We start from the raw sequence: 112,119 nt of genomic DNA, 5'->3' as shown, positions 1-112,119 counted from the left end.
GTGCAGATAGAACCACCGGATAGAAGCGAATTCGACATTAGACGCCAGGGAGACGTCATGGTCGAGTTCTTCGGAGACGTCTGCTTTATTTTCAGCAACGATCTTGTTTGGGAAGTCTTGTCGACCCCTTCGGCGATCGCTGATTCGATGATTTCGACGCTCGGTACTCCAGAGCTGCTTCTTGCATTCTGCCACTATGACTCTGGCGGTAGTCACGGCTACGCCTTCTTCGAGCATGGGGTGCGGACACGCACGCGGCTTCAGACAACCGACGTTCCTGGCCTGCCACCGATCATCGAGAGTGGGCAGCCTAAAGACTTCGAACTCAGGTGGCTTACCGCACCTTCGTATTTTGAGGAAGATGATTGCCCACGTGAAGAATGGCAAAAGATCTTCGTCCAGAACGAGGGCAAACTTCACATTGCTGAGTGGAATCTCACTCAGCGCATGCTCTACGAGGCGTTGATCTCGAGTTTCGGTATTTGCCCGTGGGAGACCGATGTTCGACCGGTGACCTTCTTTTTCAGGCTTCGGACTACATGAATCCGGACGCTTTCCATTAGCATTTTTGCCGCGTATCGAGAGACCGTTATCGGCGAATCGGAAAGTCTGTGGCGGGTTGCATGCAGCGGCTCGATATCTTGTGCAGCGTTCCTTAGCGAAGTGCAGCCGCTACCGCCTCGTCAATCTGCAGCGCAAAGCGCGCGTCGACATCCGGCACCGTGTAGCCAAGTGTCAGTTCCAGATGCGCGTCGCCTAGCACCAACTGAACGAATGTCGCTGAGCGCAATGCAGCAGTCGATTCGTCAAATCGCTTCCGCAGAATGGTTGCGGCGAAGGCACGCACAACCTTTGCGCCATTTTCGTAGAACACCTGGCCGAGTTCCGGGAAACGCGCGGCCTCGGCAACGATGGCCCGGTACAGCCCCAGACTATCCGGCGTAATCAGGCTCCGTGCCAGCACCCATCCCAACTCGCGCAACTCGACTTCGGGTGCGCCGCCGGATTGCTCGCTCAGAGCGCCGGCGAGCAGCGCGCCCACCTGGGTGCACATCGTATTCACCACACCAACGAAGAGCGCCTCCTTCGACTTGAAGTGGCGGTAGACCGTCTGCTTGCCGACGCCGGCGGCCGCGGCGACATCGTCCATCGTTGCAAAACCGAAACCTTCGCGTAAGAAAACGGTTTTGGCGCCGTCGAGAATTGCAGACCGCTTGCGGCATTGCAGCGGGCTCAGGCCAGAGAGAGAAAAAGTGTCCATACGAGATAAATAACAGATCATCGACCGGTTGACAAGACTGGGTAGTCTCGTTTAGATTTGCATAAACGAGACCGATGAGTCTCGTTTGTTTGACCATTCAACGTCGCAGCCAATTATTGGAGAACGCTTTGAAACTGTTCATTACAGGTGGTACTGGCTTCATCGGGCAAGCGGTCGCGCGCAAGGCAATCAGCTTGGGCCATCAGGTGACGGCGCTGGTGCGCGGGGACAGTTCGGCGGCCGCCGGCGCGCTGGCACGTCTCGGTGTGACGCTGCATTCAGGCGACCTGCGCGAGCCACAGTCTTTCGCTGCGACAGCCGGTGCCGCTGATGGCGTGGTGCACGCCGCGTCGACCAACGATGCTTCCGCCGCTGCTGCCGATGAGGCCGCGGCTGTAGCGATGCTTGCGCATTTGCGTCCCGGCGCGGCGTTTGTCTATACGTCGGGCACCTGGGTCTACGGCAATGCGAAAGGGGAGCCTGTGACCGAAGCATCGGCGCTGAATCCGACTCCACTCATCGCCTGGCGGCCCGCAGTGGAGCAGCAGGTGCTGACGCTTGCAGCAAGCCGCGCGATTGCCGCAGTGATCCTCAGGCCGGCGATGGTGCACGGCTACGGCGGCGGCGTGTTCGGCATGCTTGCCGGCATGGCCCGTCAGACCGGCAGCGTGAGGATCGTCGGCGATGGCCGCAACCACTGGCCTGCCGTTCACGTCGATGATCTCGCCACGGCCTACCTAAGTGCGATGGAACGGGCGGCAAGCGGAGACGATCGCGTCGCGGGACAGATCTTCAACGTGGTCACGGAAGACGCCGTTGCGGTTGCCGACATGGGTGAAGCGATTCGGGCCTCGGTCGGCGCCGATCGCGTCGAACTCTGGCCGCTCGACGATGCGCGCAAATCGTTTGGACCGTTCGCTGACGCACTGGCGCTCGACCAGGCGGTAAGCGGTCAGCATGCCCGGCAAGTTCTCGCGTGGAAACCCCATGGCCCTGGCCTGATTGCGGACCTCTCCGTATCAAAGCACTTTCAGCAAACCAGCGGAGCATGACCATGGCGTGGAATGGTGCATCTTTCGAATCGATTCTCGCGATGCTCGTAGCGGTTCTGTTCGCGGTTGCGGGGGGGGGCAACCTCGCAGGACTCGGCGCGGTGAAGCGCGACTTCGCGCGCTGGGGTTATCCGGTATGGTTTCATTTGTTCTGTGGCGCCCTTGAGTTGTTGTCCGCGGTACTTCTTTTTGGACAACAAACCAGAGTCCTGGGCCTGATGCTGGCCGGTGCGATCCTGGTCGCCGTGCTCTTCACGCTGGTGCGAAACCGGGAGTCGTTCCGGCATCTCGCGCCTGCGTTGGTCTTCTCGGCTCTCGTTGTGGCCACGGTAGCGCTCCGCGGTTGAGGTTTGCTCGAGGAGAACACTCACGAGTGCCTAATCACCCGGCCCGGGGCGCCGAAACCGCGAGCGGGGAATTTCGGCGATCGCCGCGATCTCGATCAGCAGCTCAGGCCGATATAGACGTTGGATTTGAACGGTCGTCGTGACAGGATATGGCGCGGCAAAAAATTCCTGGCGGATGTCGCCGGTGGTCATGAAGGCTTCAATGTCCGTTGCATAGTGGACCAGCGAAATTACATCCGCCATCTGTCCACCCATCGATGCCAGGACGCTGCGAATATTCTCCAGAACCTGCCGCACCTGTGCGCGGATATCCCCGAGTCCGATGACTTGCCCGTGGCGATCGAGCGACACCTGCCCCTTGAGATGGACGATACGGCCATCGCCTTGAATAGCCGCCATGGAGAAGGCGCCGAACGGCGCCCAAACTTCCGTTGGATTGACTGCATCTACCATTGCCAGACTCCTGCGTTGGGGGTGCCGCCGAGCATCATACCTAGCAAACGATGATGGCATCGAATGGCCGTTATCGGCGCGGCCAAGCTTACTCTCGGGGGCAATCTGAGCCGTTCGGGCCGCCGGATTCGATTGAGTCACCCCTCGTTCAACGGCCGCGTCCCCCAAAACAACACCGCCTCGATGGCGAAAAAAGCAACGAGCGGAACAATCGCCCCCACCGTCCCCGCGATCTCATGCCCAAACCGGCTCGTCACATAGAGCAGCACGATCATACTGATCGCCATGCCCGGCGCCCCGAGCCCGCGCAGCGCTGCGCTGCGGTGATAGCCGAGCCAGAACGCGCCCCGCGCGACGATCCAGATCACGGTGGTCGCTACGACCGCACGCATGGATGAGCCGTCGGGGGAGTAGGCGGCCAGCCCGAATAGCGCCGCCGCAAACACGATGATCTGCTCCACCGTGTTCTGAAGGTATCGTTGATTGACGCGCAATCTGTGCGTCTCGAAGCCCGCCAGCGGATCGAACGCGGGTGAGGTCAATCGTTCATGTGCCACGGCTTCGACGCCCGTCACGAGGCAGAACAGCACCGCGGCGCAGCAGCATTTCAGCGTCAGCAGCATCCGCGCGCCGAGGGTGTCCATGCCCGGCAGGGGCGACATATAAAGATCGACGCCGAGCCAGAGCCCCGAGGCAAGCAACGAGGCGACCGCGATGCCGGCAATGCCGACAGCGCGCTGCCGGCGAAAGTCGGACGCGTGATGAGCCGGGGCAGTCATGGTTTTCTCCTCCAAGCGTTTCGTGCTGCGGCATCGGCCGCGGCTTGCGCGTTCACCTCGTGCGACCTGATGGATTGCGTCGCCTGGGCACAGTGCATTCTACGGGCTCGTCGCCGCCACAACCCTGGCTCGCTGTAAGATCTTTCGATACTTGTGGCCCGAGGGCCAGCTCGTCGGCCACCGCTATCCGCCGCATGCGCGCGACACGCATTGCCTGGCCGGGACGGCATGACCACAACCCGAGGAAAATAAAGAATGCCGAACGACGATCGCACCAGGACAATTTACGGCAGAACGCCGGAATCAGCGGCCATGTTGGCAAACATCAAACGGGCGATGGCGATCACCGCCAGGCTTAACCGCTTGACGTTCAACGACGCGGACGAAATTCGGACCTTGTTCAGCGAACTTATCGGACAAAAAGTAGACGAGAGCTTTTTGCTGATCCCGCCGTTTTACACTGCCGGTGGGGACGAAATACGCATCGGGCGTAATGTATTCATCAATCAGAACTGCACGTTCTATGACCTTGGCGGCCTCGACATCGCCGACGATGTGATGATCGGGCCGAACGTGAGCATCATCACGGCGGGTCATCCCCTTGAACCCTCGCAGCGACGCGCCGTCACAATCGGAAAACCCATTGTGATCGAGAAGGGCGTGTGGATCGCGGCCGGCGCGACCATCATTGGTGGCGTAACGGTAGGGGAGAATTCGGTCGTCGCGGCAGGGGCGGTCGTTACCAAAGACGTTCCCGCGAATACGCTTGTCGGAGGAAATCCGGCGAGGGTCATTCGTTCGATTGCTGAGTGAGGGAACGTTCGCAAGACAGCTTGTGTGGATTCGTCACCTGGGAGGAACGACATAATCCAGACCGTTCCCCCATGCAGGCGTTGCGCGCACTCAGCCGTCCGTCGATCTGGTAACACCTTCCCACGCGTCAAATTCCGCACTGAGTGACGAGAGTTTTTCCCGTAGCAAACCGAGTGCATCGCTTCCTAGTAGAAGATGCGATGGCGGCTCGTCGCTTTCGATCACGGACAACATGGCACGTGCCGCTTTCACAGGATCGCCGAGTTGCCTGCCGCTCTTCTCTTCCCGTCCTTTTCTGATCGGGTCGAACAGCGAATCGTAGTCGGGAATCGAGCGCGGCGTTCGAACCATCGAACGACCGGCCCACTCAGTGCGAAAAGACCCTGGCGCCACTGCGGTCACGTGGATGCCGAGCGGCTTGACTTCTTTACTAAGGACCTCTGAGATTCCCTCCAGCGCGAATTTACTGCCGCAGTAATAGGCGATTCCCGGCATGGTGATAAAGCCGCCCATCGACGTGATGTTGAGAATATGTCCGCGTCGGCGCTCGCGCATATACGGCAAGACGCTCTTCATAACGGCAACGGCACCGAACACGTTCACGTCGAATTGCCGACGCATTTCGGCAAGCGGCGACTCTTCCATGACGCCCTCGTGACCGTAACCGGCGTTGTTCACCAGTACGTCCAATGGCCCCACGTTGGCCTCGATTTCGTTGACGACATCGTCGATTGAATCGAAGTCGGTTACGTCAAGTACTCGACCGAAAGCGCGTGCGGAGTTGAGCGATTCAAAGCTCTGTTTTGCCTGCTCGCTTCGTACCGTGCCGACGACCCGATACCCTGCGCTTAGCGCTTCTTCGGCCAATGCGCGTCCGAAGCCGCTACTGACGCCCGTGATGAGCATGGTTCTGGTTGATGACATTGCAAAGACTCCGAGGTTGGTTTCGAGAGTTGCATGTTATTCTGAGTGAATCCAGGGAATCAGACCGGATTCTCCATTTTTATTGCCTATTTCTATGAACAAAACGGCTCGCAACGAGAGCATTGACCAACCTGTTTCCTCGGAAGGCACACGTGAACGGCGCCGGATGGTGGCCCTGCTGACTGCGCTAGCTCCGCAGGAAGGCTACAACCTGACCGCGTTGCGCGACGTGCGTGTCCTGCGCTCGGACCGTGCGTTGTCTCGCACGCCGGTGCTATACGATCCCGGCATCGTGATCGTCTGCCAGGGTAGAAAGCGGGGATTTTTGGGTGACAGGGTCTATGTGTATGACGAGCAGCACTATCTCGCTGTTGCCGTGCCGGTCCCGTTCACAATGGAGACTGACGCGACGCCTGAGTGTCCGCTACTGGCGCTGTACCTGCATCTGGACTTTCAGTTGGCGGCCGAGCTCATGATCCAGATAGATCATCATGGCTTGCCATCGGCTGAAGACGCGCCGGAGACCATGATGTCGAGTCCCATGGATGCGGCGATGCGAGCGTCTGTACTGCGCTTTCTGGAGGCAATGAACCAGCCGCTTGAAGCGGCTGTCCTTGGTCCAGGATTAGTACGTGAGTTGTATTTCCGCGTTCTCACCGGCGGGCAAGGCAAAGCAATGCGTGCGGCGTTGGCGATGCAGGGGCAATTCGGCAAGATTGGGAAAGCGCTGGAGCGTATTCATGCGAGCTATGCAGAGCCGCTCGATCTTCGCAGCTTGGCAAATCAGGCCGGAATGAGCGTTCCTACGTTCCACAGCCACTTCAAGGCCATTACGAGTACGTCGCCGATGCAGTACGTGAAATCCACCCGATTGCATCAGGCTCGCCTGCTAATGGTGCGCCAAAGCATGACCGCAGAGGCGGCATGTCATGCTGTCGGCTATGCCAGCGCCTCTCAATTCAATCGGGAATTCAAGCGGCTCTTTGGTCGAACACCTGCTGCTGAGACGAAACGCCTTCGCGAAAGCTTCGCGCTGCCACCAGCCTTTCCGGGGTCAAAGTTCGTCTCGTCGCATTGATACGATTTTCAGTGGCGACTTCGTTTTGCCTGCTTGCCAGAGCGGACCTCGAACCTCTAGGCGAGCAACTGCAAAGCATCCGCGAGCGAGAGCACGGTGGTGCGCGAATCGAACGCGGTGGAGAACAGATGTTCATGCACCACCTGATCCGGGTCGTAGCAGCAGTCCTTGACTGTGTACAGGCGGAAGTCCGCGTCGCTCGCATACGCGACCGACGACAGCACGACGCCGGTCGATGCAATGCCGACCATAATCAGCGAATCGACACCTTGTGCGGAAAGGCGTACCTGCAGATCGGTGCCGAAGAACACGCTGGCGCGATGTGCGATGACGACCGGTTCGCTGGCCTGCTGGCCTAATTCCGGCGAGGTCCGGTCGTCGACAAAGAGGCCGAGTTGCTTGATGCCCTGCCCATTCTTGTTCAATGGGCTGACTTCCGGATAGCCCGGGCTGAAACGGAGATTGGCGAAATAGACGCTGACGCCTTTGGCGCGTGCCGCGTCGCATAGCTTGCGCGTATTGGCGAGCAAAGTCGGTGCAACGGATGGAAAGAGTCCGAGAATGTCGGTCTGATAATGCATGACGATAAGCGCGGTTTGTGCCGGCACGATTGTCGGAATCATGACTGACGTCCTCCAATAGTCGCAGGCAACGCTATTGCATCCATTTACGCTTCTCCTTTACTTCGATGCGTGGTTCATACTCGCAACCAGGTAACCTCGAACGTAGCGAAGCATCCATTGTCGACACGACGTTTCGCTGCCGTCGAAATAATACTGCATGTCGTCACGTCGATTAGCTATTCAGATGAAGTTACGCGGCCGCGGTGTGAATCACGCAGACTCATAGACCGACGATCTCTTGCCGATACTTTGCGCAGACGTCACGCACCGCTTCCGGCGCATGCGGTACAGGTAGCGCCGCCATGGCACGGAAGAATGCGTCGTGACGTGCCGGGGCGGAAACCAGCAGCAACCGTGCAGGGCGCTCCATTCCATTGACGAAACCATGGATGTCTCCGCGTGCCACCTTGACGCTGTTTCCTGCCTCTAACCGCCGGGTTGTCTCATTCAACGTGAAATCCAGCGCCCCTTCAATCAAAGTGAATAGCTTGTCTTCGTCGAGAGATTTGTGGAGCGGCGCGCCACCGTTTTGCCCGACGCTCATATCCATAATCGTGAAGGGACTCGCCTCTGCGCCGCTAATCAACTGGACAGTCATATTGGCGAAGCTGACGGTTTCCGCAGGCTGGCAAAATTCAGATTGCATGGTCGATAAGGTTCCTGGTGAAGTCAGTCCGTGAGTGGACTCAGATGTCGCTATCCTCGCCGAATGCAGACAGCCCGAAAAGACCACTAAAATTGGCAGGATCTGTCAATGGAATGGACAATGGACCTCAACAGTTGCCTGACTTTCGTCACCGTCCTGGAGTGCGGCTCGTTTTCCGCCGCCGCACACAAACTGCAAATTCCTCGTTCGACTGTCAGCGCGCGAGTTGCAAGCCTCGAGACCCGGTTGGGAACACGCCTTCTGCGCCGCACGACTCGCCAGATTGCCCCGACAGAGGATGGCAGAAGCTATTTCGAACAGGTCGCGCCGGCTATTCGCGCGCTTAGAGAGGCCAACGAAAGGGCGATGTATTCCGGAACCGCGCTGACCGGGTCGATTCGTATCAGCGTGCCGCTCGATTTCCCGTTTACCGTTTTGAGTAAAGCGATTGCGTCCTTCAGAGCATCCCACCCCGCGGTGCGGTTCGACGTTATTGTCGACGACAGGGTGAATGATTTCGTCGCCGACAACGTCGACATGGCTATTCGAGGCTGACATCCTGGCAGTGACGATTTTGTAGCGAAGCGTATTGCCAGTTTTCGATTTGGGGTGTTTGCGAGCCCTGACTATGTACAGCGGTGTGAGGGGACTCCCCACGCTGAATCACGACTCGATTCGCGTCTGGTATTCGAGCAGTGGTCCAACGCGGGCCATCTGGTGCGTTCGGCGTCGTCGTTACTTCCGGCAGAGGATCGCGCCGTCGCCACTAACTGCTTCGCGCTGCTCAAACAACTGGCAATTGACGGTGTCGGTACCGCCATTCTGCCCGCGCACCTGTGCGAGGTAGAGGTACGCGAGAGGCAGCTTGTCGAGCTGGACTCGAATCAGTCCTCCTCGCCGGAGATTGGATTGTTTATCGTGTATCCGTCGAGGAAAGACATCAATGCCAAAGTCAGGGCGTTTTCAGAACATCTTGTCGGTGTGCTCGAAACGGGTTGATAACTCGCCTCTTCACCGAAACTTGATGCATGTTAGTCCGGTTTGGCGAGGCCTCACTGCAGTCACTTTCACGGGCTTGAGCGGATGACCTTCGCTATCCAGTTCGAATACGCCAACGGCGCATTGCCGCTCGGGCGCACGCGCGAGCGATGCGAGGAACGAGGTGCTCGGATCGGGCGGCTTGGCTCCCTCCGTGGCGACGAGCAGATAGTGCGTGTCTTTTTGCGGTGTAAAAATTGCCGGCATCATGCAGACGTTCTCCTCGTAGGAGATCACGAGCGGACTGTCTGGCACGACCTTCACCGGCATGGCGCCCGGCCGTCCGTCGACATATGTTTTGCCCGTGTAGCAGCCCTTTTCGTTCAATGTCAGGAGATAGACTCTTGCGCCCTGGATCTGCAGTTCCGCGGCAGGCTCCGAGTCTTTTGGAAACGGATACGGATGGCCAACGGTGGTACAGCCCGCGAGAAACGCGAATGTGCAGGCGATTGTTATTTTGGACTTCATGATGTTTCTTTTAGGTGGAAGTGTTTAGGGCATCACCGTAGATCGACGTAGGGGAAAACTGCAGATAAGTCTGCACATGCCGTCTTGGCGTGTAATCAACTATTTGCTTGACGATGTATCTTCACCAGTCACATCATTCACGATTAGCGTTATCTTCTGCTGACCAATTGCGCCGTACTGTTGCTGCAATTGAAGCAGCGCCATGCATTCCTCCTCAGACTGCGGTTTCATTGCCTGGATCTTTGAAGCCGTTTGCGCGAGTTGGTCGTCCTGCGCCTTGATCTCCGGCGAGGCGCGATGTTGCATCACCTCCTTCAGCGCTTCGTCAAAACTAATGCCGTCCTTCTTTTGCAAGAATTTCACGGCAACGCCGAGCAGGGCACTATTGTTTTTGTTCATCTCGCTAAGTGCGATGCGACCATTCTTGTACGCCTGCGAGTCGGAACAGTTGTAGGCAAAACATGGTGCAGAAATCACCGCCAGCATGACGAAGAGGAAATTCTTGATATTCACGATAAACGCTCCGGTTTTCGCTCAGTGATATTCACTGAAGACATTTCGTCAGAGAGACAGCGAGCCCCTCTTACGCCTGTTGCACGTGTGGCGCAAGAGGACAAGTGTCGGATGAGACTTCCGAGGATTCTTATCGCCGCTGACGTCATTCGAAGCTGAAGCGGAGATCCTTGACGATCTGTTCCTTCCCCCACTTGAAGGAACAAACACGAGCTACCTCGATGCCGACCGTTTTCGACCCCGTGGTCTGCTTCTCACTGACAGGCAGGCACCCTCCCTGAATGGTCACAGTGGGTGTGCCCTGGTACGACAGGGGGAACTCGATGGCCGCGTTTTCAGGAATCGTATGGGTGAGCGAGACGTTTTCGATGTAGTCGTCCGGCACGGAGAGAATCACGGCGTTGTCGACCGATAGCGTGTAGTAGTCGTGCTGGAACGGCACCTCAGTGATACAAATCTTTGACGTGTGTTGCCCGATTGTTTGGGTCTGGCATTTGGGGGCTGCGGCAAATGCTGGAACAGCGACGAGCAGGCATGAGAGGGCGAAGAGTTTTTTCATGTAGGTTTTGTGTTCAGGAGAATGGTGATGATGTCGCCATTCAGCAGATCAAGCGCTGGCGTTTCGCGTCTTTGAAGTAGCTCACTTTCCGTTGGATACCCGGTGATCATGTCCGTTTTTCGACAACCGAAAACCGACCACGGCTCCCGGGAAAGCGGTGATCGTGTTGGTTGAGTCTTGAGCGCCGATAACGTCAGCTCTCACGTTTATGTCGGCGCCGGGGATTGGATCTTTAGTAATTTTTGGCAATCTTTCTTTGAAGAACAACAATGGTCTGATTTGTTTACGCAAAACTGCAGTGATTCAATGGAATAGAGGTGCCCACGGCAAAGCGAGCGAGTCTGAGCCGGGAGCGGAAGGTGTCGCGCATTGCTACTAGCCACGGCGCTGCCGTGCGAACTCACGAACCAGCGCAAGCTTGAGATGTTGCACGGGACCGGCGATAGGCGAGCATCAACAGGAAGCTGATCAAAAAGCTGAAGCCGCCAACAAGAAGCAACCCGATTTCGCCAAGCGTTGGGAGCAGGTTAGTCAGGAAGCCTGTAACGACCCATGCGACTGCCATCACCGATCCGGCAACACCGAGCGCCCATCCCTGACGCGCTTCGCTCACCGCATCGGAAAATGCGGTGTACATCGTCGTGTAAGCAACCATGTCGAAGCAGCCGACCAGCATCGCGAGTCCCCACAACGCAATTTCGTGTGGAAAGAGCGCCGAGAGTATCTGACATACCCCGGCAACCAGTAACCCGGTCTTCGCGATGTCCACCACACTCCAGATCCGGAGCATGAGCCGTACCACGAACAGCAAGCCAAAGACGAAGCAGATACCGATCAACCCGCTAAATAACCCGAGTTGCGAGCTCGTGTAATGGAATCGGGTTTGTAGCAGGAGCATGATCGTCTGCAGATAAAGCCCGTAGCCAACCTGCATCAGAAAGAAGACTACCGACAGGAACGCGATCTCCTTGTGCCTCGCGGCCTGATAGATGATGCGCAGCGGCAGCATAAGGTCGACGCGGGAATTTCCCGACGCCGGAATGGTGTCCCGGTAGGAGCGCGCAGTCCAGATTGCACAGATGGCCGATAGGCCGCCCACGAGCAGAAACGGCGTGCCGTAGTTGAAGACTGGCGCAATGGTCCGGTCCGACGTTACGCCGCCGATTACCGGACCGACAATCACGCCGGCGCTGAACGCAAGTGACATGATGCTCATGTTGTAAGCCTTGTTCTCGGGCGTACTCATGTCCGTAATTGCGGCCTGTGCGATGCCCTGGCAGCCGGCCGTGAGCCCACTCAAGCCGCGCCCGATTAACAACAGCCACACGCTAGGCCAAAGCGCACCGAATGCCATCAAGAAGTAGCTTACTGACAGGCCTGAAGCGCACAAAAGCAGAATCTTCCGGCGACCGTAACCATCCGAAAGCTCTCCCATCAAGGATGAACCAAAGAACATGCAGAACGGATAGATCCCGTAGCCAAGTCCGAGGTAGAAGGTGCGCAGTTGAGTGCCGGTGTCGGCGGCCAGAATCCCGGCTTGAGGATCGTTGAATATCGCTGACATCATGGGATAGACCAGGCCGAATCCCATTGCGTCGATAGCGATGGCGAGCAGGCAGGGACCGAGAAGTTTGAGGTTGAGTTTGGACATTGGCGCTCTGTGGGCGAAGACACGGTGGTCGTCACAGTAGCGTCATGCATTGGCGTCGCGGTAGGCCGCCTGCGCCGATAACAGCTATTGGCGAAACTGATACGATACGGCGCATGGATCTCCTGGCGGCGATGCGAATCTATGTGCGAGTGGTTGAGCGCGGCAACATGTCGAGGGCCGCGCGCGACCTCGGAATAGGCCAACCTGCGGTCAGCGAGCGCATTGAGCGGCTTGAACAACACCTCGGGGTAAAACTGCTTCGCCGTAGTACGCGGGCTGTATCGTGCACGGACGAGGGCAATCTCTTCTATGAGCGCAGCAAGCAGGTAATCGACGCCGCGGATGATGCTTGCGCTGTGGTCTCGCAAGACGATCGCACCTTGCGAGGTTTGTTGCGTATTGCCGCGCCGCAGGGCCTCGGCGAAATCGTTCTGCCGCGTATCTTGTTGCGTATACGCGAGCAGCATCCACAGATCAGCATCGATCTGATATTGAACGACCATATCGTCGACCCCGTTACCGAAGGCGTCGATATCTCGTTGCGGCTGGGGCACCTGAGTGCAGGCAACTTTATCGCCCGGCCGCTGGGTCATGTTCGGCGTGTGCTGGTTGCCGCACCGGGCTATCTGGAACGGTACGGATCGCCGGATCACCCGAGCGATCTGATCGCGCATCCATTTATTCGCGTGATGGGCCTGTTCGGCGACGGCATGCTAAGACTGGTTGATGAACACCAGTCGCCGATTTCGGCCCCAGTCATGGCAGCAATCAGCATGAGCCATTGGCGACCGGTCTACGAGATGCTCGTCGCGGGCGCGGGCATTGGCGTGCTCCAGGAACCCGTCTGCGCGGAGGCCATGGAAAGCGGCCGTCTGATCCGGCTGCTGCCTGAGTACACGGTACCGGGTTTCGATCTGCATGCGCTGTTTGCCCGCCCTGTTCCGTCGAAGACGCGCGCGATCATGACAATACTGGAAAGGGAGTTGCCCGCCGCACTCGGTAAGGTCGGCCTCAACGGTACATCGCCGGATCAGTAGCCGAGCGTCAGGATCGGCGATCGTGTCGAGGATGGTTTATCGATCGCCGTCCGGGAGCGATCTTTGGGCGCCATCAGCCATCAGCCATCAGCCGTCATTCGCCGTATATCATCAAGGTTTCGTACGAACCTCAACATGCAGGAGAGCACCTTGCAGGAAAGTCGTCTTTGCCTATATGCCGATGCCCAGTTTGCAAGCCCCTACGCCATGTCGGTTTTCGTTGCGCTTACCGAAAAGCGATTGCCGTTTGATCTGTCGACTGTAGATCTAGGCAGCGACGCCAATCACGAAGCGGGTTATGCAGCCAAATCGTTGACGCAGCGCGTTCCCACGCTGGTGCATGGGGACTTCACCTTGTCGGAATCGTCGGCAATAACCGAGTATCTCGACGATGCATTTCCGGAAACATCCGTCTACCCACGCGATAAATTTCTTCGAGCGAGGGCGCGCCAGGTGCAAGCGTGGCTTCGCAGCGATCTGATGTCCATCCGGCAGGAGCGTTCGACTGAGGTGGTGTTCTATGGGGCGCAAGGAGCAGCGCTTACGCCGGCAGCCGAGGCGGCGGTACAGAAGTTGATTTACGTGGCTGAGGCGTTGCTCCCTGGCGATGCGGAAAATCTGTTCGGAACGTGGAGCATTGCCGATACGGATCTGACGTTAATGCTCAATCGCCTCATCCTGAACGGCGATCCGCTACCGACAAGGTTGATCGACTACGCCACGCGCCAGTGGGAACGGCCGTCCGTGCAGCAATGGGTTAAGTTGAATCGTCCCCCACTGTGAACGGTCGAAGCCGTAAAGAGGGCGAAAGACGAGGAAACCAAGCTCGATTTTTGCGAGCAGCCAATACAAGCTGAACGGCTGACTAGTACATTGCTGACAATCCGCCTCGCACACTGGAAACGACGTGTATGAGTATTCTCGCGACTATTGCAATGGCTGCAGCCATCCAATCTGGAATCCCGCCTCAGATAGTGCGGGCGGACATTGACGCGCCGGGTCCTTCAGGGCCATTGCGAGGCACGCTGTTGTCGCCTGCCGCGCATGACGTCCCGGTGGTGCTGATCGTACCTGGTTCAGGCCCGACCGACCGTGACGGCAATGGCCCAAACGGTCTTCGGGCATCGACTTACCGGTTGATTGCCGAGGGGCTGCTAAGTCATGGTATCGCTTCGGTTCGAATTGATAAACGGGGCATGTTCGGCAGTGCGTCCGCGATACCCGATGCAGATGACGTCACGCTCGACGACTACGCGAGCGACGTGCACTCGTGGGTGACGGCCATCAGACGGCGGACGGGTGTTTCCTGCATATGGGTATTGGGGCACAGCGAGGGAGGATTGGTATCGCTGGTTGCCGCGCAGCATGCGGCGGACATTTGCGGTCTGATCCTGGTATCTACGCCGGGACGTCCAATCGGGCAGGTACTGAGGGAGCAATTGCGATCGAACCTCGCAAACAGCGCTCTGCTTACCAACGCCATGTCCGTGCTCGACGACCTTGAAACGGGGCAGACGGTAGACGCGGCAAAGATCGATCCCGCTCTGCTGCCATTGTTCCGGCCGCAAGTGCAGCGCTTTCTCATGAGCGAGTTGACCGTTACCCCGACGACTCTTCTGGCAGGCTACAAAAAACCAGTACTCATCGTGCAGGGATTGCGGGATCTGCAGGTCACCCAGCAGGATGCGCAATTGCTGAAGCATGCAAATCCGCAAGCGGAACTTATGCTCATCGCCAATGCCAATCACGTCCTCAAAGCGGTACGAACTACGGACCGGGCAGAGAATCTGGCCACCTACTCGAACTCGGATCTCCCGCTGGCGGATCACGTCGTCGAAACGATTTCAACGTTCGTGAAGAATCCGGTGGCGGCCCACCGTTAGTCTTTTCAGATCGAATGGTTCGCCGATGTATGCCTGCTCGTGGCAAGCGAGCAAACATCGGCAACGAAGAGCACCGGTGTTCGTTGCCGGCTCCTTTTAGACCGCCGTCCCAGCGGCCCCGCGCAATTCGGCCACGCGTGCGGAAAGCAGATTAGCGGCGTGCTCGATCGACGAGCGGATCTTGCCTTGCTCCTCCCGATCCACGGCAAGTTGCGACTCCGCCTGTGCGAGCAACGCTTTCATGTCACCGGCCGAAGGCCCCCCACCATTCCTTCGTGCAACGGCGGCGCGCGGGTCGAGTGCCTCCGTGATTTCCTGTTTCGACAACGACAGCTGCCGCCCGGTCGTCTCCTCGGCGGCGCGCGAAACGAGCTCCGGTGGAATGTCGGCGACGCCCAGTCCCGCGTCGATTGCCAATCTGACGATACGTCCCGTAATGCGGTGAGCCTCCTTGAACGGAAGACCTTTATGCTGCACGAGGTAGTCAGCGAGATCGGTTGCCGTCGAGAAATTCGCGCCGGCGAGGTCGAGCATTCTCTCCGGTTTCGGCGTCGCTCGGTTGATAACCTGGTCCACCACGGGAATGGTTTGGACGAGCTCGTCAACGGCTGGCCACAGCCAGTGCAGACTGTCGGCGTTCGAATCCAGTACGTGCGAGTAAGGTGCGGCGCGAAATGAAGCAAAACCCGTCACCAGCGCGCCGAGAAGATGCGACTGACGTCCCTTCAGAAACTCCAGAACCGCCTGATTCTTCTTTTGCGGCATGATGCTGGACGTAATCGCCAGGGAGTCGGGCAACTCGAGTGTCGAAAATTCAAACGTCGACATCAGATAGAAATCCTGAGCAAGACGTCCAAAGGTCGTCGCGACAAACAACGCGGTACTCAGCAACTCAAGAAGCGGGTCTTTGCTCGCGACTGCATCCAGCGCGTGCGCGACAGGCGCGGCAAACCCGAGCAGTGCGGAGACAGATTGACGATCGATGGGAAAGGTCGTGCCGGCCATTGCGCCCGCACCAAGGGGGCACTCGTTGATGCGCCGAAATGCGCCCGTTAATCGATCGAAGTCGCGCTTCAGGCTCCTCTCCACAGCTGAAAGATAGAAGCCGTAGGTGATCGGTTGCGCGTGCTGGAGGTGGGTATAGCCGGGCATCACACAGTCCGCGTATCGCGAGGCCTGGTTGATGAGCGACTGTCTCAACGTCAGCGTCCCTCCGAGGAGCGACAGCGCAAGCTGGCGTCCTCTCATTCGGTCTAGCGTCGACTGCAGATCGTTCCGGCTGCGGGCCGTGTGCAGGCGTCCCCCAATATCCTGGCCGAGGCGCGCGATGACTTCTGCTTCGTAGTTGAAATAGACGTCTTCCAGCGATCCATCCAGCTTGAATGCGGCGGGTCCGGCGACGGCGAGATCATCGACAACGGCCAGCAATTGCGACGCGGTTTCAGGCGTCAGCAGGCCGGTGTCATGAAGCATCACCACGTGTGCCTCGTTGATCTGCGTGAGCAAGGGCAGTGACGGACCGAAGGCCTGCTCGATCCAGGGGAGAAAAATAGCCGCTTGTGCTTCGCTGGACAGCGCTTCGTGTAACAGGCCACTGACTTTCGATTCCATAAGAACTCCATCAAGAGATCGAACCGGTGGGCGCCGCAGGTCGGCAACCACACTCCAACGTCACACCGGTGCCGCTAGTCGTATAAGTGGATCAATGCTCGCATCGTCATGCGTTACGGTAACGCAGGATGTTGCACATGTCGCGGTGCGCAGGTAGCGCCCGGCTACTATCCCGAGGCTTGCAACTGCCCACGTAGTATACGCAAGGCAGCTTTTCGGTTTCTGCATCTGTTGTCCGGCTCACGATGTCTTCTTCCCTTGAAGAACCTCCGAATCAAGCCGCCGATGCGCTGCGTCTCGTCCCGAGTATTTGATGTTCGAATAGTGTGCCCCTTCCCATCGATCGGCTTCCTTGAGGCACGTTCCACCTGGGTCAGGGAAGGGGCGGCTACTCAATGCGTAACGACTCGCGTCGGACTGGCGAAGTATTTGATCAGCTTGGCCGCCAGCCATCCGTGGTCGTCGGTATTGCTGAAGTTCTTGATCACGTTGGTCGTATTGCCACCGCCCCACAAGATCGCAAACACATTGTTGCTCGCGGCCAGCGCCAGCTTTCCGTTATCGGCGCTCCAGTTATAGTTGGCCGGCTTGTTGTTGTACTCGAGCAGATACTGTTGATAAGTCGAATTCGCCGTCAGACAGTTATAAGCAGTCGCTCCGCACGAGACAGCGTAATTCCCCACCGACGTATTCGTGTTCGAGCTGCTCGCAGGCCCTTTGATGATGTTGCCGAGGTTGGCCGTGAGATTGTTGTCACCGAAGAAGTACACCGGTGCCGTACTGAAGACGTACGAACCCGCCGTGCCCTGGAATAGCTCCGGATTCGTCTCGGCCGTGTTCGGAATATGCGAGCCTGGAATCTGCCACAGCATGATCGGAATGTTGCCGTTCGCTTGACTGAGCTGCCCCACGGCGCTCAGGTAGTTGTCCCACGAGCGAGCGTTGTAGAGCGTCGCGGCACCGGGCGCCGCGCTGTCGTCCATTTCATAGCGGTCGAACAGGAAGAAGTCGGGGCCGACCGCATTCGACATGCTGATCGCTGCGGGCGCGTTGCTGTTCAGCCAGGTCGATACGGGCGTCGAATAGGCCGACGCGATCTGCGCGCCGGTCAGATTCTGATGCAGCCAGAAGCCCGACCCGACGGCCCACATGTTGTCCTGCCAGCCGAACGTCACGGTTCCCTTCGGCGCGAGCGTACGGATCAGCCAGTTGTTGGCTTGCACCCAGCCCGCGAATCCTGCGGGGAAGGTTGGTGTGGGATACGCGTTCGTGTTGTACACCGGATTGTTCACACAGGCATTGAACCAGCTGCCGACCTGACTATAGGTGCTAGCCGACGTCGAGTTGTTGACGCTGGAATTCCAGAATGGATCGTTCGCGCCGTCGAAGCTCCACTCGGGGTAGCCGTCCGCCAGCATGCCCTGCAGGATTTGCACGGGCGTACCGGTATAGGTCTTGCCGAGATAGGACGCCGAGCCGAGACCGTTCGGGTTGGATGTGTTCGTGTAGCTCCGGCTCGTCGTCATCAGGCACATCGCCTGCGCGATTGCCTTGTTGACTGCGCCCGCGGGCAACGCCGAATTCGCGATGCCGACGTAGCCGTTCTGCTGCATGGCGCCCAGCAAATCGGGGTTCATCAGAAGCGAGCCGTAGTAGTTGAGCCCTTGATATGTCACCGGTGAACTGTGCAGCATGATCGCGTCCGCGGCGAGACTGGCGAAATGGCGTCCCATCAGATAGGTGGCCGCCGGGTTGGACGAACTCTGGCCCGCTGTGCCGTTGGTGAAATCGTCGAAATTGGCGCCGCCGCTCATCTGCGCGGTGTATTCGACGATGGCCACGCGGGTCGGATGCTGGTTGATCGGCGCGAGCGCGTTGAAGTCATTGGTCATCCGGTAGGCGTTGGTGGGCGGATCGATCACGCCCGGGTCGCCGTTGCCGTTCACGCCCGCGTACTTGAAGACGACGTCGACGGGCTTGCCGCCGAAGTCGTCGTTGCCACCGGTCGAGCTGGCCGTTGGCGGCGTGATGTTCGGACCACCGATTGCGCCCATCGCAACGTAGGACGGCCAGCCCGGTACCGATCCGCCTGTCCAGCTTCCCGGGGTGGGCGTAGGTGTGGGTGTCGGAGTAGGTGTTGGCGTCGGCGTGGGTGTGGGTGTTGGTGTTGGTGTTGGAGTAGGTGTTGGTGTTGGTGTTGGTGTTGGAGTAGGTGTCGGAGTTGGAGTGGACCCCGCACAGCTACCGATTGCCGTCCACGGCTGACCGCTTCCGGAACCACCGTTATAGGAAGCCGGATTTTGGCCCTGGGTCCACCAGTTCGCCTTGTATTCGATGCCGTTGTAAGTCACGACATTGCCCGCGGTATAGGCCGCGCTGGCGTTCCAGGTGGCAGGGCAACTGCCGGAGGACCCAGTCGATGCGGGCGGCGGCGACATAGTGGACGTGCCGCCTCCGGTCGAATTCGCATTGACCTGCGTCCACAGACTTGTCACGGTTGGATTCCAGCCGGAGCTCGAATAATCCGTCTGATTCACGACTGCCTGATAGTTCTTGCCGTTATAGGTGACGATTGTGCCGCTGGCGTAGTAAGTGTCGGGTGCCCATGCAGGATAGGCGTTAGCATTTCTGTACGACGCGCCGATCAACAGTAGAACGGACGCAGCAAGCAAGGTCGGCTTCAGGATCACAACCATCTTTCTCTTTTTCATGTGCATTCCTTTTGAGCGTTATTTGTTTGAGTCAATGGAGAGTCAACGCGGTGACGCTCCTGCATCACGTAAAGCTGATGCAGGGAGCGTCTGGTTACCTACAAACGAAAAAGCGCGACGGCAATGGGCGCCGATCGCGCTGTGGGCACTACGGTTGTGCCGCCGGGGAGATGGCGGGATGACGGATTCGATGGCGTAAGACAGCACCCGGCATATGCCGATCAGATGCAATCAGTCTGCGATCGTGTTGAACAGGAATGCGTAGTGAATCACGCAAGCCGTAGTGCGGCAATCGCGAACCGGGAGGATGTGGATTTGCGACATGCGGTTGTCGCGAAGAGCTGACGGAAGAGCGGTGCTGACCCGCTTGCAGTGCGGCTTCGCACATCGGGGTAAGCGTGGCAGTCGCGAGAAAATTGATGAGGCCGCGTTCGACGACACCGACGAAGCGCGATATTGCCAGACGCAGCCAGACGAATCTTGCCATCGCAGAACCCTATTCACAAATGCGCTATACATAGCACTCCATATGGAGCACGTAGCGGATGGGAGAATGGGTTTCGAGGCAGCGCTTCGGTTATCCCAGCGGGCTAAAAGTTAGCAAAGCGCGGATAGAAGAACAAGAGAGAGCAAATTGAAAATGTGTAACTGATTGTCACTGTGCGAGCGTTCGGCGTTGCTCAATTCAACAACGTTGCCAATTGGAATCGCCAAAGCAGTTGCGCGCCTGACCCGGCGCGCATTGATAAGTATTAGCGCCCTTAGCCGAAGTACCTTCTGCTAAGGGCTCTTGCCAGGCGGCCAGGCGGCAATCCCTGAGTCTTGGATTCAGACTCAGACCTGGCCGATACCGCCATCGGCCATCAGATCCGCTCCCGCCACGTAGGAACTCTGTGCGGACGCCAGGAAAAGCGCCGCGTTGGCAATCTCCTCGGCCCGTGCGAGTCGCCCGATCGGGATCATGCTCTGGTACATGTTCACCAGATCCTCGCGTGTCGCCGACTGCGCGTCGAGAATCGGGGTGTCGGTTGCACCCGGGCTGAGCATGTTGACGCGAATGCCGCGATCCTTGAATTCCGCAGTCCAGGTGCGGGTGTAGGAGCGCAACGCCGCCTTGGTCGCCGCATAAGCGGTGTGGCCAGGAATGCCCATGAGGTGCATGGCCGACGAGACCAGAATGATCGATCCGCTGCCTGTCATCATCGGCAGCAGCTTTTGCACCAGGAAGACCGGACCGCGGGCCATGAGGTTGAACGCCTTGTCGAAATGCTCGGGCGTGATGGTGTCGATCGAAGCCTGCTCCGTAAAGCCCGCGTTCGACACGATGATATCGACGACACCCTTTTCTTCTCGTACGGCCGCGACGACACGGTCGAGGTCGTCGAGGTTCGCGGCGTCAGCCTGAATCGCGGTGACGTTACGTCCGAGCAGTCTGGCGGCTTCGTCGAGCTGAGCTTGCCGGCGGCCGAAGATAAAGACGTGAGCACCTTCGGCGACAAAGCGTTGGGCAATCGCCAAACCGATACCGCTCGTTGCGCCGCTAATAACGGCAGTCTTGCCTGCGAGAGTGGACATGGAAACCTTCCGTCTGTTCGTGAATGACAGAAAGATGGTAATTGTCATCGCAGACAAAGATAATCCGCGGATTTCTCATAAGATCTATTCTCTAAGGGAATTGGTCAAACGAGGGGAGCGCAATGGATCGGTTTCACGAACTGAACGCCTTCATCGCCGTCGTTGAAGCGGGCGGTTTTTCCGCCGCGGCGCGTAGAACCGGCGAGTCACAGTCCGTTATCAGCAAGGCTGTCGGCGCGCTGGAGAAACGCCTCGGCGTGATGCTGTTCAACCGAAGCACACGCAGCGTGACCCTGACGGACCAGGGGCAGAGATACTACGATCGGACCAGACCGCTTGTGGACGAGATGGATGAAGCCGACAGCGAGCTGACGAGCAGCACGCTTAACGCCTCGGGTCTGATCCGGATTGCAGTTGCGTCCACTTTCGGGCGCCTGCACGTTCTTCCACTCATACCCGAGTTGTTGTCACTCTATCCCGGTCTTCAGGTCGATCTTGTCCTTTCGGATGTCGTGCGAGATATGGTAGAAGACCGGATCGATCTGGCGATCCGGGTGGGTCCTGTCGATTATCCTGATGCGGTTGTCAGGCGCGTGGCGAGTACCCCGCTCGTATGTGTCGGATCCCGTCGCTACTTCGAACAATACGGAATACCAAAGACTCCTGACGAGCTCGTAAATCACAATTGCCTGTTGTACGGCGGCCTGACAGAGTCGGCGAATTGGCCGTTCGTTGGGCCGGAAGGTCGATTCAGCGTATCCGTTCGCGGAAATCTTTCGTCCAACAGTGTCGAGACGATCCGGGCCGGCGTTCTGGCCGGTGTCGGAATTGGTCTGTTCGCCAAGGTTTCTCTTGCCGACGAACTGCGGCATCCGGACGTGATCACGATTCTCGACGAATTTATAAGCGACGTCAGAGACGTCAGCCTCATCTGGCCAAAACGTCGCTTTGTACCGGCACGTGTGCGTCGTGCCACTGATTTTTTTGCCGCAACTCTCCCGCTGCGTGTTTAAGCAAGCGGAATCAATCAACGCGCCGAGCAACATCGCCTGCCCGGTGCAGTCAACCATAACGGAGAATTCAGATGAAGTTCGATTGGCATTCCGGACCTATAACGCGGGCCACGCTGGTCGACAAGACCTACAGAAATACCCAGAATGTGCGTCGTTTCCTGATTCTTGAGTGTGGGGCCGAATTCAGATTCGACCGGGATTTCATGACTTGGATTCGAAACGGAACGCCCAAGACCATGGGCGACGTTGCTGATGAATGGCTCCGCCGCCGCTGAACATGACGAGTTCCAATGCCGGTGGCCGGTTTGTGCAGAAAGACGGCGCGCCTTATCCCAGGTAACTATCCGATGTGCGATCCACGGCGGCGAGACGCGCTCCGTCGAAAGGCATCGCATCATCTTCCACCCCCGCTTCACGCAAAAAATGCGTGATGGTCTCTTCGATCACCGACCTGGCGAGCCCCTGCACGATGAATACGAGCCGTGTCGTGTGATCGTCGTCAGGCCACGCTTCAAGCCGCAACGGTTCATGCAGCAACTGCTGCACGCCATGGAACACAACAGGCCGTGTTTCGCCGATGAAATTGCCGATTCCCTTGACCCGAAGAATACGTTCACCGTGATAGCCGAGCAGGACGGTCAGCGCGGTTTCGAACGCCTGCATCGGCAATGCCTGCGAATAAGTCAGGCAGAAACTGTCGATGTCCGGATGGGCCACGCGTGACGCCGTAGCGCCACGCATCAGCGACTTGCGCGGCGCAGGCTCGGCGCGCAACCAGGGGCGCAAGGCGCGTGGCGTCAGGATGTCGAGCAGTTGTTGCGCATCAACTTCGCCGTTGCGCACGGGAATGAGTGGCGCACCTGGATTCAGCGCCTCAAGTGCCGCCGCGAGCTCGGCAAGCGCGGCCGCGTCGACCAGTTCTGCTTTGGTCAGCAACAGCCGGTCCGCAACCGCCGCCTGCTGACGCGATTCCTCATGCCGGGCAAGTTGCGCGGCACCGTGTTTCGCATCCACGGTTGTCACGATACCGTCGAGTTGCAAGCGGCCTTCAAGCGCCGGGTCACCCAGCAGCAGCGAAATCACGGGGCCGGGTCGGGCAAGCCCCGTGGTCTCGATCAGAATCCGCTCGAAGGCGGGGATCTCGCCACGCTCGCGGCGTCCCAGCAGATCGGCCACGGTCGCGGCCAGTTCGTCACGCACGCCGCAACATAGGCAGCCGTTTTCCAGCAGCGCGATAGTCTCGTCGCGCGAGGTGCTGACGAACAGATGATCGAGACCGATCGCGCCCAGTTCGTTGATCACCACGGCACAACGGCCCAGCGCCGGTTGTGGCAACAGACGATTGAGCAAGGTGGTCTTGCCCGAGCCGAGAAAGCCGGTCAGCAACGTCAGGGGAATCGCAGCGGATTGCATGGTGGCCTTGTCCGACACTCAGATAACCTGCAAGTCTTTTCCGACGATGATCTGCCCGTCGAAATGCTTGCGCGCATCCGCGGCCCACATCTCGTCGGTGATCGCGGGGTCGCCGCCCGGCACGAAATGGCTCAGCACCAGCGTCTTGACGCCCGCCGCCGCGGCGATTCTGCCGACCTGTTCCGTGGAGGTGTGACTCTTCATCAGGTGGTCGAGCAGCGTCGGCGCGTTGTCGACGGTCTTCATCAGCTTTTCGAGCGCGGGCAGGTACATCACTTCATGCACGAGCACATCGGCGCCTTTCGCGAACTCGGCGAGCGCCGGATAGTAGGTCGTGTCGCCGGAAAAGACCACGGTGCGGTCGCGTGTCTCGAAGCGGTAAGCGAATGCCGGCTTGATCGTGTAGTGATCGACCAGGGTCGAGGTGACGCGTACGCGGTCGTCTTCCATCACGAGGCGCGGGCCGTCGAATTCATGGATGTTGATGAGCGGCCGGAACGGCGGGCGGCCTTCTTCGCGCATTCGCACGTCGAGGTCGATCGCGTTCATGTCGACAAAGTCGTCGATCATCTTTGTCATGCGCGGCGGCCCGTACAGATTGACGGGCGTGCGCAGGCCGGTGGCCCAGGCGAGGAACACGAGGTTGCCGAGGTCGGCGTTGTGATCCGAATGATGGTGCGTCAGGAAGATGTCACGGATGCCCGGCAGCTTGATGCCGGCCTTGGTCAACTGCAGCGCGACGCCGTTGCCGCAATCGACCACGTACGGCTGACCGTCGACCACCAGCACGTTTGCCGGCGCCGCGCGCAGGTCGGACGGCGTCGGGCCTCCCTTGGTGCCGAGCAGGATCAGCTGCGTGCCCTTTGCCGAATGACCCGCTGCGGGCGCCGTGCTTGCGGCGTTGGCCGGTGACTGCGCCTGGGCGTCCTGCATCCACGGCAGCGCCGCGGTGGTGCCTGCTGTAACGGCGATACGCATGAAATCACGACGGGAGCGGCCGAACGGCTGATCATTCATGGGGCTGTGTCTCCTGAGATTGTTGATGGGGTGTGCCCGATTCTAGCGCCGGGATTGCGTTTGAAGATAGCTACCCAGAAAGTCGACGAATGTCCTGAGCTTCACCGAGAGCTGGTTCCGCTCCAGATAGATCGCGTGGATATCGGCGTCCGGCAGCGCCCAATCGTCCAGCAAGGACACGAGTTCTCCGCGCGCGAGATATCCATCGATCTCCCACTGGGAGCGCACGACAATGCCGCGCCCTTCAAGTGCCCAGTGAAGCACCGTGCCACCGTCATTGCTCGATAACGAGCCGTCGACCTTGACCGTTTCCGCACGCTTGCCGCGCGAGAAGTGCCATGTGCCGTACGCCGAGTCGTTCTCGCGCAGCACGATGCACGCATGACGAGTCAGATCGTGCGGCACGGATGGCTTGCCATGCCGCGCGAGATAAGCCGGCGAAGCGCACACGATGCGCCGGTTCTTCAGCAGCAAACGCGCATTGATGCGCGCGTCGGGCACCTCGCCGAAGCGGATGCCGACATCGAAGCCTTCTTCCTGCAGGCTCATTGGCCGGTCGGTCAAATGCAGCTGGATTTTCATCGCGGGAAAGCGCGCGACGAAATCCGATACCGCCGGGGCAATGCGCGCCCGCCCAAACCCGAACGACGCATTCACGCGCAGCAGGCCAGTCGGTTCGGCCCGGCTGCGCGTCACGAGTTGTTCCAGTTCCGACAGTTCGTCGAGGATGCGCGAGCCGTTCGAGAGGTAGAGCTCGCCCTCCGGCGTGAGGGAGAGACGCCGCGTCGTGCGGTTCATCAGCCGCACGCCGAGACGCCGCTCCAGTTGCGCGAGCCGCTTGCTGACGGCGGGCGGCGTGACACCGAGCTCGCGCGCCGCGGCGGCAAGATTGCGATGCCGCGCCACTAGCGTGAACAGGTTCAGGTCTGAGAAGCCGTCCATTACGTCACTCCTTCACGTCGCTTAATTCATTCCTAAAAGTTACGACCGGATTGCTTTTGAGGAAACCCAATCGATTAAGTCATCAATTAGACTTCAAGCAACGTCGGGAGGCAACTATGTTTGAAGGTTTCACGAATGCGTCGGCACACGTCGACGGCGTCAGGATTCACGCGGTGAAGGGCGGGAGCGGCCCCGCGCTTTTGCTGTTGCACGGCCATCCGCAAACGCACGCGATCTGGCACAAGGTCGCGCCCGCACTGGCCGAACACTTCACCGTGATTGCCGCCGATCTGCGCGGCTACGGCGACAGCAGCAAGCCGCAGGGCGCCGCCGACCATTCCAGCTACTCGAAGCGCCGCATGGCGCTCGACCAGGTCGAACTCATGCGCAGCCTTGGCTTCGCATCGTTCGCGGTGATCGGCCACGACCGGGGCGGGCGCGTCGCCGCACGCTTGGCGCTCGATCACCCGGACGTCGTGACGCGCCTCGTTACGCTCGACGTCGCGCCGACCCTCGCGATGTATGAGAAAACCTCGTTCCAATTTGCACGCGCCTACTGGCACTGGTTCATGCTGATACGACCCGCGCCGTTCCCGGAAACGCTGATCCGCGCGGATCCGGACCTGTACCTCAAGCAGACGATGGGCGCGCGCAGCGCAGGTCTTGCGCCGTTCACCGCAGCGGCTTACGCGGAGTATCTGCGCTGTCTGTCCGACCCCGGCACCGCGCACGGCATCTGTGAGGACTACCGCGCGAGCGCGACGATCGATCTCGAGCACGACCGCGCAACGCTGAATGCGCAACAGCAGATCGGCTGCCCGTTCATGGCGTTGTGGGGCGCAGACGGCGTCATCGAGGAATGCTTCGAGCCGCTCGCCGAATGGCGCCGCTATGCGCCACACGTGCAAGGCGAAGCACTGCCGTGTGGCCACTACATCGCCGAAGAAGCCCCCCAGCTTCTGCTGGAGCGCGTGCTGCCCTTCCTCACAGCGCGAGCCGTCACGGCCTGAGCACGCTGGCTCGCAATCGGGCGCAACTGGACTTAACCGGCCTCAGGATGAACGTCATGTCGAAACGAACCCTCTATCAGAAGCTCGTCGATTCGCACCTCGTGTCGCGAATCGACGAACAGAACGTGCTGCTGTACGTCGATCTCCATCTGATGAACGAGTACACCAGTCCACAAGCCTTCAGCGCGCTCGACGCGCGCGGGCGGACGGTACGCCGGCCGCGTCAGCAGATGGCTGTCGTGAGCCATATCATTCCTACGCACGCCGAGTCGCCGCGTGTGATTCGCGACGCCGCGTCGTTGCTGCAGGCACAAAACCTTGCACGCAACTGCGAGCGCGCGGGCATCCGGCTGTTCGCTGCGAACGACCCGCTGCAGGGCATCGAGCACATCGTCGCGCCGGAACTCGGACTGATCCGACCGGGCATGGTCGTGCTGTGCGGCGACAGCCACACCACGACGTATGGCGCGCTCGGCGCGCTGGGCTTCGGTATCGGCACCTCGGAAGTCGAGCATGTGCTGGCGACGCAAACGCTCGTCTACCGGGTGGCGCTGACCATGCGCATCACGATCGACGGCGCGCTGCCGTACGGCACGTCGTCGAAGGATCTGGTCATCTGGCTCATCAGCCGTATCGGCGCCCAGGGCGCGCGTGGCTATGCGGTCGAGTTCGGCGGGTCGACCATTGCGTCGCTTTCCGCCGAGGCGCGCATGACCTTATGCAACATGACCGTCGAAGCGGGCGCGCGCGCCGCGCTGATCGCGCCCGACCAGACGAGCTTCGACTACGTGCGCGCCCATGCGCCCTCGCTCGACGAAGCGCGCTGGCAGGACGCACTCGACGACTGGCGCGACCTGTACTCCGACGCCGATGCCAGTTTCGACGCCGAGTACAGTTTCGACGCGCACGACATCGCACCGTTCGTCACCTGGGGAACGAGTCCCGACCAGGCCGTCGCGATCGATCAGCCCATTCCCGGCGAATCCATGCAATCGACACCCGAAGCCGCGGCATCGCTGCGCCGCGCGCTCGATTACATGGGGCTGTCCGCGCATCAGCCGCTGGCGGGCATGCGCATCGACCGCGTGTTCATCGGCTCGTGCACCAACGGGCGTATCGAGGATTTGCGCACGGTCGCCACCCTCGTGCGAGGCAAGCATGTCGCTAGCGGCGTGCGCGCCATGGTGGTGCCGGGTTCGGGAAGCGTGCGCCGCGTCGCCGAACAGGAGGGCATCGCGCAGACGCTGATCGACGCGGGTTTCGAATGGCGGGAGCCGGGTTGCTCGATGTGCCTCGCGATGAACGACGACGTGCTCGAAGCCGGTGAACGCTGCGCTTCGACGACGAACCGCAATTTCGAAGGCCGCCAGGGGCGCGGCGGCCGCACGCATCTGATGAGTCCGGCGATGGCGGCTGCGGCTGCACTGACCGGCTGCATCACCGACGTCCGCACTCTGGAGGCACAAACACCATGACGCGACTGATGAGTATCGAAGGCAGCGCTGTGCCGCTGCCGATCGACAACCTCGATACCGACCAGATCATGCCCAAGCAGTTTCTGCGCATTATCGACAAGGCCGGTCTTGCGGATGGACTGCTCTACGACCTGCGTTTCGACGAACACGGTGCGCCGCGCGCCGACTGCGTGCTTAACCAGCCCGGCTACGCGAATGCGCGCATCCTGATTGGCGGCGCCAACTTCGGCTGCGGATCGAGTCGCGAACATGCGGTGTGGGGCTTGCAGCAGTATGGCTTTCAGGTCGTGATCGCGCCGAGCTTCGCGGAGATTTTCTATTCGAACGCGATGAACAACAGGCTGCTGCTCGTGCAACTGGAGCGCGCGGTGATCGACACGCTGTTACGCGACGCGATCGAGGCGCCTGGCACTGAGCTCTCGATCGATCTGGAGCGGCAGACGGTGACGTCCGCATCGGGACAGCAGTTCGCGTATCCCATCGGTGCGCGGCACAAACGCATGGTGATCGAAGGTATGGACACCGTCGATCTCACCCTGGCTTGCGTTGCCGACATCGAAGCGTTCGAACGCGAGCACTTCGCGCGACATCCCTGGGCACAGGTGATATGACCGCCAGGCCGTCGCGCTGTCATGCGAAGCGCGTCGGCTGCCCCTGATTCCATCTGATATTCCGATTCCCTTCCGAAAAGAGAAGGGAGCGGACTCGCTTTGCCCCGAAAAAAACGGAGGAGACTAATGAACCACCCCCACACTCACTATCGTTCGCTGCCCCCCAAGGGGGCCGATGCCTCCCTTGGGGCGGCCCTGCGGGAGGCATCATGAACCACCCCCACGCCCACTATCGTTCGCGGGAGGCATCATGAGCCACCGCAAACCTTTCTACACCATTCTGTACGTACAGGTGCTGTTCGCCATCGCCGCGGGCGTGGTGCTCGGTCACTTTGCGCCGCACGCAGCAATCGCGTTCAAACCGCTCGGCGATCTGTTCATCAAACTCGTGCGCATGATTATCGGCCCGGTGATCTTCTGCACCGTCGTCACCGGTATCGCGGGGATGCAGGACATGAAGAAGGTTGGGCGCGTCGGCGGCAAGGCGCTGCTGTATTTCGAAGTCGCGTCGACGTTCGCACTGGCGATCGGCTTACTCGCCGCACGAGTGCTCGCGCCCGGCAAGGGATTCAATGTCGATCCGGCGACGCTCGACGCCAGCGCCGTGGCCAGCTATGCGCAGCAGGCTACGCATGGTGACGGCATCGTCGGTTTCATCATGCACGTGGTGCCCGAAACCTTCCTCGGCGCACTCGTGCAAGGCGACATCCTGCCCGTGCTGCTCATCGCGATGCTGTTCGGTACCGCGCTCGCGCTGATGGGCGAGACGGCCGCGCCCGTGACGGGGCTGATCGAGTCCCTGTCGAAGGCGTTCTTCCGCATTGTGCGCATGATCACGAGTCTCGCGCCCATCGGCGCGTTCGGCGCGATGGCGTTCACGATCGGCCGCTACGGCATCGCGTCGCTGCTGCCGATGCTCAAGCTGATCGGTACGTTCTATCTGACCTCGTTCCTGTTCGTCGCGATCGTGCTCGGGCTCATCGCGCGACTGTGCGGCTTCAGCCTCTGGCGCTTTCTCGCCTATATCCGCGATGAACTGCTGATCGTGCTTGGCACGTCGACCTCGGAGGCCGCGTTGCCGCAACTGATGGACAAACTCGAACGGCTGGGCTGTCCGCGCGGCATTGTCGGGCTCGTTGTACCGACGGGCTACTCGTTCAATCTCGACGGCACCAACATCTACATGACGCTAGCCGTGTTGTTCCTCGCGCAGGCCACCAATACGCATCTCACGATCGCACAGGAAATCACGTTGTTGCTGGTGACGATGCTGACGTCGAAAGGCTCGACCGGCGTGACGGGCGCGGGCTTCATCACGCTGGCCGCGAGCCTCTCCGCGGTTCCGACCGTGCCCGTTAGCGCGATGGTGCTGATCCTCGGCATCGACCGCTTCATGTCCGAGTGCCGGGCGCTCACCAACATCGTCGGCAACGGCGTGGCGACGATCGTCGTGTCGGCCTGGGAAGGCAGTCTTGATCGCGAGAAGCTTGCAATTGAGTTGAATGCCGCCCAGGAGGGGCCCACGATCATCGACGCGGAATCCATTCAGGAGTGAAGAGGATGAGCTCGTTTCCAGCCGCTTCAATTACCGTCCCATAGCGGGGCGAGTCCGGGGGGATCGACAATGCGGCTGCCTGTCTAGATTTGCGCGGTGTCGATATGACGGAAACCGGCATGAAGGGCCGCGGGAATCATTCGATAGATCTCGGCGGCACTCATTCCGTAAGTGCCGAACCCGATCGCCGGAATGGCTGCGTGACCAACCTGGACGTTGTGCATGAGAGTTTCCCGATAGCGTGTTCGTATCGTGCCGAAGCCGTTTTGCGAAATCATCCAATGCGGCCACGGCGGCGCAGCTGTGCCCCAATCTCCACGATCCGGGCTTCCCCTGCACGCAACGCTTCTGCTGACGTATGTACCGAGTAATAGCCAAGCACGAGATCGTGCGGATGGGCAACCGCGGAACCAAGGACGAATTCCGAATCTTCTTCGGCTGTGAACGCCAGAACGTTTTCGGATTCGTCAAACACGACCAGCTCGTTGGCGATCGATTCACCGGCGATGCGCAGCACGCCGCGTTGAATGCCGAGCCAGGCGACGTTGTGGCCGGCCGGCGGCGTGTACTGCCACTGCTCGCCAGCCGAAAGCCGCACGAGCAGATAGTTGATGCCTGCGGGTGACGGAACCGGGCTAGCGGCGTTTTCATAACGGCCCAGGATAATACGGGCTGGACCGGTCTGAGGGACTTCGCTCACAGACAAATACTGGCTAAAGGCTGCGCCCAGTTCGAGCTCAGGCGGCAACGCGACCCACAGCTGATAGCCGCGCACCGGCCCATCGCCTCTGGCCTGACCGTCATGCCACACACCTTTACCCGCATTCATCCACTCGACGCTGCCGGCCGGCATGATGCCAGAGGCACCCGTCGTGTCTTCGTAGTCGACCTCACCTTCCAGCAGCACGGTTGTCGTGGCGAGCCCGGAATGAGGATGCATGGAAAAGCGCATGCCGGCTTCCACCGTGCTGTCGAAATAGTCGAGAAAGACAAAAGGTTTCAGCACCTCTCCAAGGTCGGACGGGCTGACGAGACGTTTCACAGGGCCGTGTTGCCGACCCGCGGTCCGCGTGACGATTGCTCTCCCGGCCCGCCGTGGCGCAGAGGGTGGGGCACTAGCTGGCATATCGGGCAATGCGCCATCTTCTGCGTAGCGTTGCGATGGGGCGCTCGACGGGATTGTTTCGAAAGACATGGTGTTGACTCCCACTGATACAGCGACAACAGAGAAACATCAGAACGAGATGATCGCCTGCCGTATCGGGCAAGCAATCACCTCGACGAGTCCATCGTTTAGCCCGCCTTCAGGGGCGAAACACGCAAAGCGACCCGACCCGAAAGTGCGTCCAGGCTGAAAGCGCCGGCACCGAACCAGGTGATTTGCAGGAGGCCGCCAGCCATCATCACGTTCTTGAGGAAGTGAATCATCTGGTTTTGATCGGCGAAGTTGTGGTGGAAGAACATTGCCGTGACCACACAGAACACCGCCATGCCCAGCGACACGGCGCGAGCCCGGTAGCCCGAGATCAGCAGCAGACCACCACCCAACTCGGTCAGTACGGCAAGAACGAACGCAAGTGGCGGAACGGGCAGCCCCATGGCCGCGATGTAGCCAACCGTCGCTCCATATGCTGCGAGCTTGCCCAGCCCGCTCATGACAAACGGCGCACCAATCAGAATGCGGCCCAACAACGGAAGAAATTTAAAACGTTCCATGACAATCTCCAGAAATGAAATTACGGAGGTGGATGACAAGAAAGGGAGTTAGCCGGCGTCCACCATCACCAGCTCGGAATCTTCAAGAGCGGAAATCTGCATTGCAGCGAGCTTCGTAATTGCGACGCCGTCCAGCGGCCCAACCGGCTCGCCGTTCACTTCGATGCGTCCTGAGGCCACGACGAGGTAGGTGTGGCGCGCCGAATCCAGCTCGTGTCGAACGCTTTCGCCGGCCTTCAGCATTGCGCCCAGTACACGCGCATTGGCACGAATAGGAAGCGCACCTTCATCGCCGTCGAACCCACTCGCAAGGACGACGAAACGCCCGGAGCGGTCGCTTTTCGGAAACGGCTTGGTACCCCATGCGGGTTCACCGCCAGCTTTGCGCGGCAGGAGCCAGATCTGGTAAAGCTTGAGCGGCACTTCTCCGCGGTTGAATTCGGCGTGGCGGATGCCCGTGCCGGCGCTCATGACCTGGACGTCGCCCGTGTGGATCGTTCCTTCGGATCCCAAAGTGTCCCGGTGTCCGAGCAGGCCCTGGCGTACATAGGTGATGATTTCCATGTCACGGTGACCGTGCATGGGGAAACCGCTGCCAATGGCGATCTCGTCGTCGTTCCAGACGATCAGGGGGCCCAATGCGGCGTGCGCGGGATTGCCGTCGGCGCTGACCGCGAAATGGTGTTTCGCGCGCAGCCAGCCAAGATTTCCCTTATCCAATGATTCCCAACGCCTGTGTGTGAGCATCTCCGCCTCCGTTTTCCGTCATCGCGAATGCGACGCTGGTTGCCTGTGTCACCTGCCGGATTCGGCACTGGTACAAGCCATGAGACGAATGCTATATTTGCAACGAAGGCGCGCATAGATGCTGGATTGGAACGCATCATTGCTCTGAATAGAACAATCGGAAGGAGTGGAGGGCTGTCCATGAACGCAATCACGGATCTCAACGATCTTCGGCTCTTCTCGGAAGTGGTCGAACATGGAAGCTACACGGCGGCCGCACGCAGCCTCGGCCTGCAGACCTCGAAACTCAGCCGGCGCATTCGTGCCCTGGAAGAAGAACTTGGCGTCCGCCTGCTTAATCGCACGAGCCGGAGCCTGTCGCTGACGGAAACCGGGCGGCAGTTCCACCAGCATTGCCTCGCCATGGTGGCCGAAGCACAGGCCGCCAAAGATATCGTGGACCGCACGCGCGCGAGGCCGCAGGGCACCGTCCGCATTGCCTGCCCCGTGGCCTTGCTGGAGTCCGGCATCTCCAGGATCATCGCGCGCTACATCGAGAACAACCCCGATGTTCAGGTCCTGCTGGATGCAACCAACCGGCGCGTGGATGTCGTCGAGGAAGGCTTGGACTTTGCCATCCGGGTCAGGCTTCCGCCGCTGGAGAACACCGATCTCGCCGTCCGCCAGCTGGGTTTGTCGATCCACATTCTGGTTGCCAGTCCCGAACTGGCGGCGCGCCATCCGGCGCCCAACTCGATCGAATCCGTGAAAGGATGGCCCACGCTTTCCATGGCGAGCAGCAGCGAGCGATTTGTCTGGAATCTGGTCGACGCCGAAGGGAGCGTGACCTCATGGGCGCATCGGCCGCGCCTCGCAACCGACGACCTGGCCAGCCTTCGGGTCGCGGCGCTATCAGGCGTCGGCGTGGCCTTGCTGCCGAGAGAACTGGTCGAAGCCGATATTCAGGCTGGCCGGCTGCAGCATCTGCTGCCGGAGCTGACAACTACGCCGGGCCTGGTACATGCGATTTTCCCCACGCGGCGCGGCATGGTTCCGGCGGTGCGTCACCTGCTCGATGCACTCGTGACGGGATGCGAAGATCAAAACTGGCAGCGCTAGCGCGGCCGGTTGTTCTTCGTTTTTCAAAGCCTGGCGTGCCGGTCGAGCATGCGCGCCAGACGCAGGATATCGGCAACACCGAAGTCGTCGTGAATAAACGCGCCACGGGTGCGATCGCTGCCGACCTCGCGAATGGTCTCGACAGCGCGCAAGCGTTCCCGCAGCAGGGCCTCGAGGGCGTCGACCAGCAAGGCCCGGTCGCGGGCGCAGAGTTCGTCATGGTTCTCTACGGGGCGTGATGTCTTCCCGCGAATCTGTGTCGGCATATTCATCTGAACGCTGCTCCCGGGCGGCCCGCGGTGGACTAATACCCTGCTGTCGCCTTCAACTCCAGGTAGTCGCTCAACCCGAACTCCGCATGCTCCCGGCCATTGCCCGACTGTTTGTAGCCGCCGAAAGGCGCCCCGGCATCCCATGGCGCCTCGTTGATGTAGACGTTCCCCACGCGCAGCCGCGCGGCAACGCGGCGGGCCTTATCCGTGTCAGCGGTCTGCACGTAGCCGGCCAGTCCATAGATGCTGTCGTTGGCGATGCGGATCGCGTCTTCTTCGTCGCTGAAGCCGATGATGGACAGCACCGGGCCGAAGATTTCCTCGCGTGCGATACGCATGTCCGGCAGCACGTCGGCGAACACGGTGGGACGCACGAAATAGCCTTGCTGCAGACCAGCAGGACGGCCCGGTCCGCCTGCGACCAGCGTGGCGCCCTCCTTGATGCCGCTTTCAATCAACCCTTGAATATGCTGATATTGGCGCGCGTTGACCACGGGTCCCAGCTCCGTGTCCGGCTGCCCCGGCGCGCCGGTACGGATCGCTTCGGCTTCGCGGGCGGCTATCCGCGCCGCGTGCTGCATCATGTCTTTGGGGACGAGCATGCGGGTCGGGGCGCTGCACGACTGGCCGCAGTTCAGGTAGCTTGCCCGCACGCCATGCGCGACAGCGCGCTCGAAATCGGCGTCCGCGAAAATGATGTTGGCCGATTTGCCGCCGAGCTCCTGATGCACGCGCTTTACCGTATCGGCCGCCGCTATCGCCACGGCCACGCCCGCGCGCGTTGAACCTGTGATCGACACCATGTCGACGTCCGGATGTCTCGCGAGCGCATCGCCGACGATCGCACCGTCGCCGTGCAGCACATTGAAGACGCCGGGCGGGAAGCCCGCCTCGTGCACCATCTGCGTAAAGCGCAGTGCGCTGAGCGGCGAAAACTCACTGGGTTTGACAACCATCGTGCAGCCCGCCGCGAGCGCCGGCGCGACCTTGACGACCAACTGATTCATTGGCCAGTTCCACGGCGTGATGAGCGCGCAGACCCCGATCGGCTCGCGGCTCAACAAGGTATCGCCGCGTTGTTCGTTGAACGCGAATTCGTCGAGCACGCGGATCGCCGTTTCCAGATGCGCGCGGCCAAGTGCGATCTGCGCGTTGCGGGAGAAGCTGCTGGCGACGCCCATTTCAGCGGTCATCAGTTCGGCCATTTCGTCGGATGCCGCGTTGTACAGATCGAGCAGGCGGCTCAGCAGGCGCTTGCGTTCGTCGCGCGAAGTCGCGGCCCAGTTGCCGAACGCTCCCCTGGCCGCGGCGACCGCGCGCCCGGCGTCTTCAGCGTTACCCATTGCCAGGCTGCCAATCGGCTGCTCCGTGGCGGGATCGATCAGCTGAAACCGGTCGTCCCCTAACGGGGCAACCCACTCGCCGTTGATATAGAAACTGTCTGTCCTGTTCATGTGACGCCTCCAGGTTCGAGACGCGCGACGCTCGGGCCGCGCGCCGAACGCTCAGTGAAAATAGATGCCGCCGCAGACGTTGAGCGCCTGGCCGGTGACGAATGCCGACTGCTCGGAGGCGAAAAAGCACACCGGCCCGACGATGTCTTCGGGCGTGCCGAGACGTTTCAACGCAGCGACTTCTTCCCAGTGCCTGACGGCTTCGTCGCTGCCCAGGTTGTTGCGGCCCATCTCGGTCAGGATGATCCCCGGACAGATTGCATTCACGGTGACGCCGTCCATGCCGGCCTCCTGCGCGAGCACGCGGGTCAGCGTAATGACGGCCGATTTGGTGGCCGCGTAATGGCCCTGGTTGGCCACGCCCTGGCGGCCGGCGATCGAAGCGATGTTGATCACGCGTCCGGATTTGCGCGCGCGCATATGCGGCACCACCGCCTGGCACATCAGCAGCACGCCTTTTACGTTGACGTCGAAATGAGCGTCCCAGGTCGCTTCGTCGAGGTCCTGAAGCAGGGACAGTTTGAGGATGCCGGCGTTATTCACGAGCACGTCAATGCGGCCCGCGTCGCGCAATGCGGCTTGCACCGTGGCGTCGACCTCGTCTTTTTTGCTGACGTCGGCAAAGTACGTATATGCCTTGCGATCGAGACCGGTAATCAGGCTGGCGGTCTTGCGCAGATCGGCCTCCTGACGTGCGAGGTCGGTGATCACGACGTCGTAGCCGGCCTGCGCCAGACCAACGGCGACGGCCTGGCCAATTCCACGGCTTGCCCCGGTGACAAATGCGACACGGCGTTCCTGGGTATTTTGCATGTGATGTCTCTATCGATCAGAGTTGGTGAGTTGCCATTGGCGTGTCATGACGCACGGGCAGCGACGTCATGGCCGCCATGGTGTCGTCGAACGATTTGAGCTTGCCTTGCGAGCCGAGTCCCATCGCAACCTTGGCCGCGACAGCCGAGGCGAACCTTGCGCATTCTTCGAGCGACCACCCTTTGATGAGTCCAACGATGATCCCCGCAGTAAAGCTGTCGCCGCACCCCGTCGTATCGGAGACGGGCACCTCGAACGCCGGCAGATGGAACACGCGTCCGTGTTCGGACGCGACGTAGACGCCATGCGCGCCCAAGGTCAGGATGCAGTTCTTGACGCCGCGCGAGAGGAAGAAATCGGCGACCGCCGGCACGCTGGTCGTGCCGGCCATTTCAGAGGCTTCGTCGATACTCGGCACAAAATAGTCGAGGTAGGGCAGGCACGGTTCGACGAGCGCGATCGTCTCCGGATTCGCCTGAATCAGATCGAACGTGGTAATCCGCCCCAGTTCCTTCGCACGACGTAGTAACGCGACGGTCGGCTCGCCGTCGAACGCCTTCAGCAGGCCGGTGCCGCCCACATGAATGATGCGTGCGTCGAGCGCGGCGTCGAGATCGCCTGGCGCGACTTCGAACACGGTCGCGCTGCCGGGTACGTGAAGGGCGGGCCGCTCGCCATTGGGCCGCACCGGCAGAATCGTCGCGGACGTTTGCACCGCCGACGTGCGTTTGACGAGCGAGCATTCGACGCCGTAGTTCTGCATCTTCGACACGAGGAAGCCCCCCATGTCGTCGTCGCCGACGGTGGTCACGGAGCGTGTCTTGACGCCGAGTATCGCGCACGCAACCGCCGTGGCGCCGGCCGTACCGGCCACCGTCATGCAGATTTCGTCGATGAACGCCGCGCGGCCGCCAGGTGGAATCGCGGTGACAGGGCGGCCGAGCACGTCGAGGACGTGAAAGCCGATTGAACTGACATCGAAAGTGGTCACTGTCTATCCTCTTATATTTAGTGTGAGCGGCGACGCATCGCGAAACTGGCCGCGAGCACGACGAAAACCAGAATGCCGATTCCAACCTGCTGCCAGTAGAAGTTCCATCCCACCAGCAGCAAGCCGTTTTTCATGGCGGCGAGCATCAGGACACCGAGCAGGGTGCCGATCACGCTCGGGCGGCGCTCCTGGCTCAGCGTGGTGCCTATGAATGTCGCGCCGATTGCGTCGAGCAGGAACGCGTTGCCGGACAGCGGCACATACGATTTGACGGTGGCTGACAGCAGGATGCCGGTGATGCCCGCGAGCAGCGCACAGGCCACGTAGACCCACGAGAGCTGACGGGCGACGCGGATACCCGAATACCGCGCCACGCCAGGTTGCACACCGAGCGCGACGATCTGCCGTCCGAACACCGAGCGGTGCAGAACGAGAAAGACGACGATTGCGCAGACGAGCAGCACCCAGACCGGCGTCGGTACATGCAGCAACGCCGTCCGCGCGATCTGATCGAACTGGCGCGCGGGTTCGCCGGTGATCAGGTAGATCGGCTGACCGCCCGCCGTGGCGAGCTGTTGTGTGCTCTGGCCGATGAACAGCATGCCGAGCGTCGCGAGAAACGGGCTGATCTTGAAACGCGTGATCAGCACCGCATTGATCAGACCGACAACCGCCGCCGCGCCCAGGGCCGCTGCGACTCCGACGGCGCTGCCGTAGCCTGCCGCGAGCAGCATCACGAACACCATGCTCGCCAGATCCACGGCAACGCCGACCGACAGGTCGATGCCGCCGGACGACACAACAAGCGTCAGGCCGAGCGCGACGATCGCAAGCAGCACGACATTGTTCACGAGCACGTTGAACAGATTCGCCGGGTCGAGGAACGTCGGCGTGACAATCGAAAATACGATGCAGATCGCGATGAACACGAATAGCAGCGCGTAATTGCCGAGCAGGCTGCGCACCTGCTGCGCGTGGCGGGACGGGGTGTCCGCCGGGGTAGGCGTTGTGCTCATTGGCCGCTCTCCGGTTTGCGGGCGAAAGATGTCGTGGCGACTACCAGCAGGATCAACGCGCCCTGAACCCCGTTGACCCAGTAGCTTGAAACGTTGAGCAGCTGGAAGCCGTTCGCGAGGCAGCCGATGAACAGCACGCTCAGGATCGTGCCGCCGATGGTCGGCACGAAGCGGCGCGAGAACACGGTGCCGAGCAGCGCGGCGGCCAGCACGCTCAGCAGCATGTCGCCTGATCCGGGGGTGCTCGAACTCAGCCGCGAGACCATGAGCACGCTGGCGATCGCCGCGCTCAGGCCACTGAACAGGTACGAGAACATCACGTAGCGCGATACGCCGATACCCGCGGCACGTGCCGCCTCCGGATGCCCGCCCACTGCGTAGAGGCGCAAGCCGAAGCTCGTAAAGTGGACCAGCGCGATCATGAACAGCGAGACGGCGATGAGAACCCACGCCAGCGCGGAAATGCCGAATAGCGACCATGTGCTCATTGCCGTGATGAGCGGCGACGTGACGCTCAGCACGGTGTTCTGCGTGACCGTCAGTTCGACACCCGCCGCGATGTTCATGACCGCGAGCGTGGCGAGTAAGGGCAGGATGCCGAGCCATACCACCGCCACGGCATTGAGCGCGCCGATCGCGAGGCCTACCGCAATGACCGCGAGCACGGCGGTGCCGTCCGAATAACCGAGCGTCAGGAGCTTGGCGAACACGGCCGCGCAAACCCCCATGTTCGCGGCGATGGAGAGGTCGATGCCGCCTTCGGTCACGTTCGAACCGCCCGCAATGATGACGACCGACATGCCGAACGCCATCACACCGAGAATTGCGGACTGCTCGACGATGTTGATCAGGTTGCCGGGCATCAGAAATCCCGGCGCGAGTACGGCGAAGTAGAGCAGGATCAGGGCGAACGTCGCGACCGCGCCGATGCGGATCGCGAACGCGCCGATCGAGCGGCGGCGAGCGCGGCTCGGCGTTGCCATGCTGGCGTCGCTGGCGTTGGTACTGGTGGTGACCGGATCGCGCACGAGAGGACGGTGAATGGCGCTCATACGGTGGCTCCTTCGCTAAGCTGAGCGCCCGACGATGCCGCCAGCAGATGATCGCTATCGAGCCGCGCGCCACTGTATTCACCGACGAGCGCGCCGCGATACACCACCAGCACGCGGTCGCAGAAATCGGAGAGCTCGAGCAGATCGGATGACAGCATCAGGATGGCCGCGCCTTCCCCGGCGAGCCGGTTCAGCAGCGTGTAGATCTCGACTTTCGCGGCGACATCCACGGCGACGGTGGGCTCGTCCAGCACATATACCTTGGACTGGCAGCTCAGCCACTTGGCGATCGCAACCTTCTGCTGGTTGCCGCCCGAGAGGTTGCGCACCAGCGCTTCGCCGCCCGGCGTTTTGATCGACAGCTCGCGGATCAGATCCGCGACGATGGAGCGCTCGCTGCCACGCCGCATGAAACCGAACTGGCTGTAGCGGCCGAGGCTGGCGAGACTGACGTTCTCCCGTACCGAAAGACCGAGCGCGACGCCGTGCGCGCGGCGGTCCTCCGGCAGCATGGCGATGCCGTGGCTCACGGCCTGCATCGGCGAGGCGAGCGTGACCGGTTTGCCCGCCACGCTGATCGTGCCGCTATCCGGTTGCTTCAGGCCGAACAGGCACTGCACGATGTCTTTCGCGCCGGAGCCGAGCAGACCGGTCAGGCCCACGATCTCGCCGCGCCGCACGTTCAGGCTGATGCCGGAAAAGCTGCCTTCGCGCGTGAGGTTCGCGACCTCGAGCATGGGTGCGCCAATCTCGCACTCGCGCGGCGGGAACATTTCGCCGACGTCCCGGGCGATCATCATCGAGATGATGTCGTCCATCGGGGTCTGTTTGGGCGAGACGACGCCGACGTCCGTGCCGTTGCGCATCACGGTGACGGTATCGCACAGCGATTCGATTTCCTGCATGTAGTGCGAGATGAAAATCACCGCGATGCCGTCATCGCGCAATCGGCGCAACACGGTGAAGAGACTGTCCACTTCGCGCTTGACGAGCGCGGCCGTGGGTTCGTCGAGCACCAGCACGCGGGCTTGCTGAGCGAGTGCGCGGGTGATCTGAACGATCTTTTGCTGGGCCGTGGTCAGATCCTGCACGAGCAGGCCCGAATCGAGTTCCAGATCGAAGTACGTCTTCAGCAGTTCGGCGGCGCGGCGGTCCATCGCACGCCGGCTGATGAAGATGCCCGAGCGTGGCTCATGGCACAGGAAAACGGCCTCGCCAATGGTGGCCGTGGGCACCAGCAAGCGGTCCTGGTGGATGAAGTGGACCCCGAGCCGTTCGACACTTGCCGGGCTCAGGCGGCCGACCGGCTCGCCCATGATCTCGATACTGCCGCTGTCCGGCGTGACGATGCCGGCCAGTACCTTGATGATCGTCGACTTGCCGGCGCCGTTCTGGCCCACCAAACCGTGAACCGTTCCGCACGCCACTTCGAGATTCGCGTCGTCGAGCGCCTGCACGGCGCCGAACCGTTTCCCGATGTTTTTCATTGAAATGGCAATGCGCTGTTCGCCTGTGCGCATACTTCCTCCTTAAATCGCGTGGCCGCGAGGGCGGCGCCGGACATCGCAGATGCGTTTGCGCCATACAGCGGCGCGCATGAGATGACAGAGGTCCGGCGCGGCTTCTCGCGCTTACTTCGCGCCGACCTTGGCGGCGTCGTCGAGCAGCGGCTTGGACGTCGTTGCTGCATTCTCCTTGCTGACGAGAACGGACGGTACGAACGTGAACGGCGGCACCTTTTGCCCAGACAGGTATTTGGCGACATTCATGGCCGACGCGCGGCCGATTTCATATGGCCGTTGAGCGCCCACCGCGCCCGCCGGCGAATTCGGATCGGCAACCATCTTGATCACATCCGGGCTGCCGTCGATCGCGTAGGTGCGCACCTCGTTGCGTTTGGCCGCCTGAACCGCTTGCGTCGCACCGATCTGCGGCACGTCCCAGCAGGCCCAGATCGCGTTGATGGAGCCCTTCGCCGGATACTTGGTCAGCATGTCCGTCACGTTCGAGTACGCGCTTTGAACGGTGTTCGGAATCACGTCGCGCAATTCAGGCTCGATGATCTTCACATCGGGGTACGCGCTCAGCACATATTTCATCTGGTCATAGCGGATCTTGCAGACCGGCACGCTGTAGAAACCGTTGAACACCAGTACGTTGCCCTTGCCGCCCATATCCGAGACCATTTGCAGCGCGACCTCCGAGCCCAGCGAATAGTTGTTCGAGGTGGTGACGTTCAGCGAATAGGGCGTCGCGGTGTCGACGGTGAAGAGCGGAATGTTCGCCGCGCGGATCTTGGCGAGCCACGGATTCAGCACGCTGACATTGCCGAGAATCTCCACGATCGCATCCGGCTTCTGCGCGATCAGGGTTTGCAGTTGGGCGATCTGCGTCTGATCCTTGCGGCCGGCATCGAGTGCAATGGCCGTGCCGCCCAGGCGCTTGATTTCGTCCTGCACGCCGCGAAACGCCATCAGGTCCCAGTAGTGATCGGTGCCCGTAATGGATACGCCAATGCGCTTGCCCGCGAGCGAGGGCTCCGCGTGGGCTGCCTGAGCAAGCAGGCCGGACGCAAGAGCGAGCAGTGTCGCGAATGAAGCAATGCGCAAGGCACCGGGCGTGCGTCGTGCGGCGGCCTTAATAGTTTTCATGCCTGTCTCCTGATTGTGTGAACATGTCTTGTGGCCTGCTTAACAACGGATCGAGGCCGGGGTTTGACAGCTTCTTTCTAACGTGTGACGTTTGATTCGGCACTTTGTTTCGACAGCTAATCCTGATGGCCATAGTTCGCCATCCTCGAAATGACCCTTTCGATTTCCTGCTCCGACAGCAACGGCGGCTCGGCGATCTGCAGGCAGGTCAGATACTGGCGGGCGAGCGTTTCCACTTCGACGGCCAGCCACATCGCCTTATCCAGCGACGTGCCGGTGGCGATCATGCCGTGATGCGCGAGCAAACAGGCCTTGCGGTCCTGCAGCGCGGCAACCGCGTTGGCCGAGAGCTCGTCTGTGCCGAACGTTGCATAGGGCGCGCAACGAATGTCGCTGCCGCCTGCAACGGCGACCATATAGTGGATCGGCGGAATGCGCTGTTCGAGGATCGACAGCGACGTGCTGTACGGCGGATGCGCATGCACGACCGCGTTGACGTCGGGGCGCGCGAGCAGAATGTCCAGATGGAAACGCCATTCGCTCGAGGGCTGCCGGATGCCCTGGCATTCGCCGTCCAGGGTCATGTATACGATGTCCTCGGGCGTCATGGTTTCGTAGGGCATGCTGGTCGGCGTGATCAGCATGCCTTCGTCTTCGCGCACGCTGATGTTGCCTGACGTGCCCTGGTTGATGCCTAGTGCGTTCATGCGGCGGCACGCGTCGATGATTGCCTGGCGCTTCTGGATGTCGTTGCTGTTCATGGAGTGTGCCTGTTAGCCGGAATTACCAGGAGGTGTAGCCACCGTCCACCGGGACGATGGAACCCGTCATATACGAAGAGGCGGGAGACGCGAGAAAGACGACTGCCGAGGCCACTTCGCGCGGCTCGCCGCAGCGGGCCATTGGCGTCATGTCCATCCAGACGTCGAAGAGTTCGGGGCGCGCGCGCATGGCAAGCGTCATTTCCGTGCCGATATAGCCTGGCGCCAGCGCGTTCACGCGGACGTTGTCGCGCGCCCACTCGGTGGCCAGTGCTTTGGTCAGCATGTGAACGGCGCCCTTGCTGGTCATATAGGACGCCGCGGTTTGCGGCCGGTTGACGATCACTCCGGACATGGAGCCGAGGTTCACGATGCTGCCCGAGCGGCGCGCGACCATATGCCGGCCGAACGCACGGGAAGCCCAGAAAAGACCGTTCACATTGATGTCCATCACCTGGCGCCATTCCTCATCCGGCGTATCGAGTGCCGCGTTCAGGCGGGCGATGCCTGCGCTGTTCACCAGCACGTCGACCTGTCCGTGCTCGCTGACTACCCGATCCGCAATGCTTTGCAGCGCGGCCGGGTCGGTGACGTCGACGGTATGCGCCGACGCCGCGAGTCGTTCATCCCGCAAGGTCTGAACGGCACGCTCCAGCGCTTGTGTATCGCGATCGAGCAGGACGATGCGTGCGCCGCATTGCGCCAACGCACGGGCGGATTCGAGACCAATTCCGCTGGCTGCGCCGGTGACCACCGCGATCTGTCCGTCGAGAGCGAATCGGCTCCGGTAGCCGGAAGCGTGGTTTTCAATGCCGCCGGCCTGTCCGGCTTCAACTTGCATGCTGCTCATGATCTCCTCGTGTCGACATCGACGAAGACTTGTACCGACCGAACGGTACAGATTAGATCGACAATTCACACTTCAATGCCGGACCTGCGGTGGCAACGGGAAGCTATCGATCTACTGGATTGAGACGGGTTAAGACTGGGCGCGGAGTGCTTGTTGCGGGACCGCAGGGGACGTAGCAAAGCGGCCGCCCGCAACACGGACTCGCCCCGGATGGCGCGGCAGGGCGCCACAGCGGAAAAAGCAGCGAGGCTTGGGCATTGCGTGTCTCCATGAATCCGCGCTTATCGAATTCAGCGCTTGACGTGGTTAGTACCAGCTGGTTATAACCAGAATAATGGTCGGTGACCGGAGCAAAGTCAAGACGCTTTTTTCAGGTTTTGCAGGGCTCAGGGTTGTTCCGTATGCCGGATAATCGAAGCGAATCCATCTTGGTCAGTTATGTCAGTTACCTCTGAAAACATCGATCTCCACGACCTGTTGCGCGATGCGCACGCACTCGATCGCGACAGTCCGTTGCCGCTCTGGGTGCAGGTCAAGAACACGCTCGAGGCCGCCATCGGTCATCCGGGCATCGGCCCGAACGCACGTGTGCCGTCGGAGCAGAACCTGTGCGAATTGCTAGGCGTCTCGCGGCCGATCGTCCGGCTCGCGCTCGACGCGATGGTCAAAACCGGGCTCATCACCAAGGTGCCGAGGCAGGGCATTTACGTCACGCCACGAAAGACCGATGTCGAGTTCGCTTCGATGAACGAGAGCCTGTTCGGCGAAATCAGCCGCGGGCATCGGGTCACGACGCACGTGTTGTCCATGTCGCGCGACAAGCCGACGCAGCACGAGCGTGAGGTGCTCGCGCTGCCGCCGGGCGCTGACGTGCTGCGGCTCTACCGTCTTTACTCGGTCGACGACGTGCCGACCGCGCTGTCCTGGCTCGTACTGGCCGGACATCGCGTGCCGGGTCTCGAGGCGCTGATCGCCGACAACGTCTCCGCCTATGACGTGATGTCCGAGCGCTACGGTTTGCGCATCGATTTTTCGGAGCGCTGGTTCGAGGCGGCCGTTCCCACCGCGGAGCAGGCGGCGCTGCTGAAGCTGTCGGACGGCCAGGCGGTGGTCGCGATCGAGTCGATTGGCCGTACGGGCGACCATTTGCCGCTCGAGTACTACAAGTGTCTTTACAGCACCGCGTACAGCAGGATCCACGTGACGGCGCACGCTCGCACCGGGGCATAGCGATCCGCGTTTGCGTCGCCCGGTTCACGACGTATGCGTATGCGTCGCGAGCCGGGCGATTCGGCAGGTCGTCTTACAGGTTGTCGTAAACCCCAGCGCAAAATGTTTTGACAGGGCGATTCGCGCAACATATTGTACCGATCAGTCGGTCCATATTTGGCCAGAAAACCGTGGCGCGATCGCGGCCGTACACACCATTCAAGTCATCGCAGACATTCTTTGGAGACGTATGAACAGCGATACCGCGCCGCTCTGGCAGCCAGGGCACGACGAACTGACCGGCTCGAACCTCGCGCGCTTCGCGACAGCCTATGGTTTCGACCCTGCCGATTACGCCACGCTGCATCGCTGGTCGATCAGCGAGTTCGACGCTTTCTGGAATGCGGTTTGGGACTTCACCGGGGTGATCGGCGAACGCGGGGAGGTCGCGCTTGAACGCGCGGGCGAGAACGAGATGTTCGGCGCGCGCTGGTATCCGCAGGCGTCGCTCAATTTTGCCGAGAATCTGCTGTGTGGCGACGACACGCGTCTGGCCGTGATCGAAGCCGGCGAAGACGGCGGCTTGCGACGCGTCACGATGGGCGAACTGCGCGCGCTCGTCGCGCGGGCGCAGTCCGGGTTGAAGCGGCTGGGTGTGGCGCGTGGCGATTGCGTCGCGGGCATTTTGCCGAACAACGTCGACGCCCTGGTCGCGCTGCTCGCAACGGCTTCGCTTGGCGCAGTGTGGGCGTCCTGTTCACCGGACTTCGGCGCGCCGGGCATCATCGACCGTGCGGGTCAGGTCAATCCGAAAGTACTGATCGCCGCGCGTTCGTATGTCTATAACGGCAAGCGCTTCACACTCGACGAGAACCTCGCGCTGGTGATGAAGGGCCTCGCCGGTCTCGAGCATCTGGTGGTGACCGCCGACGAACCCGGTCCACTGGCGGCACACGGCGTGGACTGCCTGACCTGGAACGCCATGTGCGACGACACCGGCGCGACGCTCACCTTCGAACGTGTGCCGTTCGCGCATCCACTGTATGTGATGTTCACCTCGGGCACGACCGGATTGCCGAAGGGTATCGTGCACACGACGGGTGGCGTATTGCTGCAACACCGCAAGGAGCACATGCTCCATTGCGACGTGCGTCCGGGCGACGTGATGAGCTGGTACACGAATACGGCCTGGATGATGTATCACTGGGTGATTTCAGGCCTGGCGAGTCACGCGGCCGTGGTGCTGTACGACGGCGCGCCGATCGTCAAACGGGAAGATGGTCTCGACAATGGTGTGTTGTGGCGCGTGGCTGAGAAAGCCAGGGTCACGCATTTCGGCACCAGTCCGCGTTATCTTGCCTCGCTTGCCGAAGCGTACTACGAACCCGGCCGGCTGCACGACCTGAGCGCGTTGCGCAGTGTGCTGTCGGCCGGCGCGCCGGTGTCGGCGGAACAGTTCGACTGGCTTTATCGGGCGGTCAGCAACGACATGATGTTTGCGTCGATCTCGGGCGGCACGGAGATCATCGGCTGTTTCGTGCTCGGCTCGCCGCTTCACCCGGTACGGCGTGGCGAAATTGCGTGCAAGGGGCTCGGCATGGCGGTCGACGTGCTCGATGAACGCGGAGCGTCGGTAATCGGGCGCAAGGGCGATCTGGTCTGCACCGAGCCGTTCCCGAGCGCGCCGTTGACCTTCTGGGGCGACAATGGCGACGCGCGTTTCCACGCGGCTTATTACGAAGCACGCCCAGGTATCTGGACGCATGGCGATCTGGCCGAGCAGACGGCGCGTGACTCGGTGATTATCTACGGGCGCACGGATACCACGCTCAAACCCGGCGGCGTGCGGATCGGCACAGCGGAGATCTATCGGGTCGTCGAGGCGCAGCCGGAGATTCAGGACTGCATCGTGTTCGGCCGCGCGATTCCTGACGACGAAGAAGTCGTACTTTGTGTGGTGATGAAAGAAGGCCACGCAATGGACGAGGTCTTCGTCGCAAAACTGCGCAGCGAAGTACGGCAGAAGGCCTCGCCACGTCACGTACCGCGGCATGTTTATCAGGTGAGCGCCGTGCCTTATACGATCAACGGCAAGCGGGTCGAAGGGGCGGCGCGCTCGGTCGTCGCCGGTAAGCCAGTAAAGAACCTCGGTTCGCTCGCCAATCCTGATTGCCTTGGCGAGTACGCAGCGCTGCGCATCGAGGAGCACGCATGAACCGTCGATCGATGGGCGCCATCGCCGGCATCGGCGAACTGAAACCGGTGCGGCGCACGGAAGGCGCCACGACACTCGAATTCATTGCGCAAGCGGTCCGGCTCGCCGTTGCCGATGCCGGTCTGGATAAGGACGCGATCGACGGCCTGCTGGTCGGCCCGCAGGTTGGTGAAACGCCGCAGCATGTGCCGGCCACGGTTGCCGAGTATCTCGGTTTGCAGCCGCGTATGTCGAATGTGGTGGACCTGGGCGGCGCCAGCGGTGCGGGCATGGTATGGCGTGCTGCAGCCGCGATAGCTGCCGGCATGTGCGATGCCGTGGTTTGCGTGCTCGCGAATGTGCGCGAAGCGGAACCGCCGCGCTCGCCGAACCGCAATCCGATTCGTGAGTTTGATGTGCCGTTCGGCGCGTCCGGCGCCAATATTTCCTACGCGTTGCCGATGCAGCGGCACATGGCCGAATTCGGCTCTACGCCGTGGCAATTCGCACGCATTGCATCGCTTGCCCGACAGAACGCGCAGCTCAATCCCGACGCGATTTTCTACGGCCAGCCGGCTAGTCCCGAGGAAGTGCTGGCGTCGCCGGTGATCGCCAGTCCGCTGCATCTGTTTGAGATCGTCATGCCGGTGGCAGGCGGCGCGGCGGTGGTGGTTGTCAGTCCGGAACGCGCGAAATCGCTGAAGCATCCCCCCGTGCATCTGCTTGGCGCGGGCGAAAAACTCACGCATCGTGCGATCAGTCAGGCACCTTCGCTGACCTCGGGGCCGTTGAAGCCCGCGATGCAACATGCTTTGGCACGTGCCGGACTGAGCGCCGCCGAGATGAGCCTGCTGTCGTTCTACGATTGCTACACGATCATGGTCGCGCTGACGATCGAGGACGCCGGCCTCTGCGCGCCCGGACAGTTTGGCCACTGGATGGACGGGCACACGTTCGGCCACGATGGCGATTTTCCCTTGAACACGCACGGCGGCCAGCTTGGCTGCGGACAGGCCGATCTGGCGGGCGGCATGACGCATATCGTCGAGGCGGTCCGGCAACTGCGTCACGAAGCGGGCGCGAGACAGATCGCCAATGCTCAGACGGCGCTTGTCACCGGCAACGGTGCGACCGTCAGTGAAGCCACCGCACTCGTTCTGGGAGCCGACTCGTGATCGAATCCTATGAAGGCCTGATCGTTCCCGGCCCGACCACCACCCGCATCAGTGCGCCATTCTGGGCAGCGGCGCGTGAAGGCGAACTCGCGCTGCAGCAGTGCGATGCATGCGCGCGATACTTCTTTTATCCGCGTGCCTTCTGTCCGCATTGCTGGAGCGAGCGGACAACATGGCGACGCGCCAGTGGTGACGGCGTCGTCAAGAGTTTTTCGGTCATTCACCGGCCGGGGCACTTTGCGTGGACCGAGGCCGCGCCGTATGTAATCGCGCTGATCGAACTCAAGGAGGGCCCCACGATGCTGAGTCAGATGACCGGTGCGGACACCGAGGCTGTCAAGGTCGGCCAACTCGTGCAGGTGAGTTGCACGCAGGTCGGCAAGCACATCCTGCCGTTCTTCCGCTTGCAGTCAGGGGCCATTGAATCGACAGCCGGGAGCAGCCAAGCATGAGTCTCGATGCGCGACAAGCCTATCTGCTGGATGGCCGGCGCACTCCGTTCGGAAAGTATCGCGGCGCATTGGCCGCGCTCGATTCGTTGCAACTCGGGCAGCACGTGATCGGTGAAATGATCGCGCGGCATCCTGGCGCGGCGCGGCCCGATGCGGCGCTGTTCGGCGTGGTCGTGCAGGCCGGGCTCGGACAGAATCCAGCGCGCATTGCGGCGGTGCGCGCCGGCGTCGATCCGTCCACACCGGCACTCACGCTCAACAGCGTATGTCTCGCGAGTCTTGAAGCAGTGTGCGACGCAACACGGCGGATACGCGGTGGAGAAGGAAACCAGTACCTGGTGGGCGGATTCGATTCGATGTCACACGCCGCGCGGCTGGCGCCGGGTGAATTCGATCCACCGGACGCGCCGCTGCGCAGTGCCTTGCAAAACGATGGCCTGAGTTGCGCGATCTCCGGTCTTTCAATGGGCGACTTGTCGGAACAGTGCAACCGCGCGCTCGGTATTGGCCGGCAGGAGCAGGATGAATGGGCCATGCTGTCACAGCAGCGCGCGGCAAGGAGCGTTGCGTTTCGCGAGGAAAACGAACTCGTGCCGATAGTGTGCGATGGCGTGCGTGTGTCGTCGGATCAAGGCATTCGCGGCGATGCTTCCTTAGCCGCGATTGCCGCGCTGAAGCCTGCTTTTTCTCCGGACGGCACGATCACCGCGGCCAACGCTTCACAGATGTCCGATGGTGCGAGCGCCGGGATCGTCGTCAGCGGAGCGGTCGTCGCGCGGCAAGGAAATCAACCGCTGGCCCGTATCGTCGATTGGGGCTGGGTGGCCGGCCCGGACGCGACATTGCATCTGAAACCTGCGGCGGCGATCCGGCTGCTGCTGCAAAAGCAGAACCTGCGTGTATCGGATATCGATCTCTACGAGATCAACGAGGCGTTTGCGTCGGTGGCGATTGCGTCCGCGCGTGAGCTCGGTTTGCCGGCGGACGTCGTGAATGTGAATGGTGGCGCTATTGCGATTGGTCATCCACTCGGCGCCTCCGGTTTTCGCCTGTTGCTTACGCTGGCGCTGGAGCTCAGGCGGCGCGGTGCGCGGCGTGGTATCGCTTCGCTATGCGGAGGCGGCGGCCAAGGTCTGGCGGTGTTGATCGAGAACACCGGTTTTCAATGAACAGGAGGAGCGCAAATGAGCGACAAGAATGGTTGGACCGGCACGATTCGCGGTATGCCCGCGGCGGGTGCGATAGCGGAGCGCAACAAGACGATGAGCATGCGTGACATTGAACTGTTCACCGAGATTTCGGGCGATCGCAATCCGTTGCACTACGACGAAGAGCTGGCGCGTGGCTCGATGTTCGGCGGCCTGATCGTGCAGGGGGGCGTGACGACCGGCATTCTGAATGCCCTCGTTGCCGAAGACCTGCCGGGACCGGGTACCGTCTTTCTCGGCATGGAGATGAAGTTTTCCAAAGCGGTGTATGTTGGCGATACGATCACCGGGCGCGTCGAGCTCAAGACGGTTCGCGAGGATAAGCCGATCTGCACGATCGAGATATCGATCAGGAATCAGAAAGGCGAGGTCTGCGTCAGTGGTAGTGCGACCACGTATACGACACCGCTTCTGAAAGACTAGCGGACACCCGACGCGCCAACCAACCCCTGCCGAATCAGCAACGGCGGCCCGTGTGCGCGGGTCGCCACCGTTTGCTTCAGCGGGTACGTACATCAAATGAATCTTTCGAAACCAGTGGGCGGGCGCTCGCTTCATCATGTGCTGATCCGATGGCTTGGGCCAGTGGCGACGATATCGCTCGCGCAACTGTTCGGCACATCGCTATGGTTCAGCGCTAACAGTGCCGCCGCCGATCTGATGCGCGCATGGCATGCCAGTGCGTCGGACATCGGGCTGCTGACGAGCGCGGTGCAGCTTGGCTTTATCCTTGGCACGCTGACCATGTCGCTGACAGGATGCGCGGACCGTTTTCGCGCAAGTGCGATTTTCGTGTGCAGCGCGATCGCGGGCGCGGCGTTCAATGCGGGGTTCGCCTGGCTCTCCTCAGGGTTGATTTCGGCGGTCGTTTTCCGCTTTCTGGTTGGTGTTTCGCTCGCCGGCATCTATCCATTGGGAATGAAACTGATCCTGAGCTGGGCGCCTGAACGGGCGGGCGCTGCGCTCGCTCAACTGGTCGGCATGCTCACGCTCGGTACGGCATTACCGCATGGCCTGCGGCTCATCGGTACAAACCTGCCGTGGCAGGAGGTCATCCTCGCGTCGTCGGTTCTCGCGCTGGGTGGCGCAGCACTGATTCATCTCCTTGGCGACGGGCCACATCTGAAGACGCCCGCGGTCACACGCGAGCAAAAGCACGACGGCGGCCCGGGCGTATTGTCGGCGTTTCGCCTGCCGCCGTTCCGCGCGGCTGCCTTCGGCTATTTCGGTCATATGTGGGAGCTGTACGCGTTCTGGACCGTGGTGCCGTTGTATGTCGCGAAGGCAGCGCTTGCGCAGCAGTTTCGTCTGGGCGGTGTGTCGGGATTGTCGTTTCTGATCATCGGCGGCGGCGCGCTGGGCTGTCTTTTCGGCGGCGCGCTCTCGCGCCGTATCGGCAGCGCTCGTGTGGCGGCGGGCGCACTGGCGTTGTCCGGATTGTGCAGTGTGGTGTTCGTGTGCGGCTGGCGCACGTTGCCCGCAGGCGTGCTGCTGACCGTGCTGCTCGTTTGGGGCGCAGCGGTCATTGCGGACTCGCCGCAGTTCTCGGCGCTCTCGGCGAAAGCGTGTCCGCCAAAGTGGGTGGGCAGCGCGCTCGCCATCCAGAATTCGATCGGTTTCGCGCTCACCGTGGTATCGATTGCGCTCGCCACTACGCTGTTCGAACGCCTTGGTCTCGATTCCGCATGGCTGCTGCTGCCCGGCCCGCTATTGGGTTTGTGGGGATTCTGGCCCGCGCTCAGGCGGGCTGACAGCGCGGTGGACTGACCGGTACAATCAATGCTCGAAGCTTGGGTTCACGCGGATCGTGAGTCCAGAACAGAGGCGCAACGTGCTGCGCCGGGAAGAATGGCGGAAGGGGAGGGGAGTACAGAATATGGATACCGTTGAACGGTCGGCTGGCCAGTCGCAACGCGAACGCATCCTGCAAGTCGCCGCGCGTCTGTTCGCGGAGCGCGGCTACCACGCGATCGGCATCAGCGAACTCGGCGACGCGGTCCAACTTGGCCGCGGTGCGCTATATCACCACATCAAGAGTAAAGAGGATCTGCTTTACGACATCTCGAAGGAATACATCGCCGACCTGGCGGATTTCGGGGAGCGAGTCGCGCGCGCGGAGCCCGACCCTGCGCAACGGGTGAGGATGCTCGGCAAACAGCTCGTCCTGAAGATCGCTTCACATCAGGCCGAACTGACGGTGTGTTTTCGCGAGATTCAGTCGCTGACGGAGCCGCGCCGCTCGGAAGTTCTGGCGCTGCACGGCAAATACGAGAAAGTGTGGCGTGATGCGATGGTCGATGGTGCGGATGTGGGTCTTTTTCGTCCCTACGACCCGATCGTGCTGAAAGGCGTGCTGGGTATGTATTTTTACAGCTATCTCTGGATGAAACCGGACGGCCGTCTGACCCCGGCTAGTATTGCGGAGCGCCTCAATGAGCTGGCGCTGAGGATGCTCGATATCCAGGGGCCCACCGCGTAGGGAGGGCCTACGCGGTTCTTGCGGGATCAGCGAGGTGTGCCAGCGCTCGGCAAGCCGATCGATCCAGCAGAATCCCCCTCGCCTGGCGCCGTGAGGCATTTACTCCTCGCATCGCACATCCTGTCTTCGCACAACGATAATCACCGGGTATGTCCCGTGGTCGAGTTCCACGCGCGCAACCACGGCCATCGTCTCGTTGTCGACGTCGTCGTACACGCTGACCTTTTCATTCCGAAGGCTTGTGACGCCGGTACAACCCGATGCGCGGCCTTCGTCGGAAACCTTGCATTGGATCGGGTTGTCCGCAAGGTAGCGATATCTGTCTCTGTCGGGGGTCGCAAGGTATTCACGGAAGCTCTGTGCCGCTCCGCCAATGCCGGTGACATACCCAATGGCGCACTGCATCTTGGGCGTATCGCTGCCCCCGGCTGTTTGGGCTATCGCAGCCGCACTTGCGGTCGCGATGACCGCCGCGAATGTCGATGCAAGAAGGAGTTTCATGGCGCAAGTCACTGTGTTCGGATCGAAGTGCTGGATTGTAATGGCATCTTGTCCAGGAGCGCGGATAGCTGGGGCGGCCCGTTAGTGCTGCGGGGCTGCGACTGAACCCGGATCCTGGAGCCATCGGGAGACGGCGGTCAGCACCTGCGCCTCGATGCCAAGAAAACCATGTGGCGACTTCGCTCCGCATTCATTGGCGCGAGCCCCGCCGCGTTCGTTGCTCGATACGGCCAGGAACTGCAGCTTGTTGTCTTCAGCGAGCGCGCGGGCCGCGTTAAACGGTGAAACGCGACACCCGTCGTTTTCATTCGACACCACCAGGACCGGCGTAGCGCCGACGTTCCAGTGCATGCCCGAAAGCCCGGACTCGCCACGCGAGGCGATCGTGACAGGCGAGGTCAGGACATACGCGTCGGCCAGTTGCGGTTCCCGCTTGAGCAGGTTGCCAACTGAAATCGTGCCCCGGCTGGTACCTACGAGCGCGATCTTTGCGTCAGGAAAACGTTGCCTGAGCGCGGCGACCACGACGTGCAAGTCCTGAGCGTGAGCGTCGCTCAGACGGAACGCGTCATTCATACCGGATGATTGATCCGAAGGCGCGTCGACAATGACGCTCGCGTCGCCTGCGGACGTCCAATAGCCGGCGGTCCGGATGAGGAAATTTGCTTGCATTGCCTTGGGTCCGGCCTCACTGAGGCCGACCGCACCTTGATCGCCAGCAAACAGCAGGATGACCCATGGCGGTGCGCCGGCGGGCTTATCGATGAAGACTGCCTGGGTTTGGGACTCCCGTACAGGCACCTGCAGCAGTTCACCCGAATACGCCGGCAGAGCGGCTGTGACCGTGCATGCGAACGCGCAGACAGGGGCCGCAAATTTAAGCAACGGTTTCCACAGCCTGTTGGCGAAACAGGTTACGGGTCTTGCTCGTGTCGATTTGCGATCGCGCATTTTGAGGGCCGCCTGATTGTTCGATTCACAGGATACGTGAATCGCCTGAGAGACGCAGCGGCAATAAGCTTCAAGGAAGCAGACCGCTTCACGTGCAACAATCGGGGACGTGCAGAATTTTTTCCACCATCCGCGCTACAGGATCGCCCAATGTCATCTGAGCATAAGTACTGGTTTCCCGCAAAACGCTACGGCTGGGGTTGGGGTTTCCCGTCACGTTGGCAAGGATGGGTCGTGTTGATCGTGTACATTGCGCTGATGTGTCTGGATGCACACTTTTTCCGTCCGGACCGCGAGCCTTTCATCTTTGCGTTGTTTGTCGTGCTTTTGAGTGCCGCCCTTCTGGCCATATGCTGGCTCAAGGGAGAGCCGCCTCGCTGGCGATGGGGCAAAGACTGAATCTTGGTGGTCTGCGAATCACCGCAAGCAGCTCGCGTCAGATTGATTCGCAGCCGCACGCAACGTATTCATCCATCTCAGGAGTGAGCGAAATGCTTGTCCATATTTTTCGGGGACCCGGTCGCGTGTTCGGTTTTACGGCAGACGCCACGGCGGAAAATCTGCCGGCAAAGTTCGCTCCGTGGGTTTCATTCAGGTCGGTGGAGCTGAGCCGGGACAATCCGACCCCGGGTGTTGACTCAGGTGAGTGTCTCGACGACATCGAGAAGCACGGATTCCACATTACCGATGCTCATGTTCGCATTACTGACCAAGTCGTTTGAGGCGAACCCGCTGCGGCCGGTCAGCTAGGTCGGCTAGATCGGCGCGGATCATACCCATAACCGGTACATCCAGAACGACTCGTCTTCGATAAAGCGTTGTGCGAAATCGCTGGGCGAGAAGCCTGTGATGCGCTTCACCGCACGGCTAAGGTGAGCCTGGTCGGCAAAGCCTTCGTCCTGAGCAAGCGCGGCCCAATCAAAGGCTTGTCCGGCTTCGTATTGCTCCCGTGCAGCGAAGAACGCGCCTTCTGTTTTCACAAGCGACTGCCACTCACGCAACGATCGCCCACTGTACGATTTGATGCGGCGCTCTACCTGACGCGGACTATGCGTTTGCCGCCATTCGCTGGCTTGCCTGGCAAGCCGCCCGACCCAGTGACGGCCGGCCTGGCGCAGCGAGGCAATGGCGGAGTTGCGCCCGCGAACTGCCTGCCAGCGCGGTGCGAGATGCTGCTCCAGCGCCGCCAGCGTGGCTGCGTCATCATCGGCGTTGAGCAATGCGTCAAGGAACGGTCGCCAGGCATCGCCGAGCAGTTCGGAAGCAGAAAGAAAACGATCGTGAACGGCGGATAGTTCGACGCCAAATAGTGCCTGGACCGCGTCTGCGGTGAAGCACAACATGCCGCCTTGTCCGGTTGTCGGCGCCCAGCTTGCGCTCGGGCTGGACTGACTGCCCGAAAGTATGAGCGCTGCACCGAACGGCCGCCACAGCGGGCCATTGGATGTCGTTTCTACGAGCCCTGCGTCGAGATCCCGGTACCAGGACAGGCAAACGAGCGGCGACGCTGGAAAATGGTTCAGACGCTGCGCGTCATTCAACTCGAAGCCGCGCGTGTCGCGGCAGACGATTGCTACGACCGCGTCTTGCAAGACGGGCGGTGGGAGATACAACCGTGCGTGAGGGCTCTCGCCGCTGTCGAGCACTCGGGGTGCACGGTCGACCAGAGCGGGGCACGGCGGCAGCGTGGGTATTGGATTGGCGGACATGGCCGGAAAGTATAGCGTGGGTGCCAGTCGACGTCGTTTGCGTTCAAGACATGCTTTCCGTCCGCATGGACAATGCGGCACATGGATACCCGACCTTCACCCCAATGCCCATTCCACGCGGACACGCAGCAGCCCGCGCCCGCACGACATCCACTCGGCGTCTGGCCGCCCGGGCCGCATGCGACCCTGACCGGCTGGGGATTTCTGCGCCGCATGTCGCGCGATCTGCTCGGCACGCTTGCCGAGTGGCGGCAGGCGTTTGGCGACGTGGTGCATCTGCGTTTGTGGCCGGAGCATGCGGTCGTGGTCGCCGATCCGCAACTCGTGCGCGAGTTGCTGGTGACGCACCACGACTCGCTGCGCCGCTGGGAGCGGGCCACGCATGTATTTGCCCAACTGCACGGACACAGCGTGCTGATCGCCGAGGGCGACGCGTGGCGCGACAAGCGGCACGCGCTGCAGCCGAGCTTCACCCCGAAGGCTGTGCAGACTTTTGTTTCGACCATCGCCGCCGCGACCGGCAACGCACTCGCGCAGTGGCCGGCTCACGACCGCCACTGGCCTATTGAAAGCGCGCTGACATCCCTGACCATGGACGTCATCCTGCGTATGACGTTCTCGGATGAAATCGGCGAGGACGCGCGAGACGCGGAGAAGGCCATGCGCACGACCAGCGAGGCAGCCGACGCCGAGTTCTACTGGCCGGTGAGCTCGCCCGACTGGGTGCCCTGGAAACGCGGCAAGAGACAAAGCCTCGCGGTGCTCAAGGGTTTGATCGACCGCCATCTTCAGGCTCGCGTGAGTTTGCCGGAGGACGTCTGGCCCGACGACCTGCTGTCCCGTCTTCTGCGATTGCATCGGGAGGATCCGCAGGCGTGGCCGTTGCAGGCGGTGCGGGACGAATGCATGACGACCTTCCTCGCCGGGCACGAGACCACGGCGGGCACGCTGATCTGGTGGGCGTGGTGCATGGCGTCGAACCCGGCGGCCCAGGCTGCCGCGCGTCAAGAAGTCGAGACGGCGTTAAGCGGCGGCACGCCGAGCACGGATACCTTGCCATCGCTGCGCTACCTGACGCAAACCATTGAGGAAACGCTGCGCCTTTACCCCGCAGCACCCGTACTGATCAGCCGTCGCGCGTCGGCGCCTATCGCCTTGGGTGAGTGGCATTTCCCCGCCGGTACGCTGTTCATGCTGCCGGTTCAGCTATTGCATCACGACCCGCGCTGGTTCCCTGAGCCCGCGGCCTTTCAACCCGAGCGCTTTGCCGCCGACGCACCGCGAGTTCCGCGCGGCGCCTATCTGCCATTCGGCGCGGGTCCGCGCGTTTGCCTTGGGCAACACCTTGCCATGGCTGAGATCACGGTGATCGCGGCCATGATCCTGCAGCGCTTTACCCTGTCCGTTCCCGATGGAATGGCGCATCCGAACCCTGTCATGAACGTTACCCTGCGGGCAGATCAGCCTGTGCATCTGGCACTCGCGCCGGCTAGTGCTGAGGCAAGCTGATTTGCAGCGGTATGGATCGATGATCGACAGAAGCGCGATCGAAACACAATCGTAATCGGGCCGCCCGGTCGCGCGCTTTGTGCGCTTTGTGAGCCTCATGCGACGGGCGCACCGATGACAGTCAACCGGATTATTGCTCAGCCGTTGAGTGATAACCGGTGTCGCAGCTGGCACCTGTCTCCCTCAAAACGAGAAAGGAGCTGTGCAATGCTGCAAAGCGTTAAGGTAGCCGTAGGCTGCATTCTGGCGATGTCATGCGCGCTGGCGCAGTCTGGCCCGGTCTTCTCCGACACCGGATATGCCGCTGACGCATACGGTGCCGCGGACCACTATCCGCTGCCCATACCAGGCGAGGCGAGAACACAAAAGCAGTTCGTCGGCTACTACACGCACTATGACGAAGTCCGTCCAAGCGACCCGATTGCCCGGGCCGGTGCGCCGTCCATACTCAAAACCTCCGAGCACGAGCTGACCCTGACGTACCCGTACGGCGCCCGCTATCGCACCATCGACGATTATCTCGATCGCAACCCGGTGACCGGCTTGCTGATCGCGCGCGGCGACACGATCCTTTACGAGCATTATCGCTACGCCCGGAAAGACACCGACCGGTTCATGTCGCAGTCCATGGCGAAAACCATCGTCGGCATGCTGATCGGTATCGCCATATCAGAAGGGACAATCCACTCGATCGACGATCTAGCGGATGTCTATGTGCCGGAGTTGGCTGACAATCCTTACGGCAAAACTTCGATTCGCGACCTGCTGCATATGTCTTCAGGTGTCCATTTCTTTGAAGACAGCAATCCTGGCGACGATCGCGACAAGCTGGGCCGCGATCTTTTCAGCCCGAACGGCGCAGGCGCTATCGAAGCCGTCAAGCGCTTCGATAAACGCGAACGTGCTCCCGGCACGCATTTCAGTTATGCAAGTGTCGAAACGGAAGTGCTCGGCCTGGTCTTGAGCCATGCAACACATATGTCGGTGGCGCAGTACGCGAGCGAGCGTATCTGGAAGAAGATGGGCATGGAGTCGGATGCATCATGGGGGCGCGATTCGACCGGGCAGGACATTACGTTTTGCTGCGTAAACGCGACCTTGCGCGATTGGGCGAGACTTGGACTGATGCTCGCGTACGACGGCAAGTGGAACGGCAAGCAGATCGTCCCGCGCGATTGGGTGCTGCAGGCGACGAGCGTCGCGTCTCCCGACAGCTTTCTCGCCGCGGGTAAAGCGACCTCATTTTTCGGCTACGGGTATCAGGTCTGGATATTGCCGGGCGATCACCGCATGTTCGCGTTGCAAGGGATGGACGGTCAAAGAATCATCGTCGATCCACGTTCGAAGCTGGTACTGGTGCAAACCGCTGTGTGGACCAGCGATCACGATCCCGGTATGCGGGAAGTCTATGCTTTGTGGAACGCACTTGTTGCGCAGTACGGATAGACTTTTGTCCGCTGCCGCTCCGCATTCATTTGCTACACTTGGTTCAGCGTCGATCTTTCGTCGCAAAACATGAAGCAGTGCGGAGATGTCGCCATGATTGAGTCTTCCGATTTCCGGAGCAAAAAGATCGCGCTTAATCACGGAGGCGGCAGCATGCCCGCACTCGGATTTGGCACGCTGATTCCCGATGCAGCCACCACAACCAGTGCGACCCGAGCCGCGCTGGAAGCCGGTTATCGACATTTTGATTGCGCCGAGCGATATCGGAACGAGCGCGAGGTGGGCGAGGCGCTGCGCATAGGGCTCGCTGCCGTAGGGATCGCGCGCGAAGACATCTTCGTGACCACAAAACTGTGGAACTCCAATCATCGGCCCGAGCGTGTCGAACCGGCTTTCGAGGCAAGTCTTGCAAGGCTCGGACTCGACTACCTTGATCTCTATCTGATACACACGCCGTTTGCATTTCAACCGGGAGACGAGCAGGACCCGCGCGATGAAAACGGCGATGTCATCTATGACAAAGGCGTGACCTTGCTGGATACGTGGGGGGCGATGGAAGCGCTGGTCGACCAGGGAAGATGCCGGGCCATCGGACTGTCCGACATCGGCCTGAACGAACTGCGGCCTCTTTACGAAGCGGCGCGAATCAAGCCGGCGGTGGTGCAGGTCGAAGCCCATCCGTATCTTCCGGAAACGGAACTTCTGGAATTCTGCAAAGAGCATGAAATCGTGTTCCTGGCTTTTGCGCCCTTGGGTCACGGAATCAGGCCGGGTCCGCTTGAGGACCCAGTCGTCTTGCAGATTGCCACGCGAATTGGACGGACGCCGGCCCAGGTCCTTCTTGCCTGGGCGATTCAGCGCGGTGGGGCTTTGCTCACCACGCCGAAAACCGCGGTGCGCGCCCGCGAGAATTTCGATGTCGCCGCACTCCCGACCGACGCATTCGACGAGATCAACCGGATCGAGACGAGGCAGCGCTTCAACGAAGTCGTCAAGACGGGCAGCCCCGGGTTTATTCCGCGACGTCCGCAGTAGATAGATGTGAGCGATACCCGGAGGCACCCCATGCACGAAGCAACCCTACGTGAAGCCTTGAATGCGCACTGGCAGGCGTCGGCGGCCGGTGATCTCGATGCGGAACACGATATCTACGATGACGATGCCATCTGTGACTATCCCCAATCAGGTGAACGAATCGTTGGGCGAGCTAATTTGCAGGCGCTGCGGGGTCATCATCCGGATAAGCCGTCGGGTTTCGACGTCAAGCGGATTCAGGGAGAAGGTAATCTCTGGGTCACGGAATACAGCATCACCTATAAGGGACGCGTGGCTTACACCGTAAGCATCATGGAGTTCCGCGACGGCAAAGTGGTTCATGAGACCCAGTATTTTTCGGACCCCTTCGAAGCGCCGGCCTGGCGCAGCCAATGGGTTCAGAAGATCGGGTGAGATGGAAGCCGCAATCGACGGCGTGCTTGCCGGGCATAACGTGACGTCCTGCTTGTTTATACCAACGCTTGTTTTGAAACCAGCGCCTCTCCTCGACCGGAAGAGAGGGCCGGCTGGCTCGCTTACTTGGTCGCTTATTTGGTCGTATAACCGCCGTTGATCAGAATGGTCTGCCCCGTAATCCACCACCCGTCGCTGACCAGATGGCGGATGAAGGGCACCACATCTCCGATGTCGGTCAAGCCAGTCGTGGAGAACGGCGAGAGGGCCGCGGCGGTCTTGTGATAGGACACCGCGTCCGCGCCTTCGGCGGGATAGAAGAACGGCGTGTCCATGGGGCCAGGGCCTATGGCCGTGACGGAGATGCCACGTGCGCCGAATTCCTTGGCCGCGGCGCGTGTGAAATGCTCGACCGGCGCCTTGGTGCCTGCATAGGCAGCGTAAAACGGCGTGAATGCGCCAAGCAGCGACGTGACGAGCGTGACGATCTTGCCATTGTCGTTGACGTGCTTGCCTGCCTCTTTGAGAAAGAAGAACGCCGACTTGGAATTCACCGCCGTCATTTCATCGTATTCGGCCTCGGTGATCTCGACGAACGGCTTCTTCAACACCTTGCCTACCGTATTGATTGCAATATCGGGGCGGCCGACGGCAGCAACGACATCCGCAAACAGCTTCTCGACCGCACCAGCCGAAGTCAGATCGGCCTGGAAAGCGACTGCCGTGGCGCCTGCCGACTTGATCGCGGCAAGCGTCTCGTCCGCTGCGGCCTTCGAGCCCGCGCTGTTGTAGTGGATCGCGACCGCCTTGGCGCCTTGGGCGGCGAGATCACGTGCAATTAACCCGCCGAGATTTTTCGCCCCGCCCGCAATGACGATGGTTTTGCCTTTGATGCTGTGGTTTGCCATGGTTCATCCCCAGTGCCGAAGCCGCCCGATGCAGCCTCTCATCCTGTTGGATGATATATTCCAGAAAAATCATTTAAACCTGCTGTTTCTGACATCACTGGTCAGAAAAGTCGAACAGTGGTGGGAGCGAGCGTGGATCGTATTGACCTGTTTCGCGTCTTCACGCGTGTTGTCGAATGTGCGAATTTCACGCGCGCGGCGGACACGCTCGGCTTGCCTCGCTCTTCGGTATCCGCCGCGATCCAGGAGCTGGAAGGGCGGATCGGCGCCCGCCTGCTGCATCGAACCACGCGTAAGGTGTCACCGACGCAGGACGGCGCCGCGCTCTACGAGCGCTGCCTGCGTCTGATCGCCGATGTGGAGGAGACCGAGAACCTGTTCCGGCAGACATCGGTAGGGCCCGGCGGCATGCTGCGCATCGACGTGCCGGGCCGCATAGGCCGTCTGATCATCGCGCCCGCGCTGCCGGAATTTCTTGCCACTTACCCGAAAATCGACGTCACGCTCAGCCTGACCGACCGCACGATCGACCTGGTCGAAGAGGGCGTCGACTGCGCGCTGCGCGTAGGCAAGCCTCACGATTCCGGCATGATCGCGTGTCCCATTGGCAATCTCCCGCTGATCAATGTTGCGAGCCCCCAATACCTGTCTCGTCACGGCACGCCTTCCACGCCCGGCGACATGGCAAGCCACCAGGTCGTTCAGTATGCGTCGCCCTCGAGCGGGCGTATCGCGCTCTGGGAATGGCTCGACGGCGAGACCGTAAGGACTGCGGCAACGCAAGGCCGCGTGAGTGTCAACAGCGCGGAGGCGTACATCGCATGCTGTCTTGCCGGACTCGGTCTGATCCAGATTCCTGCCTATGACGTGCAGCAGCATCTGCGTGCGGGCGAACTGATCGAGGTGATGCCCGAATACCGTGCTGCACCCATGCCGATGAACCTGCTCTATCCGCATCGGCAACATCTGTCGCGCCGGGTTCAGGTGTTCGCCGACTGGCTCGACGCGCTGTTGAAGGGGCAACTCGCTTGCGAGTCTTAACCTCAATGATGAACTGCCATCTGATTCAATGTGCATATACGCCGGCGCATTCTTGCCCATGTGACAAGACCCGGTACGCGGACAACCGCTGACAAAGCGATTGACGGCAATTATTTGCCGTGACATCGGCGTCGCCTTAGGTCAAGATTTGTGCTTCGGCCGTGGCGAATAACGTCGACAGGTTGGTACATTGGGGCAGACAAATGCGCGCGCTGCATAATCCAGATGATGCCGCGTGAAGCATCAACAGTTTCAACGCTGGAACCTGGCCTGAGAGACCCGGTAAATCTTTTATTCTGGAAATAATGCACGCAACGAGAAACCCTCCGCGGAGCGCCCGCACGTTGGTGCCGATCCGTCTATTCGTTGCCCAGGTGTTCGCTCCTGCCTTGCGAAACCTGCAATACGTGAGCCGCCGGATGCGCCCGTTCTCGATCATTGCGATCGTCGGCTTCCCGCTCTATTACTACATCTGGAACGACCTTTTCCCGCAGCCGTACGAAAACCTGCCGTTGCGGCTGGTCGGCTCCGCGCTGTTTATTCCCATCGTATTTTCCGACCGCTGGCCGTCGTGGGCGAAAAAGCTCATGCCGTACTACTGGTACGCAACAATCTTTTACTCGCTGCCGTTCTTTTTCACGTTCATGCTGTTGAAAAACAATGGCTCAAACGTGTGGGTCGAAAGTGCGCTGATTGCTGCCTTCGTCATGGTGTTGCTGCTCGACTGGCTCATGCTGCTGCTCAATTTCCTGATCGGCATTGCGCTCGCGTACCTCGCCTATTGGGCAACAACCGACGTTGTCAGTGTGAACACGTCGTATTTTGTTCATCTGGCGATTTTTTCGTTTGCGATAGCGATCGGCGCCATCGCCAACTATGACACCGAGCGTATCCGGGTCGAGCAGGAGCGGGCAATGCTGGCAACCGCCGGCAGCATCGCCCACGAACTGCGTACGCCGCTACTCGCAATCCGCGCGGGCGCCGCGGGCCTCGGAAGTTATCTGCCCTTGCTGCTCGAAACGTACGGCATTGCCCAGGACAGCGGGCTGCGTGTGCCCAAAATCCGCGCCGTTCACCTTCATTCCATGGACGGAGTACTCTCCCGCATCGAGCAGGAGGCGGTTCATTCCAATACCATTATCGACATGCTGCTCGCGAACGCGCGGCTCACCGACGGGCATTCCCAGCCGGTCGCGGATTGCTCGATCAGACAATGCGTGGAGACCGCGCTCAGCCGCTATCCGTTTCGCGAAGGCGAGCAGCAGCAGGTGCTCACGGATCTCATCAATGACTTCACGTTCGAGGGCTCGGGCATGCTGGTGGTCCATGTGCTCTTCAATCTGCTGAAAAATGCGTTCCGCGGCATGGCGGATGTCGAGAGTGCCCTGATCTCGATCCGGCTTGCGCCTGGCGCACGCGCGAACCAACTCCTCTTTCGCGACACCGGTGTGGGCATTGCGCCTCACGTACTTCCCCACATCTTCACGCGCTTTTATACGTCGTCGGCCGACGCGGATGACGCCTCCGTCGGCACCGGCATCGGCCTCGCATTCTGCCGCGACGTCATGCGTGTAATGGGCGGCTCCATCGACTGTACGTCTATCGAGTCCGTGTATACCGAGTTTGTGTTGACCTTTCCCAAGCAATCATGATGGATACGATCAAACCATTCTACTTTCCGACGACCGTCACGTTCGTCGACGACAGTTCGGCATTCCTGTCGAATCTGTGTCTGCAACTCGAATCGAACCTTGCCTTCCGGCTCTTCAGTTCATCAAGGGAAGCGCTGCAGTTCGTGAATGAGCGCCCTCGTCCCGGTGCGCCCGAAGAGCAGATCTTCGCTCCGTATCGCGATCGAACCGACGAGGACGAGGCGCATCAGGTCATTGCGATGAGCGTCGACGCCGTGCGCAATCAGGTGTTCGACAACGACCGGTTTCAGGCGGCGTCGGTTGTCGTCGTGGACTACGACATGCCTGGGCTGAATGGTCTCGAATTTTGCCGCCGCATAACGGACCCTGCTGTGCGCAAGATCATGCTGACCGGAAAGGCGGACGAGCGTATCGCGGTGGAGAGCTTTAACGAGGGCATTATTCACCGCTTTATCCGCAAGCAGGACGCGTCGGCTATCAGTGCTTTAAATCGCGCGGTGCGGGATATGCAGCATGCCTACTTCGACAACAGGTGTCAGTCCATCCTCGACACGCTGGTGACATCGGAATATACGTTCCTGCGCGACGAAGCGTTGGGCGCGCGGGTGAAAGAACTCTTTGATTCGCTCGGTATTGTCGAGCATTACCTTTCCTACTCGCCAAACGGGCTGCTCATGCTGGACAGTGCCGGCAGGTCTTATCTGCTGATTGTCCACACGAGCGAAACGCTGCGGGGCGTGCGTGAAATAGCCAGCGTACAGGGCGCGCCAGCGGCGTTTTTCGACGCGCTGGACAGCGGCCGGAGTTTGCCGTACTTCTGGCAAACCAGCGGGTACTGCCCTGCGGACGGTGCCGCGTGGGAGAGCTATATGCACCCGGCAACGCAGTTTACGGGGCAACGAGAATACGTTTACGCCGTGATTCCCAACCCGCCCGGATTTGATCTGAGCCACGTGCTGAGTTACGACCGCTACCTTGAGTGGCTGGACCGCGACATAAAGAAGACATGGAGTTCACTCATGTGAACTCCATGTCATGCCGCTATCAGAGCGCTTTCAAATCTCTATCAGACCGTTAATGCACTGTCTGCCGTACTGTGCTCGTGATTCTGATTCTGGTTCTGGTTCTGGATCTGCCTGCGGGACGACAGCCGCTCCCCGAGGCGCCGGGTGGAGGGCCATTTGTCGAGCTCGACCTCGCCGCGAATGTCACGGCAAACGCTCACGATCCTTTCTATCTGGGCGTCGGTCAACGCAGCATGGATCGACAAACGGATCAGCGCACGATTGCGCGCCGTTGCCGGTGCGCAAAACACGGAACCGAAAATGCCTCGGGATTCCAATGCATCGCGTAACACGATCGTGCGCTGCTCCGTGCCCGCTTCGAGCGCGATGATCTGACTCTCACCGCCATTCAGGTTATATCCAAGCTCCGTCAGCCGCTCCCGCAGCCAGGCTGAATTCGATGCGAGCCTCCTGCGCCGTCGGTCGGCACATTCGATCACCGACAGCGTCGCGTCGAGTCCACTGATCTCATGGGGCAACAGCGTGGAACTGAAGATCGCCGGATTCGACTCGAATTTGAAGTATTCCTGGAAACGGGCTGGACAACTGATGAACCCGGCCCGGCCGGCAAAAGCCTTCGCAAGACTTGCAGTACGGAACGCGACGCGAGACTCCAGTCCAAGTTCGACAACGAGTCCCGCTCCACCCGGACCATGCGTGCCGAGCGAATGCGACTCGTCGACCACGAACACGCACTCATGCCTGTCGCACACATCCGCGAACGCGACCAGCGGACATACGCTGCCGTTCGTGCTGTAAACAGAATCGACCAGCACGACCCCTTGCCCATATCGCGCGATCTGCTGTTCGAGGTGTGCCGCTTCGTTGTGCCTGAACGGTATCGGGACCGCGCCCGCACAGCGGATACCCTCCCACAACGACATGTGCGCCATCATGTCCACGTAGACGGGTGTTTGTGCTGAAGCGATCGACTGGATCAGCCCGATATTCGCCGCATAGCCTGACTGACATAGCACGCCTGCCTCCGCGCGCATGAACGTCGCCAGCCGGCCCTCGAACTTAAGTTGAGGGCAATCGCCGTGCAGGAAGATCCCCGACATCAACAGACCGTTGCCGTTCGAGCGCAACGTTTTGCTCATGCTGCGAATGATGTCGGGGTGGCGCGCGATGGCGAGATAGTCGTTGCTCGACAGATGCAGCGCATCACGTCCGGGAAGACGGCCGCGCATGATGTGCCCGCCTCCCCACGTGTCCGTTACCCGCTCGCGGTAATATTGTTCGACGCGCGACGCCACAAAGGCGGGAAGCGATGGTGAGGATTGGTTCTTTCTCAAGCGGTCAAAAACGGCTTTCATTTTGGCTCCTTAAGGTTGGCTGCTGCCCGTAGCGGACAACAGACCCATAGTGAGCCACTCGTTTTTCCGTGTGTGTCATGTCACCTGCGCCGGCCGCCACGCAGCGCACCGTTTTATTCATTCAGCATAAAATCAGCCGTTCGACACGCATGCTGGAGTCATGGGCAACTCCTGCCGCTTTCAGATCTGGACGGGATAAGTCGAGATGCCGCTGATAAGGACAGTTAAGTGAACGTGACATTTGCAAGTACAACGCATGGCGATGCCGAGGCATTGGTGCGGATACGTATCGAGGCCATGCGGGAAAGCCTGGAGCGTATCGGCCGCTTCGATCCTCAACGGGCGAGAGATCGCTTCCTGTCCTCGTTTGATCCTGCGTTCTGCAGATTCGTCGTGGTCGATGGCGTATCGGTGGGCTTTGTGGTGGCGAAGCCCGCGGACAATCAACTGGCGCTTGAGCACCTCTATATCCTCCCGGAACATCAGGGAAAGGGAATTGGCTCGGCGGTGCTCGACTCCATCTTTGCGGACGCCGATTCCCGATCGATTCCGGTCAAGGTTGGCGCGCTCCGGAATAGCGATTCAAACCGCTTTTATCAGCGGCATGGTTTCCTGAAGATTGAAGAAACGGAGTGGGACGTTTACTACCTGAGAACGCCGGAACGCGCGCGAGCGGCGACGCTGCCGCCGGGTTGAGGAAAGATTGTGGCGGCGAGTCGCGAGACGTGCGGCGGTACACCGATCAGCTATGCACGCTGATCGTCGGGTCGATCCCAGGGCGGCACATCACTGAAGGCGTCGACCAGAAAATCGATCATCGCGCGTATCTTCGCGCTGACGTGCCGGCGGCTTGGGTACAGCGCCAGTACGTCGATGTCGGGCAAGCGATACTCCGGCAATACCTGAGCAAGCGCGCCGGTGCGCAGATCGTTGCCGACCAGAAACGTGGGTTGCCAGATCAGGCCTTGCCCAGCGAGCGCCGCCGCGCGCGCCGTATCGCCATTGTTGGTATGCATGTGACAGTTGACCTTCACGGGATGAACTTTGCCCTCACGGTCGATCAGTTGCCACTCGTCGCCGGTGGCCGCATACGAGTAGCCGATGCATCGATGTCCGATCAGGTCCGCTGGCGCCGCGGGGTATCCACACCGCGCCAGATAGGCAGGCGACGCACACAGTATGTTCTTCGACGTCGCCAGCTTGCGGGCGGCCTGGTCAGTCGACCCGGCGCGTGAGATGCGAATGGCGAGGTCGTAGCCCTCGTCGACGATATCGACGACGCGGTCAATCAGCGCAACGTCGAGTTCCACTTCGGGGTACCTCCGCATGAACTCGGGCCATAGCGGCGCCAGATGCAGAATCCCAAAACTCACGGGCGCATTGATGCGTAAGCGGCCGCGCGGTTCGATCGACGCAGATGAAACGAGCCCCTCCGTCTCGGCGACGTCGTCGAGGATCGATTTGCAGCGGGCGTAAAAGGTCTCGCCGCCCTCGGTGAGAGAAAGCCTGCGTGAGGTGCGATTTAGCAGGCGTGTGCCGAGATGCGCTTCCAGCTCATTCACGTAGCGGGTCACATTGGCGGGCGACGTCTCGAGCGCATCGGCGGCGCGGGTGAAGCTGCCGCGGCTCACTACGGTCACAAAGACTTCGAAAGCGCGCAACCGGTCCATGTGTCTCTCCGATCATTCACAAATACTGAATGATATACCCATGTTTTGTGCCTTCTTACTCTTGTGGCTGAAGCCTATAGTCCTTCTCACGGGCCAGGGCATAGGGCACTTGGCCAGCAAACTGCAGCAGGAGTCGAACATGCAACGCTTGACAGGAAAAGTCGCCATCGTGACGGGCGCCAGTGCGGGAATTGGCCGAGCCACCGCAAAACTGTTCGCCGCGGAAGGCGCAAAAGTGGTGATCGCGGCGCGCCGCGAAGCTGAACTTGAAACCCTTGCGGCTGAAATCGCCAGCGAAGGTGGTGAGGCCGCGTTTCTGGCGGGCGACGTGCAGTCGGAGGAGTACGCGAAGGCACTGGTTGCGCTCGCCGTCAGCCGCTTCGGCCGGCTTGACATCGCTTATAACAACGCCGGCACTCTAGGCGAAATGGGCCCGACTACGGGCGTGTCCGAGGCGGGCTGGTCGGCTGCATTGGCGACCAATCTGACGAGCGCGTTTTTGGGCGCGAAGCATCAGATCCCCGAGATGATCAAGCAAGGGGGCGGGTCGATCATCTTTACATCGACTTTCGTCGGCTACTCGTTCGCCTTCCCGGGCACCGCCGCATACGCCGCGAGCAAGGCCGGGTTGATCGGGCTGACCCAGGCGCTTGCCGCCGAGTATGGACCGCAAGGTGTGCGCGTCAACGCCGTTCTGCCCGGCGCCGTGGACACACCCATGTATCGCGATATGAACGACACCGCCGAGTCGCAGGCTTTCGTGACCGGCTTGCATGCGCTCAAGCGGGTCGCACGGCCGGAAGAACTCGCCCGTTCGGTGCTTTATCTGGCATCCGACGACTCGTCCTTCGTGACCGGCACGGCTTCGCTGGTCGACGGTGGCGCATCGATTACGCGCACGTGACAACGGCTCAAGCCGGCGGCGATTGCACAATCACGCCGTACCACCCCAGGCCGCGATAGCTCTCGTAGCCTGGGGTGGCGGCAAACGATACGGTGCGCCCATCGGTTAGCTGATAAAAACCCGCTGGCCGGTCGTTGGTATTCAGACGGAACTGTTCATCGAGCACGCCCTTGTCGTCTGAACTCGCAATCACGCGATGCTGCGCGTTGACGATCATGCAACGCGTGCGCCCCCATTCCTCGTCCGTGAGCCGTACGCCTTTCACAACAGCCGACGCTTGTGGCGCCCAATCGAAAAAGATCACCAGCGCGCCGAGCGGCTTGCCATCGACCGCACCGTTTTCACGGATTGCCGTCGCGTAGGTGGCGACATGCGCGTGCTTCAGGAGCGCCAGTTCTTCGATATCGCCCGCAACGAAGTCCGCACCCGAAGGCGTTTTCATCGCTTCGCGAAACCAGCCGGCTTCGGCGACATTGCGGCCGTGCACTGCATACGTATCCGGCCGGCCGTTCGCGACGACATTGCCCGCGGCGTCGATGATCCATAGATCACGGTACACGGTGTAGCTGTCGAGGATCACCGACAAACGGCGCGACGCATACGCCCGCGTATCGGCACTCGTATTGGCGAGGCAATCGACCACCGCGGAATCGGTGGCCCACCAGCGCACATCGCATGAGCGCTCGTACAGATTGCGGTCGATCACATCGATCATGTTCAGCGCGAGATCGGCGCAACGCTGACCCTCGTGCGAACGCAGCCGTTCGATCATGCTGTCGCCGAGATCGGTGAGCCTCGTCAACGAGCCGGCGAGTTCGCGATTGAGCACCGTGGTGATCTCACCGATTCGCGCCGACACATGCTTGACCTGATTCGCCACGACCGCGAAGCCGCGGCCCGCATTGCCGGCGCGCGCCGCTTCGATCAAGGCGTTGAGGGCGAGAAAGGTGGTCTCGCGATTGATGTCGTTGATATCGGAGATTTTCCCCGTCGCTAGCTTCCTGACGTGATGCGTCAGTTCGACGATTTCGAGCGGATTCGACATGGCCTGGCCCCCGTGGCTGAAAATTGTTGTGCCTACATAAAAGCAAGCATCGGGCCGGGCGGGTCCACGGGTGCTGCAGGCGTTGACATGCACCTCGCAAGCGTCTGGCCGGGCCTGTCATGGTGCAGACACAATTGCGATGACTGGCGACGCACCGGGTACGTGCATCGCCAGGAACAGGCACGCAGGCAGTCAGTCTCCGTTTATCGGGGATGCTGCCCGGTCGTTCAACTCGTCTTGCTGCGCAGGAAATTCTCGATGACGGCGGCAAAATACGGCGGGCATTCCTGCATCGGATAGTGTCCGCAGTTTGGGATATTCTGCAATTCGGCATTCGGATGCCAGGCAAGGAACGTTGTCCGCATCGCGTCCTCGCCGAGTCCCGGATCTTTCTCGCCGACCAGTACCAGGAACGGTGTTTCGAGCCCGCGAATATCGTCGACAAAGTTGGTTTTCGTCAGCATCGCGAGATAAGCAGAGCGGCATCCGGCAGCAACCGTCTGCCGGTTTTGCCGTAGCTTCACGTTTGCCCATTGGTCGGAGAGACCGCCGGTCACAAACTTGATCAGCCGGCGGAATGCGTCGTCGTTTTCACTCGTGCTTGCAAAGAAAGCCAAAGCGTCATCGGTCAATTGATTGCCCGCTGCGGAAACCGGACACACGGCGACTGCGCTCTTGATTCGAGAGGGGGCGTCGGCGGCAATTCGCTGCGTTGCCATGCCGGTCATCGAATGCCCCATCACATGAAAGCGTTGCCAACCGAGCCTGTCAGCCAGGGCGAGGCAGTCGGCGGCGATCTCCTCAACGGTGTAGCTACCTGTGAGGTGGATCGATTTGCCATATCCACGCAGATCCGCAAACACATACGTGAATGTGGTGCCGTCGAGATAGGGCATCAAGGAATCGTAGCTGGTGTGGTCGCCGAGCCAGTCGTGCATGACAAGCACGCATTCAGGCCCAGTTCCATAGCGTACGTAGCCGAGGTCTGCGGCAGAGCTGCGGGAGTTGTGCGGGTTCATTTCAACAGGTTCCTTTTGGGGTTGGGAAAGCCAAAAAGAAACGCCCTCCCGGCGGACCGGGAGGGCGTTTGAAAGTGAAGCGATCATATCGCCTTCATTCTCGAATGTCAAAACTGCGATGGGATTGTCCGGATCACAGCAAGGGCAGCGTCAGCCTGATGTGTTCTGCGAATGCCGTGGTCAGATGGGAGGGACGCTTGCGCTCGAACTTCAGCGTGATGCCGACGCTGGGCAAAGGCGGAAGCGCGGGATCGCCATTCAGTATGCTGAGATCGGGGGCGACGGCAGTTTGCGTAATAACGGCGATGGCCTGCCCCGAGCGGACCAGCGCCGTGAGTCCTGCAAGACTGCTGCTCGCATAGGCGATGCGGTAGGCCCTGCCGGCGCGTTGCAACGCTTCGCAGGCCGCCACGTGGTCGAGCATGTCCGGATCGGAGAGCGCCAGCGGCAGCGGGTCGAAGTGCGCGGAGTCCAGTCCCGGATAGCCCACCCAGACCAGCGGTTCGCGGCGAATGATGTCGGCATTCGCCGCGTCTTCCGGCAAGGAGATCATGGCAAGGTCCAGCGCATGCATCTCCAGTTGTTCTAACAATCGCGGGGTGGGCGCGCACATGACCTCCACCAGCGCATGCGGGTGTTGGCGTGAGAACTGGCGCAGCAAATGCGGCAGAAAAACGGCGGCGTAGTCGTCCGGGCAGCCGAAGCGGATTGTCCCTGACAGCCCTTTGCCGGAAAGATCGGCCATCGCCTCGTCGTGCACGCGCAGAATGCGCTGGGCGTGGATCAATAGACGTTCGCCGGGATTCGTCAGCAGGACACCGCGACCCGTGCGCTGGAACAGCGGCTGATCGACGATTTCTTCGAGCCGCTTCATCTGCTGGCTCAGCGCGGACTGGGTCCGGCCGATCCGGCTGGCCGCACGGCTGAGCGCCCGGACTTCGGCGATGACGATAAACGAACGCAGCAGATCGATTTCGAGTGAAAGGCTCAAGATATTAGACTCGCTTCTAGCTTCCATAAGAAGTATTCGATTCTATGAAAGCAGAGAGCCATCTAGACTGCAAGTTATTCCAGCCACCCGCCCAGGGAGAAGCAACGTGTCCGGGAACAATGACGCAGTTTTCTGGCGCAACGCCAGGCAGCACCTCATCCGCTATGGCGGCACCTTCGAGCCGATGATCATTGAGCGTGCCCAGGGCAGCTTTGTCTACGACGCGGACGGCCGCGCGATCCTGGATTTCACCTCGGGGCAGATGAGCGCGGTGCTTGGGCACAGCCATCCGGAAATCGTGTCGGTCATCAACGAATACGCCGGCAAGCTCGACCACCTCTTCAGCGGCATGCTTTCGCGACCGGTGGTCGATCTGGCAACTCGCCTCGCCGACATCACGCCAGACGGACTCGACCGGGCGCTGTTGCTCAGTACCGGCGCGGAGTCGAACGAGGCCGCCATTCGCATGGCGAAGCTGGTCACCGGCAAATACGAAATCGTTGGCTTTGCACAGTCCTGGCACGGCATGACGGGGGCCGCGGCGTCCGCCACCTATAGTGCCGGCCGCAAGGGCGTCGGTCCGGCGTCCGTCGGTTCCTTCGCGATCCCCGCGCCGTTCCTGTACCGGCCGCGTTTCGAGCGCAATGGCGAATACGATTACCTCGCGGAACTGGACTACGCCTTCGATCTGATCGATCGTCAGTCCAGTGGCAATCTTGCCGCGTTCATTGCCGAGCCGATTCTCAGTTCAGGCGGGATCATCGAACTGCCTGACGGCTATATGGCCGCGCTGAAGCGTAAATGCGAGGAGCGCGGCATGCTGCTGATTCTCGACGAAGCGCAAACCGGAGTGGGGCGCACGGGCACGATGTTCGCCTGCCAGCGCGATGGCGTCACGCCCGACATTCTCACGCTCTCGAAGACGCTTGGCGCCGGTCTGCCGCTCGCGGCCGTCGTGACCTCCGCAGAGATCGAAGAGCGGGCCCATGAATTGGGTTATCTGTTCTATACGACTCATGTGTCCGATCCGCTGCCCGCCGCCGTCGGTCTGCGGGTGCTGGACGTGGTCGAGCGCGAGGGGCTGGTTGCGCGTGCCAATCTGATGGGCGAACGGCTCAAACGCGGGCTGCGGGATTTGATGGAACGCTTCGAGTGCATCGGCGACATTCGCGGACGAGGACTGCTTCTCGGCATGGAGATCGTCAAGGATCGCCGCACGAAGGAGCCGGCCGACGGCCTTGGCGCGAAGATCACCCGCGAGTGCATGAACCTGGGGCTCAGCATGAACATCGTGCAGTTGCCCGGTATGGGCGGCGTGTTCCGCATCGCTCCGCCGCTGACTGTCCACGAGGAAGAGATCGACCTCGGTCTGGAACTGCTCGGGCAGGCGATTGAGCGTTCGCTATAATCGCCCCGCTATTCATGGATGAGCGGCGAGCGGCCGGACTGCGCCTGACAGACTGCAACGTCAGTCGGCTTGCGAAAGCTGGAATACGTTCCCTTCCGGGTCTTCGCCGTCACACATCAGTTGGGCAAAGCCGTCATAGCGCTTCAGATTGCGCATCGGTACACCGGCATTCACAAGTTTTTCGCGCAGCTCCGCTAGTCCTGTCTGTACCGAGAACACGATCTTCGCGTTGGAGGTGTTGGCGGCTGCCGGCCGGTCGCGATAAGGTTCGCCGACACGGTGCAGGGCAATCTCCACGCCGCCTGCCTTGAGTACAACCCACTCGCCTTCAATTTCTTCCGTGACGGGAAGGTCGAAGTGTTGCTGATAGAACGACTTCAGCAAGGCAACGTTGCGGACATACAGTATCAACCTCGTCATAGAGACGGACATCGGATTCTCCGAATGGGGTTTGCCACGGAACTTCAGCTTTGGCAGCATGCTGCCGTCCGTATCTTAAGACATGCTCTCAACCACACATGACGAACGACCAGGACACCTTGATTACCACACGCATTAGCGAGGCGTTCCTGCGTGGCGCCCTCGAACTCGAGCAAACCGAACGCGGGGTGATGCCGCACCGCCTGCCCGCTCGCGCGCGTGCTCAGTGCACGGACCCTCAGTTGGCGATGGTCGAGGCGCAGCCCTCAGGAGTACGACTGGTGTTCCGCACCCAGGCGACGGAGGTCGAAATCGATGTCCTGCCGACGCGCTACGTCTATGCGGGCGTCCCTCCGCGCGCCGCCGGAGTGTATGACCTGCTCGTCGACGGTCGACTCGTCCATCAGAGCAGCGCGGCCGGTGGCGACACCGTGACGATCGACATGGCCACCGGCACGGTTTCGAAGCAGTCGGGCCCGCCCGCCACGCTACGGTTTACCGGCCTGCCCAGCCATGACAAGAAAGTCGAGATCTGGTTGCCGCACAACGAAATCACGGAGCTTGTCGCGCTGCGCTCGAATGCCCTCTTAGAGCCCGTTACCGGAGACGGACGAAAGGTCTGGTTGCATCATGGCAGTTCCATCAGCCATGGCTCCAACGGAGATAGTCCGACTTCGATCTGGCCCGTGCTTGCCGCTTCCCTCGGCGAGGTCGACCTGATCAATCTTGGATTTGGCGGCAGCGCGCTACTCGATCCCTTCACCGCTCGAGCGATGCGCGACACGCCAGCCGATGTGATCAGCCTCAAGATCGGCATCAATCTCGTCAACACCGATCTGATGCGGCTCCGTGCTTTCACGCCGGCGGTGCACGGTTTTCTCGACACCATCCGGGACGGCCACCCAAGCGCGCCGCTGCTGGTCATCTCGCCGCTGTATTGCCCGATTCACGAAGATACGCCGGGTCCTGGGGCGTTCGATATGAATGCGCTGGCCGCCGGGAAGGTTTCGTTTCGGGCGACGGGGGACCCGGCCGAACGCAAGGCCGGAAAGCTGACGCTGACGGTTATCCGGGATGAGTTGCGACGCATCGTGCAGCAGCGGGCGGTGAGCGACCCACATCTGCGCTATCTCGACGGACTCGAACTCTACGGTCAACAGGATTTCGCCGATCTGCCACTTCCCGATCAGCTCCATCCGGATGGGCCTGCGCACCGTCGCATTGGCGAGCGGTTCGCGAGGCTCGCGTTCGGCGGTGGAGGACTTTTTTCTGTTGAGTGACCCGCGCGCCAAGTTTCGCCGAGTGTCGCGGAGTTCAGGAAAGATTGTGCGAACGGACGTTTAAACCAGCGGCGTGTGAGTTCCCGGTGCTGGCGATGGATCAGCCGCCTGGAACCTTGAACAGATTCGCACACATGAAATCGACGAACACCCGAAGCTTCGGCGACAACTGCCGGCTTGATGGCCATAAGATCGAGAACTGCCCCGGGGCGATCCGATGCGTGTCGAGCAGCGTGGTGAGCAGGCCGGTCGCGACTGCGTCGCGCGCCAGAAAGTCCGGCATGTACCCAATGCCAAAACCCGCGATGACGGCCTCGCGCAGCGCCTCCATGTTGTTGCAGGTTATGGCTGTGCGCAAATTCGCGGGCTCGCTCCGATCCGCCAGCAGCTCCCACGGCTGAAGCTTGCCTGTTGTCGGAAACCGGTAACGCACGCACGCGTGCGCTTCCAGATCGTGCAGCGTGCGCGGCACGCCAGCTTGCGCGAGATAACCTGGCGACGCGCACAGCATGAAGCAGAATGCGCCGAGACGGCGTGACATCAGACTCGAATCTGTCAGTGTGCCGCTGCGGATGACCGCGTCGAAACCGCCTTCCACAACGTCCACGAGCCGGTCGTTGAAATCCAGATCGAGTTCGACATCGGGATAGCGGCGCGTGAATTCCGGCAGCACGGGCAACAGGAATCGATAGCCGATTGCGGGGACGCTGACACGCAGCCTGCCGCGCGGCGTCTGCGCGGCCTCCGAGAGCATGGCCTCGGCATCGCGCAGATCTTCCAGAATCCGGTGACAACGATCGTAGAAGTGACGTCCCTCATCGGTGAGCGTGACCTTGCGCGTGGTGCGATGAAAGAGCCGCACGCCGAGCGATTGCTCGAGCTTCGCAATCGTCTTGCCGACCGCCGACGCCGAGATGCCGAGCTTGTGCCCGGCGGCGACGAAACTCAGCGCCTCCGCCGTGCGCACAAACGCGACGATTCCGTTGAGGTTCTCCATTGCGCTTCGACGCCCGTAAAGTCGATTTGATTAAGGAATTTAACTCCTTTATCAGCGGAGTTCTACCGTGTTTTTGTTTAATTGAATCCGAATTATCGTTGATCGCTCTACCGGGCGTGCGCACAGGAGGTGTCGCGCGGACCGGTTTTCTTTTGGGAGCGGTGATGAGCAAAACTTTTTCTTCCGTTTCGTTGGGGCGGCCCGTTGCAATTCTCACGGCCGTTTGCCTTGCTGCGCTCGCCTTGCCGCTCAGCTTTTCGGCGGGTGCGCTGGCCACGCCCGCGATCGGCCGGGAACTCGCGGGCGGCCCGGTCGAGATGAACTGGATCACGAATGCGTTCATGCTGACCTTCGGCAGCCTGTTGATGGCGGCGGGCGCACTCGCGGACCGGTTCGGCCGCAAGCGCCTGTTTGCGATCGGCGTCAGCGGATTCACGCTGGTCTCGCTGCTGCTCGGCTTTGCGCCGTCGATCCTGGTTGTCGATCTGCTGCGCGCCGTGCAGGGCGTTGCCGCTGCGGCCGCGCTCGCGGGCGGGACTGCGGCCCTCGCGCAGGAGTTCGATGGCCGCGCGCGCACCCGCGCATTCAGTCTGCTCGGTACGACCTTCGGGCTTGGGCTGGCATTCGGGCCGGTACTGGCGGGTTTCATGATCGAGCGCTTCGGTTGGCGAGCGATCTTCGCGACCGGGGCCGTAGTAGGCGTTCTCTCGCTGTTATTCGGCGTGCCGCAGATGCGTGAATCGCGTGACCCGGATGCACGGCGTATCGACTGGGCGGGAATCGCAACGTTTACCGGAGCATTGTCGTGCTTTACGTTCGGCGTGATCCAGTCCTCGGAGAGCGGCTGGTCGAGTCCCCTCGTCGTCGGATTCCTGTTGGGCGCGGCACTGCTGACCGCCGCGTTCTGGCTGATCGAAACGCGCGTCGCGCGGCCCATGCTCGATCTGTCCTTGTTCCGCTATCCGCGTTTTGTCGGCGTGCAAGTGCTGCCGATCGCGACCTGCTACTGCTATATCGTGCTGCTCGTCGTGCTGCCGCTGCGGTTTGTCGGTGCCGACGCTTACAGCGAGATCGACGCCGGCTGGCTGATGCTCGCGCTGTCCGCCCCTATGCTGGTCGTGCCGCTCGTAGCCGCAACGCTGACGCGCTGGATGTCGGCCGGCGTCATTTCGGGTATCGGCTTGCTGATCGCCGCGGCCGGCCTGTACTGGCTGACCGTCGCGTTACGCGATGGTGCGAGCCACGCCGCGATCGCACCCCTGCTCACAATCGGCGTCGGTGCGGGGATGCCGTGGGGATTGATGGACGGGTTGTCCGTGAGTGTCGTGCCGAAAGAACGTGCGGGCATGGCGACGGGGATCTTCAGCACCACGCGCGTGGCGGGTGAATGCATTGCGCTCGCAACGGTCAGCGCGATTCTGGCCGTGCTCACGCAGGCTCGCGTGCAGTCGATCGTGAGGCCCGATGCCTTGTCCGCCGACGTGTCCGCCAACGTGTCCGAAGCCGCGGCGCGTCTTGCCGCGGGCGATCTCGATCGCGCATCGGCGCTTCTTCCGCACGTCGCTCGTACGACGCTGCTGCACATCTACGCCGATGCGTTCGGTCTTTTGCTCGGGGGATTGACGGTGGTTACGCTGCTGTGCGCGATTGCGGTATTCGCGATTCTTGGCCGCGTTCGCGCCGACGACGATTCGTCGGTGGATCGTGAGCGCCGTGCGCGGGTAATGACGAGTGATCGAGAACCTGCGTGACGCGCCGTCTATTCATTCAAAAATGCGTTGCCGATTTGCATCTGAAGCGCCCCGGTATTCGGATCAGGCGCGAATTTCAGGGCTGCTCGCATTGCGGGGAAAGCGACGGAGAATAATCGTCTGAGCAGAAAAGCGACCGATGCTTTCATTACGAGGCAAAAAAGCCAGGTAAAAAAAGCCGCAGACGATGCTGCGGCTAACAAACACACACGCCGAACGTTGGGGAACGCTGACGTGTTTCCTGATGCTATCGAAGCTCGCTGCCACTGCAAATCGGGTGTTTTGTATGAAGCATCCGGCGGCCTTGCTGGACCGGCCTGCCGTCATGCCTCGAGCCAGCAGAAGTCGCGAAAAAACCACATAGGGCGCGCATGGCTTGAAAAAGATAACCGGGCGTGCGTTGCACGAAGACGAGTGGCATTGCCTTCGCTTGTTGCGCCACCATTAATCGGATTTTGAATCCAGGAAGATGACTATGATCATTTTTCTTCATGATTTTCAATAACGGATGGTTTTCGTTATTCAACAAAATATCCGTATTGCATGAGGGCGTTCCGAATCCATCTAATAATCCAGGCGGTACTCTTTCAACGGTTTCAGGTTCAATGTAAGCTGGCCTCCACTCATCTAAAACAAGGCTAAATAAATGTTGAACACCTTGAAAGCGCCGAAATGGGCCTGTTCCGTGATTGCGGCTGGGTTGATCGGTTTAGGCATCGCTGCGTGCAGTTCGCCGGGGACCAACGCGGCGGCAAACGCGAGTGCGAATGTGCCGTCCGACGAGCAGATCGTGTCGTCCTGGCATTATCTGTACGGGCGCTATCTGGTGTTGCAGCAGGAGAATTACGACATCAACGTCGAGAAAGTCGGCTACAACAAGATCAAATACAATCCGCTGGGTTCAGCCCAGTTCGTGAATCCGAACCTCGACGTGGCCTACCTGGAAGCCTGGCTCGTGGCGGACAAGGATCACGCAGTTATCCTGAACATTCCTAAAGTCACGGGGCGCTATTACACGGCTCAGTTGCTCGACGGTTGGGGCGAAGTCATTACCAACATCAATGAGCGTACGTATCCGGATCATCCGTATGGCAAGTTTGCTCTGGTGATCAAGGGTACCAATCCGCCTGTGCCGGCCGATGCGGTCAAGATCGAATTGCCGTCGGCGAAAGCAAAATTGCTGGCGCGTGTTGAGCTCAAGGGTTCGCCGAAGACGGCGGTGAGGTTGCAGCATCAGTTCACCGTCAATGCGTCGCCCGATACCCAGATCGATCCGCCTTTTCCCGTGCCCTCCTTCACGCCGGCCGCGCCGATCGGCGCCGAGATTTTCGATCACGTAAGCGAAGTACTGGCCACCTATCCGGATGCGATGCCGAAGGCCGCCGAATATCAGGCGGCGGCCATCAACGTCGCCAACTATATGAAGAGCAGCGACGCTGCCCGCAAACGCGTGAGCGATGTCGTCAAGACGCGGGCACTGCCGGCTTTCCTCGCCAACGCCAAGGGTTTCGGCACGCAGAAAGACGGCTGGTCGGTGACTTATGTGGCGGGTAACTTTGGCAACGACTACGTGGCGCGCGACATCATCAACTACGGTGGTTTGTGGGCCAACGTGATCAGCGAGGCGATCTATTTTGTGGGACTGAACGACAGCGACAAGCAGCCGCTTGACGGCAGCAAGACCTACGAGATCCGTTTCCCGAAGGGCGAAAAGCCGGACGGGCACGTCAAGGGATTCTGGTCGGTCACGTTGTATAGCGTGCCGGACTATCGCGTTGTGCCGAACGCGCTGCGCCGCTACAACCTGAACAATGTGTCCCGTCTGAGGGCGAATGCAGATGGCAGCACGAGCATCTGGCTTGCACCGGTCCGGCCGAAGAACGTGCCGCAAAGCAACTGGTTGCCTACGCCGGCGGGCAAGGGCTTCGCGCTGAACTTCCGCACCTATGTTCCGAAGGACGAAGTCCAGCAAGGTGAATGGTTCCCGGCACCCATCAAGGCCGTGAATTAAGCTTTATCGACGCGAGCATGTTCGGTGGTTCAGTCTGTCCGGGCATGCTCCCGGCAGACTGAGCTGGCGGCCCATGGAACAGGGTGTCTACCGGACGTTTCAGTTCCAGCCGACGCAACTGTCGTTCCAGGCCCTGGCCGATCGTCAATTAATATCTTTTGCGACCTAATTGCGCCGCAAAAATATATTGGACGTATTACCGGCGTTCTCGCACTATTCGTACATTCCCAGCTCACACCGTGCGCGCTATCGCGAGCCACCGCTTGCGGGCTATCGGTATGCCGTCACCGTTCATAACGGTGCATTGGCCGGCCTGGGCACAATTCCAATTTTGACGACCCCCAATATCTGAGGATACAGATGCCTGAATATCGTTCACGAACCTCGACCCATGGCCGCAACATGGCTGGTGCGCGTGCCTTGTGGCGCGCCACCGGAATGAAGGACGGTGATTTCGGCAAACCCATTATCGCGGTGGTGAACTCGTTCACCCAGTTCGTGCCGGGCCATGTGCATCTGCGCGACCTGGGCGCACTGGTGGCAGGCGAAATCGAAGCGGCCGGCGGCGTCGCGAAGGAATTCAACACCATCGCGGTGGACGACGGCATCGCCATGGGTCACGGCGGCATGCTGTATTCGCTGCCTTCGCGCGAGCTGATCGCCGACTCCGTGGAATACATGGTCAACGCGCACTGCGCCGACGCCATGGTCTGCATTTCCAATTGCGACAAGATCACCCCGGGCATGCTGATGGCCGCCATGCGCCTGAATATCCCGGTTGTATTCGTTTCCGGCGGTCCGATGGAAGCGGGTAAGGTCAAGTCGCCGACCGACGGCCAGGTGATCGCCAAGATCGATCTGATCGACGCCATGATCAAGGCGGGCGACTCCAGGGTCAGCGACGCGGAAGTGGCGGAAATCGAGCGTAACGCCTGCCCGACGTGCGGTTCCTGCTCGGGCATGTTCACGGCGAACTCGATGAATTGCCTGACCGAGGCAATTGGCCTCGCGCTGCCTGGCAACGGCACGATCGTCGCCACGCACGCATGGCGCAAGGGCCTGTTCGAGCAGGCGGGCCGCCTGATCGTGGACCTGTGCCGCCGCTATTACCAGGAAGAAGACGCGTCGGTCCTGCCGCGCAACATCGCCAGCAAACAGGCATTCGAGAACGCCATGGCGCTCGACGTGGCCATGGGCGGTTCGACCAATACCGTGCTGCATCTGCTGGCGGCGGCGCAGGAAGGCGGCGTCGATTTCACGATGTCCGACATCGATCGCATCTCGCGCAAAGTGCCGTGCCTGTGCAAGGTGGCACCCGCTACCGACAAGTACCACATCGAAGACGTGCATCGTGCCGGCGGTATTCCCGGCATTCTCGGCGAACTGGCCCGCGCGGATCTGCTCGACCTCTCGTGCAGCAACGTGCATAGCGGCACGCTGGGTGATTCGATCGCGAAGTGGGACGTCGCCGGTGGTGCGGGCGAAGCCGCGCAGAAATTGTTCCGCGCGGCCCCGGGCGGCATTCCGACCACGGTCGCGTTCAGCCAGGAGGCTACGTTCGCTTCGCTGGATACGGACCGCAAGACCGGCTGCATCCGCAGCAAGGAGAACGCGTATTCGAAAGACGGCGGCCTCGCCGTGCTTTACGGCAACCTCGCGGAGAAGGGCTGCATCGTCAAGACCGCGGGTGTCGACGAATCGCAGTGGGTTTTCTCCGGGCGCGCCCGCGTTTTCGAGAGCCAGGACGACGCCGTCGAAGCCATTCTGGGCGACAAGGTCGTAGCGGGCGACGTGGTCGTGATCCGTTATGAAGGTCCCAAGGGCGGCCCCGGCATGCAGGAAATGCTTTACCCCACGTCGTATCTGAAATCCAAGGGTTTGGGCAAAACCTGCGCGCTGTTTACCGACGGCCGTTTCTCGGGCGGTTCGTCCGGGCTCGTGATCGGGCATGCGTCACCGGAAGCAGCCGAAGGCGGCACGATCGGTCTGGTGGAAGAGGGCGATGTGATCGAGATCGACATTCCCAACCGCAAGATGCACCTGGTGGTAACGGACGCGGAATTGGCGCGCCGCCGCGAGGCCATGGATGCACGCGGCGACCAGGCCTGGCTGCCGGTGAATCGCGAACGCGTGGTGTCGCAGGCCTTGCAGGCCTATGCCGCGCTGGCGACCTCGGCCGACCGTGGCGCGGTGCGGGACATCTCGCAACTCAAGCGCAAGTGATGTGAAACGGCCCTGTCGCTGGAACGCGAGCAGGGCCGAAGCGATCGGGCAGGTGCCGCCACGGTACCTGCCGATGGTGCCGATACGGTTTTTGTCGGCATGGATCGCGTGTAACTAAGCCTCGTAGATCGGCCCATCCCATCCATCGAGGTACTTCGGCAGCGCGTCCTGTACGTCGACAATCCGATAGCGGTAGAAGAGATGCATTGTCGGATGCATGTCCTCGGGGAGTTCTCCACCAGCGGCGCGGGCGACGATGCTATTGGGTACCACGCGCATGCCGAGCCGGCTTGTGCCAAACACCGTTTCGCCGCAACTGGGGCAGAATGCGCGCGACAGGCTCTTGGTCGGGTGTGAAAAGCTCGATACGCTACCGCTCGCGACAGACACTTGCTCAGCCAGCCACGCAGTCGCCGACAACATTGACGTCCCGTAGAAATCCCGGCACGACCCGCAGTGGCAATTCGCTTTTGCCTGAGGCTCGCCATTCAGCTCGATATTGACGGCGCCACAGAGGCACCGCACGGAACGCGGTACAGTCATCTCGTCTCCTGATTGTGCCGCGGGATTATATGTCTCCGTGGTGTTGATGGATTGGGGCGCTCGCAAGCCGGGCGCAACCCCAAAATGCAAACCTTGATCGCGGGTGCCGCATGATGAAGATCGAAACTGGAGACTTCGCCGCCAACGGCATCGAGCTCCGCGTGGACATTGCCGGCAGCGGCATGCCGGTCCTGCTTTGCCACGGATTTCCCGAATCGCGGCATTGCTGGCGCCATCAGGTGCCGGCGCTCGCCGAAGCGGGATACCGTGTCATCGCGCCCGATATGCGAGGCTACGGCGGCAGCAGTGCGCCGGAAGCGATTGAAGACTTTACGATTCTGCATCTGGTGGGCGACATGGTCGGGTTGCTCGATACGCTCGGCCATCCGAAAGCCGTGATCGTGGGGCACGATTGGGGGGCGACGGTTGCCTGGACCGCCGCCATGTTGCGGCCCGACCGGTTTATCGGCGTCGCCGGACTTTCGGTTCCGTTCATCCCTCGCACCGCTTCTGCGCCGCTCGCGACTCTGCGCCGTCTGGGTCGGGAGCGTTTCTACTGGCTCTGGTTCGAAGCGCGGGGCCGCGCCGAGCAGGAGCTCGACGCCGATCCGGCGGAAAGCCTGCGCCGCATGTACTGGGGTCTTTCTGGCGCCGCGCCCGATCCGCTCTGGAACGGCATGGTTGCCGGGAGCGGGTTGCTTGCGACTTTCCCGGCGCCTTCCGGCCTGCCGGACTGGTTGACGCCCGAGGACCTGCGCCTGCAAACAGCGGCTTTTGCTCGTGGCTTTCGCGCGCCGCTCGACTGGTATCGCAATCTCGATCGGAACTGGGCGTTGCTCGGCGCCTTTGCCGGCGCGCGCATCAGCCAACCGTCGATGTTTCTCGCGGGCGCGCGCGACCCGGTGGTGAATTGGCGGCGTGACGCTTTTAATGCCCATTCGCAGACTTTGCCGGGCCTTGTCTCCAACACGCTGCTCCCAGGCATCGGCCACTGGATACAGCAGGAGGCGCCGGACGCGGTCACGGCAGCGCTGCTCGACTTTCTGCGGACCATCAAGGCGTCCGACTAGCCGCCATTCGCTTCGCGCCGCCGTGCGCTATCGAGCCCGGCGTTTCGCGCGGCGCACCGGTTCCTGCTGCTCTGCGAGCAGGTGATGGGTCAACTCCACGCTGTCCACACAGTTTCCCGCGGCCCAGGTTTCACTGAGCGTGGTGCGCAGTGTGCGTACGGCGTTTCGCTGCGCGCGCAGGTCGGTCATGAGCTGCTCGATCTCGCCGAGCCGCGTATCGAGTGCGCGCAGCAAATCCTCTTTCGGACAATTCTCGGGACCGGACAGAGCCTCCCGCAGTCTGTCGAGCGGGAAGCCCAGATTCTGCGCCAACTGCACCATGCGCAGACGTTCAATGGCCACTTCGGAGTAGACGCGATAACCGTTGGCCGTGCGCTCCGGTGCCGGCAGCAGGCCACTCTGCTCATAGAAGCGAATGGCAGATGGCGCGAGGCCGGTTTTTTCTGCAAGCTCGCCGATTCTCATAACGCTTGACCTTCAAGTTGACTTGAATCTTAGTATAGCGGCATCACTCATTTTGCAGGTTGATGCCGCCATGACTTCATCGCTGTTTACACCCGTGCAGTTGCCCAACGGCAGTTGGCTGCCCAACCGTCTGGCCAAAGCGGCAATGGAAGAAAATCTCGCCGACGCTGGGCAATTGCCCGGCGAGACCATTCATCGTCTGTACCGTGCGTGGGCCGAAGGCGGCGCAGGTCTTATCGTCACGGGTAATGTAATGATCGACGGCCGGGCCTTGACCGGGCCAGGCGGGATCGTGCTCGAGGCCGATACGCCGCTTGCGCCATTCATGCAATGGTCACAGGCGGCGCGCAGCAACGGTGCCCAGGTGTGGATGCAGATCAATCATCCGGGCCGGCAGGTGCTGGCGGCGATGGGCGGCAACGCGTGGGCGCCTTCGGCTGTCCCGCTCGCGCTCGGCAAACACAGCAAACTGTTCGCGCAGCCGAGCGTCATGAGCGAGGACGAAATCAGCGAGACCATCGCCCGTTTTGCGGCGACGGCGCGTGCGGCCGAGCAGGCGGGATTCACCGGCGTGGAAATTCACGCCGCGCACGGTTATCTGATCTCGCAGTTTCTCTCGCCGCTGACCAATCGCCGCACCGACCGTTGGGGCGGCGATCTCGCCAACCGTGCCCGCCTGCTGCTGGACGTGGTCCGCGCGGTGCGCGCAAAGGTCTCGGCGGATTTTTGCGTGGCGGTCAAACTGAACTCGGCTGACTTTCAGCGCGGCGGCTTTTCGGAAGAGGACGCCCGGCAAGTCGTGCTGTGGCTGAATGAGCTGCCGGTCGACCTGGTCGAGCTATCCGGGGGCAGCTATGAAAGCCCCGCGATGCAGGGCAATACCGCCGACGGGCGCACCCTCGCGCGCGAAGCCTATTTTCTCGAATTCGCGAAAGATCTGGCCGGCGTCGCCGCGATGCCGGTCATGACCACCGGCGGCATCCGGCGGCGTGCCGTGGCCGAGCAGGTGCTGGACAGCGGCGTCGCGGTTGTGGGCATGGCCACTGCGCTCGCGGTGGTCCCCGATCTGCCCGCGCGCTGGCGGGCGGGCGTGGATCTGGGGGCGCAGATTCAACCGATTGAGTGGCGTGACCGGGCGCTCACGGGGCTGGCCCGCATGGCAGTCGTCAAACGTCATCTGCGTACGCTCGGTGCAGGAAAGACGCCCCCGGCACGGTATTCCGCAGTTTTGACCCTGATCCTCGACCAGTTGCGCACGCGCCGGCTGACGCGGCGTTATCGGCAATGGAAGCAGGAATACGCGTGAAGCGTCAAAGGCGCGACGCGGAGCCGGGCGAACCCCGGCCCGCGGCAGAATATGCAGTTGCCTGGCCCTAGCCGTTGTCAGCGACGCTGTTGATCGGCGCCTAGCCGAAGATCTGCAGGTGTTCGGCCAGTATGGTGCAGCCGATTCCGATCAGCACGACGCCACCGGCCATCTCCGCGCGTCTGCCCACGACATGGCCGATGACGCGACCGAGCATGACGCCGATTGTGACCATTGCCATGGTGGCGAGGCCGATCGCGGCGGCCGTCGAATAGATGTTGACGTCGACAAAGGCGAGGCCCGCGCCCACCGCCATTGCATCGATGCTGGTGGCGAAGCCGGTCACTGCCAGCAACCAGAACGAATGGCTTGCCGCCTTTTTCTCCTCGACATCTTTGGCGGTAAAGCCGTTCAGGACCATGCGGGCGCCGAGCACGAACAGCAGCGCAAACGCGATCCAGTGATCCCATGCGGAGACATATTGGGCTGCTGCTTTACCCAGGAACCAACCGATCAAGGGAGTGAGCGCCTCGATGACGCCAAAGATGAGTCCCGTTCTCAGCGCTTCGCGCCAGTGAGGACGGTCGAGCGTGGCGCCTTTGCCGATTGCCGCTGCAAAGGCATCGGTAGACATGGCGAAAGCAAGGAATAGCGTTGCGACAGGATTCATGGAAGAGAGGCTCAAGGTCGGGCGGAAAACCGCGACACACCGCCGCGCCCGACCGGTCGCGTGGTGTGTCGATGGTCTTGCCAACCAAAGGGCTACCTGCACCACGGTCTGGGCGACCGAGAATGTTGACGCAGGCGCTTCTGGGTAGAAGCCGGCTACTCCCCAAAGACAGCGGCGAGCATATCATGGTCGAAAGGATTTTGTAATGACATCCATTGCCTTTCGGCGCGGCAACTTGCTTATGTCGCATACGGCGCGATAGAATCGCGCCTGCTCATTGGGGAGTAGCCGCCTCGAACGCCGTGTTCGGGGGCGCATGTCAACATACTTGGCGAGTCGAGAGACCCGCTATGGCGTGCGCAGCCAAGTGCCTGGCAAGACCGATGACACGCATTCCGACCTAACCGGGTCGCCGGAATGCGCGTCATCGCGTGCTTTCAGCGCGGCCCGGATACAACAACCCCATGCAATCCTTCCTCGTCTCGACCAGTGTGGTCGGCCTCGCCGAAATCGGCGACAAGACTCAACTGCTTTCCTTGGTGCTGGCTGCGCGATATCGCAAGCCGATTCCCATCGTTCTTGGTGTGCTTGCTGCAACGCTCATCAACCATGCGGCATCAGGCGCGCTGGGAGCATGGCTCGCGAGCGTTCTGAGCCCGGGGATCCTGAATTGGGCGGTCGTTGCCTCATTTGCTGTCATGGCGGTGTGGATTCTCATTCCTGACAAGCTGGACGATGCCGACGCCGTATTGACGAAGAATTCGATGGGCGTCTTCGGCACAACGGCCGTCACGTTCTTTCTCGCCGAGATGGGCGATAAGACTCAAATCGTGACCATCGCGCTCGCTGCGCGCTTTCACGAGTTCTTCGGCGTCGTCGCGGGCACGACACTAGGCATGATGCTGGCGAATGTGCCGGTCATCTATCTCGGACACAAGTTTGCCGACCGCTTGCCGACGAAGGCCGTTCACATTCTTGCCGCCATCATCTTTGTCGTACTCGGCGGATTCGCGCTGAGAACGGCGCTTTATCCGACTGCACATCCGATGTTTTAACTCGCCTTACTTCCGCCTCGCACATGCCGCGAGGCGGGATAAGGTTGAAGCTGCCGCGGCTGTCTCGCGCGCGAACGCTGCTTGGCCGCCGCGCGATCGCCGGCGCAGTCAGTGCTCACGCCGTCACGTTCACGTGCGGGCCTGCTTCGACCGGCGCGCGTGTCCGTGCGATGGAGTTTCGGCTTGCGTGTCCACCGCGCTGAGGAGATGCTGACGGCCCTCCTCGAGAATTTCATCTGCGAGCGCTGGGTCAGTGTCAGCGACGGCACGCGAAAGCAGCAGCGTACCGACCATCTGGCTGAACAGGCCGATCGCCTTTCTGCGACTGCCTTCGCTGACCCCCTCTCTCTCTTCAATGACCTCGGCGAATCGCTCGAGGTTCGCCGCGAGACCTTGCGCGTAAGAGCCGCGCGCCGCGTTGTCGAACCGGCGCGCGTCGCCGACAAAACCCGATAACGGACACCCCGCCTCGATATTCTCGCGATGCTCGGGGGACAGATACCACCGGATGTTTTGCTTCACCGGGTCGGCGTCAGTCGATCTGGAGCTGGCGATCTGGGAGGCAAACGCCTCCCCGCCTTCTTCCATCGCCTTCTCCATCACGGCGGCGACCAGCGCGTCTTTTGATTTGAAGTGGTTGTAAAACCCGCCCTGCGTAAAGCCCGCCGCCTTCATCAGCTCGGCGAGCCCGACCGCATCGACGCCGCGCTCACGAAACAGCTTCTCGGCGGCCGCCACGATTGCGTGCCGGTTTTCAGCCGCCTGTTGCCTGGAAACACCCACTTTCCCTCCCTTTGGCCGACCACGGCTCAATCAAATCCATCAAAAAATACAATGTCGATCACCATTGACATCATCATGGCGGGCGACCACAATCCACCTCAATGACAATGTCATTCACCATTGTCTTAAGTATAGCCTTCTTTGCGCGAACGTCCAGGTGGCGAGGACACAACGGCTATCTGACGCCTGAGCGCGTCGTCAACTGCATCTTTAAAGAGGGACTCAACATGGCGAAGACAACCCCTGAACAGAACAAGGCGGTTGCGTTGGAAGCATTCGACACCCTGTTCAACAAGCGCGACTACGAGGCTGCCCAGCGCTTCTGGTCCGAACGCTACATCCAGCATAGCGCCCATATCGCGCCGGGACGCGACGGCCTGTTCAATCTGGTTCGCGCGCTGCCGGACACCGCGCGTTATGAGAACCATCTGATGGTGGCCGAGGGCGACTACGTCATTGCGCATGGACGCTTCTCGGGAATCGGCCGTTCCGCTGCGTGGATTGCAGCCGACGTTATCCGCTTTGAAGACGGCAAGCTTGCCGAGCACTGGGACGTTCTGCAGGACGAAGCAACCCGGGCCGAATCCGCGAGCGGTTTGCCGATGTTCGGCGAGCAGTTCCCTGCCTGAGCATCTCGACCTTACCTACAGCAACCTCAATTTCAACCTCAACTGCAACATCAACAGGAAACGATCATGAAACTCACTGGAAACACGATCTTCATCACGGGCGGCGGTTCGGGCATTGGCCGTGGATTAGCCGAGGCGCTCCACCAGCGCGGCAACAAGGTCATCATCAGCGGCCGCCGGCGCAGCCATCTCGACGAAGTGGTCGCGGCGAATCCTGGTATGGCGGCAATCGAGCTCGACATTACCGACCCGGCCAGCATCGAAAAGGTAGCGGCGCAACTGATCGCGGACTATCCCGATCTCAACGTGTTGATCAACAACGCGGGGATCATGCAGCCTGACCAGGCAGGCGGTCACATCGACGATGCACTGATGGTGTCCACCATCACGACCAACCTCATGGGGCCGATCCGCATGACGTCCGCGCTGATCGATCACTTGAAGTCCAAGGATGACGCGGTTGTCGCGTATACCAGTTCGGTCCTGGCTTTCGTGCCGCTAGCGGTGACGGCAGTGTATTCATCGACCAAGGCGGCGTTGCATTCATATATTCTTTCGCAACGCTTCATGCTGAGGAATACGAAGATTCGCGTGCTTGAGATCGCACCGCCCTGGGTGCGCACGGATCTCATGAACAGCCGCGAAGCCGAACAGGCGATGCCGCTCGAGCCCTTCATCGAAGAAACGATCGCCGTGCTCGGAACGGATGTAGATGAGGTTCTGGTTGAAGGTGCGAAGCAGTTCCGCGGGAACCCGGGGCCTGGCGAGCACGCTTTCGTGAACGGCTTGAATGCGCAGATGGTGGAAGTGTTCGGTGGGTGAGTGGCTGCCTTGCGCATAGGTGACGCGGGCAGCGGTGGTTTCGCTTGCCCCGTCCGTTCAGCGAGGATGCCTTGATGGCGCGTCTTTATTCAGGAAAAAACGCAGCTCACGCAACGATCTCACTCAGATCGTATTCTCTCGACTCGAGTGCGGCGAGTAGCGGTGTTGGATGAGGCACCCGCTCGTGTCCCGCCGCATGGGGCACAAAGCCTCGGACGAATTCCAGAAGCTTCGTGGTCGAAACCCCAAGCGGCGTGGCTTTACGTATCTCAACGGCTTGAGCCGCAACCATAAGCTCCATTGTAAGAAGCGACTTGCAGAGCTCCGCCGTTTCGCGCGCGCGGCGTGCCGCGACAGTAGCCATGCTGGCCCGATCGAGGTTGCCGTTCGAATGGCTGGAGCTGGCCAGTTCGATTACCGTCGGTCCTGCGAGCAGGCGCGCCTCCGACGCCAGAGACTTGTGAAATTGCGCCAATCCGTTGAATCCGGGCAAGCCAACGCTGTCTTCCTCGATCAAACCTACAGGGAGTCCGGACCAGAACGAATCCGTCAGTTTCGCCACTCGCTCCGTGGCGCTGGTGACAACGGGCGATAAGGCTAACCTGACCGTGTCGAGGGCCATTGAGAGCGACAGCATGTCGAAGTTGGCCACTGACACCAAGGTGTCGTCCTCGATCGACACGATAGGGTTGTTCTGGCTGGCATTCAGTTCGATGGAGATCTGTTTCTCAACGAATGCAAAGCTATCGAACGCATTTCCAAATGTAATCGGTAGAGAACGAAAACAAAGAGGGTCCTGCAGATGACGAGGGCCATCGCTTTTCAGAATGTAGCTGCCGTCAAGCTGTGCGCGAATCAACTCAGCGGCGATCCGCAGCCCTTCAAACGGGCGTGAACGGATTGCAGCAGGCGAAAGAATGGACGGGTTGGCGGCGAAACCTTCCATGCTCAACGCCGAGACGATGGTCCATGATTTCAGCAGGCGGCGCAGATCGTCAATGGCCATAGCGGCCGTGCCAAGCGAGAGTGCGCTGGAATTGAGAAGCGCGAGTGCCTCGCCCGACGTCAACGTGATGTCGGCGTAGAGCGCCAAAGCCAGATCCGCCACCGGCGACATGTCGCTCTGACCGATCGATCCCCATGTGTGCACGCGAAACGTCCGGCGGCTATTGAGCGCGTCGACCAGCATGGTGGCTAGCACGGGGCGAACACCGAGCCGGCCGGAGGCCATGGAGTTCACGAGAATGACCATCATCGCGCGCACAATTTCGTCTGGCGCCGTGGGACCGTGGCCGAAGTTGTGGGTCTGTAACAGCCTGCGGTTGAATTCCTCGATGCTTGCCGGCGCGAGTGGAACACCTGTCTTGGCGCCCACGCTGGTTGTCACGCCGTAAACCCGATCACCGCGGGCGACCGCTTGCTCCACGACTCGGCGGGCCGCGTGCATGCGTTCCATAGCTTCCGGAGCAAGAGCGACATGTGCGTCGAACCGCGCAATTTCCACCACTTGTCGCGCTGTTAAGGTTTGACCATCAATAGTCACTGCTTTGCTCATTTGAAACGGCCTCCGGTTTATATGAATTGGGTGAACCCGGCCATTCTGCCGTGCTCATCCCCGGGAGAGAAGTGAATCTCTTCAGATCAGTTTGCTTTGCGTGCAGTCCGGCCGACCTGCGCAACGAGATCAACGTCTTTCTCTGCGGATTCGCGCGCATCATGGTCCGACAGAACCGCATTCATATCGGATTCCTTATAGAACAGTAGCGAAACCGCGCCGAGTACCAGGAATCCGACCAGATAGTGAGCCGGCATGAGCTTGTCGCCGGTTTTCGCTACCAACCACGTCAGCAGGAACGGCGTGAACCCACCCAACAGCGAAGCCGCCAGATTGTAGGTGATGGACAGGCCGGTCGAACGTATGTGCGTCGGGAACAGTTCCGCAAGCGTTGCCGACACGGGGCCCAGTATGGCTGCCATGAGCAACGCAAATGCCAGCTCCATCATGAGTAGGGACGTGGTGGTCGGATACATGTTCAACAGGATAAACGCTGGGTAGATCAGCAACGCGAAAAGCGTGAGCGCGACTCCCATGATTATCTTTCGGCCGATCTTGTCAGACAGGTGGCCAAAGCAAGGAACGAGTGCCATTCTTACCAGTAACGACACGGTGAGTACGATGAACGGCGCATTCAAGGAGGTCTTGAGAGACTGAACCGCGTAGATTGGCAGGTATGCGATCAGTACGTACACCATGATGTTGGTCACCGCGCTCAACGCGAAAGACACGAACAGCTCCGCCGGGTAGCGGCGAAATATCTCCGCGATTGAGACTTTCTTGTGCTGCGCCTCTTTCAGGAAAATTTCGGGTTCCTGCAGATTGCGACGAATATAGAAGCCGATCGGCCCAATGATCAAGCCGAGCAGAAACGGAATTCTCCAGGCCCACGACGACAATGCGTCGGCGGTGAACACGCTCGTTAGCAGGGCGCCCATGAGCGTAGCCAGAAACACGCCGATCGATTGCGAGAACATCTGCCAGCTGCCGTAGAAACCCCGCCTTCCGGGCGGCGCGTATTCGATCAGCAGTGCGGTGGCGCTGCCGAACTCGCCGCCGACCGAAATGCCCTGCAATATCCGTGAGCAGACAACAATGATCGGGGCAAGAATGCCGACCTGGCTATAGGTCGGCGAGAATGCCAGCATGGCGGTTGAAACGAGCATCAGGAGAATCACAAAAGACAGCGCCGCTTTTCTCCCGGCACGGTCTGCATAGATACCAATGGCAATCCCGGCTATGGGCCGCACGACGAAGCCGACGCCGAAAGTAGCCGTGGTCAGAAGCATTGAGGTAACGGGATTGTCGGCGGGGAAAAACTGTTTGGCGATAATGACGGACAGGTACCCGTAAACCAGAAAATCGTACCATTCCAGTGCATTGCCGACGGTAGATGCCACCACCGCTTTCCACGGGACCTCTTTCTTGATCACCATAGTCTCCTCCTTGTCTCGATCTTGATTATTTTGTCGAAAATTAAAATTTACGAATTGGCAGATTAATAATGAAGACGTTGAATTGGGCCTGTAGCTCGCCCTGAAATATCCTGTCTCCGATTGAATATCTGCGGTGCAGACGGGCGCGAAAACAGATTGACTACGCGTCCGCCGCCAATGAAATGGAACCTGTCGAACGATATTGGCGATAAGCCTTTCTATTCGACAAATGGTACGGTGTGCCTCGTCTGCGGCCAAGCACAACTCCGCGAAATTCCACCTGCCGGAAAGGGGGCGTGAGACGCGAGCGTGACTAGCCGACAGCAGCACGGCCACGAGACTTCATTCGCTAGTTTTCCAACTGCTCCGAGATTCGCCGCGACACTTCGAGCATCTGGCCCAGGTACCGATCGACGACTTTCTCCGTGGTCAGTGCGGAGGAAAACCATGTGAGTCCAATCGAGGCGACCACGAATTCCTTCGCCATCACGGGCACGGCGATGGTGCCGGACACCGGCCGCACGCTGGAATCGCGCAGGGCGTACCCGCGCTCGCGGGTTTGATCGAGCATCGCCTGGACGGCTTCACGATCCTGTGCGAGCCGGTCTTCAGGATGATGACTCTGCCGCACGACTTCGAGCAGCATCTCCTGTTCTTCGGGCGAGCAGAAGGCGAGATACGCACGCCCCAATGCACGCGAAACAAGGCTTAGGCGCATGTTGATCGACGAATGCAGGAGCGAGAGCGGTGAATACGGAATCGTGCTGTAGCGTACGACTAGCGCGTCGACGTCGAGCATGCCGACGGCAATCGGCCACTTGATCTCTTCGGTGAGTTGGCGCACGAGCGGCGCCGCGATCTCGACCACGCGCGGCACATGGTGATAGCCCGAGTTCAATGCGTTGACGCCGTCGAGCAGACGGTATTCGCCGGGCCGCGCGCCGCGTGCGACGAGGCCCAGGTCTTCGAAGGTTCTTAGCAGCCGGATTAACGTGGGCTTGGGTAGCGACGTTAGCTGATGCAGGCTGTCGAGCGTGGAAACGGGCATCTGGTTCAGGGCACGCAGAAGGGTAATTGCTCGCTCCACTGCCCGAATCGAAGATTCGCGTTCCGCCATCGTATCGCCTTGCCTGGGTGGTCGGGCGCGCGTCGGTCGGTCTGACGCTTGCCCTTCGACAAACCCGGATTATCGCAGTTTTTGACGAGGCTGGACCGGCCACCCCGGCCTCGGTGGCCATGCCGCGGATCAGCCCCGCAATCAGGCCATCAACGTCAGCGCGCCCTTGCGAAGCATCGACTGATCCGATCCGATAACGAACCACGTCGCGCCCATCTGCTCGAATTCAGCACACTCGCTGACCTCACCGAGCGCGACGCCTCCCGTCTTGCCGGCACGCCGCGTGATATCCAGCACGTCGACGGTGGCCTGCATCACTTCGGGTGCGCGAGCGCTGGTCAGGCCAAACGACAAGGCCAGATCGGCGCGGCCCACGAAGAGGCCGGACACGCCCTCGACGTTCGCGATGTCACGCGCGGCGGCACAGCCCGCGCGGCTCTCGATCTGGCACATAACGACCGTGCCGTTGCCCGCCGCGACGGCCTTTTCCATGCCCATCGCGCCGTAACCGGCAAAGCGGGGCGAACTGGAGAAGCCGCGTTCGCCGTCGATAAAGCGTGTGCGGGCGACCAGCGTGCGCGCTTCGTGCGCGGAATCGACGTGTGGCACCAATAGTCCCGAGGCGCCGAGATCGAGCGCCGACTGGATCGTCGCCGCGCTCATGTCGGGAATCCGCACGAACAGCGGCAAATTCACGGAGCGCGCGGCGAGCACCATGATGTCGAGCGTGGCGCGGTCGAACGGCGCATGCTCTGCGTCGATCACCGCAAAGTGGAGTCCCGCGCCGCCGAGAATCTCGATGATCTGCGGCGCGCCGGTTTTGACGAAAGTGCCGATCTGGCGCATGGAGGTGTCGTGCGTGGTGGTAGACATGGATGAGGAGTGAAAGCGGATTGGAAGCGGTCTATCGGGACGCGGTTGGGTTGACCGGCGCGCGACCTCGCGTGCCCTTCATGGCAAGCGCGGTGCAGGCGAGCAATAGCAGGCAAAGGGCAGGCAGCAGCATGGCGTCGCCGGGGTGGCCGAAGGCCTTGTCGATCCGCGGCATCGCGTTTTGTGCGAGAAAGCCACCGAGGTTGCCGATACTGCTAATCGCGGCGAGGCTCGTGGCGGCGCGACGTCCGCTGAAATACTTCGACGGCAGCGACCAGAAGCACGGCAATAGCAGCGACGTGCAGGGCGTGCCAACCACCAGCGCGACATAGCGCGCCGCCGGATCGCTCACCAGCAGGCTGGTCACGAACGCCACACAACCGACCATGCCGATGATCACGGCGGCGATGCGCACCTGGTTTTCGTTCTTGAGCGTGCGCGGCACGATCAGCAAAAGCGCGGCGGTCAGTGCCCACGGAACCATCGTCAGCAGACCGTTGAGCGAACTCGAGACGCCGAATCCCTTGATCACGGTCGGCAGCCAGTAAATGAGCCCGTAGAGCGACGTGAGCAGACACGTGTAGCCGAGCGCAAACGCCTGCACTTTGCGGTCGCACAGCACGCTCCAGACACTGCCTTCGTGATGCGTGGCCGGCGCTTCGTCAGCGACCATGCGTGCCAGCTGGCTGCGCTCCTGCGGCGCGAGGAACGACGCCGTCTCGACACTGCGCGGCAGGCAGAACAACACGATCGGCGCGAGCACGAGCGCAAGCAGGCCGGTGACGATAAACACCCATTGCCATCCTGCGTGGTGCCAGATGCCGTCGAGCGACAGCAGCAGGCCGCCGAAAGCCGAGCCGAGCATGTTGCCGAGCGCGCTGCCAAGTGTCAGAAGCGCGATCGCGCGCACCTGATAGCGGCGCGGAAACCACACGCTCAGGTAGTAGACGATGCCCGGATACAAGCCGGCTTCCGCCGCACCGACCAGAAACCGCAGCGCCGCGAAAGCCGAACCCGACGCGATGTACGCGATGAGCAGGGTCGCAATGCCCCAGCTCAGCACAATGCGGAAAAACCATTTCGGCGCGCCGAAGCGGTGTACGCCGAGTGCGCTTGGAATTTCGAAGACCAGATAGCCGATGAAGAACAGCGACGACGCCAGACCATAAGCTGTTTCCGTCATACCAATCTGATGCACCATCTGCAGCTTGGCGAAGCTGACGTTCATCTTGTCGATGACCGACACCAGATAGGTGACCAGGATCAGCGGCATGATGCGCCACCACACACGCCGGATCAGGCGTTCATCGTGTGTCACTGCCTGGCTGACCGGCGTGGCAACTGAAATCTCCATCTCTCCTCCAATGTGGCGGCCCGGTTGGTCGCGCGTGAGACGCGCAGCGCCGGTTTTTATCTATCGGTGAGCGGCCGCTGAACGAGGCCAGACCCACGGTGAGCAATGCTATGTCGCGCCGACGCCGCGCTTCAAGTGCGAATCGGGAAGATTTCGCGTGGCGGAATTCATGCCGAACAGGCTATTTTTTTGGGGCAGGGTGGCATCCCGTGCTTTTCGGTCTGCGAAAAGTTTCTGAAACGCGCTTGGACCGGCGCGTATCGCATGGAACCATACGAGGCGTCGAACGTGATAGCCGCCAACAGCACGCGTTCGCCAACTTTGAATATCCGAAAAACTGAAAGTCCGTGACGCGACGCGAACGGGCCAAGACACGGAGAGGAGACCCCGATGAAAAGAACATTGTCCCTGATGGCAGCCTGCGGTATCGCCTGCACGGCACACGCGCAGAGCACGGTGACGCTCTACGGCATCGTCGATGCCGGTTTTCGCTACAACAGCAACGCGGGCGGCAAGTCCCAGTTCGCTATTGCCGGCGGCAATGAGAGCGCATCGCGCTTTGGTTTGACAGGCAGTGAAGATCTGGGCGGCGGCTACAAGGCCGTCTTTACGCTGGAAAACGGCTTCACCACCACGACGGGCGCCTTGCAAGCGGGGCTGATGTTCGGGCGTCAGGCTTTCGTCGGCGTCGCCACACCTTACGGAACGGTGACGTTAGGCCGCCAGTACCTCACGCTTTCGACCTATCTGGGGCCGTTTTCCGCCGGCAGCGATTGGGCGGCGCGCGGCGCAGGGTGGGGATACCATCCGGGCGGGCTCGACGACGTCGACGGCACCGAACGCGCCAACAATGCGATCAAGTATGTGAGCCCCCGTTATCGCGGATTGCAGTTTGGCGCCACATACAGTCTCGGTGGCATCGCGGGCAACACGACGCAGAACCAGATGATTTCCGCAGGCGTCGACTACGGCAACGGGCCGTTCAAATTCGCCGCGGCCTATCTGTACGTGAAGAATCCGAACTACTCGCTGTTCGGCAACAACGCAACCAGCAGCACGACCGGCAACAACTTCTCGAGCCCGGTCTTCAGCGGCTATGCGACGGCGGCGTCACAGCAGGTCGTGGGGGCGGGCGCATCGTATGCGCTCGGCTCGTTCACGCTCGGCGGCATCTATACGAATACGAAGTTCTTCAATATCGGCGGCACGCCGGTCGCGGGCGCCAAACCGCCGCCGGCTGAAGTTGGTGCGACCGCCACGTTCAACACGGGCGAAGCGAATCTGAAATACAGTATGACGCCGTCGCTGCAGTTCGGGGTTGCCTACACGTACACGCGCGCGAGCTCGTATAACGGCGAGAGCGGCGCCAGCTATCAGCAATGGAGTCTCGGCGCCGACTATTCGCTTTCGAAGCGAACCGACCTCTATTTCGTCATGCTGCGCGAGACTGCGGGTGGCTTCGATTCGACGGGACACCGTGCGGTGGCCGCGCTGACCTCCGCGACGCCGTCGGCAACCGATACGCAGAACGCCGTGCTGCTCGGCATTCGCCATCTTTTCTAGCCGCGATGCGTAGCGCCGCCGTTCGATCGCCTTATTGCAACGCCAGCAACGCTGGCGATGCTGGCGGCACAGCGCTATGCGCCTTTTAGCAACCCATCTCTCCCTGGAGCAGACATGCGTTCCCAGCAAGACCCCACGAATTCTCCTGCCGGTCAAGCCGTCAAACTGTTCGACTCGCACGCGCACCTCGTGGCGGACGACCTGACGCGCTACCCGCGCAACCCGATGAAACGCTCGCCCAATGCACCGCCACGCCTGCCTGGCGTGATCGGCCTGCCGGGCGGCAAGCATGGCCTCAATCCGGTCAATGAAGTGCCGGACGTCTCGCGCATGTTGCAGTGGATGCAGGAAGAACACGTCGAAGGCGCGGTCGCGGTGCAAAAACGCATGACCTACCGCTTCGACAACAGCTACATTCTCGACTCGTCGGATGCATACCCCGACACGTTTTCCGCCGTTGTCATTCTCGATGCGGAAGACGCAGGTACACCGGCACTGGTGCGCTCGTACATCGAGAAACACGGCCTTGCGGGCGTGCGCCTGTTCGGTGGACGCGAAGCGGACGGCACCATGCCGTGGCTGAATTCGCCGCGCGCACTGGAGACGTGGGCCGTGGCGAACGAGTACGGCATCGTGATGGATCTGGAGGTGCTGGCGATCGGTGGCGGCGGCCCGTCGGTGCCGGCGATCATCGAATTGGCGCGGCGCTTTCCGAACTTGCGCGTCGTGCTCGACCATATGCTCGAACCTGAAGTCGAGGACGACAACTACGGCTTCGACGCGCGCTTCGTGCCGCTTGCCGCCGAGCCCAATATCTTCTTCAAGTTCACCTCGATCAACCTCGACATCTACCGTGAGACGGATACCCCGGCGCGCGACGTGCTGCGCCAGGCAGTCGATATGTTCGGCGCCGATCGCATCATGTGGGGCTCCGATATCGGCACCTCGTCGGGCACGTACAAGGATATGGTGCAGCGCATGCTCGACGCGACGACCTTGCTCACCGACGCGGAACGCCACGCCGTGCTCTACGAGACGGGCAAGAAGGTGTTCGTGAAAGGCGGCGCGCGCCGCTGAGCAATCCGAGCCGTACAAGGAGATAACGATGTTTCTAGACCCCGCGACCACACCGGACTTCAAGCGCACGCTTTTCAATGCGATCGTCGCGCCCCGCCCGATTGGCTGGATCAGCACGATGAACAGCAAGGGGCAGGTGAATCTCGCGCCGTTCTCGCATTTCAACCTCGTCTCGACCGCGCCGCCGGTGGTGATCTTTTCGTGCAACGCGCCGGCCGACCGGCACGAGAAGGACACCATTACGAACGTGCGCGAGACCGGCGAGTTCGTCACGAACCTCGTGACATGGGATTTGCGCAACCAGATGAATCTCAGTTCGATCGACGCGCCCTACGGCACCGACGAGTTCGAACTCGCCGGACTCGACAAGGCACCGAGCGTGATGGTGAAGCCGCCCCGCGTCGCGGCGTCGCCCGCCAGCATGGAGTGCCGGTTGCTGCGTATCGTCGACATCGAGCCGACGGGGCCCGGTGAGACGGCCAGCAACGTGGTGTTCGGGCGCGTTGTCGGCGTGCATCTGGACGATCGCTTTATCGGCGCGGACGGGCGGTTCGATACGGCCCGCACCGAACCGCTGACCCGCCTCGACGGCAACCGCTACGCCACCGTCGGCCGCATGGATGTGCTGGGCCGCCCGAGCCCGCGGCGCGACTGATCCCCCAATCAAGAAGGAACCGAACATGACGACTACAACCGACACCAGCGTGCGGAAAACCGCTGTCTACGATCTTGCGCCAGGCACCGTGACGCGCGGCCAGAACTTCTTCGTGCAATGGCTGCAAGGCAATGGCAAAACATTCGAAGCACGCAGCGCGCACGAGATGCTGCTGCTCCTGCCCGACGAAAGCGGCGCTGAGGTGCGCACCGGACAAGGCGCCGCGCAGTCCGTGCCGGGCCGCAGCGTGTGCGTGCTGCCCGCGGGCGAAGTCTCGGTGAAACCGGACGGCACTGGCCGCGCTGTGCTGATCGCGTCGTCACGCGCCGATCTTGCGCCCGGCGCCGCACTCAACGAACGGGACTATGTGCCGGCTGATCCGCGCATTGTCGGCAGCGATGCCGGTTATCGACGCACGCGCGCGAACGGCGAACTGCAGGTGATCGGCATCGACAGCATCAAGCCGCCGGCCGACAAGCCGCGCCTGAAGATGCTGCAATCCGACACGCTCAGCATCAACTGGGTCGAGTATCAGGACGCGCGCGACCGCTCGCAGTTGAGCCCGCACAGCCACACGAGTTTCGAGCAGGGCTCGCTCGCGATCGACGGACATTTCATTCATCACCTGCGTGTGCAATGGGGCGCCGATGCGAACCAGTGGCGCGACGATCAGCATCTTGAAGCCGGCCCGGCATCGATGATCTCGATTCCGGTTCATCTGATCCACACGACCGAAGGCGTCGGCACGGGCCGCCATCTTCTGATCGACGTGTTCTCGCCGCCGCGCACGGACTTCATCGACAAGGGATGGGTCGCCAATTCGGCTGACTACACGCGTGGCTGACCTCGGGCTGACCCGGGCTTGACCCGGGGTTGACTGTTACAGAGAACCGGCATGTCCACTATCGAGACCCGCCTGCGCCGCACGCAAACGGGCGAGCGCAAACACCGTCTGCATGAGGGGCACAGCAACGTCGAGCTGTGCCGCGCACTCCAGCGGGGCGCCGAGAATCGCGTCGAGTTCGACGCGGCGCCCCGCTTCGAGATCCTGCAACATCGACGTCTTGATCGTGCCGAGCTGCCTCGTCTGGGCGATGCGTTGCGCTACGTCGATGTCGAGTGCGAGACCGGCGCGCCGGCCGAGCGTGAGGCATTCCGTCATCAGGTTTTCGAAAACGGCGCGCGTGCCGGGATCGTCGACAAGACGGTCGGTACTCGCCTGCGTGATAAGACTCAACGGATTGGCGCATACGTTGCCGAGCAGCTTGAGCCACAGATCGCGGCGCACGTCGTCGCTGGCGGTGGTCGGCAGGCCGGCCGCCGTCAGCAGTTGTGCCCAGTCGCGCGCCCGCTCGCTGATGCCGCCGCACGGTTCGCCGATCACGATCTTGCCGCCGCTTTGATGATGGACCACGCCGGGCGCGGGCGAACTGCACGACGCCATCACGCTGCCGCCGAGCACTTGCGCGAACGGCAGCGCGCGTTCGATCTCACCCCGCGGGTCGACGCTCGTGAGGCGCAATCCTTCGAGCGGATTTCCGGGGGCGAGAAAGTACCACCACGGCAGACCGTTCCCCACCGGCAGCACGACGGTTGCGTCGCCGACAAGCGCCGTGAGCGACGCGGCGATGGCGGGCAGCGCGTGCGATTTCAGCGCGATGATCACCAGATCCTGCGGACCCATGTCGGCGCAACTTGCGTGAGCCTCTACCGCGACGATCCGCTCGGCTTCGCCGGGACACGTATAGCGCAGTCCGGAGGTGGCGAGCGCATCCAGCGTTGCGCCGCGCGCGAGCAACGATACGCGGTGCCCGGCGAGCGCGAGGCGGGCGGCGAAGTGGCCGCCGATCGCGCCCGCGCCGATGATGCCGATGCGTCGCGGGTGCGTGTGGAAATCGTTCATGGTGGATTTGGTGTCATCGAAGGGATCCGCTTATTTTCGCCATTGCGTGCTGTCCATCCAGCACTTTCTGCCCGCTTTTCTCCTGCCGGAATCTTGCGCGAATACGCGAACCCCGGGTTCAAGGCAATTAAGCCGACATACCGACAGGTAGACAGGCGCCGTTCCCTCTTCAGGAATTTCAACGATGCCGATCAGCAGCACAACTCTTAAGCAAGTCACCGCGCAGCTTTACGAACGCTCGTTAAAAGCGATTCCGGATGACACGCGCGCGTTTTTGCAGCGAGCGTCTGGTGCCGAGTCGAGTCCAACCGGCAAGGCAACGCTCGCCATCATGCTCGAAAGTGCCGACGGCGCACGGCGTAACGGCACGCTGGTCTGTAGCGACGTGGGCATTCCGACCTATAGCATCAAGATCGGCACACGCGTTCAGTTTGACGGACCCGTGCGCGCTGCTATTCGCGAAGGTTTTGCGGACCTGGCGGCGAACATCTCGCCGCCAATCCTCAAGATGGTCACCAATCCGCTGACACACGAGCGCAGCTATGCAGGTAAGGACATGCCGATCGTGAGCTTCGACGTGATCGACGACGCGGACTACGTGGACATTGTCTGCGCGCCGAAAGCCATGGGCACCGGCCGCTGGGAAGCGATTGACGCGTTCGTGTATCCGACTCTGGAACAAATTGAACGCTTCGTGCTCGACACGATGCTGCGCGCCGGATCGCAGCCTTGCCTGCCGCTCGTGATCGGCGTCGGAATCGGCGGCACGTTCGACTACGCGGCCCGTCTCGCGAAAGAACAGATGTTGCGGCCGTTTGGTCAGACTAACCCGGAGCCCATCCTTGCGCGCATGGAACAGCGCCTGCTCGGCGCCGTCAACGCGATGGGTTTCGGGCCGATGGGAACGGGCGGCGACACCACGGCGATGGCCGTGCATGTCGACTATGCCGCGAGTCACGGCTTCGTGCCGGTTGCCGTGTGCTTCAATTGCTGGATTAATCGGCGCACGGCGGCGCGCATTCACGGCGATGGCCGTGTCGAATTCATGGAGTGCTAACGATGACCCAGATTCACGATTTGCGTTTGCCGCTCACGCGCGAGAGCGTGCTCGATCTGAAGCTCGGCGACATGGTGCGGCTATCGGGTGAGATTACGGTGAGCATCGGCTTGCCGACCCATCGCCGGCTGGCGGAGGCCGTGGAGCAGGGCGCACCGCTGCCGGTCGATCTGCGCGATGGTGCGTTCTTCCATTTGAGCACCTATGTCGATGAAACGGCGGACGGCCCCGTGCCGCTCTATCTGAACCCAAGCACCAGCACCCGGTACAACCCGTGGATGCCCGCATTGATCCGGGGTCTTGGCGTGCGTCTCGTGGGCGGCAAAGGTGGGCTCGACGAAGCAAGCGCCGCCGCCTTGCGCGAATGCGGTTGCGTATATCTGTCGTTTCTGGGCGGCGGCGCGCATCTGCTGTCGGCCTCGCTGCGCCGGGTCGTGGCGATGAACTGGACCGAGTACATCTCGCAGTTCCGCTTGCTCACGCTCGAAGTCGAACAACTCGGGCCCGCGACCGTGGCGATCGACGCGCATGGCAATAGCCTTTACACGCAGTTGCACGAACGCGCCGTGTCGCGAATGCCGGGGATTCTGCGGGATCTCGGCGCGTAGTCGATTGGCGAGACGCCTGAAACGGCCGCCGCCGGACGCAAATCCGGCGGCATGCAGATCATGCAAAATTCAGAATCCGTCGCCAATCTGCGCAAACGCGCGCGAGAGATCGCCGATAAGATCCTGCGGATCCTCCAGTCCAATGTGCAGACGTACGATGGGCCCGGCATTTGACCAGTCGGCGCACGTGCGGGTGTTCGCGACTTTGGCGACGGTCGCCAGGCTTTCGAAACCGCCCCATGATGCGCCGATGCCGAACAGATCGAGCGAATCGACGAAGCGTGCGGCCGCGGCCGGTCCGGCCTTGGCGAACTCGAAGGAGATCAGACCGTTGGTGCCGGTGCAGTCGCGTTGCCACAGCGCGTAGCCGGGGTCATCGGGAAGTGCGGGACAGTACACGCGAGCCACTGCGGGATGGGCTGCGAGCCAATGCGCAACTTCGAGTGCATGGCGTTCATGCATCGTCAGACGGGCGGCCAGCGTGCGCGTGCCGCGCAACACCAGATAGGCGTCGTCAGGGCTGACCGCAACGCCTTGCGCGTCGCACATGCTGGCGACCGGCTGCCAGACCTCGCGCGTGGTCGTCAACGTCCCCATCATGACGTCCGAATGGCCGCTGAGATATTTAGTCGCGGCCATCACGGAGACGTCGGCACCCAGCTCGAGCGGGCGGTATTGCATGCCCGAACCCCATGTGTTGTCGGCGACCAGCAGCGCACCGTGGCGATGCGCGAGATCGGCCAGAGCCGGCAGGTCGCACATCTCGTAGACGAGTGAGCCCGGGCATTCGACATAGACCAGCTTCGTGGCGGGTCTCATCTGTTGCGCAAGGTCGCTGCCGTCGGCACGAAAGTAGGTCGCCTCGACACCCCATGGCCGCAGGAACGTATCGACGAAGTGGCGCAGCGGCTGATAGACGCAGTCGGCGATCAGCACGTGATCGCCGGGGCGCACGAACGCCATGAAGACCATTGCGATCGCTGCCAGTCCGGTCGGGAAGAGCCGCGTGCGATAGCCGCCTTCAAGCTGCGCGACGACGTCCTCCAGCGCGAAACCGGTGGGATTGCCGCGTGCTCCATAAGTGAACATCCGCTCGCTGTCACGCCGGCGGCGGGCGTCTTCGAGTGCATCCATCGACTCGAACAGAACGGTGGATGCCCGCACGACGGACGGATTGACGGCCCGTCCGCCTTCGAAAACAGGCGATGTGCCGCCCTTGACGAGACGGGTGGCCAAACCTTGCGATGGGGGTTTCGATGACATGTCGGTTCCGCTTGTGATGACCGGACGTCGAGCGTCCGGCAAATTCGATCTCATGTGTTCGCCGTGGCGATCAACGGCTACGCCTTTGCGGTATGCGAACCGATCTTGAAGTCGTCCAGTTCCCGCGCATCGAGTTGCGCGAGCAGCCCGGTTTCCCAGGCAAGGTATTGCCGGGCAGCCGCCTTGTTTCCATCATGCCGGTCGTGCACGAAGAACAGGTAATCGATGCATTCGCTATCCGGAGGCAGCTCGGGTGTGGTTTCGATGGGCCGACCTGCCGCTGTCCACGCAGCAAGACCGCCGCTCAGCAGCATGATGGTGGCATTGCCATGCGGCGCATGCCGGCGCCAGTCGGCGGCCGCGAGTTCCGCGATGCGCTCGTCGTCGGCCACCAGCACAATATCAAGGCCGGCGCTGAACGCAGGCGGGCGCGAGCGAATGGCCCACGTCGAGCCTGGCACGTGCGCGCACCGGTAGGCCATGCTCGGGCGCAGATCGACGACTTGCGTCGTTCCGGCCGTCAACGCGTCGGCAAGGGCCTCGACGCTGATTTGGGGCAATGCCGGCGGCACGGCGTCGGCGAGCACCGGCAATGATGCCCCGCTCGCGAGACCGTCGCGCAATACGTAAGCGTCGTGCCCCATCAGGCGCAGCCAGCTGGCGACAATGGCGGCGCGCACACCGTCGGCATCGAAAAGAACGAGACGCGCGTGACGTACGCCGACATACTGATCGGTCGCCTGAATCAACTGGCCGCCCGGCGTATGCTGCGCGCCGGGCAAGCTGCCCTCGGCAAATTCCTCCGGCGTGCGGATGTCGCACAGGAACAGGCTGTGCGTACCTTCGGCGATCCAGCGCGCGAAGGTGTCACGGTCGATTTCGGGAACGGCAAAGCGCTCGGCGAGTTGATGACTCGCGCGTCGCATGCCTTCGACCGCGGAGGGCGTGAGCGCATCGGGATAGCGGCGCGTGCTGCCGTGCTCAAGCGGGAAGTCCTCGAGGAACCAGCCTTGCGTGCCGTTCTCGAGCGCCATGACAGGATTCGAAATGCCCAGGTTGATCAGCGTCTGCGCGCCGATGATGCTGCGCGTGCGCCCGGCGCAATTGACGACGATGGGCGTCTCAGGATTCGGCACCAGTTCGCGGATACGGTAACCCAGCTCACCGTTGGGGCAGCAGATCGACGACGGAATCGTCATCTTCAGGTATTCGTTGACCGGGCGGCCGTCGACGATGACGACGTCGGCGCCCGAATCGCGCATCTCGGCGAGTTCGCGCGCGGTGACACGAGGTGTATGGAAGGCCGCTTCGACAAGCTCGCCAAAAGCCTTGGACCGCACATTCACGCCGGCGAAGAGCGCATAGCCCGCGCGCGTCCAGCTTTGCGTGCCGTCCTGCAGCACGAACACGTTGGTATAGCCGAGAGCTTCGAGACGTCCGGCGGCTTCGAACGCCACGGTGCCGTCGCCGTCGTACACGACAACGCGTGCAGCGCGGCGCGGCGCGAGACGCGGAGCGTCGATCTCGAGCCGGCTGAACGGTAAGGGCACGGCGTAGAACAGGTGGGCCTCGCCGTACTGGCCGTGCTCGCGCACATCGAACAGCGCGATTTCGGCGCCGTCGTGCAGCCAGGTTTTCAGATCTTTTGCGGTAACCAGCGATGTCATGACGATAAGAGAGCGAATCGAAAGGATGAGCGGGGCCGCACCGCGAGCAACGCTGCGGTGGTCGGCAACAGGGTGTGTCAGGTAAGGCGGGTCCCGGCGCGGCAGCGCTGCCGCACGGAACGCGCGCGAATCAGCGGCGCGTTTTGACGCCGATGTCCATGATCTGATAGCGGCCGGTGGTCAGATCGAATGTGATGCGCTCGGTCAGCGTTTCGAGCGCGCGGCCGTACATGTGGAGATGGCGGATCGGCGCATCGCCCTTGATCTCGACGGCATGGATGTCGTCGGCCGTGAGCGCGATGCCGTGACCCGGATCCACGACGACGGTGTCGGCCACCTCCAGTGTGCCGACACCGGGGGTGCTGCCGTCGTCAGTGCGGCGATAGACGTAGTTGTATTCCGTCCCTTGCACCGCGGCGATGCAGGCCCACGTCGTATGGTTGTGCGGCGTGATCTTCTTGCCGGGACGCATGACATTCAGGTACAGCGCGTAGGTCTGGTTCGCGTCCTCCGAAATCAGGTAACGCGCTTGCAGCTCGCCTTCGGCGGGCGGCGGAAATTCGCTGTCCTGCCAGAACGTACTGTATGCGGCGAGGGCCTTGACCTCTTCGAGCACGGCCGCCAGCGCGGTGCGGGTCTCGCCCTCGCGTGCCAGTGTGGTCTTCATGGCGGCAATGGACGCGGCGACGGCGGCCTGACGTTGTTGAGGAAGGGACGGCGTGGACATGAGGGGATTCTCCGAACGGTATTGAGCAAAAAAATGAAGCGTGAAGTTGTCGGGACGATCAGGATTCAATCGACGAGGCTGGCAGTGTGAGGCGCGGGCCGCAGCACGTCCTGCAGAAAGCGCTGCGCGCGCGCATGGGTGGGACGGTCGAAGAACTGCGAAGGCGGTGCGTCTTCGAGCAGCTCGCCCTGGTCCATGAACCAGACGCGGCTCGCGACTTCCCGTGCGAAGCCCATCTCGTGGGTGACGATCATCATCGTCATGCCTTCGTCGGCAAGCGAACGCATTACCTGCAGCACTTCCTGCACCATCTCCGGATCGAGCGCACTGGTCGGTTCGTCGAACAGCATGAGCGGCGGTTTCATCGCCAGTGCCCTGGCAATGGCCACCCGCTGCTGCTGGCCGCCGGAGAGGTTGGCCGGCATCGCGTCGATCTTGTTGGCAAGCCCGACCTTGGCGAGCAGCGTCTCAGCCTGAGCGATGGCCGCGTCGCGCGACATGCCGAGTACCTTGGTCGGCCCGAGAATGAGGTTTTGCCGCACGGAGAGGTTCTGGAACAGGTTGAAGCTCTGGAACACAAAACCAATTCGCGCCCGCAACTGGTTGACGTTGCTCTCACGCGCGGTGACGTCGCGCCCCTCGAACAGGATGCGTCCGCTCTGGATTGCTTCGAGGCGCGTCACGGTGCGGATCAGCGTCGATTTTCCGGACCCTGACGGACCGCACACGACGACAACTTCGCCTCGGCTGATCTTTGCGTCGATGCCCTTGAGCACGTGGTAGGTGCCGTAATACTTGTTTACGTTCTCGAATGCGAGCATGGTGTAGAGGTCTCCTGATTACGCGAGCCCGATGCGATGACGGGCGACGCGGCGCTCCAGCCACCCGGCGAAACGGGAGATTGCGAAGCACAGCACGAAATAGAAAGCGGCGAGCACCAGGAAGGTTTGCAAGGGCTTGGTCAGCGTGATCGTATTCACCTGGGCCGCCGAATAGGTGAGTTCAGGCACGCCGATCACGTAGGCGAGCGACGTCGCCTTGATGATCGAGACGGACTGATTCACGATCGACGGGAGCATGTTCGTGAGCGCCTGGGGCAACTGCACATAGCGCATGCTCTGCAGCCATGACAAGCCGTTCGAGCGCGCCGACTCCATCTGGCCGCGCGGCAGGCTCTCGAGGCCGGCCCGCACGATCTGCGCGAGAAATGCGCTCTCGTAGACGATGATCGCGCACACCGCGGTGGTGAAGGCCGAGACTTCGGCGCCGACCAGCAGCGGTACGGCGAAATACGCCCAGAAGATGATCAGCAGCAGCGGGATGCCGCGCACGAGGCGCGTCCATACGCCGGCACAGACGCGCAGCCAGCGCCACGGCGAGACTTGCGCCATGCCGATGGCGATCGCGAGCGGAAACGACGCGACGAGCCCGAGCGCCGCGAGGATCAGCGTGCTTGCCACGCCGCCAAGCGGGCCGTTTGGCCATGCGCCGACAAGGAACAGCGCCAGGTGGTCATGCAGGATGTCGAACATGACCTCAAACTCCTGTGGGCGCCGTGCGGCGATTGACAAAGTGTTCCGAAAGCGCCATCAGTGCCAGCGTGCCGATCAGGTACAGAACGGTGGCGACCAGGAAGATGTCGAAGGTGCGGAACGTGAGGTTGTCGATCTGCTTGGTGCGATAGAGCAGTTCGTGCACGCCGATGGCCATTGCCAGCGAACTGTTCTTGAACAACAGCAGCGCCTGGTTGAGCAGCGCCGGCAGCGCGGCCCTGATGCCCTGCGGCAGGATCACGTAGCGCAATGACTGCAGATACGTGAGGCCGATTGACCAGGCGGCTTCCTGCTGGGTATAGGGTATGGCGCGAAGCCCGGAGCGGATGTCCTCGGAGACGAACGCGCCCGAGTTCAGCGAGAGCGCGACGGCGGCGAGAAAGAACTCGGTATTGCCCGCGTTGATCCATAGCTTGAGCGGTTCGGGCAGGATCTGTGGCACGCCGAAATACCACACGAGAATCTGCACCAGCACGGGCACATTGCGGTGGTATTCGACGATCACCACGACAAGCGCCTTGCAGAAGCGAATCGGCAGCGCGCGCAGCGTGGCGAGTACGATACCGATCGCGCTTGCCATCAGACCCGAGACGACGAACAGGCGCACCGTGGTCAGCACGCCGTTTCGCAACAGCGTCAGGTAGCCGTCGTCGAGAAGGAACGAGAGATCGAACATTGTCGTGGAATCACTGTGCCTTGATGGGCTCGACCTTGTAGTCGCGCGTGAACTTATAAACGGAGTTCGTGCCCAGCCACTTGTCGAAGCTCGTCTGCAGGCCGTTGGTTCTGTCGTAGTCGAGAAGGATCTTGTTGACGGCCGCCATCAAGGCCGGTTCGTTCTTGTTCATCACCACGCCCCAGCGCTCCTCGAACACCGGGCTGGCGAGCAGCCGATACTGCTGGCCGTGGTTCTGTGCCGCCTCGTTGGCAAAGCGCGCAAGGATCAGTTGACCGGCGACCAGACCGTCGACCTTGTGCTGTTGCAGCGCCAGATAGGCGGAGGAGATGTCGTGAAAGGTCAGCAGGTTCGAGTCGGGCAGGCGTGTCACCGCGACCGCCGCCGAACTCGATCCTTCGGATGCGGCGATCTTCTTGCCCGCGAGCTGCGTGAGCGTCTGGATTGGCGAATCGGCACGCACGAGCACACGAATTGGCGCGACGAAGTACTGGTCACTGAAGTCGACCTGCGTTGCACGCGCCGGCATCCACGCCATGGCGGCGGCCAGCAGGTCCACGCGATGTGTCTTGAGTTCGGCGATGCGCGCGTCGGTCGAGAGCGCGCGCTGGTCGAGCTTTACGCCGAGGCCCTGCGCGAGCGCGCGGCAAACATCGACATCGAAGCCGACGGTCTGTCGCGTGGCGGTATCGGGGAAGGCATAAGGTTCGCTGGCATTCTGCGTACCGCACACAAGCGTGCCGCGCGCCTTGATGTCGGCCAGCGCGTCGGCCCGCGCGACGCCGGCAATGGCAGTCGTTGTGAAGATAAGGACAGCCAGTTTTTGTTGCCACATGGTCTTTCGTCTCCGATTGAATGAAGCTGATTCCCCGGTTCGGCGCCACACGGGGTTACCGTGGCGTGCCGACGTTATTGCCAATCCCTTAAATATTGCTTGAGTGTCGAGCAGGTTATCGCGAGAATGAAGGGCAACAATTTAATTTTTAACGCGAAAACATTAAGAATTCTGAAGTGAGCGAAGTGGGCGATGCGAAACCTCGATATCGATCTGTTGCGCACTTTCATGGCGATTGCACAGCATGAAACCTTCGCGGCGGCGGCCGAGAAGGTGGGCCGCACGCAGTCCGCCGTGACGCAACAGATGCAGCGGCTTGAGCAGGAAATGGGATGTGCGCTATTCGAAAAGCGTGGGCGGCACAAGTCGATGACGCCCGACGGCACACGGCTGATGGCCTACGCGCATAAGATCCTGGCGTTGAACGACCAGGCGGTGCAGGTGATACAGACACGCGGGCCCATCGAGAAAATCCGCATCGGCTCGCCGCACGACGTGGCGGATTCGATCCTGCCGAATCTGCTGCGGCGTCTGTCGAAGCTCTCGCCCGAGTTGCAGATGGAGATCAACGTAGGCCGCAGCCCGTTTCTGATGGATGCGCTGCGCGACAAGGAACTGGATCTGGCGATTTCCACGCGCTATGACGATGCGTTCCCGGGGATCAAGTTGCGCACCTCGCCGATGGTATGGATCTGTGCGGAGGATTTCATCTTTGACGCAACCGCACCCGTGCCCTTGGTGATGGCCGACGAACTGAGCCTGTTTCGCCAGGTGTCGACCTCGTGTCTCGACGCACGCCAGATCCTGTGGCGAACCAGCTATATCTCGCCGACGCTCGTGGGGATCAAGGCGGCCATTAGCGCCGGCTTGGGCGTGACTGCCCGAACGACCGAATTGCTCGACGCGAATATGCGCGTGTTGACTGAAGCGGATGGTTTGCCGCGCCTGCCGGAAGTCGCGTTCTATCTTTACGTGCAACCCGGTTGTACGAGTCCGACTCTGCGCGAACTATTCGATTCGAGCGAACACATTGCAACACGTTTCGGTCCCCAGTTTGCGTGAGCGGTCCGTTAGCAGAAGAGCTGGCGGGGCCCGGTTGGATCGGTCAGGGCTGCGTCGTCGAACCCGCGCCGCCGCTCGACGAATCCGCGACGGAAGTGTCCCAGGCGGGCCATTGGACTGCTGGTGTCGCTGCGAGCTCCGGGTGCGCTTCTTTCCGTTCACTGTAGCGATCGGTCAGGTAGTCCGAGCGGTCACGCACAAGCAGCGTGAACTTGTACAGTTCTTCCATCACGTCGACGACGCGGTCGTAATATGCCGAGGGTTTCATCCGGCCGTTCGCGTCGAACTCCCGCCAGGCCTTTGCCACTGATGACTGATTGGGGATCGTCACCATACGCATCCACCGGCCGAGAATGCGCAGTGCGTTCACGGCGTTGAACGATTGCGAACCGCCGCACACCTGCATCACCGCAAGCGTGCGGCCTTGCGTGGGGCGGACGCCGCCGCTTTCAAGCGGCAGCCAGTCGATCTGGTTCTTGAAGACCGCCGTCAGGGTTCCGTGACGTTCCGGGCTGCACCATACGTGCCCCTCCGACCATTCCGAGAGCTTGCGCAGTTCGACCACCTTCGGATGATCGGCCGGCACGCTGTCCACCAGCGGCAGGCCGTGCGGATCGAAGACCCGTGTTTCCGCACCGAAGTGACGCAAGATGCGTTCGGCTTCGAGCGAGAGAAGCCGGCTGTATGAGGTCGCACGCAACGAGCCGAACAGCAACAGGATTCTCGGAGCGTGTTGCGAAGCCGCGCGTGCGTCCAGCTTCTGCAGATCAGGGGTGTCCAGATGCGGGGCGCTGATGTTCGGAATGTTTTGCGTCATTAGAGAAGCCTTTTTCCTTCGCTATCGACCACCTGCTCGCCATCTTCTTTCGTGAATGAGCCTTTCTGTGCAGCAGGCAGGATGTCGAGCACCAGCTCCGAGGGCCGGCACAGGCGCACACCAAGCGGTGTGGCGACAAACGGGCGGTTAATCAGGATCGGATGTTCCATCATCGCGTCGAGCAACTGCTCATCGCTTAAAGATGTTTCCGCGAGGCCGAGTTCGGCATACGGCGTGCCCTTTTCGCGCAGCGTGGCGCGCACGGTGAGGCCCGCGCGTTCGATCAGACTCTTCAGCGTAGCGCGATCAGGCGGGTTCTTCAGATACTCGATGACTTCCGGCTCAATCCCGGCATTGCGGATCATGGCCAGCGTGTTGCGCGACGTGCCGCAATCGGGGTTGTGATAGATCGTGACGTTCATAACGGTTGTCCCTTGGTGCTGTGATTCGCTTCGTACCAGTGCTGGGAACGGTTGACCATGCCAACGACGAACAGCATGACCGGCACTTCGATCAGCACGCCTACCACCGTTGCCAGGGCTGCTCCGGAATGGAAGCCGAACAGACTGATTGCCGTGGCGACCGCCAGCTCAAAGAAGTTACTGGCGCCGATCAGACTGGAAGGGCCGGCAACACAGTGCGCGACGCCGAGACGCCGATTCAGGAGGTACGCGAGGCCAGAATTGAAAAACACCTGTATCAGGATCGGCACCGCGAGCATGGCGATAACCAGCGGTTCCTTGACGATCGCCTGCCCCTGAAACGCAAACAGCAGCACCAGTGTCGCGAGCAATGCGCTGATCGAATACGGACCAAGGTGCGCGACCGCTTGTCGGAAATACGTTTCGCCTCTGGTCAGCAGATGTCGTCGCAACAACTGGGCGAGGATGACGGGGATGACGATGTACAGGACAACTGAAATGATCAACGTATCCCACGGCACCGTAATCGCCGACAGGCCGAGCAGCAGCGCGACGAGCGGTGCAAAGGCAACGATCATGATGGAGTCGTTGAGCGCCACTTGCGATAACGTGAAGTACGGATCGCCTTTGCAGAGTTGCGACCACACGAACACCATCGCCGTGCAGGGGGCTGCGGCCAGCAGGATCAAGCCGGCGATATAGCTGTCGAGCTGGCCGGTGGGAAGCCACGGCGCGAACACATGGCGGATGAAAATCCAGCCGAGCAATGCCATCGAGAATGGCTTGACGAACCAGTTCACGAATAGCGTGACGCCAATGCCGCGCCATTGGCTCTTAACCTGGGTCATCGCGGAAAAATCTATCTTGACCAGCATCGGGATGATCATCACCCAGATCAGCACGCCGACCGGAAGATTCACCTGAGCCACTTCCATGCGGCCAATTGCCTGGAAGAGCTGGGGAAATACCTGCCCGACCAGGATGCCGCCCACGATGCAGAGCGCAACCCAGACCGTCAGGTAACGCTCGAAAAATCCGATTGCCGGCCGTGCGTCGACAATCGCTGCGTCAGTGCTGCTCATTTGATTCCTCTGC

At 61.2% G+C, this 112,119-nt stretch carries 113 protein-coding genes, 1 pseudogene and 2 riboswitches (1 of these 116 only partly in view); of the genes and pseudogenes, 52 read left to right on the top strand and 62 right to left on the bottom strand.

The annotated features are described in order from the left end of the window. Window positions 1-543 carry the 3' portion of a hypothetical protein gene (locus BCY88_RS18260; RefSeq protein ID WP_120345620.1) on the top strand. 93 nt of this gene lie to the left of the window's left edge, so only the last 543 of its 636 coding nucleotides appear in the window; its start codon lies beyond the left edge, outside the window; it ends in the stop codon at window positions 541-543. Between the two features lie 112 nt (window positions 544-655). Here the strand turns inward: BCY88_RS18260 and BCY88_RS18255 are convergent, their stop codons facing one another. Next, entirely contained in the window at window positions 656-1,261 is a 606-nt protein-coding gene (locus BCY88_RS18255; protein WP_120345619.1) for a TetR/AcrR family transcriptional regulator, read from the bottom strand. A 128-nt stretch (window positions 1,262-1,389) separates the two neighbouring features. On the opposite strand from BCY88_RS18255, the gene BCY88_RS18250 reads away from it, so the two are divergent. Together BCY88_RS18250 and BCY88_RS18245 are read left to right on the top strand one after the other, a co-directional pair. Then, complete coding sequence (locus BCY88_RS18250; RefSeq protein WP_120345618.1) at window positions 1,390-2,313, top strand: NAD-dependent epimerase/dehydratase family protein; 924 nt, start codon at window positions 1,390-1,392, stop codon at window positions 2,311-2,313. A 2-nt stretch (window positions 2,314-2,315) separates the two neighbouring features. Beyond that, window positions 2,316-2,660, top strand: a complete 345-nt coding sequence (locus BCY88_RS18245) for a DoxX family protein (protein WP_120345617.1) — start codon at window positions 2,316-2,318, stop codon at window positions 2,658-2,660. Window positions 2,661-2,690: 30 nt separating this feature from the next. On the opposite strand, the gene BCY88_RS18240 is transcribed toward BCY88_RS18245, so the two are convergent. Both BCY88_RS18240 and BCY88_RS18235 read right to left on the bottom strand, forming a co-directional pair. After that, window positions 2,691-3,113 carry a RidA family protein gene (locus BCY88_RS18240; RefSeq protein WP_120345616.1) on the bottom strand — a complete coding sequence of 141 codons (423 nt, stop codon included), beginning with the start codon at window positions 3,111-3,113 and terminating at the stop codon, window positions 2,691-2,693. Window positions 3,114-3,250: 137 nt separating this feature from the next. Beyond that, window positions 3,251-3,892 carry an MAPEG family protein gene (locus tag BCY88_RS18235; RefSeq protein WP_120345615.1) on the bottom strand — a complete coding sequence of 214 codons (642 nt, stop codon included), beginning with the start codon at window positions 3,890-3,892 and terminating at the stop codon, window positions 3,251-3,253. A gap of 255 nt (window positions 3,893-4,147) precedes the next feature. Here BCY88_RS18235 and BCY88_RS18230 point away from each other — a divergent pair, with 255 nt between their 5' ends. Further along, entirely contained in the window at window positions 4,148-4,705 is a 558-nt protein-coding gene (locus tag BCY88_RS18230) for a sugar O-acetyltransferase (protein WP_120345614.1), read from the top strand. Window positions 4,706-4,795: 90 nt separating this feature from the next. On the opposite strand, the gene BCY88_RS18225 is transcribed toward BCY88_RS18230, so the two are convergent. Then, window positions 4,796-5,629 carry an oxidoreductase gene (locus BCY88_RS18225; protein WP_120345613.1) on the bottom strand — a complete coding sequence of 278 codons (834 nt, stop codon included), beginning with the start codon at window positions 5,627-5,629 and terminating at the stop codon, window positions 4,796-4,798. A gap of 166 nt (window positions 5,630-5,795) precedes the next feature. On the opposite strand from BCY88_RS18225, the gene BCY88_RS18220 reads away from it, so the two are divergent. Beyond that, window positions 5,796-6,707, top strand: coding sequence for an AraC family transcriptional regulator (locus tag BCY88_RS18220; protein WP_120345612.1), 912 nt, complete (start codon window positions 5,796-5,798; stop codon window positions 6,705-6,707). A 56-nt stretch (window positions 6,708-6,763) separates the two neighbouring features. Here the strand turns inward: BCY88_RS18220 and BCY88_RS18215 are convergent, their stop codons facing one another. Next, window positions 6,764-7,330 carry a cysteine hydrolase family protein gene (locus tag BCY88_RS18215; RefSeq protein ID WP_120345611.1) on the bottom strand — a complete coding sequence of 189 codons (567 nt, stop codon included), beginning with the start codon at window positions 7,328-7,330 and terminating at the stop codon, window positions 6,764-6,766. Window positions 7,331-7,550: 220 nt separating this feature from the next. After that, window positions 7,551-7,976 carry a cupin domain-containing protein gene (locus BCY88_RS18210; protein ID WP_120345610.1) on the bottom strand — a complete coding sequence of 142 codons (426 nt, stop codon included), beginning with the start codon at window positions 7,974-7,976 and terminating at the stop codon, window positions 7,551-7,553. A 108-nt stretch (window positions 7,977-8,084) separates the two neighbouring features. Between BCY88_RS18210 and BCY88_RS40400 the strand changes: the two are divergent. Next, window positions 8,085-8,975 (top strand): annotated as a pseudogene (locus tag BCY88_RS40400) (LysR family transcriptional regulator). A gap of 12 nt (window positions 8,976-8,987) precedes the next feature. On the opposite strand, the gene BCY88_RS18195 reads toward BCY88_RS40400, so the two are convergent. The 4 genes from BCY88_RS18195 to BCY88_RS18180 form a co-directional block, all read right to left on the bottom strand. Continuing rightward, on the bottom strand, window positions 8,988-9,482 hold the full coding sequence (locus BCY88_RS18195) for a hypothetical protein (RefSeq protein ID WP_120345607.1): 495 nt from the start codon (window positions 9,480-9,482) through the stop codon (window positions 8,988-8,990). 99 nt (window positions 9,483-9,581) lie between these two features. Further along, a complete protein-coding gene (locus BCY88_RS18190; RefSeq protein ID WP_120345606.1) occupies window positions 9,582-9,995 on the bottom strand; it encodes a hypothetical protein in 414 nt (137 codons plus the stop codon). A gap of 145 nt (window positions 9,996-10,140) precedes the next feature. Further along, a complete protein-coding gene (locus tag BCY88_RS18185) occupies window positions 10,141-10,554 on the bottom strand; it encodes a hypothetical protein (RefSeq protein ID WP_120345605.1) in 414 nt (137 codons plus the stop codon). A gap of 400 nt (window positions 10,555-10,954) precedes the next feature. Next, window positions 10,955-12,205: an MFS transporter gene (locus BCY88_RS18180; protein WP_120345604.1), complete on the bottom strand. Its 1,251-nt coding sequence runs from the start codon at window positions 12,203-12,205 to the stop codon at window positions 10,955-10,957. Window positions 12,206-12,318: 113 nt separating this feature from the next. Here BCY88_RS18180 and BCY88_RS18175 point away from each other — a divergent pair, with 113 nt between their 5' ends. The 3 genes from BCY88_RS18175 (at window position 12,319) to BCY88_RS18165 (ending at window position 15,125) form a co-directional block, all read left to right on the top strand. Further along, window positions 12,319-13,242 carry a LysR family transcriptional regulator gene (locus tag BCY88_RS18175; protein ID WP_120345603.1) on the top strand — a complete coding sequence of 308 codons (924 nt, stop codon included), beginning with the start codon at window positions 12,319-12,321 and terminating at the stop codon, window positions 13,240-13,242. A gap of 135 nt (window positions 13,243-13,377) precedes the next feature. Beyond that, a complete protein-coding gene (gene yfcF / locus BCY88_RS18170) occupies window positions 13,378-14,025 on the top strand; it encodes a glutathione transferase (protein WP_147408527.1) in 648 nt (215 codons plus the stop codon). Window positions 14,026-14,177: 152 nt separating this feature from the next. After that, window positions 14,178-15,125, top strand: a complete 948-nt coding sequence (locus tag BCY88_RS18165; RefSeq protein ID WP_404935702.1) for an alpha/beta hydrolase — start codon at window positions 14,178-14,180, stop codon at window positions 15,123-15,125. A 96-nt stretch (window positions 15,126-15,221) separates the two neighbouring features. Here the strand turns inward: BCY88_RS18165 and argH are convergent, their stop codons facing one another. The 3 genes from argH to BCY88_RS18150 all read right to left on the bottom strand — a co-directional run bounded on the left by argH (window position 15,222) and on the right by BCY88_RS18150 (window position 21,022). After that, window positions 15,222-16,787, bottom strand: coding sequence for an argininosuccinate lyase (gene argH / locus BCY88_RS18160; protein WP_147408526.1), 1,566 nt, complete (start codon window positions 16,785-16,787; stop codon window positions 15,222-15,224). A gap of 341 nt (window positions 16,788-17,128) precedes the next feature. Further along, entirely contained in the window at window positions 17,129-19,447 is a 2,319-nt protein-coding gene (locus BCY88_RS40395; protein ID WP_183081394.1) for a carbohydrate-binding protein, read from the bottom strand. Window positions 19,448-20,281: 834 nt separating this feature from the next. Next, window positions 20,282-21,022 carry an SDR family NAD(P)-dependent oxidoreductase gene (locus tag BCY88_RS18150; RefSeq protein WP_120345645.1) on the bottom strand — a complete coding sequence of 247 codons (741 nt, stop codon included), beginning with the start codon at window positions 21,020-21,022 and terminating at the stop codon, window positions 20,282-20,284. Window positions 21,023-21,144: 122 nt separating this feature from the next. Here BCY88_RS18150 and BCY88_RS18145 point away from each other — a divergent pair, with 122 nt between their 5' ends. After that, window positions 21,145-22,035, top strand: coding sequence for a LysR family transcriptional regulator (locus BCY88_RS18145; protein ID WP_120345600.1), 891 nt, complete (start codon window positions 21,145-21,147; stop codon window positions 22,033-22,035). A gap of 71 nt (window positions 22,036-22,106) precedes the next feature. Then, window positions 22,107-22,310: a DUF6434 domain-containing protein gene (locus BCY88_RS18140; protein ID WP_120345599.1), complete on the top strand. Its 204-nt coding sequence runs from the start codon at window positions 22,107-22,109 to the stop codon at window positions 22,308-22,310. Between the two features lie 52 nt (window positions 22,311-22,362). Here the strand turns inward: BCY88_RS18140 and BCY88_RS18135 are convergent, their stop codons facing one another. From BCY88_RS18135 to BCY88_RS18125, 3 genes are all read right to left on the bottom strand, one after another. Further along, complete coding sequence (locus BCY88_RS18135) at window positions 22,363-23,466, bottom strand: CobW family GTP-binding protein (RefSeq protein ID WP_120345598.1); 1,104 nt, start codon at window positions 23,464-23,466, stop codon at window positions 22,363-22,365. Further along, window positions 23,467-24,426: an MBL fold metallo-hydrolase gene (locus BCY88_RS18130; protein ID WP_120345644.1), complete on the bottom strand. Its 960-nt coding sequence runs from the start codon at window positions 24,424-24,426 to the stop codon at window positions 23,467-23,469. It abuts the gene before it with no gap. Between the two features lie 81 nt (window positions 24,427-24,507). Beyond that, the gene (locus BCY88_RS18125) at window positions 24,508-25,407 is read right to left on the bottom strand and encodes a LysR family transcriptional regulator (RefSeq protein WP_120345597.1); all 900 of its coding nucleotides are present in this window, start codon (window positions 25,405-25,407) and stop codon (window positions 24,508-24,510) included. Window positions 25,408-25,523: 116 nt separating this feature from the next. Between BCY88_RS18125 and BCY88_RS18120 the strand changes: the two genes are divergently transcribed. The 4 genes from BCY88_RS18120 to BCY88_RS18105 all read left to right on the top strand — a co-directional run bounded on the left by BCY88_RS18120 (window position 25,524) and on the right by BCY88_RS18105 (window position 30,058). Then, on the top strand, window positions 25,524-26,417 hold the full coding sequence (locus tag BCY88_RS18120; RefSeq protein WP_120345596.1) for an alpha/beta fold hydrolase: 894 nt from the start codon (window positions 25,524-25,526) through the stop codon (window positions 26,415-26,417). A 56-nt stretch (window positions 26,418-26,473) separates the two neighbouring features. Further along, complete coding sequence (leuC, locus tag BCY88_RS18115) at window positions 26,474-27,892, top strand: 3-isopropylmalate dehydratase large subunit (protein ID WP_120345643.1); 1,419 nt, start codon at window positions 26,474-26,476, stop codon at window positions 27,890-27,892. Further along, window positions 27,889-28,503, top strand: a complete 615-nt coding sequence (leuD, locus tag BCY88_RS18110) for a 3-isopropylmalate dehydratase small subunit (protein WP_120345595.1) — start codon at window positions 27,889-27,891, stop codon at window positions 28,501-28,503. The genes leuC and leuD overlap by 4 nt, the downstream gene beginning before the upstream one ends. Before the next feature lie 250 nt (window positions 28,504-28,753). Next, the gene (locus tag BCY88_RS18105) at window positions 28,754-30,058 is read left to right on the top strand and encodes a dicarboxylate/amino acid:cation symporter (RefSeq protein ID WP_120345594.1); all 1,305 of its coding nucleotides are present in this window, start codon (window positions 28,754-28,756) and stop codon (window positions 30,056-30,058) included. 83 nt (window positions 30,059-30,141) lie between these two features. On the opposite strand, the gene BCY88_RS39865 is transcribed toward BCY88_RS18105, so the two are convergent. From BCY88_RS39865 to BCY88_RS18085, 4 genes are all read right to left on the bottom strand, one after another. Then, complete coding sequence (locus BCY88_RS39865) at window positions 30,142-30,282, bottom strand: hypothetical protein (protein WP_183081393.1); 141 nt, start codon at window positions 30,280-30,282, stop codon at window positions 30,142-30,144. Window positions 30,283-30,332: 50 nt separating this feature from the next. Beyond that, complete coding sequence (locus tag BCY88_RS18095) at window positions 30,333-31,100, bottom strand: pirin family protein (protein ID WP_259461441.1); 768 nt, start codon at window positions 31,098-31,100, stop codon at window positions 30,333-30,335. A gap of 251 nt (window positions 31,101-31,351) precedes the next feature. After that, window positions 31,352-31,774, bottom strand: coding sequence for a DoxX family protein (locus tag BCY88_RS18090; RefSeq protein ID WP_120345591.1), 423 nt, complete (start codon window positions 31,772-31,774; stop codon window positions 31,352-31,354). 48 nt (window positions 31,775-31,822) lie between these two features. After that, window positions 31,823-32,521: a pirin family protein gene (locus BCY88_RS18085; protein WP_120345590.1), complete on the bottom strand. Its 699-nt coding sequence runs from the start codon at window positions 32,519-32,521 to the stop codon at window positions 31,823-31,825. Window positions 32,522-32,701: 180 nt separating this feature from the next. Between BCY88_RS18085 and BCY88_RS18080 the strand changes: the two genes are divergently transcribed. Then, window positions 32,702-33,619 (top strand): LysR substrate-binding domain-containing protein, encoded by a 918-nt coding sequence (locus BCY88_RS18080; RefSeq protein WP_120345589.1) that lies wholly within the window; start codon window positions 32,702-32,704, stop codon window positions 33,617-33,619. A 23-nt stretch (window positions 33,620-33,642) separates the two neighbouring features. On the opposite strand, the gene BCY88_RS39555 is transcribed toward BCY88_RS18080, so the two are convergent. From BCY88_RS39555 to BCY88_RS18030, 10 genes are all read right to left on the bottom strand, one after another. Next, window positions 33,643-33,891 carry a hypothetical protein gene (locus tag BCY88_RS39555; protein ID WP_147408524.1) on the bottom strand — a complete coding sequence of 83 codons (249 nt, stop codon included), beginning with the start codon at window positions 33,889-33,891 and terminating at the stop codon, window positions 33,643-33,645. Between the two features lie 32 nt (window positions 33,892-33,923). Further along, a complete protein-coding gene (locus tag BCY88_RS18070; RefSeq protein ID WP_120345587.1) occupies window positions 33,924-35,345 on the bottom strand; it encodes an aldehyde dehydrogenase family protein in 1,422 nt (473 codons plus the stop codon). A gap of 51 nt (window positions 35,346-35,396) precedes the next feature. Then, the gene (locus BCY88_RS18065; RefSeq protein WP_120345586.1) at window positions 35,397-36,158 is read right to left on the bottom strand and encodes an SDR family NAD(P)-dependent oxidoreductase; all 762 of its coding nucleotides are present in this window, start codon (window positions 36,156-36,158) and stop codon (window positions 35,397-35,399) included. A gap of 16 nt (window positions 36,159-36,174) precedes the next feature. Further along, a complete protein-coding gene (locus BCY88_RS18060; RefSeq protein WP_120345585.1) occupies window positions 36,175-37,149 on the bottom strand; it encodes a carbohydrate kinase family protein in 975 nt (324 codons plus the stop codon). A gap of 17 nt (window positions 37,150-37,166) precedes the next feature. After that, window positions 37,167-38,165: an ABC transporter permease gene (locus BCY88_RS18055; RefSeq protein WP_120345584.1), complete on the bottom strand. Its 999-nt coding sequence runs from the start codon at window positions 38,163-38,165 to the stop codon at window positions 37,167-37,169. Then, on the bottom strand, window positions 38,162-39,217 hold the full coding sequence (locus BCY88_RS18050; RefSeq protein WP_120345583.1) for an ABC transporter permease: 1,056 nt from the start codon (window positions 39,215-39,217) through the stop codon (window positions 38,162-38,164). The genes BCY88_RS18055 and BCY88_RS18050 overlap by 4 nt, the downstream gene beginning before the upstream one ends. Then, window positions 39,214-40,737 (bottom strand): sugar ABC transporter ATP-binding protein, encoded by a 1,524-nt coding sequence (locus BCY88_RS18045; RefSeq protein WP_220669674.1) that lies wholly within the window; start codon window positions 40,735-40,737, stop codon window positions 39,214-39,216. Before BCY88_RS18045 ends, BCY88_RS18050 begins: the two co-directional genes overlap by 4 nt. Before the next feature lie 111 nt (window positions 40,738-40,848). Then, complete coding sequence (locus BCY88_RS18040; RefSeq protein ID WP_120345582.1) at window positions 40,849-41,868, bottom strand: sugar ABC transporter substrate-binding protein; 1,020 nt, start codon at window positions 41,866-41,868, stop codon at window positions 40,849-40,851. A 116-nt stretch (window positions 41,869-41,984) separates the two neighbouring features. Continuing rightward, window positions 41,985-42,629, bottom strand: coding sequence for an L-fuculose-phosphate aldolase (locus BCY88_RS18035; protein ID WP_120345581.1), 645 nt, complete (start codon window positions 42,627-42,629; stop codon window positions 41,985-41,987). Window positions 42,630-42,651: 22 nt separating this feature from the next. Next, on the bottom strand, window positions 42,652-43,479 hold the full coding sequence (locus BCY88_RS18030; protein ID WP_259461440.1) for an SDR family NAD(P)-dependent oxidoreductase: 828 nt from the start codon (window positions 43,477-43,479) through the stop codon (window positions 42,652-42,654). A gap of 438 nt (window positions 43,480-43,917) precedes the next feature. On the opposite strand from BCY88_RS18030, the gene BCY88_RS18025 reads away from it, so the two are divergent. The 8 genes from BCY88_RS18025 to BCY88_RS17990 all read left to right on the top strand — a co-directional run bounded on the left by BCY88_RS18025 (window position 43,918) and on the right by BCY88_RS17990 (window position 52,196). After that, the gene (locus tag BCY88_RS18025) at window positions 43,918-44,709 is read left to right on the top strand and encodes a GntR family transcriptional regulator (protein ID WP_120345580.1); all 792 of its coding nucleotides are present in this window, start codon (window positions 43,918-43,920) and stop codon (window positions 44,707-44,709) included. Between the two features lie 229 nt (window positions 44,710-44,938). Continuing rightward, window positions 44,939-46,903 carry an acetoacetate--CoA ligase gene (locus BCY88_RS18020; RefSeq protein WP_120345579.1) on the top strand — a complete coding sequence of 655 codons (1,965 nt, stop codon included), beginning with the start codon at window positions 44,939-44,941 and terminating at the stop codon, window positions 46,901-46,903. Continuing rightward, window positions 46,900-48,057 carry a thiolase family protein gene (locus BCY88_RS18015; RefSeq protein ID WP_120345578.1) on the top strand — a complete coding sequence of 386 codons (1,158 nt, stop codon included), beginning with the start codon at window positions 46,900-46,902 and terminating at the stop codon, window positions 48,055-48,057. Before BCY88_RS18020 ends, BCY88_RS18015 begins: the two co-directional genes overlap by 4 nt. Beyond that, entirely contained in the window at window positions 48,054-48,509 is a 456-nt protein-coding gene (locus BCY88_RS18010; protein WP_120345577.1) for a Zn-ribbon domain-containing OB-fold protein, read from the top strand. Before BCY88_RS18015 ends, BCY88_RS18010 begins: the two co-directional genes overlap by 4 nt. After that, entirely contained in the window at window positions 48,506-49,678 is a 1,173-nt protein-coding gene (locus BCY88_RS18005; protein WP_120345576.1) for a thiolase family protein, read from the top strand. The genes BCY88_RS18010 and BCY88_RS18005 overlap by 4 nt, the downstream gene beginning before the upstream one ends. A 15-nt stretch (window positions 49,679-49,693) precedes the next feature. Then, window positions 49,694-50,140, top strand: coding sequence for a MaoC family dehydratase (locus BCY88_RS18000; RefSeq protein ID WP_120345575.1), 447 nt, complete (start codon window positions 49,694-49,696; stop codon window positions 50,138-50,140). A gap of 96 nt (window positions 50,141-50,236) precedes the next feature. After that, on the top strand, window positions 50,237-51,484 hold the full coding sequence (locus BCY88_RS17995; protein ID WP_120345574.1) for an MFS transporter: 1,248 nt from the start codon (window positions 50,237-50,239) through the stop codon (window positions 51,482-51,484). 109 nt (window positions 51,485-51,593) lie between these two features. Further along, a complete protein-coding gene (locus BCY88_RS17990) occupies window positions 51,594-52,196 on the top strand; it encodes a TetR/AcrR family transcriptional regulator (RefSeq protein ID WP_120345573.1) in 603 nt (200 codons plus the stop codon). Between the two features lie 99 nt (window positions 52,197-52,295). Here the strand turns inward: BCY88_RS17990 and BCY88_RS17985 are convergent, their stop codons facing one another. Together BCY88_RS17985 and BCY88_RS17980 are read right to left on the bottom strand one after the other, a co-directional pair. Beyond that, window positions 52,296-52,697, bottom strand: a complete 402-nt coding sequence (locus BCY88_RS17985) for a hypothetical protein (RefSeq protein WP_120345572.1) — start codon at window positions 52,695-52,697, stop codon at window positions 52,296-52,298. 81 nt (window positions 52,698-52,778) lie between these two features. After that, on the bottom strand, window positions 52,779-53,648 hold the full coding sequence (locus BCY88_RS17980; protein WP_147408523.1) for an alpha/beta hydrolase family protein: 870 nt from the start codon (window positions 53,646-53,648) through the stop codon (window positions 52,779-52,781). A 150-nt stretch (window positions 53,649-53,798) separates the two neighbouring features. Here BCY88_RS17980 and BCY88_RS17975 point away from each other — a divergent pair, with 150 nt between their 5' ends. Together BCY88_RS17975 and BCY88_RS17970 are read left to right on the top strand one after the other, a co-directional pair. Then, complete coding sequence (locus BCY88_RS17975; protein ID WP_120345570.1) at window positions 53,799-54,047, top strand: hypothetical protein; 249 nt, start codon at window positions 53,799-53,801, stop codon at window positions 54,045-54,047. A gap of 92 nt (window positions 54,048-54,139) precedes the next feature. Further along, on the top strand, window positions 54,140-54,370 hold the full coding sequence (locus BCY88_RS17970) for a hypothetical protein (protein ID WP_120345569.1): 231 nt from the start codon (window positions 54,140-54,142) through the stop codon (window positions 54,368-54,370). A gap of 48 nt (window positions 54,371-54,418) precedes the next feature. Here the strand turns inward: BCY88_RS17970 and BCY88_RS17965 are convergent, their stop codons facing one another. Then, window positions 54,419-55,357, bottom strand: coding sequence for a helix-turn-helix domain-containing protein (locus BCY88_RS17965; protein ID WP_120345568.1), 939 nt, complete (start codon window positions 55,355-55,357; stop codon window positions 54,419-54,421). An 81-nt stretch (window positions 55,358-55,438) separates the two neighbouring features. Between BCY88_RS17965 and BCY88_RS17960 the strand changes: the two genes are divergently transcribed. The 4 genes from BCY88_RS17960 to BCY88_RS17945 all read left to right on the top strand — a co-directional run bounded on the left by BCY88_RS17960 (window position 55,439) and on the right by BCY88_RS17945 (window position 59,761). Next, on the top strand, window positions 55,439-56,866 hold the full coding sequence (locus BCY88_RS17960; RefSeq protein ID WP_120345567.1) for a cytochrome P450: 1,428 nt from the start codon (window positions 55,439-55,441) through the stop codon (window positions 56,864-56,866). Between the two features lie 114 nt (window positions 56,867-56,980). Continuing rightward, window positions 56,981-58,312, top strand: a complete 1,332-nt coding sequence (locus tag BCY88_RS17955) for a serine hydrolase domain-containing protein (RefSeq protein WP_120345566.1) — start codon at window positions 56,981-56,983, stop codon at window positions 58,310-58,312. Between the two features lie 93 nt (window positions 58,313-58,405). Further along, window positions 58,406-59,347, top strand: a complete 942-nt coding sequence (locus BCY88_RS17950) for an aldo/keto reductase (protein WP_120345565.1) — start codon at window positions 58,406-58,408, stop codon at window positions 59,345-59,347. 30 nt (window positions 59,348-59,377) lie between these two features. After that, window positions 59,378-59,761, top strand: coding sequence for a nuclear transport factor 2 family protein (locus BCY88_RS17945; RefSeq protein ID WP_120345564.1), 384 nt, complete (start codon window positions 59,378-59,380; stop codon window positions 59,759-59,761). Between the two features lie 134 nt (window positions 59,762-59,895). Here the strand turns inward: BCY88_RS17945 and BCY88_RS17940 are convergent, their stop codons facing one another. Next, a complete protein-coding gene (locus BCY88_RS17940; RefSeq protein ID WP_120345563.1) occupies window positions 59,896-60,669 on the bottom strand; it encodes an SDR family oxidoreductase in 774 nt (257 codons plus the stop codon). 132 nt (window positions 60,670-60,801) lie between these two features. On the opposite strand from BCY88_RS17940, the gene BCY88_RS17935 reads away from it, so the two are divergent. The 3 genes from BCY88_RS17935 to BCY88_RS17925 all read left to right on the top strand — a co-directional run bounded on the left by BCY88_RS17935 (window position 60,802) and on the right by BCY88_RS17925 (window position 64,387). Beyond that, the gene (locus BCY88_RS17935; RefSeq protein WP_120345640.1) at window positions 60,802-61,710 is read left to right on the top strand and encodes a LysR family transcriptional regulator; all 909 of its coding nucleotides are present in this window, start codon (window positions 60,802-60,804) and stop codon (window positions 61,708-61,710) included. Window positions 61,711-62,057: 347 nt separating this feature from the next. After that, a complete protein-coding gene (locus BCY88_RS17930) occupies window positions 62,058-63,362 on the top strand; it encodes a sensor histidine kinase (protein WP_259461439.1) in 1,305 nt (434 codons plus the stop codon). 143 nt (window positions 63,363-63,505) lie between these two features. Next, on the top strand, window positions 63,506-64,387 hold the full coding sequence (locus BCY88_RS17925) for a response regulator (RefSeq protein ID WP_259461438.1): 882 nt from the start codon (window positions 63,506-63,508) through the stop codon (window positions 64,385-64,387). Between the two features lie 41 nt (window positions 64,388-64,428). Here BCY88_RS17925 and cqsA read toward each other — a convergent pair whose 3' ends face one another. Then, window positions 64,429-65,742 (bottom strand): alpha-hydroxyketone-type quorum-sensing autoinducer synthase, encoded by a 1,314-nt coding sequence (cqsA, locus tag BCY88_RS17920; protein ID WP_120345561.1) that lies wholly within the window; start codon window positions 65,740-65,742, stop codon window positions 64,429-64,431. A gap of 228 nt (window positions 65,743-65,970) precedes the next feature. Here cqsA and BCY88_RS17915 point away from each other — a divergent pair, with 228 nt between their 5' ends. Further along, on the top strand, window positions 65,971-66,438 hold the full coding sequence (locus BCY88_RS17915; protein ID WP_259461437.1) for a GNAT family N-acetyltransferase: 468 nt from the start codon (window positions 65,971-65,973) through the stop codon (window positions 66,436-66,438). A 50-nt stretch (window positions 66,439-66,488) separates the two neighbouring features. Here BCY88_RS17915 and BCY88_RS17910 read toward each other — a convergent pair whose 3' ends face one another. Continuing rightward, window positions 66,489-67,412 (bottom strand): LysR family transcriptional regulator, encoded by a 924-nt coding sequence (locus BCY88_RS17910; RefSeq protein ID WP_120345560.1) that lies wholly within the window; start codon window positions 67,410-67,412, stop codon window positions 66,489-66,491. A gap of 139 nt (window positions 67,413-67,551) precedes the next feature. Between BCY88_RS17910 and BCY88_RS17905 the strand changes: the two genes are divergently transcribed. Further along, window positions 67,552-68,316, top strand: a complete 765-nt coding sequence (locus tag BCY88_RS17905; RefSeq protein ID WP_120345559.1) for an SDR family oxidoreductase — start codon at window positions 67,552-67,554, stop codon at window positions 68,314-68,316. Window positions 68,317-68,323: 7 nt separating this feature from the next. Here BCY88_RS17905 and BCY88_RS40715 read toward each other — a convergent pair whose 3' ends face one another. From BCY88_RS40715 to BCY88_RS17890, 3 genes are all read right to left on the bottom strand, one after another. Further along, on the bottom strand, window positions 68,324-69,385 hold the full coding sequence (locus BCY88_RS40715) for a methyl-accepting chemotaxis protein (protein ID WP_310796123.1): 1,062 nt from the start codon (window positions 69,383-69,385) through the stop codon (window positions 68,324-68,326). A 203-nt stretch (window positions 69,386-69,588) separates the two neighbouring features. Next, window positions 69,589-70,467 carry an alpha/beta fold hydrolase gene (locus BCY88_RS17895; protein WP_259461436.1) on the bottom strand — a complete coding sequence of 293 codons (879 nt, stop codon included), beginning with the start codon at window positions 70,465-70,467 and terminating at the stop codon, window positions 69,589-69,591. Window positions 70,468-70,513: 46 nt separating this feature from the next. Continuing rightward, on the bottom strand, window positions 70,514-71,398 hold the full coding sequence (locus BCY88_RS17890) for a LysR family transcriptional regulator (RefSeq protein WP_183081392.1): 885 nt from the start codon (window positions 71,396-71,398) through the stop codon (window positions 70,514-70,516). 79 nt (window positions 71,399-71,477) lie between these two features. Here BCY88_RS17890 and BCY88_RS17885 point away from each other — a divergent pair, with 79 nt between their 5' ends. Further along, window positions 71,478-72,779, top strand: a complete 1,302-nt coding sequence (locus BCY88_RS17885) for an aspartate aminotransferase family protein (RefSeq protein WP_120345555.1) — start codon at window positions 71,478-71,480, stop codon at window positions 72,777-72,779. Between the two features lie 60 nt (window positions 72,780-72,839). On the opposite strand, the gene BCY88_RS17880 is transcribed toward BCY88_RS17885, so the two are convergent. Next, complete coding sequence (locus BCY88_RS17880; protein WP_120345637.1) at window positions 72,840-73,211, bottom strand: VOC family protein; 372 nt, start codon at window positions 73,209-73,211, stop codon at window positions 72,840-72,842. Between the two features lie 86 nt (window positions 73,212-73,297). Between BCY88_RS17880 and BCY88_RS17875 the strand changes: the two genes are divergently transcribed. Further along, on the top strand, window positions 73,298-74,479 hold the full coding sequence (locus tag BCY88_RS17875; protein ID WP_120345554.1) for an SGNH/GDSL hydrolase family protein: 1,182 nt from the start codon (window positions 73,298-73,300) through the stop codon (window positions 74,477-74,479). A gap of 100 nt (window positions 74,480-74,579) precedes the next feature. Here the strand turns inward: BCY88_RS17875 and BCY88_RS17870 are convergent, their stop codons facing one another. After that, on the bottom strand, window positions 74,580-75,476 hold the full coding sequence (locus BCY88_RS17870) for a LysR family transcriptional regulator (protein ID WP_120345553.1): 897 nt from the start codon (window positions 75,474-75,476) through the stop codon (window positions 74,580-74,582). Window positions 75,477-75,640: 164 nt separating this feature from the next. On the opposite strand from BCY88_RS17870, the gene BCY88_RS17865 reads away from it, so the two are divergent. Beyond that, window positions 75,641-77,227, top strand: coding sequence for an MFS transporter (locus tag BCY88_RS17865; RefSeq protein WP_120345552.1), 1,587 nt, complete (start codon window positions 75,641-75,643; stop codon window positions 77,225-77,227). Window positions 77,228-77,474: 247 nt separating this feature from the next. On the opposite strand, the gene BCY88_RS39550 is transcribed toward BCY88_RS17865, so the two are convergent. Next, window positions 77,475-77,753 carry a hypothetical protein gene (locus tag BCY88_RS39550; protein ID WP_147408522.1) on the bottom strand — a complete coding sequence of 93 codons (279 nt, stop codon included), beginning with the start codon at window positions 77,751-77,753 and terminating at the stop codon, window positions 77,475-77,477. A 120-nt stretch (window positions 77,754-77,873) separates the two neighbouring features. Here BCY88_RS39550 and BCY88_RS17860 point away from each other — a divergent pair, with 120 nt between their 5' ends. Beyond that, window positions 77,874-79,238 carry a DUF1214 domain-containing protein gene (locus tag BCY88_RS17860; RefSeq protein WP_120345551.1) on the top strand — a complete coding sequence of 455 codons (1,365 nt, stop codon included), beginning with the start codon at window positions 77,874-77,876 and terminating at the stop codon, window positions 79,236-79,238. A gap of 360 nt (window positions 79,239-79,598) precedes the next feature. Further along, the gene (gene ilvD, locus BCY88_RS17855; protein ID WP_120345550.1) at window positions 79,599-81,461 is read left to right on the top strand and encodes a dihydroxy-acid dehydratase; all 1,863 of its coding nucleotides are present in this window, start codon (window positions 79,599-79,601) and stop codon (window positions 81,459-81,461) included. A gap of 114 nt (window positions 81,462-81,575) precedes the next feature. Here the strand turns inward: ilvD and BCY88_RS17850 are convergent, their stop codons facing one another. Next, the gene (locus BCY88_RS17850) at window positions 81,576-82,004 is read right to left on the bottom strand and encodes a GFA family protein (protein WP_120345549.1); all 429 of its coding nucleotides are present in this window, start codon (window positions 82,002-82,004) and stop codon (window positions 81,576-81,578) included. 110 nt (window positions 82,005-82,114) lie between these two features. On the opposite strand from BCY88_RS17850, the gene BCY88_RS17845 reads away from it, so the two are divergent. Beyond that, window positions 82,115-83,074 (top strand): alpha/beta fold hydrolase, encoded by a 960-nt coding sequence (locus BCY88_RS17845; RefSeq protein WP_120345548.1) that lies wholly within the window; start codon window positions 82,115-82,117, stop codon window positions 83,072-83,074. A gap of 27 nt (window positions 83,075-83,101) precedes the next feature. On the opposite strand, the gene BCY88_RS17840 is transcribed toward BCY88_RS17845, so the two are convergent. Further along, window positions 83,102-83,539, bottom strand: coding sequence for a MerR family transcriptional regulator (locus BCY88_RS17840; RefSeq protein WP_120345547.1), 438 nt, complete (start codon window positions 83,537-83,539; stop codon window positions 83,102-83,104). Between the two features lie 70 nt (window positions 83,540-83,609). Here BCY88_RS17840 and BCY88_RS17835 point away from each other — a divergent pair, with 70 nt between their 5' ends. After that, entirely contained in the window at window positions 83,610-84,845 is a 1,236-nt protein-coding gene (locus tag BCY88_RS17835; RefSeq protein ID WP_120345546.1) for an NADH:flavin oxidoreductase/NADH oxidase family protein, read from the top strand. Between the two features lie 100 nt (window positions 84,846-84,945). On the opposite strand, the gene mntP is transcribed toward BCY88_RS17835, so the two are convergent. Then, window positions 84,946-85,515: a manganese efflux pump MntP gene (gene mntP / locus BCY88_RS17830; RefSeq protein ID WP_120345545.1), complete on the bottom strand. Its 570-nt coding sequence runs from the start codon at window positions 85,513-85,515 to the stop codon at window positions 84,946-84,948. 9 nt (window positions 85,516-85,524) lie between these two features. Continuing rightward, window positions 85,525-85,691: riboswitch (yybP-ykoY riboswitch) on the bottom strand. Between the two features lie 91 nt (window positions 85,692-85,782). Continuing rightward, window positions 85,783-85,964: riboswitch (yybP-ykoY riboswitch) on the top strand. Window positions 85,965-85,979: 15 nt separating this feature from the next. Between mntP and BCY88_RS17825 the strand changes: the two genes are divergently transcribed. Next, entirely contained in the window at window positions 85,980-86,570 is a 591-nt protein-coding gene (locus tag BCY88_RS17825) for a TMEM165/GDT1 family protein (protein WP_120345544.1), read from the top strand. 129 nt (window positions 86,571-86,699) lie between these two features. Here BCY88_RS17825 and BCY88_RS17820 read toward each other — a convergent pair whose 3' ends face one another. Beyond that, window positions 86,700-87,353: a TetR/AcrR family transcriptional regulator gene (locus tag BCY88_RS17820; protein ID WP_120345543.1), complete on the bottom strand. Its 654-nt coding sequence runs from the start codon at window positions 87,351-87,353 to the stop codon at window positions 86,700-86,702. A gap of 227 nt (window positions 87,354-87,580) precedes the next feature. Here BCY88_RS17820 and BCY88_RS17815 point away from each other — a divergent pair, with 227 nt between their 5' ends. Both BCY88_RS17815 and BCY88_RS17810 read left to right on the top strand, forming a co-directional pair. After that, window positions 87,581-87,982 (top strand): nuclear transport factor 2 family protein, encoded by a 402-nt coding sequence (locus tag BCY88_RS17815; RefSeq protein WP_120345542.1) that lies wholly within the window; start codon window positions 87,581-87,583, stop codon window positions 87,980-87,982. A gap of 66 nt (window positions 87,983-88,048) precedes the next feature. Then, on the top strand, window positions 88,049-88,804 hold the full coding sequence (locus BCY88_RS17810) for an SDR family oxidoreductase (RefSeq protein WP_120345541.1): 756 nt from the start codon (window positions 88,049-88,051) through the stop codon (window positions 88,802-88,804). A gap of 106 nt (window positions 88,805-88,910) precedes the next feature. Here the strand turns inward: BCY88_RS17810 and BCY88_RS17805 are convergent, their stop codons facing one another. From BCY88_RS17805 to BCY88_RS17785, 5 genes are all read right to left on the bottom strand, one after another. Beyond that, complete coding sequence (locus tag BCY88_RS17805) at window positions 88,911-90,359, bottom strand: aromatic amino acid ammonia-lyase (RefSeq protein WP_120345540.1); 1,449 nt, start codon at window positions 90,357-90,359, stop codon at window positions 88,911-88,913. 86 nt (window positions 90,360-90,445) lie between these two features. Next, window positions 90,446-91,795, bottom strand: a complete 1,350-nt coding sequence (locus BCY88_RS17800; RefSeq protein WP_120345539.1) for an MFS transporter — start codon at window positions 91,793-91,795, stop codon at window positions 90,446-90,448. Window positions 91,796-92,144: 349 nt separating this feature from the next. After that, window positions 92,145-92,912: a DNA-binding transcriptional regulator gene (locus BCY88_RS17795; protein ID WP_120345538.1), complete on the bottom strand. Its 768-nt coding sequence runs from the start codon at window positions 92,910-92,912 to the stop codon at window positions 92,145-92,147. A 141-nt stretch (window positions 92,913-93,053) separates the two neighbouring features. Next, the gene (locus BCY88_RS17790) at window positions 93,054-93,785 is read right to left on the bottom strand and encodes an HpcH/HpaI aldolase family protein (RefSeq protein ID WP_259461435.1); all 732 of its coding nucleotides are present in this window, start codon (window positions 93,783-93,785) and stop codon (window positions 93,054-93,056) included. A gap of 31 nt (window positions 93,786-93,816) precedes the next feature. Next, a complete protein-coding gene (locus tag BCY88_RS17785; RefSeq protein ID WP_120345536.1) occupies window positions 93,817-95,139 on the bottom strand; it encodes an MFS transporter in 1,323 nt (440 codons plus the stop codon). 390 nt (window positions 95,140-95,529) lie between these two features. Between BCY88_RS17785 and BCY88_RS17775 the strand changes: the two genes are divergently transcribed. From BCY88_RS17775 to BCY88_RS17760, 4 genes are all read left to right on the top strand, one after another. Continuing rightward, complete coding sequence (locus tag BCY88_RS17775; protein WP_120345534.1) at window positions 95,530-96,702, top strand: porin; 1,173 nt, start codon at window positions 95,530-95,532, stop codon at window positions 96,700-96,702. 114 nt (window positions 96,703-96,816) lie between these two features. After that, window positions 96,817-97,779: an amidohydrolase family protein gene (locus BCY88_RS17770; RefSeq protein WP_120345533.1), complete on the top strand. Its 963-nt coding sequence runs from the start codon at window positions 96,817-96,819 to the stop codon at window positions 97,777-97,779. A gap of 28 nt (window positions 97,780-97,807) precedes the next feature. Next, window positions 97,808-98,434: a flavin reductase family protein gene (locus tag BCY88_RS17765; RefSeq protein WP_120345532.1), complete on the top strand. Its 627-nt coding sequence runs from the start codon at window positions 97,808-97,810 to the stop codon at window positions 98,432-98,434. Between the two features lie 25 nt (window positions 98,435-98,459). Then, window positions 98,460-99,278: a cupin domain-containing protein gene (locus BCY88_RS17760; protein WP_120345531.1), complete on the top strand. Its 819-nt coding sequence runs from the start codon at window positions 98,460-98,462 to the stop codon at window positions 99,276-99,278. Window positions 99,279-99,314: 36 nt separating this feature from the next. On the opposite strand, the gene BCY88_RS17755 is transcribed toward BCY88_RS17760, so the two are convergent. Continuing rightward, window positions 99,315-100,337: a ketopantoate reductase family protein gene (locus BCY88_RS17755; protein WP_120345530.1), complete on the bottom strand. Its 1,023-nt coding sequence runs from the start codon at window positions 100,335-100,337 to the stop codon at window positions 99,315-99,317. Window positions 100,338-100,521: 184 nt separating this feature from the next. Between BCY88_RS17755 and BCY88_RS17750 the strand changes: the two genes are divergently transcribed. Continuing rightward, a complete protein-coding gene (locus BCY88_RS17750) occupies window positions 100,522-101,394 on the top strand; it encodes a fumarate hydratase (protein WP_120345529.1) in 873 nt (290 codons plus the stop codon). Between the two features lie 2 nt (window positions 101,395-101,396). Beyond that, a complete protein-coding gene (locus BCY88_RS17745) occupies window positions 101,397-102,002 on the top strand; it encodes a fumarate hydratase C-terminal domain-containing protein (protein WP_120345528.1) in 606 nt (201 codons plus the stop codon). 69 nt (window positions 102,003-102,071) lie between these two features. Here the strand turns inward: BCY88_RS17745 and metC are convergent, their stop codons facing one another. The 7 genes from metC to BCY88_RS17710 form a co-directional block, all read right to left on the bottom strand. Next, a complete protein-coding gene (metC, locus tag BCY88_RS17740) occupies window positions 102,072-103,265 on the bottom strand; it encodes a cystathionine beta-lyase (protein WP_120345527.1) in 1,194 nt (397 codons plus the stop codon). A gap of 77 nt (window positions 103,266-103,342) precedes the next feature. Beyond that, window positions 103,343-104,932: a rhodanese-like domain-containing protein gene (locus BCY88_RS17735; protein ID WP_120345526.1), complete on the bottom strand. Its 1,590-nt coding sequence runs from the start codon at window positions 104,930-104,932 to the stop codon at window positions 103,343-103,345. A gap of 130 nt (window positions 104,933-105,062) precedes the next feature. Continuing rightward, the gene (locus tag BCY88_RS17730) at window positions 105,063-105,659 is read right to left on the bottom strand and encodes a cysteine dioxygenase family protein (protein ID WP_120345525.1); all 597 of its coding nucleotides are present in this window, start codon (window positions 105,657-105,659) and stop codon (window positions 105,063-105,065) included. A 65-nt stretch (window positions 105,660-105,724) separates the two neighbouring features. After that, window positions 105,725-106,480 (bottom strand): amino acid ABC transporter ATP-binding protein, encoded by a 756-nt coding sequence (locus tag BCY88_RS17725; RefSeq protein ID WP_120345524.1) that lies wholly within the window; start codon window positions 106,478-106,480, stop codon window positions 105,725-105,727. An 18-nt stretch (window positions 106,481-106,498) separates the two neighbouring features. After that, window positions 106,499-107,191, bottom strand: a complete 693-nt coding sequence (locus BCY88_RS17720; RefSeq protein WP_120345523.1) for an amino acid ABC transporter permease — start codon at window positions 107,189-107,191, stop codon at window positions 106,499-106,501. Between the two features lie 4 nt (window positions 107,192-107,195). Then, window positions 107,196-107,888, bottom strand: a complete 693-nt coding sequence (locus BCY88_RS17715) for an amino acid ABC transporter permease (RefSeq protein WP_120345522.1) — start codon at window positions 107,886-107,888, stop codon at window positions 107,196-107,198. Window positions 107,889-107,898: 10 nt separating this feature from the next. Continuing rightward, entirely contained in the window at window positions 107,899-108,723 is an 825-nt protein-coding gene (locus BCY88_RS17710) for a transporter substrate-binding domain-containing protein (protein ID WP_120345521.1), read from the bottom strand. Between the two features lie 192 nt (window positions 108,724-108,915). Between BCY88_RS17710 and BCY88_RS17705 the strand changes: the two genes are divergently transcribed. Continuing rightward, window positions 108,916-109,785 (top strand): LysR substrate-binding domain-containing protein, encoded by an 870-nt coding sequence (locus BCY88_RS17705; RefSeq protein WP_120345520.1) that lies wholly within the window; start codon window positions 108,916-108,918, stop codon window positions 109,783-109,785. A 43-nt stretch (window positions 109,786-109,828) separates the two neighbouring features. On the opposite strand, the gene arsH is transcribed toward BCY88_RS17705, so the two are convergent. From arsH to arsB, 3 genes are read right to left on the bottom strand one after another with little or no spacing between them, the layout of a single operon-like run. Continuing rightward, window positions 109,829-110,602 (bottom strand): arsenical resistance protein ArsH, encoded by a 774-nt coding sequence (gene arsH, locus BCY88_RS17700; RefSeq protein WP_259461434.1) that lies wholly within the window; start codon window positions 110,600-110,602, stop codon window positions 109,829-109,831. Continuing rightward, the gene (gene arsC, locus BCY88_RS17695) at window positions 110,602-111,024 is read right to left on the bottom strand and encodes an arsenate reductase (glutaredoxin) (RefSeq protein WP_120342741.1); all 423 of its coding nucleotides are present in this window, start codon (window positions 111,022-111,024) and stop codon (window positions 110,602-110,604) included. The genes arsH and arsC overlap by 1 nt, the downstream gene beginning before the upstream one ends. Further along, on the bottom strand, window positions 111,021-112,106 hold the full coding sequence (gene arsB, locus BCY88_RS17690; protein ID WP_120342740.1) for an ACR3 family arsenite efflux transporter: 1,086 nt from the start codon (window positions 112,104-112,106) through the stop codon (window positions 111,021-111,023). Before arsB ends, arsC begins: the two co-directional genes overlap by 4 nt. Window positions 112,107-112,119: the final 13 nt, after the last annotated feature.

The organism is Paraburkholderia fungorum (genome assembly GCF_003610895.1).
In the GTDB taxonomy this organism is placed as follows: Bacteria; Pseudomonadota; Gammaproteobacteria; order Burkholderiales; family Burkholderiaceae; genus Paraburkholderia; species Paraburkholderia fungorum_B.
The sequence above is the reverse complement of the archived record's forward strand: the minus strand, read 5'-3'. Positions and strand labels throughout refer to the sequence as shown.

Bases quoted from the DNA above. Each gene is read 5' to 3' on its own strand.
- BCY88_RS18255 (WP_120345619.1), bottom strand. From the start codon at position 1,261: ATGGACACTTTTTCTCTCTCTGGCCTGAGCCCGCTGCAATGCCGCAAG.
- BCY88_RS18245 (WP_120345617.1), top strand. From the start codon at position 2,316: ATGGCGTGGAATGGTGCATCTTTCGAATCGATTCTCGCGATGCTCGTA.
- BCY88_RS18240 (WP_120345616.1), bottom strand. From the start codon at position 3,113: ATGGTAGATGCAGTCAATCCAACGGAAGTTTGGGCGCCGTTCGGCGCC.
- BCY88_RS18235 (WP_120345615.1), bottom strand. From the start codon at position 3,892: ATGACTGCCCCGGCTCATCACGCGTCCGACTTTCGCCGGCAGCGCGCT.
- BCY88_RS18230 (WP_120345614.1), top strand. From the start codon at position 4,148: ATGCCGAACGACGATCGCACCAGGACAATTTACGGCAGAACGCCGGAA.
- BCY88_RS18225 (WP_120345613.1), bottom strand. From the start codon at position 5,629: ATGTCATCAACCAGAACCATGCTCATCACGGGCGTCAGTAGCGGCTTC.
- BCY88_RS18220 (WP_120345612.1), top strand. From the start codon at position 5,796: ATGGTGGCCCTGCTGACTGCGCTAGCTCCGCAGGAAGGCTACAACCTG.
- BCY88_RS18215 (WP_120345611.1), bottom strand. From the start codon at position 7,330: ATGATTCCGACAATCGTGCCGGCACAAACCGCGCTTATCGTCATGCAT.
- BCY88_RS18210 (WP_120345610.1), bottom strand. From the start codon at position 7,976: ATGCAATCTGAATTTTGCCAGCCTGCGGAAACCGTCAGCTTCGCCAAT.
- BCY88_RS18195 (WP_120345607.1), bottom strand. From the start codon at position 9,482: ATGAAGTCCAAAATAACAATCGCCTGCACATTCGCGTTTCTCGCGGGC.
- BCY88_RS18185 (WP_120345605.1), bottom strand. From the start codon at position 10,554: ATGAAAAAACTCTTCGCCCTCTCATGCCTGCTCGTCGCTGTTCCAGCA.
- BCY88_RS18180 (WP_120345604.1), bottom strand. From the start codon at position 12,205: ATGTCCAAACTCAACCTCAAACTTCTCGGTCCCTGCCTGCTCGCCATC.
- BCY88_RS18175 (WP_120345603.1), top strand. From the start codon at position 12,319: ATGGATCTCCTGGCGGCGATGCGAATCTATGTGCGAGTGGTTGAGCGC.
- yfcF (WP_147408527.1), top strand. From the start codon at position 13,378: ATGCAGGAGAGCACCTTGCAGGAAAGTCGTCTTTGCCTATATGCCGAT.
- BCY88_RS18165 (WP_404935702.1), top strand. From the start codon at position 14,178: ATGGCTGCAGCCATCCAATCTGGAATCCCGCCTCAGATAGTGCGGGCG.
- BCY88_RS40395 (WP_183081394.1), bottom strand. From the start codon at position 19,447: ATGAAAAAGAGAAAGATGGTTGTGATCCTGAAGCCGACCTTGCTTGCT.
- BCY88_RS18150 (WP_120345645.1), bottom strand. From the start codon at position 21,022: ATGTCCACTCTCGCAGGCAAGACTGCCGTTATTAGCGGCGCAACGAGC.
- BCY88_RS18145 (WP_120345600.1), top strand. From the start codon at position 21,145: ATGGATCGGTTTCACGAACTGAACGCCTTCATCGCCGTCGTTGAAGCG.
- BCY88_RS18140 (WP_120345599.1), top strand. From the start codon at position 22,107: ATGAAGTTCGATTGGCATTCCGGACCTATAACGCGGGCCACGCTGGTC.
- BCY88_RS18130 (WP_120345644.1), bottom strand. From the start codon at position 24,426: ATGCGTATCGCCGTTACAGCAGGCACCACCGCGGCGCTGCCGTGGATG.
- BCY88_RS18125 (WP_120345597.1), bottom strand. From the start codon at position 25,407: ATGGACGGCTTCTCAGACCTGAACCTGTTCACGCTAGTGGCGCGGCAT.
- BCY88_RS18120 (WP_120345596.1), top strand. From the start codon at position 25,524: ATGTTTGAAGGTTTCACGAATGCGTCGGCACACGTCGACGGCGTCAGG.
- leuC (WP_120345643.1), top strand. From the start codon at position 26,474: ATGTCGAAACGAACCCTCTATCAGAAGCTCGTCGATTCGCACCTCGTG.
- leuD (WP_120345595.1), top strand. From the start codon at position 27,889: ATGACGCGACTGATGAGTATCGAAGGCAGCGCTGTGCCGCTGCCGATC.
- BCY88_RS18105 (WP_120345594.1), top strand. From the start codon at position 28,754: ATGAGCCACCGCAAACCTTTCTACACCATTCTGTACGTACAGGTGCTG.
- BCY88_RS39865 (WP_183081393.1), bottom strand. From the start codon at position 30,282: ATGCACAACGTCCAGGTTGGTCACGCAGCCATTCCGGCGATCGGGTTC.
- BCY88_RS18090 (WP_120345591.1), bottom strand. From the start codon at position 31,774: ATGGAACGTTTTAAATTTCTTCCGTTGTTGGGCCGCATTCTGATTGGT.
- BCY88_RS18085 (WP_120345590.1), bottom strand. From the start codon at position 32,521: ATGCTCACACACAGGCGTTGGGAATCATTGGATAAGGGAAATCTTGGC.
- BCY88_RS18080 (WP_120345589.1), top strand. From the start codon at position 32,702: ATGAACGCAATCACGGATCTCAACGATCTTCGGCTCTTCTCGGAAGTG.
- BCY88_RS39555 (WP_147408524.1), bottom strand. From the start codon at position 33,891: ATGAATATGCCGACACAGATTCGCGGGAAGACATCACGCCCCGTAGAG.
- BCY88_RS18070 (WP_120345587.1), bottom strand. From the start codon at position 35,345: ATGAACAGGACAGACAGTTTCTATATCAACGGCGAGTGGGTTGCCCCG.
- BCY88_RS18065 (WP_120345586.1), bottom strand. From the start codon at position 36,158: ATGCAAAATACCCAGGAACGCCGTGTCGCATTTGTCACCGGGGCAAGC.
- BCY88_RS18055 (WP_120345584.1), bottom strand. From the start codon at position 38,165: ATGAGCACAACGCCTACCCCGGCGGACACCCCGTCCCGCCACGCGCAG.
- BCY88_RS18050 (WP_120345583.1), bottom strand. From the start codon at position 39,217: ATGAGCGCCATTCACCGTCCTCTCGTGCGCGATCCGGTCACCACCAGT.
- BCY88_RS18045 (WP_220669674.1), bottom strand. From the start codon at position 40,737: ATGCGCACAGGCGAACAGCGCATTGCCATTTCAATGAAAAACATCGGG.
- BCY88_RS18040 (WP_120345582.1), bottom strand. From the start codon at position 41,868: ATGAAAACTATTAAGGCCGCCGCACGACGCACGCCCGGTGCCTTGCGC.
- BCY88_RS18035 (WP_120345581.1), bottom strand. From the start codon at position 42,629: ATGAACAGCAACGACATCCAGAAGCGCCAGGCAATCATCGACGCGTGC.
- BCY88_RS18030 (WP_259461440.1), bottom strand. From the start codon at position 43,479: ATGAGCAGCATGCAAGTTGAAGCCGGACAGGCCGGCGGCATTGAAAAC.
- BCY88_RS18025 (WP_120345580.1), top strand. From the start codon at position 43,918: ATGTCAGTTACCTCTGAAAACATCGATCTCCACGACCTGTTGCGCGAT.
- BCY88_RS18020 (WP_120345579.1), top strand. From the start codon at position 44,939: ATGAACAGCGATACCGCGCCGCTCTGGCAGCCAGGGCACGACGAACTG.
- BCY88_RS18015 (WP_120345578.1), top strand. From the start codon at position 46,900: ATGAACCGTCGATCGATGGGCGCCATCGCCGGCATCGGCGAACTGAAA.
- BCY88_RS18005 (WP_120345576.1), top strand. From the start codon at position 48,506: ATGAGTCTCGATGCGCGACAAGCCTATCTGCTGGATGGCCGGCGCACT.
- BCY88_RS18000 (WP_120345575.1), top strand. From the start codon at position 49,694: ATGAGCGACAAGAATGGTTGGACCGGCACGATTCGCGGTATGCCCGCG.
- BCY88_RS17995 (WP_120345574.1), top strand. From the start codon at position 50,237: ATGAATCTTTCGAAACCAGTGGGCGGGCGCTCGCTTCATCATGTGCTG.
- BCY88_RS17990 (WP_120345573.1), top strand. From the start codon at position 51,594: ATGGATACCGTTGAACGGTCGGCTGGCCAGTCGCAACGCGAACGCATC.
- BCY88_RS17985 (WP_120345572.1), bottom strand. From the start codon at position 52,697: ATGAAACTCCTTCTTGCATCGACATTCGCGGCGGTCATCGCGACCGCA.
- BCY88_RS17980 (WP_147408523.1), bottom strand. From the start codon at position 53,648: ATGCGCGATCGCAAATCGACACGAGCAAGACCCGTAACCTGTTTCGCC.
- BCY88_RS17975 (WP_120345570.1), top strand. From the start codon at position 53,799: ATGTCATCTGAGCATAAGTACTGGTTTCCCGCAAAACGCTACGGCTGG.
- BCY88_RS17970 (WP_120345569.1), top strand. From the start codon at position 54,140: ATGCTTGTCCATATTTTTCGGGGACCCGGTCGCGTGTTCGGTTTTACG.
- BCY88_RS17965 (WP_120345568.1), bottom strand. From the start codon at position 55,357: ATGTCCGCCAATCCAATACCCACGCTGCCGCCGTGCCCCGCTCTGGTC.
- BCY88_RS17960 (WP_120345567.1), top strand. From the start codon at position 55,439: ATGGATACCCGACCTTCACCCCAATGCCCATTCCACGCGGACACGCAG.
- BCY88_RS17955 (WP_120345566.1), top strand. From the start codon at position 56,981: ATGACAGTCAACCGGATTATTGCTCAGCCGTTGAGTGATAACCGGTGT.
- BCY88_RS17950 (WP_120345565.1), top strand. From the start codon at position 58,406: ATGATTGAGTCTTCCGATTTCCGGAGCAAAAAGATCGCGCTTAATCAC.
- BCY88_RS17945 (WP_120345564.1), top strand. From the start codon at position 59,378: ATGCACGAAGCAACCCTACGTGAAGCCTTGAATGCGCACTGGCAGGCG.
- BCY88_RS17940 (WP_120345563.1), bottom strand. From the start codon at position 60,669: ATGGCAAACCACAGCATCAAAGGCAAAACCATCGTCATTGCGGGCGGG.
- cqsA (WP_120345561.1), bottom strand. From the start codon at position 65,742: ATGAAAGCCGTTTTTGACCGCTTGAGAAAGAACCAATCCTCACCATCG.
- BCY88_RS17910 (WP_120345560.1), bottom strand. From the start codon at position 67,412: ATGGACCGGTTGCGCGCTTTCGAAGTCTTTGTGACCGTAGTGAGCCGC.
- BCY88_RS17905 (WP_120345559.1), top strand. From the start codon at position 67,552: ATGCAACGCTTGACAGGAAAAGTCGCCATCGTGACGGGCGCCAGTGCG.
- BCY88_RS17895 (WP_259461436.1), bottom strand. From the start codon at position 70,467: ATGATCGCTTCACTTTCAAACGCCCTCCCGGTCCGCCGGGAGGGCGTT.
- BCY88_RS17890 (WP_183081392.1), bottom strand. From the start codon at position 71,398: ATGGAAGCTAGAAGCGAGTCTAATATCTTGAGCCTTTCACTCGAAATC.
- BCY88_RS17880 (WP_120345637.1), bottom strand. From the start codon at position 73,211: ATGTCCGTCTCTATGACGAGGTTGATACTGTATGTCCGCAACGTTGCC.
- BCY88_RS17875 (WP_120345554.1), top strand. From the start codon at position 73,298: ATGACGAACGACCAGGACACCTTGATTACCACACGCATTAGCGAGGCG.
- BCY88_RS17870 (WP_120345553.1), bottom strand. From the start codon at position 75,476: ATGGAGAACCTCAACGGAATCGTCGCGTTTGTGCGCACGGCGGAGGCG.
- BCY88_RS17865 (WP_120345552.1), top strand. From the start codon at position 75,641: ATGAGCAAAACTTTTTCTTCCGTTTCGTTGGGGCGGCCCGTTGCAATT.
- BCY88_RS17860 (WP_120345551.1), top strand. From the start codon at position 77,874: ATGTTGAACACCTTGAAAGCGCCGAAATGGGCCTGTTCCGTGATTGCG.
- ilvD (WP_120345550.1), top strand. From the start codon at position 79,599: ATGCCTGAATATCGTTCACGAACCTCGACCCATGGCCGCAACATGGCT.
- BCY88_RS17850 (WP_120345549.1), bottom strand. From the start codon at position 82,004: ATGACTGTACCGCGTTCCGTGCGGTGCCTCTGTGGCGCCGTCAATATC.
- BCY88_RS17845 (WP_120345548.1), top strand. From the start codon at position 82,115: ATGATGAAGATCGAAACTGGAGACTTCGCCGCCAACGGCATCGAGCTC.
- BCY88_RS17840 (WP_120345547.1), bottom strand. From the start codon at position 83,539: ATGAGAATCGGCGAGCTTGCAGAAAAAACCGGCCTCGCGCCATCTGCC.
- BCY88_RS17835 (WP_120345546.1), top strand. From the start codon at position 83,610: ATGACTTCATCGCTGTTTACACCCGTGCAGTTGCCCAACGGCAGTTGG.
- mntP (WP_120345545.1), bottom strand. From the start codon at position 85,515: ATGAATCCTGTCGCAACGCTATTCCTTGCTTTCGCCATGTCTACCGAT.
- BCY88_RS17825 (WP_120345544.1), top strand. From the start codon at position 85,980: ATGCAATCCTTCCTCGTCTCGACCAGTGTGGTCGGCCTCGCCGAAATC.
- BCY88_RS17815 (WP_120345542.1), top strand. From the start codon at position 87,581: ATGGCGAAGACAACCCCTGAACAGAACAAGGCGGTTGCGTTGGAAGCA.
- BCY88_RS17810 (WP_120345541.1), top strand. From the start codon at position 88,049: ATGAAACTCACTGGAAACACGATCTTCATCACGGGCGGCGGTTCGGGC.
- BCY88_RS17805 (WP_120345540.1), bottom strand. From the start codon at position 90,359: ATGAGCAAAGCAGTGACTATTGATGGTCAAACCTTAACAGCGCGACAA.
- BCY88_RS17800 (WP_120345539.1), bottom strand. From the start codon at position 91,795: ATGGTGATCAAGAAAGAGGTCCCGTGGAAAGCGGTGGTGGCATCTACC.
- BCY88_RS17795 (WP_120345538.1), bottom strand. From the start codon at position 92,912: ATGGCGGAACGCGAATCTTCGATTCGGGCAGTGGAGCGAGCAATTACC.
- BCY88_RS17790 (WP_259461435.1), bottom strand. From the start codon at position 93,785: ATGTCTACCACCACGCACGACACCTCCATGCGCCAGATCGGCACTTTC.
- BCY88_RS17785 (WP_120345536.1), bottom strand. From the start codon at position 95,139: ATGGAGATTTCAGTTGCCACGCCGGTCAGCCAGGCAGTGACACACGAT.
- BCY88_RS17775 (WP_120345534.1), top strand. From the start codon at position 95,530: ATGAAAAGAACATTGTCCCTGATGGCAGCCTGCGGTATCGCCTGCACG.
- BCY88_RS17770 (WP_120345533.1), top strand. From the start codon at position 96,817: ATGCGTTCCCAGCAAGACCCCACGAATTCTCCTGCCGGTCAAGCCGTC.
- BCY88_RS17765 (WP_120345532.1), top strand. From the start codon at position 97,808: ATGTTTCTAGACCCCGCGACCACACCGGACTTCAAGCGCACGCTTTTC.
- BCY88_RS17760 (WP_120345531.1), top strand. From the start codon at position 98,460: ATGACGACTACAACCGACACCAGCGTGCGGAAAACCGCTGTCTACGAT.
- BCY88_RS17755 (WP_120345530.1), bottom strand. From the start codon at position 100,337: ATGAACGATTTCCACACGCACCCGCGACGCATCGGCATCATCGGCGCG.
- BCY88_RS17750 (WP_120345529.1), top strand. From the start codon at position 100,522: ATGCCGATCAGCAGCACAACTCTTAAGCAAGTCACCGCGCAGCTTTAC.
- BCY88_RS17745 (WP_120345528.1), top strand. From the start codon at position 101,397: ATGACCCAGATTCACGATTTGCGTTTGCCGCTCACGCGCGAGAGCGTG.
- metC (WP_120345527.1), bottom strand. From the start codon at position 103,265: ATGTCATCGAAACCCCCATCGCAAGGTTTGGCCACCCGTCTCGTCAAG.
- BCY88_RS17735 (WP_120345526.1), bottom strand. From the start codon at position 104,932: ATGACATCGCTGGTTACCGCAAAAGATCTGAAAACCTGGCTGCACGAC.
- BCY88_RS17730 (WP_120345525.1), bottom strand. From the start codon at position 105,659: ATGTCCACGCCGTCCCTTCCTCAACAACGTCAGGCCGCCGTCGCCGCG.
- BCY88_RS17725 (WP_120345524.1), bottom strand. From the start codon at position 106,480: ATGCTCGCATTCGAGAACGTAAACAAGTATTACGGCACCTACCACGTG.
- BCY88_RS17720 (WP_120345523.1), bottom strand. From the start codon at position 107,191: ATGTTCGACATCCTGCATGACCACCTGGCGCTGTTCCTTGTCGGCGCA.
- BCY88_RS17715 (WP_120345522.1), bottom strand. From the start codon at position 107,888: ATGTTCGATCTCTCGTTCCTTCTCGACGACGGCTACCTGACGCTGTTG.
- BCY88_RS17710 (WP_120345521.1), bottom strand. From the start codon at position 108,723: ATGTGGCAACAAAAACTGGCTGTCCTTATCTTCACAACGACTGCCATT.
- BCY88_RS17705 (WP_120345520.1), top strand. From the start codon at position 108,916: ATGCGAAACCTCGATATCGATCTGTTGCGCACTTTCATGGCGATTGCA.
- arsH (WP_259461434.1), bottom strand. From the start codon at position 110,602: ATGACGCAAAACATTCCGAACATCAGCGCCCCGCATCTGGACACCCCT.
- arsC (WP_120342741.1), bottom strand. From the start codon at position 111,024: ATGAACGTCACGATCTATCACAACCCCGATTGCGGCACGTCGCGCAAC.
- arsB (WP_120342740.1), bottom strand. From the start codon at position 112,106: ATGAGCAGCACTGACGCAGCGATTGTCGACGCACGGCCGGCAATCGGA.